Consider the following 111,952-nt stretch of genomic DNA (forward strand, 5'->3'; position numbering starts at 1 on the left):
TAACGAATCAACAACATTTACCGGTTGAAGCGCGCCAGGTCTGACTCTGCGTCGCCTGTGGAAAATACTCCGCTTATTCCGCTTTATGCCCGACACCAGGATGGACAATCGCCATGAATAACGAATTTACCTATACGATTAAGCGCAGCCGGTTTGATGAAAATTATAACCCTGCGGAAAATACGCGTATTACCACCAACTTTGCCAATTTGGCCAGAGGGGAGAGCCGTCAGGACAATCTGCGCAATACGTTAATCATGATGAATAACCGGTTTAATACCCTGGCGCACTGGGATAATCCCTACAACGATCGCTATGCGGTGGAACTGGATATTATTTCTGTCGAGATGAATATTGCTCAGAATGCCGCCAGTTTTCCGGTGATAGAGATCCTGCAAACGCATATTGTCGATAAAAAAACCGGTGAGCGCCATGCCGGTATCGTCGGCAATAACTTCTCTTCGTATGTGCGGGATTATGATTTTAGCGTGCTGCTGCTGGAGCATAATAAAGACCAGAACCGCTTCAGCGTGCCCGAAAACTTTGGCGAGCTGCACGGCAATATCTTTAAGGATTTCGTGCAATCCAGCGCCTATAAGACCAGCTTCAGCAAGGCGCCGGTGATTTGCCTGAGCGTATCCAGCAAAGATGTTTACCGTCGCACGGGCAACGAACACCCGGTCCTCGGCATTGAATATGCCCAGGAAGGCGTCTCGCTGACCGAGCGCTATTTCAGCAAAATGGGGCTGCAGGTGCGCTATTTTATGCCAAAACATAGCGTCGCGCCGTTGGCCTTCTATTTTTCCGGCGATCTGCTCAGCGATTACACCAGCCTGGAGCTGATCGCGACCATCAGCACGATGGAGACGTTTCAAAAAATATACCGACCGGAGATCTACAACGCGAATTCTGCGGCGGGGCAATACTATCAGCCCAATCTCAATCACCTGGATCATTCCGTCACCAAAATTGTTTATGACCGGGAAGAGCGCAGCCTGTTGGCGATAGAGCAGGGTAAATTTACACAACAACATTTTATCAACCCGCACAAGACATTGCTTGAGCAATGGTCTGCTAACTTCGCGCTTTGCTAAACCAAAATAAAAGGCTACTGATTATGAAAACATGGCTTCCGACATCGACCGCCGGCAGTTTACCGAAACCTTCCTGGCTGGCGCAGCCAGAGACCCTGTGGTCGCCCTGGAAACTGTCCAGCGAAGAATTACTGGCCGGCAAGCGCGACGCCCTGCGTTTGTCCCTCGACGACCAGCTGCGGGCCGGGATCGATATTGTCAGCGACGGCGAGCAAACGCGGCAGCACTTTGTCACCACCTTTATTGAGCACCTCAGCGGCGTTGATTTTGCCAAACGCGAGATCGTGAAAATTCGTAACCGCTATGAGGCCAGTGTTCCAACCGTGGTGGGCGCCGTGGAGCGCCAGAAACCGGTCTTCGTTGAGGACGCGCGCTATCTGCGTCAGCTCACCAGTCAGCCGATTAAATGGGCGCTGCCGGGCCCAATGACCATGATCGACACGCTGTATGACAACCACTATAAAAGCCGGGAAAAGCTGGCCTGGGAGTTCGCCAAAATCCTCAATCAGGAAGCGAAAGAGTTAGAGGCCGCCGGGGTCGATATTATTCAGTTCGATGAGCCGGCCTTCAACGTTTTCTTCGATGAGGTGAACGACTGGGGGATCGCCGCGCTGGAACGAGCCACCGAAGGGCTGAAGTGCGAGACGGCGGTGCATATCTGCTACGGCTACGGCATCAAGGCCAATACCGACTGGAAAAAAACGTTGGGCTCTGAGTGGCGTCAGTATGAGGAGGCCTTCCCACAGCTGCAGAAATCGTCCCTCGATATTATCTCTCTCGAGTGCCACAACTCGCGGGTGCCGATGGATCTGCTGGAACTGATCCGCGGTAAAAAGGTGATGGTCGGAGCCATCGATGTGGCCAGCCATGCTATCGAAACCCCGGAAGAGGTGGCCGCTACCCTGCGCAAGGCGCTGGCGTTCGTCGATGCCGACAAGCTCTATCCGTCCACCAACTGCGGTATGGCGCCGCTGCCGCGCCAGGTCGCGACCGGCAAACTGCACGCCTTAAGCGCCGGCGCCGAGATCGTTCGCCGCGAGCTGGCGGCACAATAAGGCGGGCTGGCCTCCGTGCGCTTCCCCCGGTTAACTTCCTGAGCTGGCCGTTGCCCGCTCAGCGTCAGGTTGCCGCCAGCGGGCGGCAGATCGCCCGCAGGGCCACGGCGCTGCACAACGGAAACAGCGCCAGCAGAAGCCAGGGATAGACCGCCTGCGGCGAGGGGGTGAGCGCCTGGTCCAGCATATGGCCGAGCAGCAAATTCCCGGCTAACACCGCGCACCCCCCCGCCGTGGCAAGCGCCCCGTAGTGGGCGCCCAGCGTCGACTCCTCGGCGAACAGCGGGATCAGATCCTTGGCTGAGGGCACCAGCAGCATCTGGCCGAGGGTGAGCAGCGTGACAAAGCAGGCCGACGGCAATAATCGCAGCCAGCCTTCGGCGGGCGACGAGGCGGCGAATAACGCCACGCTGACAAAAGAAGCCGACAGCAGCAGAAAGCCCACCGGCAGAATGCGCACGGCGCCAATACGTCGGGCGAAACGGGCGAGAGGAAGCTGCAGGGTAATAATCAATAGCGAGGCCAGCATAAAAAGCGGCGCCAGATCCTGCTCACGGCCGCCGGCGCGTTGGATCTCCACCGGCAGGGCGAGGTACAGCTGGTTATAGCTCAACAGCCATGAGCTGTAGGCGATAATAAACGCGACAAAGCGCGGCTGACGCAAAGGGGTCCACCACGGCACCCGGCTGCGCGTTTGTGTCCGCTGCCCGTCGGCGGGCAGACAGAAAAAGAGCACCAGCAGCGCCAGAAGAAATAGCCCCGCGCCGGCGAGGGCGATATGTCGAAAGCCGATCCCGCTCAGCAACCCTCCGGCCACCGGGCCGATAACCGCCCCCAGTTCACCGCACACTGCAAACAGCGCAAACCACTCGGCGCGGCTGCGTTTTCCGTTGGCCTGGCTGTGGGTACCGGTCCGCGCCAGCAGGGCCTCGATCGACGGAGAAAACAGCGCTCCGCCGACGCCGGTCAGGCAGGCGCCGAGGATAATAGGCTCCAGCGTTGTGCCGCACGCCAGCAGCAGATAGCCGGCGACGCGAACCACGCAGCCGGCGAGGATGATCGCCTTAGCGCCATAGCGGTCGGCCAGCGTCCCGCCGATGATAAACATGCCCTGCTGGGAGAAGGTGCGCAGCCCGAGGATCAGGCCGATAAGCCCGCCGGAGAGCAGCATCTCGTCGCGCAGGAAGAGGGCAAGGAAAGGGACGACCGCATAAAAGCCAATATTAAAAACGAACTGGCTTCCCAGTAAAACGGGAGGCCAGAGGGTCGCCGCAGGGCGCAGGGAGAAGAGAGGCATATACGCCAAACCTAAACGATGAAATGAATGTGCTTTTTACCGTGGTACGGGGAGATCTCGATTTTGGTTTTCACCCGGAAAACGTCCCACAGCAGCGCTTCGGACAAAATCTCCTCCGGCGTCCCGCTGGCGAGGATCTGCCCCTGCTGCATCACGATCAGCGAATCGCAGAACATCGCGGCATGATTAAGATCGTGAATGGCCACAATGCTGGTCACCGGCAGCTCGCTGATCAACTGCATCAGCTGCATTTGATGGTGAATATCCAGATGGTTGGTGGGTTCATCCAGCAGGATCTCGCTCGGGTTCTGCGCCAGGGCGCGGGCGATATGCACCCGCTGCCGCTCGCCGCCGGAGAGGCTCAGCCATCCCTGGTCGCTTTTCTCCAGCATCGCCACCCGCTGCAGCGCGGCGGTGACCGCCTCGTCATCCTGAGCGCTCCAGTTTGAGAACGGCGAGTGGTGCGGAATACGCCCCAGGCGCACGACGTCGCGCACCCGCATATTGGCCTCGGTCATGCCGTGTTGCTCGACGAACGCCACCCGGCGGGCGAGCTGCTTTTTCGCCATCCTGGCGATGTCCTGGCCGTCGAGGGTGACGCGACCCGCATCCGGGCGGCGCAGGCCCGCGAGAACCCGCAGCAGCGAGGATTTGCCGCAGCCGTTGGGCCCCAGCAGTCCCACCGTTTCGCCGCGCGACACCCGCAGCGAGACCGTGTTGACGATGACCTTTTTGCCTGCCTTCCAGGTGATATTTTCAGCGCAAATACTCATCACTTATTCCTTGAGCGGTAGATAATCACGGCGAAGAAAGGCACCCCAACCAGAGCGGTCACCACCCCGACCGGCAGACTTTGCGGGGCAATCAGCAGGCGCGAGGCAATGTCCGCCAGCACCATCAGGATCGCCCCCGCCAGCGCGCTGGCGATCAGCAACGTCCGGTGCAGCGGGCCAAAGAAGAAGCGCATCACGTGGGGCACCACCAGGCCGACAAAGCCGATCGAGCCGGCCATGCTGACGATGGTGGCGGTGATCACCGCCGCGGTGGTGAAGAGGATCAGGCGCACGCGCGGCACGGCAATGCCCAGCGAAGCGGCGGCATCGTCGCCGAAGGTGAACGCGTCCAGCGCCCGGGCATACCACAGGCAGACCGCCAGGCCCGCGAGAACCACCACCAGGACCAGCTGGAATTCGGGCCAGCGGACGCCGCTGAAGCTGCCCAGCAGCCAGAACATCACATCGCGCGCCTGCTGCGCGCTGGCGGAGGTGCTGATGGTGTAGGCCGTGAGAGCGTTAAATAACTGCGAGGCGGCGACGCCCGCCAGGATGGTGCGCTCATTGCCGCCGCGCGCGCCGTTGGTCAGAAAGGCGACAAAGGCGAAGGCGGCGAAGGCTCCGGCAAACGCCCCGGCGGAGAGGGAGATCGCCCCGGCGCCAAGGCCCAGCACCACGATTGATACCGCGCCGGTGGAGGCCCCGGCGGAGACGCCGAGGACGTAGGGCTCCGCGAGGGCGTTCTTCAGGAGGCTTTGCAGCACGGCGCCGCAGATAGCCAGGCCGGCGCCGCAGCAGGCGGCGACCAGGGCGCGGCTGAGGCGGAAATCCCAGATGACGCTCTCGTAGATCCGATTGAGAGGCACTGCGGTTAAGCCGGTTTTATTGCTGATAGCGTAAAAGACGTTGTGCAGCGGGATGGGCAGTTCGCCAACGCTGACGCCTACCGCTATCACCAGCGCCAGCACGAACACTGCCACGACGCACCAGCCGGTGAGCAGCATGCTGCGGCGCGTCTGAAGCACGGCGACGCTCATCAGTTAAGCCCCATTTTTCTCAGCTGTTCGCCCACCTGTTCCGCGCCGTAGAGGGTGCGGATGGTCGGATTCATCGCCTGGCCGTCCATCACCACGATATGGCCTTTTTTCACTGCCTCCAGCTGGCTGACGGCGGGATCGCTTTTGAGGAATTTGATCTTCTCCTCGGCCTTATCCAGCGCCCAGCGGTTACGATCCAGGCTTGAGACCACGATCACGTCCGGGTTGGCGGCAATGATGCTCTCCCAGCTCACCGTGGGCCATTCGGTCTCGGCGGTAATGGCGTTATGTCCGCCCAGCACGCTGGCGATAAAGCCGGAGGCGCTGTTTTTGCCGCCGACATAGGCATCGGCCGACGGCGAGGCGCTGGAGAACCAGAAGACGAAGGAGAGATCTTTTTTGCTTTTACCGAACTCCAGACGCAGGTCGGCTTCACGTTTTTTGAAATCGGCGATCAGCGCCTGGCCACGATCTTCCACGTTGAAAATGCGGGCAAAATCGCTAATTTCCTGATACAGCCAGGTCATGTCCCACAGCTTCTGCCGGCTGCCGTACATATCGCCGGTAGCCTTTTTGGTGGCGCACATCCCCGGCGACACGTAGCTGTTCACGCCGACGGTCGCGAGATCTTCACGCTTGGCGACTTTGCTTTCCGGCCCCAGCAGCAGCGGCAACTGGGCGGGAACGAAATCGGGATTTTGCGCCAGTACGGATTCCAGGCTCGGGATTTCCACCGTCAGGGTTTTAATCTTCGCGTTTTGCTCAGCCAGCTGCGGTAATACCCTGGTCGGCCAGAAGGCGCTGGCCACCACCTGCTTTTGCAGCCCAAGCAGCAGCAGGATTTCGACCGTATTTTGCCCCAGCGCGACCACGCGCTCCGGCGGCCGGGTGAAGGTCTCCTGATAGCCACAGTTTTCAATCGTCAGGGGGTAGGTTGTTGCCAGCGCGGAACTGACGGCGGTGAACATCAAGCCTAACGCGCAGAGGACCTTCTTCATTAAACGCTATCCTTGTAAACAGGCGAGTGGATGACCAGCAAATGGAAGTAATGCAAATGAAACTCATTATTGAGGCGGGGTTTTATACAATGCCGTATTTACAGTGTCAATGAGTGACTATTTCAGCAGGGAAGGAGTTACCCGCGAGGCGGGTGGCTCAGCGCGCCAGTGGGCCGCGAATATACGCCTGCAACCCTTCGGCGAGGAAATCAAATACTCGCTTACAGGCGGGGCTATGGCGCAGGTCCTCATGCATCACCAGCCAGGTCTCGAGATACAGAGAAAAGTCGGCCGCCAGCACTCGCCGCAGGGGAATGATGCCGTCGGCAAGGGGCGCCTGGCAGATGCCGATCCCCGCCCCGGCGCGGATCAGGCTCAGCTGGGCGAGGTCGCTATCGGTGCGCATCGCGAACGCCTCGCGCTGGAAACGGGGGTAGCGCTCAAGCGCCCGGCGAACGAGGGGCGTGGCGCTGTCGAAACCAATCAGCGCGTGGCCGTCAAGCTCCTCAGGCGTAGCGGGCCGACCCCGGCGGGTCAGATAGGCATCGGCGGCATGCAGCCGAGTTCGATCCTGCCGAGACGCCGCGCGATAAGCTGCTCCTGCTGCGGAGCGACCATCCGCACCGCGATATCCACCTCCCGGTGAAGCAGATCCTGAAACCGATTGGAGAGCATCAGTTCGATGACAATATTCGGGCAGACCTGCCTGAGCCGGGCAATCAGCGGCGGCAGCACCTCGGCGCCGACCACCTCGCTGGCGGCCACGCGCACCACGCCACGCAGATCGGTTCTGTCGCGACTAAAGTTGGCCGCCGTGCGTGCCAGCGCCCGGGCGGTGTTGGCCATCGCCTCGGCGTGCACCCGCAGCGCCAGCGCCGCGTCGGTCGCCAGCAGGCCGGTCTGCGAACGGGTAAATAAGGCCTGGCCGAGGGCGGCTTCCAGCCCGGCGATATGGCGCCCCGCCGTCGGCTGGGTGATGTTCAAAGTGCGCGATGCGCCCGATAAAGAGCCTTCCTGCAGGACGGCGAGAAAGGTTCGGTACCACTCCCAGGGAATAGAGGTATTCATACAAAAATGTATAGCCGCTCGATGATGATATGCAATTTCATTTGATATGAGCCGCAGGTAGGCTGTCAAGCATCCATTAGCGAACGGGGAAAGACGATGAACAGCAGCGGCAAGGTCCTTATTCTGGGAGCAAGCGGGGGCATCGGCGGGGAAGTGGCCCGCCGGCTGGCGGCGGACAACTGGCAGGTTCGGGCGCTGAAGCGCGGCGCCCAGGTGCGCGGCCCCGAGGAGGGGATGCAGTGGATAGCCGGCGACGCGCTGGATGCCGGGCAGGTGGCGGCGGCTGCTGCCGGTTGCGACGTGATCGTCCATGCGGTCAATCCGCCGGGCTACAGGCACTGGCGGCAGCAGGTACTGCCTATGCTGCGCAACACCCTGCAGGCCGCCGAACAGCAGCGGGCGTTAGTTGTCCTGCCCGGCACTGTCTATAACTATGGACCGGATGCCTTTCCGCTGATTGCGGAAGAGGCCGCACAACAGCCGGTGACCCGCAAAGGCGCCATCCGGGTGGAGATGGAGCAGGCGCTGGAGGATTACGTGCAGCGCGGCGGCCGGGCGTTGATTGTCCGGGCGGGGGATTTTTTTGGGCCGCGCGCCGGGAATAGCTGGTTTTCCCAGGGGCTGATCAAGCCCGGTCAGCTTCCCGGCGTCATTCGCCGCCCGGGGGCGATCGGCGTGGGGCATCAGTGGGCCTGGCTGCCCGACGTCGCCGCCACCATCGCCGCGCTGCTGGCCCGCAGGCATGAGCTTGAGCCGTTTGCCCGCTTCCATATGCAGGGCCACTGGGACCCGGACGGCAGCGAAATGAGCCAGGCGATCCAGCGGGTGGTCGCCCGCTATGGCGGCAGGGCGGTAGTAAAGTCCTTTCCCTGGTGGCTGGTGAAGCTGGCGGCGCCCTTCAACGCCACCCTGCGCGAAATGGTCGAGATGCACTATCTCTGGCGTCTGCCGGTACGCCTGCGCAACGATAAGCTGGTGGCTTTTTTAGGCGCGGAGCCGCATACCCCGCTCGATCGTGCCGTACATATGACGCTGCAAGGCCTGGGCTGTCTGCCCGCCGGCGCGATAAATAATGAGGCGCGTGAGGCGTAACGCGGCGAGAGAGAGGATCAGGGCGGGGCGTTATTGTGACCAAATCATAATAACGTCACTCGTTGTCAAACGATAGCGATCGCATTAAGCTAAACGGATGACGAAAAATACCTCCACCCCAGCAAGCCGTGGCCCCCTTGACCACAGCGTTCGCGACCAGATTCTTGACGCGGCCATGGCGCACTTTAGTCGCTATGGCTATGAAAAGACCACGGTCACCGATCTCGCCAAAGCAATAGGCTTTTCCAAAGCCTATATCTACAAGTTTTTCGACTCCAAGCAGGCGATTGGCGAGGCAATCTGCGCCAGCCGGCTGGAGAAGATCATGGTGGCCGTCAGCGAGGCCATCGCCGATGCCCCCTCCGCCAGTGAAAAGCTGCGCCGCCTCTTCCGGGCGCTGACCGAGGCCGGCAGTGAACTGTTTTTCGAGGATCGCAAACTGTACGACATCGCCGCCGTCGCGGCGCGCGATAAATGGCCCTCAACGGAGCAGTATGCCGGTCATCTGCAGCAGCTGATTGGTCAAATTCTTGTCGAAGGCCGCCAGGCGGGCGAGTTCGAGCGCAAAACTCCGCTGGATGAGGCGACCCTGGCGGTCTATATGGTGATGTGTCCTTTCATCAACCCGGTGCAGCTGCAATACAATCTCGACACCGCGCCTACCGCGGCGGTGCTGCTTGCCTCCCTGATCCTGAGAAGTCTCTCCCCCTGATTGGTGACTATTGACTTTATTGGTCACTCGTCTGAGAATGCGCTCACCAACCGGTCTTTTCATTAAGGTGACCCATGCTCAGGCTCAACGCCGTCCATTTTGCCGTCTGCCTCCTGCCGTTGGCCCTCACGGGCTGCGGCGAACCTGCCGATCATGACGATCCCCGCACGCGGCCGCCGTTGGTGCGGGTGGCCACCGTCGAGCGCGCGGAGGCCAGCTCGCGAGCCTTTACCGGCGTGGTGGTGGCTCGTACCCAAAGCGACCTCGGCTTCAGGGTGGCGGGAAAAGTCCTTGAACGGCTGGTAGAGACCGGGCAGAGCGTCCGGCGCGGTCAACTGCTGTTGCGCCTGGATCCGGCCGATCTTGCCCTGCAGGCGCAGTCCCAACAGCGGGCGGTCGACGCCGCGCGGGCACGAGCCAAAAAGGCGGCTAACGATCTGGCCCGCTATCGCGGCCTGGTGGCCAGCGGCGCCGTCTCGGCGGCGGAGTTCGATCAGATCAACGCGGCGGCAGAGGCGGCGAGAGCCGACCTCAGCGCGGCTCAGGCGCAGGCAAACGTGGCGCAAAACGCCACCGGCTATGCTGGACTGCTGGCGGACGCTGACGGCGTGGTGGTGGAAACGCTCGCCGAGCCGGGGCAGGTGGTCAGCGCCGGGCAGGTGGTGATCCGCCTGGCCCGGGCGGGGCAGCGCGAAGCGCGGGTGCAGCTTCCGGAGACGCTGCGCCCGGCGGTCGGCAGCGAGGCGCTGGCGACACGCTATGGCAGCGAATCTCAGCCGGTCACCGCAACCCTGCGCCTGCTTTCGGATGCAGCTGACGCCGCCACCCGCACCTTTGAAGCGCGCTATGTGCTGAACGGGGCGCTGGCGAACGTCCCGCTGGGGTCTACCGTAACCCTGCGCATCGGCAGCGACCACGGGCCAGGCGAGGTGCTGGAGGTGCCCCTGGCGTCGGTCTACGATCCGGGCAACGGCCCTGGCGTCTGGCGCGTTGCCTCCCGCCCGGCCACCGTCTCCTGGCAACCGGTGACGGTGATCGGCCTGAATGATGAAACGGCGCGGGTGACCGGTCCGCTGAAGCCCGGGGAGCCGATCGTCGCTCTGGGCGCCCATCTTCTGCACCAGGGCGAGACGGTGCGGCTGGCGGAACGACGCGAGCATACTGCCGTCGGGAGCCAGCCATGAGCGACGAACGTTTTAATCTCTCCGCGCTGGCCGTCCGTGAGCGGTCGGTGACCCTGTTTTTGATTATCCTTATTTCGGTCGCCGGGCTGGTGGCCTTCTTCGGGCTCGGGCGGGCGGAAGATCCGCCCTTCACGGTCAAGCAAATGACGGTCATCACCGTCTGGCCGGGCGCCACCGCGCAGGAGATGCAGGATCAGGTCGCCGAGCCGCTGGAGAAACGGCTCCAGGAGCTGAAGTGGTACGATCGCACCGAGACCTATACCCGCCCCGGGATGGCGTTAATCACCTTATCGCTGCAGGATCAGACCCCGCCTTCCGAGGTGCCGGAGCAGTTTTATCAGGCGCGCAAGAAGCTGGGCGATGAGGCGAAAAACCTGCCTGCCGGCGTCTCCGGTCCGATGATGAATGACGAATTCGCCGATGTCACCTTTGCCCTTTTTGCGCTGAAGGCGCGGGGAGAGCCGCCCCGGCAGCTGGTGCGTGACGCCGAAACCCTGCGCCAGCAGCTGCTGCATGTTCCCGGGGTGAAAAAAGTGAATATTCTCGGCGAACAGGCGGAGCGCATTTATCTCTCGTTTTCTCATGACCGTCTCGCCACCGTGGGGCTCTCGCCGGAGGCGATTTTTGCCGCGCTGAACAATCAGAATGTGCTGACCGCGGCCGGGGCTATCGAGACCCGTGGCGGGCAGATCTTTATCCGCCTCGACGGGGCGTTCGACCGCCTGGAGCAGATCCGCGACACGCCGATAATTGCCGGGGGCAGAACGCTGAAGCTCGCCGATATCGCCACGGTTGAGCGGGGGTATGAAGATCCCGCTACCTTCCTGATCCGCAATCAGGGCGAACCGGCGTTGCTGCTGGGGGTGGTGATGCGCGAGGGCTGGAATGGTCTGGCGCTGGGGAAAGCGCTGGACGCCGAAACGGACAGCATCAATCAGAGCCTGCCGCTCGGCATGTCGTTGGCCAAAGTGACCGATCAGTCGGTGAATATCAGCGCGGCGGTCGATGAGTTCATGATCAAATTTTTTGTCGCTCTGTTGGTGGTGATGGCGGTGTGCTTTGTCAGCATGGGCTGGCGCGTGGGGGTGGTGGTCGCGGCGGCGGTGCCGCTCACCCTGGCCGTGGTGTTTGTGGTGATGGCCGCCACCGGTAAAAACTTCGACCGCATCACCCTCGGGTCGCTGATCCTCGCCCTGGGGCTGCTGGTGGATGATGCCATTATCGCCATCGAAATGATGGTGGTCAAAATGGAGGAGGGGTACGACCGCCTCAAAGCCTCGGCTTACGCCTGGAGCCATACCGCGGCGCCGATGCTGGCCGGCACCCTGGTGACGGCGGTGGGCTTTATGCCCAACGGGTTTGCGCAATCCACCGCCGGGGAGTATGCCAGCAATGTGTTCTGGATCGTCGGTATCGCGCTGATTGCCTCCTGGATTGTGGCGGTGATTTTTACCCCCTGGCTGGGCGTGCACCTGCTGCCGGAGAGGAAGTCCGCGGCGGCGGGCCACGCCGCGCTGTATGACACCCCACGCTATCGGGGCTTTCGCCGGCTGCTGACCCGGGTTATCGCCCGCAAATGGCGCGTGGCCGCCGGGGTGGTGGTGCTGTTTATGGTGGCGTTACTGGGAATGAGCGTGGTGAAAAAGCAGTTTTTCCCCACCTCCGATCGCCCGGAAGTGCTGGTTGAGGTGCAGATGCCTTACGGGTCGTCGATTATTCAGACCAGCGCCGCGACGGCGAATATTGAGCGCTGGCTGCAGCAGCAGCCGGAGGCGAAGATTGTCACCAGCTATATCGGCCAGGGCGCGCCGCGCTTTTACCTGGCGATGGCCCCGGAGTTGCCGGACCCCTCCTTTGCCAAACTGGTGGTATTGACCGAGGGCCCGGCCTCTCGCGAGGCGCTTAAGCTGCGGCTGCGGGAGGCGGTGGCCAATGGCCTGGCGCCGCAGGCGCGGGTGCGCGTCACGCAGCTGGTTTTTGGTCCTTATTCGCCGTATCCGGTCGCCTGGCGGGTGATGGGGCCCGATCCGCATACCCTGCGCGACATCGCCGATCGGGTGAAATCGGTGCTGCAGGCCAGTCCGCTGATGCGCACCGTCAATAGCGACTGGGGTTCGCGCGTGCCGGTGATGCATTTCAGCCTCAATCAGGACCGGCTGCAGGCGAGTGGGCTCAGCTCCCAGGCCGTCGCCCGGCAGCTGCAGTTCCTGCTGTCAGGGATCCCCATCACCACCGTCCGGGAAGATATTCGCGCCGTGCAGGTCATCGGCCGCGCGGCGGGGGATATCCGTCTGGATCCGGCGAAAATCGCCGATTTCACCCTGGTGGGCAGCGACGGGCAGCGAGTTCCCTTGTCGCAGATCGGTGAAGTAGAGATCAGGATGGAAGAACCCCTGCTCCGTCGTCGCGACCGCACGCCGACCATTACCGTCCGGGGCGATGTCGCGGATAACCTGCAGCCGCCGGATGTCTCCACCGCGCTGATGACGTCGCTGCAGCCCATTATCGACTCCCTGCCGCTGGGGTATCGCATCGAGACGGCGGGGTCAATCGAGGAGTCCGGCAAAGCCACCCGGGCGATGGTGCCGTTATTTCCGATCATGATCGCCCTCACGCTGCTGATCATTATCCTGCAGGTGCGCTCCCTGTCGGCGATGGTCATGGTCTTCCTGACCGCCCCGCTGGGGCTGATTGGCGTGGTGCCGACGCTGCTGCTGTTCAATCAGCCGTTTGGCATCAATGCCCTTGTGGGCCTGATCGCCCTGTCGGGGATCCTGATGCGAAATACGCTGATCCTGATTGGTCAAATCCACCATAACCAGCAGGCGGGGCTCGATCCGTTCCATGCGGTGGTGGAGGCGACGGTGCAGCGAGCCCGTCCGGTTCTGCTGACCGCGCTGGCGGCGATCCTGGCGTTCATTCCGCTGACGCATTCGGTTTTCTGGGGGACGCTCGCCTATACGCTGATTGGCGGGACGCTGGGGGGAACCATCATGACCCTTATCTTCCTGCCGGCCATGTATGCGATCTGGTTCCGCATCCGCCCGGAGCGCCCGGCTGACGCAGCGCAACGGCCGGCGCTGGACCCGCAGGGGTAATTTCGGTTGCCGGGCCAAGGCACGCGGTCAGGCCCGGCCCCGGGCTGCGTCAGGCAGATAAGGATACCGGGACCGCACGGCTGCGCTGTTGATCTTTTTCCAGCCGGTCGAGGCAATCGAGGCTGATGGCCGAGGGGGAGGTGGCGCCGGTGAGGGTCATGGTGACCTTCATATCCTCGGCAAATAAGCGCAGCAGGTGCGCCACGCCCGCTTCGCCCGCGGCGGCCAGGGCATAAATATAGGCCCGACCAAGCAGGACCCCCTTAGCGCCGAGGGCGAGCAGGCGAATAACGTCCACGCCGGAGCGCACTCCGGAGTCGGCAAGGACCGTCAGATCGTCGCCGATCGCCTCCGCCACCCGCGGCAGCGCCCGGGCGGTGGGGATGGCGCCATCGAGCTGTCTGCCGCCGTGATTGGAGACCACAATGCCGTCGGCGCCCAGCCGCACGGCATTGCGCGCATCCTCGGCATCAAGGATCCCTTTGATGATCAGCTTTCCTGGCCAGCTGTCGCGGATCCACTCCAGATCGTGCCAGGCGATGGACGGGTCGAAGTTGTTGCTGATAAACCCCATATAGTCGTCCATGGTCATTTTGTGGCCGGTATAGGCTTCGATATTACCGAACGACAGAGGCCTGCCCGCCAGGCCGACGTTCATTGCCCAGCGCGGGTGGGTGCAGGCCTGAAGATACTGTCGCAAGGTGGCGTGCGGCCCGGACATTCCTGAGCGGTTGTCCCGATACCGTGAGCCGGGGATCGGCATATCGACAGTGAATACCAGGGTTTTCATGCCGGCGGCCCAGGCGCGCTCCAGCGCGTTACGCATGTAGCCGCGATCTTTCAGGACGTACAGCTGGGACCAGAGCGCGCCGCTGGCGTGGCTCGCCACCTCCTCAATGGAGCAGACCGACACGGTGGACAGCGTGTAAGGGATCCCGGCGCGGGAGGCGGCGCGGGCCGCCTGGACTTCGCCGCGGCGGGCATACATGCCGGTGGCGCCGACCGGCCCCAGCGCCACGGGCATCGCCCACGGGGCATCAAGGATGGTGGTGGCCAGCGTCGGTTCACCCGCCCCGCACAGCACGCGCTGGCGAAGGGCGACAGAGGCAAGCTCGGCGGCATTGGCGTTCATGGTATTTTCCGCCACCGCGCCACCGTCAATATAGTCAAAAAGGAAACGGGGCAGACGGCGACGAGCGGCTTCGCGATAATCGCTGGGGGCTGAAACAATCATAATTATATCCTTACGTCTTTTAACCTAAGTGGATGTTCTGCAGGCAAAAAAACTATAGGCTTCTTAAAATCGTTGGGGAAATGAAATATTAGCATCTCAGCCATTCCCTAATGGAATAATCTTGATTTGTCGCTTAAAGGGTTATTTCTTTTTTTTACCCTTCGGCGTTCGCGTTATTTTTTACGCCAGGCAGGGTGCGCAATAAACCCACCCTTCGTCATCGCCATGTAGGGGAAGAGAGGTGTCTTGCTGGATACGGTCCAGAAACCATTAAAAGGCTCAATAGATAATGTCGGTTTTCTGCTATCGACTCGTAACGAGAAATCTTAATAGCTCAGAGTAACCACCACCGTGTCGGTATAGGTTCCTGCCGCAGGCCAGTTTTGCGCAGGAATATTACCGTAAACCGTGAGTAACTGATCGTTACCGGTGGTTGATGTCTGGTTCTGCACCCTGTCGCTGTCATTCCAGGGTGTCGTATGGCCCGCATCCTGATAAAGATTGTAGCTGACGCAACTGGAACCCTGGCACACCTGTCTGCTTGTGCCGTTATTATGCATACCTTCACCAAGCGCGACGGTAAAATTAGTATTCACCGGGCATCGGATGGCGATATTAGCGGTGGCATCACCACGTAACTGACTGCTGGTAGCCGGGCTTTTGCTCCCAAAATCAAGTGGATCCACACTGACCAGTTCACAGCCATTTTTGACGGTCGCCTGGGCCTCAATGCTTGATGACAGAATGGTACCGCTCATGGTTGAGCAGGATGGCAGAGCATTGTTATCGGCGTTATCGCTGTACTTTACCGTTGCAGGTGTGCCGGCGTCGTAATAGTCGCCGGCCTGAAGTCCGCTTTGTCCAGACGGTATTTTAGCAACCAGGTTGATGTAAAACGTGTAGTTGGTTTGCCCGCCATCCAGAAAGATGTTCCGTTCAGCAAACGCACCACTGTTTGCGCCAATATCGGTACTCAGATCGTCAGCTGAGTAGACGAGATAAGACAGCGGGGCCCCTGATGGCACCGTATTCATCTGGGGGGGGGCGGTATTCGTCAGATTCATACACAGGCGTACATACCTCGGTGTTGAATCGTAATTATTACACTGGAATTCGTGCGCCTGGTTGGTCTGAGCCATCTCTCCCGCTGTTACCGTACCGAAACTAAATTTCGCCGGGCTTATGGACCGACACTCTGCGGCATAAGCGCGGGGGGAATAGTGAGATACCAGCAAGAATCCCGCACAGGCAAACAGAATGACACGCACTACTGGCATAGAACTTTCCTTTTGATAATAGTCTGACTGCCGACAGCCTCGGGTAAACGGATCTGGCACTGTCCGCTGTCCCAGCTCACAATGGCTTTCCCCTTTTGCGGTGGATCTTCCAGATAGATATTGCCGTCATAACCGACAATCGTCTCGGTTGTTCCCCGGCGCGGCGTATGGCTCTCGCTATCCTTGATCTGTACCTGGGCCGAGAAGGGCACCGGTTTGCCCTGGGCATCATGGGCCAGCAGCAGTATCGCCTTCGTCTGATATACCTCAAAGGTTGTCAACGCCCCCCCTTTTCTGCGGGGGATGGCAATCTGACTGGTGTAAGGAGCCCGGTAATCCGGCGGCAGATTTAAAGCATCTATATCAACATTGTTCTTTTGATACGCGAGCAGGTTGGTCAGGAACAACCGACCATTACTGTCTGTTTTACCCACCAGTCTGTGTTCCAGGCGGACAGGAATATCTGCCACCCCTTCGGTATCTACCATCAGGAAAGCCTCGCCAAGATCGCGGGTCGCATAAAGCCCACCCATAAACAGGCCTACCGCACCGGACATTGATGCGTAGTAGTCAGTCTCCTGACCGTAATTATTGATGCCAGCTTCCATATCGCTCCAGGTATTCCTGCGCTGAACGCTGGCATGCTGGTTATCATTTTGCCCATTACGCACAGAAGCATTCCATCCCCATCCCGGACGGTTTGACTCCAGGCTACGGCTGAGGCTGACCTGCTCGCTATTGCTGTGATTATCATGGTTATGCTGCAGCGTCAGATAATCCCGACTGGTAAACAAAGGAATGGTGAGATTGACGTAAAAGGTTTTATCACGCTCTTCTTCCAGTGACTGGGTAAAACTTGTGGCTAAGATCACGCGTTCTGAAAATGACTTTGACCATGAAACGCCCACATAGCGGGAGCGCTGATCGGTATATTGCTGGTTGATCCAGCTTGCGCCGAGCGTGCCAAGGGAAGGAAATGCCCAGCTGAGAAAGGCGCTGTCTTGCCGCGTGGCCAGTGTCGTATCCGCCAGAGCAGTAATATCGCGAAAAGTTCTCTCCCGCTGGGTATGATTGAGTGAAACATTGAAATAACGATCGTTCCATTGCCATCCTGCTCCCCACTGCAGCCCGTCATCATTCCGATAGCGTCCCCAGGAAAGGTCGAGATGAACCAGACCCAGCGTCGGGGATAACAAATAATTAGCGCCGGCGCCGAGATTATTCAGATTAGCGCCCTGTTCAGTATGTGATTCGAAGGTGAGCTGGTTCGTAGCGCCATACCGCCAGTCGCCGACGCCAATAAATTCAGTGTCATAACTGAATGAACGGACGCTGTAGTCTTTTCTCACCCAACCGGCGTTTAATCCCCACGTATGCAATCCCTGAGTCAGCAGGCGGTTGGTTCCGTAAAGTGCAAGGTCCACCACACGTTGCTGGCCGTTGATATCGGTAATAACCACCTGCGCGCTTCCATTGCCGGAGAGAACCGGCGCAGTATTCAACGTAAACTGACCGGGCGTAACCTGCTGAGAGGATGTTCTAATCCCCTGAATATACAGATCCACCGTTGACGGCATGGTAACGGAGTCGGTTAAAATATCTCGAGTGGAAGTATTGACGCTGGGCTGCAGGGTATAGTTGCGAGTCAGGCTAATGCCACCGAACCGCACGCTGTTAGACCAGGTCTGGCTGGCCGTGTAATTATCCCCGACGGTCAGGCTGAGTAATTTATCAATATTTTCCCAGGTCCAGCTGGTCATTAATCGTGTTGTGCCGGTGTCCTCTCCGGAATAGCTTTGGCTGGCAAAGCGACTGTTGAATGAACTGGAAAAGTGGCCCGGACTCAGACCAAACGTACGAAATTCTGAATACGCCGTCAGGTATTGATTGTCGCTATTATGGCTGGCGAAAAGATTATAATTAAGCGCCACACCGCTGACCTCTCTGGACAGCTGATCTTCATGGATAAATTGTGCATCCTGACGCGCGCTGAGGTGCTGAAAGCCGGTCAAACGAGTGCTGTCGGCAGTGATGAGCAGGGCCTGGTTTAAATCATCATAGCGGTAACTTAGCCCATGTTTTTGCTGGAGTTCAATATATTCTCCCGAAACAGGAAGATCGTCGGTCCGTATAGGTATGCCTTGCGCATCGGATGCCATAATGCTCAGACGTTCTCCCTGTTTTTTTACCGGGATCAGGCCAGTAACAGGTGAACCATTCACACTGATTGTGAGGTACAGCAACCCCTCGTCTGTAGATGCTCCGCAGACAAGGGGGGAAAACAGCAGCGCGGAAAAGAAGAAGTTACCGTGTAAGGTTAATTGTTTTATTAGTCTCATTATCATTTATAGTCACGGATAAAGACGTCCCTTTATTCATCCCTTTAGGCAGGAACCACGACATTTCACTTCCGGGGAGAACATATCCCATTAGTCCTGGATTAATGACAAGTTTTTTTTCTGCTGATATCAGGGAAACATTACTTAATTTGATATGCTGAGCATTGGTGTTTTTTATGAACAGACGCGGTGTCGCCCCACTGGTATCTAATGATGCACGAATTTTGCTGATGTCAGTTTTTGTCTCCGAACATGACAAAAAGACCGGTATGGAGTAACGCAGCAAAAATTTTACCTGACTGGTTGAAGTATTTGATTTAGTGTCAGGTAATTCATCGACAATTAAACGATAAGCCTGTTCATGCCCCTTGCTGTTGCCAGGTATAATGAGTCTGACAAGTTGTTGCTTACCTGCAGGAATAGCGGCAATAGGGGGGCTGCTGATTATGTCCTGGGTCGGGGTAAGTACATCATTATTGTTTTTTTGCTGCCAGAGATAGAGGCGCATCTGGGTACCAATTGGCGCAGGACCGGTATTTTTGATATATATCGGCCGCGCCGCTTGACCCTGGCAGAAGTTCACGGTGACGGGGTACATCTGTAAACTTGCGGCATATGAAAATACACTCAACGAGCAACCAAAAAAAACGGAAAATGAAGATAAAAAACCAAATTTCATATGCGCAGCCTGAGTCTTAGTAAGTAACTTGCAAAGTAACGGTATCGGTATACGTGCCTGCAGCAACATTACTTAGCGCCGCGTTTCGTATTTTCCCGTAGATTGGAATGACCTGAGCGGCACCCGTTCCGGTTGAAGCAGAGGCGCTAACCTCAGAATCTGAAGGGAGCTGTTGGGCCAGAGGTTGTGAACCGGCATTATCCAGGTAGAGCACATACGCTGCAGTATTGGTACCCGCGGTGCCAGAAGCATTTGTTAATTCATAGGTATGTGCGCTGTCAGAGGTCAAAATATAGGGGGTGCCAGCGGTACAGGTGACGGAGGCATTGGTCTGGCCTTCAATGTTGGTATCGCCGATAGCATGCGTACCAAAATCGAGGGGATCAACGGCAAGAATACAGGATGATTCTACTGTCAGGGTAACATCAAGGTTTGCCGTAGCGGTGGTGGCCGCATTAGCAAAAGCACTGCATAATAATCCCGCCGAGCCTAACGCAAAGACAACAAGACTTTTACGATTCATATCGACCTCATAGCATTAACATGTGATGAAATAATTTTTTAATAAACCATTGAAATACCCACATATGAAAAGTGGCCAATTCACTAAAAGGGCACCAGATGCCTCCATGATAAACGCCGCGGACGAAGCAAAGCGTCGTTTTCATCCTCAGAACCCTACATTCAGTACCTGGATAAATTGCTCACGAGGTATAATATTGCACAACTTCGTTACATTGCCACAACATTTGAAAAAAAACTATCATGTTTTTTTTTGTAATTATATTAATATGATATAATTTGCATTGCTAACTATCATGATGGGCTCCTCCTCTGAGTAGTGTTTTCGCTCGTTCATCATGGTGTTAGGTGATGTCACAGGTAGTGCAATTGTTCGCAGAAAATAGAAGACGATGCCATTATGGCCTTACTATTAGTCATAAGCATTGCGCTATGCCTGGAAAACGACGCCACCAAGTGTTTGAAGGGCTCAGGCGTAAATCTAATCTAGAAAAAATGGTGTTAATTATGGTTAATCACCCCAAAATATTCTTTTTGTGGTTGCTTTGGGGTATGTGTTTTTTTGGAATGAAAAGTAATTATGGTATTTATAGGCGTCTTTCTTTTATTTCTAAAAAGCACTTGTTGCGATATTATGTAATATTAATGATGCCCCTGTGGAATATGAGTTTTTTGGGGCATTATCAGGGATAATAAAATAGGATGCAAAATGATATATGATTGGTTTGAAAAGTCCCCCATCCTGCGTGGGCGCGCCAGTATAAGACGTTTTACAAAACATAGACGCAAACCTGACGAGAGCGCATGGTGGCCGGGAAAAGCGCGCAGAAATAATTCCTCCTCGTCCACCACCGGCGGCGATCATCCCCTGCAGCATCTACCCGGTGTACCCGGCCATGCGAGACATATCGGCCGTCTTCGCCTCCACGCCTTCGTCAGGACACCATTTTCGGGCGGCATGAAGGACCGCCTGCGTTTTAAGCCTGTTAATTATGCATTAGCGTTACCTCTTTATAATCATCAGGTTATTTGATATCGCCCGAATGGCGATGTTGTTCGCATGTTTTCCGGCATATGCCAATCAGGTAAATATGAAATGGAGCAGTGGCTATCTTTTGCTAGCCTTTCTGAGGAGGACAGACGGAGCGACACCATGAAAGATAAAGATGAACAAACGGCATTGATTGGCATGGCTATCGGCGCGGCGGTCATTAGCTTAGTGGCGACCCAAAAGCAGATTAATCAGGGGAGTATCGTGGATGAGCTGGTGCGGCTGGGCAGACAGAAGGGGGATGGGGTGGAGGATGAGGTCTTTGTCCAGGCCGCCCGCCTGGTGAGAAAAGGGACCTAGCCAACCGATAGCCTTCCTGACTACCCGTTTCATCGCGGTTTACATCCCCCCCGATCGCGGCCACGTCCCCGCCAGGCCGCGACCGCCCCTTTCGAAAGCGTCGCGCCTTGACGCTTTCTTCTCACGCTTTCTCATTTCGCAGACCAGCGCCTGTTCAGCGCGCATGGCCGCTTAGTGACGCCGTCACTTTTTCCGTTTCTGCACCAGGGTGAATTAGGAAGGTGGTCTGCTGCTATCGCATAAATCGGTATTAACTTTACTGGTTTGTTTTAAGTTATTGATATTATTTTAAAATTTTATCATGTTTTTAGTCTTGGGGGCATTATAGGGACATCTTTGCGAATTTGCTATCGAGTAGCCCGACCTGATCTTCGTCCATATCGCCAATCCATTTTGAATAAACGGTATAAACCATTTTGGCATTTTCATGCCCCATTTGGCTGGCAATGAACGAGGGATTTGCTCCGGCAGATAAAGACCAGCATGCATAGGTATGCCTTGACTGATAAGGGTCGCGGCTTCTCAAATTCGCAAGCATCATCCCTCTTTTCCAGCTGTAAGATATTGAACCTCGGGAATAGAACCCGGCCTTACTCTTCGATTGAGGTTTTGGGCGAAACACGAAGCGAAGAGCCTGCTGCTCAGATTTTCCTATCTCCCTGTGATGGAAAACGATATTAGTCGCGTCAAGATGACCAGTTAGCTCAAATTGTTCCCGTAATGCTTCGAGCGCTGGTTTTAGGAGAGTGATTGTACGGACACCAGCCTTAGTCTTTGGCGGGCAAAACGTTCCCTTTTGCGTGACGTTGCGGCTTACGTAAATCTTCCCGTTTTGGAGGTCTACATCCTCCCAGGCGAGCGCACAAATTTCACCGTGACGGAGTCCTGTAAAAATCGCAACCCGCCAAATTCTTGCGTGATATTCCGTAATTGCGTTAATAAATAGCTCATACTCATCTTGAAGCAATGGATCCGGAACGGTTTTTTCCTTTTTTAATGGACGAATATTCTCGTAAGCCGCATGGGATACAAACTTGCTCTGGTGGGCAAACTTGAGCATCAGACATAGCGCATTAATGCGAAAATTTACCGTACTAACGGCTCTGCCAGTCTTGTTCAGCCAAGGGGAATCATCGTGGATAACAGCGCCGTAAAGAAGCTCTCTACGGCAGGCCAGGATGTCGTGATGCTGGATATCCTTAATCAGCGTGTTTTTACCGATGATCCGAGTGAGGACCCTCAGCATTGATTTGAGATTGAAGTAGGATGACTCTGCAATCTCAAGCCTTTTATTTTCAAGGAAAAGATTGCAGAGGTCGTCAAATGTTTCTACCGATTGAACCTCCCCGCCAAATGTCTTCGATTTCGACTCAGGGAACCGACTTGCATATTCGAAAGTCCCCATTTGTATCTCGCCAGTTATTGCAGCTCTAAGATTTCCTGCTTTTTTGATGTTGGCATTGTTAACAGTCCATCCCTTGAGTGTTTCCCTGCAGCGTTTGCCGCGAAAGAGAAACCAAATCCTGATTTTTCCATTGTGAATTTCTACACCAGTAGGTAATGCCGTCATCATGCGTCCTGTACGAGCTGATTTATCTTGGGTAAGTTGTACCAAATGACAGCGCGCTCTTTGCATGCGCCTTCTGTCTGGGGAAGCCTTTTGAAATGGACGCCTTCGATCCATGATCCAAGTCGATAACTTTTTATCTGCCTTTGCGTGAGTCCAGTTCTCTCGGTCAGGCGAGATTCAACGATCCATTCTTCATTAAAAACGACCTGTGCCATAAACACCTCACAGGCGGCAGACCGAGTTTAAGCTGGCCTGCCGCGTCGAATTGATAATTCGATATCAGGAAACCTGACCGGGTAAATGCCGGAGCCGCCGGGCGCAGTTCATGGCCGTGGCCACGTAGCTGCAATTCCTATTAACGACCTCAACAGTGATTTTTGTGCCCTGAACCACGACGGTATAGGTCCGCTTCATTTTCTGCCTGCCATAATCGCCATAGAGCTCAACATGTTTTGCCAGCGCGGCATCGCACGCCTGGCGGCCCAGCGGTGATTGTTTGCTTCGGTTAATCAGTCGCATATTCACCTCACACAAAAACATCAACTGGGTCGCCAGCTGCGCGCGCGTTGTCGTTCGCTTCCCGGCGGAGGCCGAGAACATAGCCAACGGGATCCCAACAGGACAGGATTGCATTAAGTTCTTTCTGACTGTGCCAGGTTGTCAGGCGTTTTTTAAGCTCGGTGGCGCAGGCACGCACGTTCGCCCGGGTGGGGCCGGCCATCTTCATGCACAAGCACAATGTCAGAAGCAGATCCGAATATTCGTCGGCGGCTGCGCGCAATGCTGCCGGGTCGATGCTGGCTTCCAGCTCGGGCAGGCGGTTTTTCAGGCTCATTTGGCACCTCCCTTACGACGAAGAGCCATTCTCAATCTGTTTTTCTCCAGTCTGGCTTTGCGTTGTGCGGGCGTTTCACGTTCGCGAGCGCGCGCATTTGATTCACGATTACGGCGGCGCCTGGCGTTGAGTGATTCGTCTTCGCTTCGTAAATGCATCCGAGGTTCCCCGTCCTTTGGCTCGGGCCAATGGCGCGCCTTATTTACCGCGAGCTTATCGATCATCGCTTGGGTAATCTGCTCGTCAGTGATTCCCGCTCTGCGCTGGGCATCCCACATCAGGAACTGCATATCAGCCCATTCGCTGTGGTCGTTAGGTTCCGCGGCAGCTTCAAGCGCTTCTATGCTGAGGTGTTTCAGTGGGCCAGCCGGACCAACATTGCCGAAGGTGGCATGTGACCATTCAGCGTGTTCTCCGCGAACCTGATTGCGAGCAAATGAGAACTCCCCCATCAGCGCTGCCAATGCGATTTCAGTAATACGCAAATACATGGCTGCGCGGGACGGATTGCTGAATTCACCCTCTTTTAAAAACCTCGACATTTCCGCCACGTCAGCACGGCACACGGCGATTAATTGCTCATTAGTGAAGGTGGCGATATCAGTCATTCCAGGCCTCCAGCTCGTTCTCTATTTCGTCGTCTATTTCGTCGTTGGTGGCTTCTTCATTCAGGTAGTCGCGAGCTTCTTTGAGATAATGCTCTCGACGCCAGTCGTACCATGCTGAGAACTCTGGCGACCAGCCATTCCTGTCACCCACATCAGCGAAAAAATCGTGCATTGCGTTGTTGTAGGCCAAGTTTTCAACCATGCAATACGCCGTAGTCAGTGCCGCCTCACGGATGTAACCGCGGAGATCGCGCTTGTGCCAGTAGGGGCTATATTTCGAATCGCAGCGCCCTTTGAATTCAACTTTCCAGCGGCGTATGCATCGCGCGTTAAGTGATTTGCTCATATAGTTACCGGGAGGGCGAACCCTCCCGCCTCCCTTAGCCCACGTATTCCGGTTTCATGTCGTCCAGGGTGATGCGGAACTGGTCATACAGTTCATCGCCCAGGTAACGTTTGGCGGTATTGAGAACACCTTCGGCTTTAGCAAACGATTCTGCGGCTTCCGGATCTCCAGGATTTGGCAGTGAATTGATAGCCGCTTCCACCCGGTTACGGTGATCAGCCAGGTGATATTGACGAACGGCTTTATTTTTCAGTTCCGTGTATAGCGCGGTACCAAGTGTTGGTTTTTGGGTTTCGATGTCGCCACGGATTGCGCTTGCCTGGTCGACTGTCACTGCTTTTTCAATGCGGTCACGCAAATCGTCGGCTAACTGATCGATATTTTTGGTTGATTCCTGTGCACTGGCTGATGTTCCCGCACTGCTGGCAATCTCATCAATGGTGACCCTTTCAACAGACGAGGGGTTGATCACCTTCTCCTCACGCTCATCAATTTCATCGGCGGTATAGACACCGAGGATCACATCCGGGCAGTACAGTCGCGCCCAACGTTTAACGGCGAGATAGGCCAGTTGCTGGCGGGGGTCGCTCGCCCACAGTGTAGAGTTGCGGACTTGTGCCTGCGAAAGCATCAGCACAAGCTCGCGAGGTTCTGATTCTCCTTTGAGGGTTGCCCAGGCGCGAACGCCCACGCCAGCTTCATCTTTCAAATTCCAGCCTGGTGCGATGTACTTTTTGTTCTGGCTGCTTGTCTTCTCCACGAAGCGTCCAACGATGTTTTCCCATGCCCCAAACCATTCAAAGTGAATACGGTCTTTTGTCGGAGCCATGGTATTGATCACAGCGTTAACCAGTTGCGCTTCATAACCAAGAACACCTGAATTACCAACGATGAAAGTCTTTTGCGCTACAGCGAAAGGATCCATTCCCCAGCGCGCGGCCTGCATCACAACAGCCATGCACGCATCTGGTTTCCCACGATAATGCTCAGGCACGAAGTTGCCACTATTGGCCATTACTTCCGAGAGCGTGCGCAGGCGGTTGAACAATTCACCGTTCGTCAGGATAGAAACGTTGTCGATCTTCTGGGTCTGGTTTTCAGTAGTTGCGACTAAATTGGACATTGTTGTTCCCCCTTATGCCTGTACGCGCAGCGCTTCGAGACGGCGCACATCAAAATCGTTAAGTTCTTCGGCGTAATCCTCAGTGATTGGCGCCGGCCATTCGCCAGTGTCGAAACCGTTCGCGATCGCGCGCATAGCTTTGCGGTATTCCAGCATGCCGAGTTCCAGCAGTTCTTCGGATGCCTCGATGATGGCGATCCAGTGGTAGTTCTCGTCTTTGTTGACGAATATCCAGAAGAACTGGTCAAGGGCTGCGGTTTCGCAGTACATAGCCGCGCTCAGGTGGTAATCGCGCTCGATGATTTCCCGGTGCAATTTGGCGCGCAGGCCTTCCTGCTTGATGTTCCACATGCTGATGGTTTTAAGGTCCGCACCGATGCGCAGGCCGCCCATGTCTATCTCAAGGTCAGGACGCACGCGAACTTCCAGCCCGGTTTCCTCATCAATGCCGAAATAGCTCACCTCGACGGCACGGCTCGGGTGCGTCAATAACTTGCCGGCGGTCGGGTGATTCAACAGCGCTTTCTGAATGGCCAGTGCCGTAGCCAGCTGCTGGCGGGTAACCAGCACTTTTCCTTCCGGGTTCTCGCGCCATGCATCCAGCAGCTCGTCGGCAAACACGGCATCCGGTTTTACCGATTTCACAGCCTGAATCAGATCGGCCTTTGTGCCAGAGACTTTCAGCGGCTGCGCCTTCTGTGCTTCCTGAGCAACCATGCCAGGATTAATAAGCGCCAGCTGTTCCAGTAAGGCATCGCGGCCACCGCTGGTTTTCACCTGGGCGGGCAGGGTGGCGTTGTATTCTTTGATGCAGGCCTTCATTGCGGTGGCGGTTTGCTTCTGACCGTCTTCAATGCGCTGGAACTCAACAGGTAAAGACATATAACCCTGGCCGGTTTCTTCAACTGATGTACCCAAGGGAACCTGGGCGGGCAGGTTCGCGTTGTATTCCTCCAGGAATCTTTTGATGTCATCTGCGCTGAGTAAAACCGGAAGCCCGTTGTTGTATTCGTCGATAAATGCGCGGATCGTCGCCGTAGTGGTGAAGGCGCCTTCCGGGATTTCCGGCTCGATACTGAATTCTTTTTCCAGCTGATCAGGCTGCAGCGCCAGTGCATGCACCAGATTTCCCATATCCAGAACAGGGGAGCGTACCTTCTGGATGGTCTTGGATACGTGGCGCGCCTCGAAATACATCAGCGATACCCGCGCATCTTTAACCATCGTGGAGCTGATGCCGTTAGCGGCGTGGTAGATCTCATTTGGCACGTCTTCATATCGGCCCGGCTCGAAATACTCCGGCCATGCTGGCGCTATTTGTTCAGCCTCTTCCTCATCATCACTGTGAGCACTCTCGGAAACCTGGCTATTCAGCACTGCGGCTGTAAGATCCGGGCAGCGTTCAGCCAGTATTTCTCTCATGTTCACGGCAGTTGTTTGCGCAGGAGGTTCATCAGCGCCTTCGCTTGTTGATACCGAACTATCAATTTCGTTTTTGACTGACTGATCCGCTTCCATCTGCACATTGCTGGTGGTTCCTTCTTCGGTGGCATTAGTAGCCGGTGAAGTCATAAGGCCTTCAATTGAAAACATTCCGCCGCCAAGATTGGCAATTTCCGGGGCCCTGGGTTTGGTCAGGTCTTCGGTTATCCACTTCGGATCCGTGGGGTCACTGATGCCTTCGACATATTCACCACGTTCGGCGGCCAGAACCTGATTAGCGTCAGGACGTTTCTTTTGAGCTTCGTTCACCAGTTCGGTGCCAATTACCTGAAAGTCAGTGGAGAGAGTTTCCAGGTCAGGCACACCTTCATCTCCATCGATAGCCTTTTTCACAGCGTCCAGAGTGACGGCGGCAGAAGAAACATGACCAGCTTTTTCAAGCGTCTCAGCAGAAGGGGCGTCATGCTTATGCTCGGTCAGGTTCGCATTGATATAGGTCTGCAGACTTACCGGGAAATGGTGAATATCGCTGGTGGCGCCACGGATAAGGGCAAAAATGGCTGCGCGGGAATAATCCAGGATGCCTGCGACCTTGCGCAGCGCTGCAGACCATTCCTTGAACGGACTTTCTTTCTTCTGGACGATCTCTTTGGCCCGGCGGTGAATTGATGCCGGGAAATTGTAGATATCGAAATCCATTGGCATTGTGGCCAGGGCTATTTCTACATCGAGCGTATCAAGGGTATGGGTGTAGTCAGGATTGCGATCGGTTTTATTGCCGCCGCCAGCATTCGTACCTGCATCAGTTTTCATAACTGAAGAAATACAGTTACCGGCAGCCCATTCCCTGGTGAGAATGCCGCGGTCGATTGCGTTCGTGGCGAACCACAGCTTTGCAAACTGGATACGCTTGCCGAGCTCATGCCGCTTCCCTTCCGGGAAGACTTTTTTATTGGCACTGGTGAATTTCCAGAGCGCCGGCATATCGTATTTTTTGATTTCAGGGATATTCTCGGCGGCCAGAATCAGATCCTGGACGGCCGCATTATCAGTGTCCATCTCAAGAACTGACAGCTCCTGCCGGTGAGGCATGCTGATATGATAAACGTGACGTTCTTCGGCCATGTACTGCGCCAGCAGCTGCGCGCGAAAGGGGAGTTCGGCCACGTTAAAAAGCACGCTGGAATCGTCCTGGTATTCATCACTACCGAAAGTTTCCACGGTCTCATCTTGTACCGCGTCGATAGTGGTATTGGCATCAACCAGCTCGCCAGTAACGGCCTCAGAGGTTACTCCGGCATCATCGATGTGATGATCCGCAGGCACCTGACCTGGCTTCAGAGCCCAGGTGCGACCATCATCGCCGAGCTGGTAGCGTTCGCACCATGAGTAATCGAGAACACCTTCCGCCGGAAGGTCATTGAATACCGGGAAATCGGTGCGAATTGGTTTTTGATAGTCTTTGCCGCGGCCTGTTTCGATCCCAGCGTCTTCCAGATCGACGTCCAGCTGCAGAAGGGCGCGAGCTTCTGATTTATTAGTGCGCCAGATTACGGCATCAGCTTTACCCGATTTTTGAGTCGCTTTTATCAGATAAAAATATTCCATGTGATAGCCTCTATTTTGGATGTAGAATCCCCCGGGCCATTGGTAGCGCCCATTCAGGGTGGTCATTGGTTTTGGTAATTTCCGGTGTAACTTTGGTCGGTGGCACCGGACGTACAGCCCGCTTCGGCGGGTTTACGTTAGCCCTCGTGAGCCATCTGGTCGTGAGAGGCGCAACGTTCTGAGCAATACTCTTTTTCTTTCCGTGCGAGCTGGTTCCCCTGGAGGTACAACAGGGTGCTTACCACTGGTTTTCCCTCGATTGCTTTACGGCAGTAACCGCATTTCTTCTGCATTCTTCCCCCTACATTTGCACCGTGAACCCGGCCGGATGCTCGTCCAGTACACCTTTCAGCGGATAACATTCAGCTTTCACGTGTTGCTCTTCTGCGGCTGCCTTGCAGTCATTCTCAGTATCGTAAACGCCGAGCAGGACATCCTGATTACCGCCCGTCAGCATGCTGACGGTGAGAACCAGGGCAAACATCGTGCTCATGAAGGGTCTCCTTTTTGCGCGAGCATGTAGCACACCCGGCGGATGAAAGCTGACAGCGGACTTAAGCGAACAGCCTGCTGACGAGCGGGTTTGCGTGCGAAATCATTCATAGAAATAACTCCCACAGCGCGCTGAAGAGCGCGATCCAGATGAAGAGCCCGATAACTGCCGAAATGACCAGGGCTCTGATGCCTTGCTTGCTCATTCCAACTCCTCATGTATGCCTGTCTTTTAACCACTTCAGGCTCGGTGGTATGCTGGTAGTTCTCACACAGCCAGCAAGGAAATAAAAATGTCAAAACTGACAACGATGAAAGTTGCTTGCCCTGATTGCGGAAGCGAGATGCTCAAGCGTCCCGATGATTTCGACTTTGATACAAATTTTGTTGGCGTCAGTTGTGCCAACTGTGGTCGAGAAATCACTAAGGACGATGTCGTTAAGCAAGGGACGGATGTTGTCAAAAAGCAGGTTGACGACATCCTCAGGGATGCCTTCAAGGGAACGGGCTGGAAGCTCAAGTAACCCCAGTAGTTCCTCGACCTGATTGATTACTTCCGTGGCGTCTATTTCGAGTTCAATAGGCGCCACCTTTACCTTACTCATCTCACCCTCATTGCCTTGTCGCCGGCCAGCGGAACGTTTAAACCTACTGCGCGTTGATCTCTCCACCTCATCCGGTGTTTCGTATGCCGCCGGCAGCTACTTCGTGGGCTCCATGCCTGGGTGTATTCTTGTGTGAGTTGATATTAAGCCTTAGACTTAAATTATGTCAAGTCTTGAGCTGATTTGACATTAAGTTTGTGCCTTAATTTTTATGGGGGGTGGCAATGTGTTATGCTCACAAAATCACCAAGCAGGGCTGTGGGTATGTGGTACGATGACGAGTTTTTCGCCGAGATACACCCGCAGATAGCGCAGGTTGTCGGGATAGCGGTTATGCAACTGCTGGTTGAGAAACGTGAGCCGTCAAGAGAGGCTCTGATAGAGATGGTTCAATTGCTGTGGCAGGAAGACTAGGTCGATCTGTATGTGGAGTTGGCAATTGACGTTCTGTCGCTACCAAAAGAGTAGGGGCAATAAAAACCCGGCGCGGTGGCCGGGTGAATTTATTTACTATTGTTCGGTTCCATCGGACTAGTGAAAAAATCAAAATACGGAAGATTGAAACTTCCAAGATTTGACATGTGAATAATTTGCTCTGCATAGCCCTTAATGTATGGGTAAGCTATTGATGGTACTAAGGATCTCACTTCTGGCGACTTTGCTGTGTCATCCGAGAAATCTTCTTCAGATCTGAAGTCGAAATCATAAGTAATCTCCATTTTAAGCCTTTCCTCAATGGTCACGTATGCAAAATATCTAACTCTAAAAAGCTTTGCATCTTTTACATTTGAATACAGTTCGTTATTCAACGTGACAGTAGCCTTCATTGTCTTTTTCCCAGAGGAAGCACCCTCTAAGGGGGTCATAACTAGGCTTTCAACTTTTTTGTTAATGAGTTCAATTTTCATGATACTGGAGCATAGTTCCTGTCTGAAGTAATCCCGTCGCTCATGCTGTTTACAGCAGTTAGACTTGATGACAATTCGCGGTTTAAAGAAAAATCTCCTGCAACTCTGTTGCATTTTTCTTCGTTTTTATCTCCGCTTCTGCTTAGCCAAGACCACATCTGGGAAAGGTAAGACCCTGCCGCCTTGCTTGAAAAAGCAGGATACTCATGATCTGTGACCACATTGTATTCAACAATGACACTGGTCATTGTCGTTTCGTCTTCCTCGACATCAACTAGACTCCATTCTAATGCGCTCATATCTTGAATTAGAATATCAGCAGGAATGCCCAATCCATCGTGTATTCTGCGAATCATTGATAAACTCAGTGGGCGTTTACGATTTAACACCTCAGAAACTTTGGATGCTGAGCCAATGTATTGTTTCATGTCGGCATATGAGAGCCCCTGCTGATCCATGCGAAACTTTATGGCCTCGATTGGGTCAGGTTTATCCATAGGAAACTCTCGTGATTCATAGTGCTCGATGAGCAGGCCAAGCAGCTCGAGTTCATCAAAATCTTCGGTGCCGGGCTGCAAGTCTCCAGATGCCAGTTCAATGAGTCTTGCCATAGCTGCAGCATGTTCTTCACTACTTTTAATGATGCGCCAGTTAGTTCGATTCATTTAAGCCTCCATCTGTCGTACTCTGCATGGGTGCCGACCCTTTCGATTATGACCATTCCTGCCTGGTAAATAACCTCGACAACAAGGCGGTAGTTATTACCTTTTATGTTAAAAATCACTCTGTTATCATGCAGGAAGTCAACGGAATTATATCTATTCCGTATATCTTGGGATGTCGTCCATTTCTCCCTGGTCACTTCATCATACCAAGAGTCTAAAGCACCCTTAGCCTGATTGTGCTTCCGGCTAAAACTGTGAAGTTTCTCTACGTTTAAGACCTTCATAAACCAATTAGGTTCCCTCTTTGGGAATTATAGATTTATTTCCCAAAAAGGGAATCTGTGTTTTTGTCCAGGCGTCGTATCAAAATCACTCAAAGTCTCATCAGACCACAAACCTACCACCCATGCTTCCCGTATGTCTGCGGCATAGTTTCCTACTTACGCGCCTGGATTGGCATAACCACCCAGAATGAACCACGCTAGGAACGCTACTGCAACGATGAACACGATCACCGGAAATGCTATACCGATTCTCATAAGACCACCCTTAACTGTCACTCGCCATCACCCTTAATCCGCCGCCCCATGTACTTGGCATACAGTTCGTCGAGTTCCTTCAGCCGCAGTGACACGATCCGCAGCATATTCTGTTGCTCTTCCTCGGGTAACTGGCGATAAAGCTCCAGCAGGCGTTGTTCGTCGGGCTTTAGCCCACTTTCTTCATTAACTTCTTCTCCCAGCAACCAAGGCACTGACACCCCGGCGGCATCTGCGACCGCAAGCGCAGATTCCTTACTCATCGCGCCTTTCTTGAACCAGCCGTTCACGGACTGCGGCGTAATTCCCGCAACCCTGGCCATATCAGATTTTGTCATCCCGCGGCGAGTTAGTTCTGTTAGGCGCTCTACGAGAATCGGGTTAAGTAATTTTTTCTCAGTCATATCAGAAGAGTAAGCCTTTTGCTTATAAATTTAAATTAGCCCAAGGCTTGATTTGTTATTAAGTCTTAGGCTTAATTGTTGTATGTACTCACCGGAGAAGACTATGAACGGATTAGAAAAGGCCATCAAAAAAGCAGGTACAGCTAGCAATCTGGCAACCCTACTGGGCATTAAACCCATGTCGGTAAGCCGCTGGAAGAATCGCTACAAAGGCGTTGTTCCTCACGATCGGGTATTGCCGATATTCAACATCACCGGCGTTACCCCGCATGAGCTGCGCCCGGATCTCTACCCAAACCCAACTGACGGCCTGCCGAAACAGGAAGGCTGAACATGCAAACACTTCCTTTTCAACAAAATACCGGATTCAACACCGGCGCTTTGATAAAGCGAAATCAGTTGATAGTGGCAGAGCACGACAACATTCGCTCCGCCGTTCGTGCCTGGGCTGCAGATGCTGGGCAGGATGTTGTATCGGCGTACATCGTCGAGGAATGGCGGCGGCAGGGCGGCGATGAGATCGACTTTCCTGATGACATCAGCCGTGCCCGGCAGAAGCTTTTTCGTTACCTGGATAATCCGGCTGAATCTGAGCGGTATCGCGAGTACGTTCGCCTTCTTACACCGGCGATCATGTCCGTTCTTCCTCTGGAATACCGTCACCGCCTATTGCCCGAAGAGAGTTTTATGTCCCGACTGGCTCGTCTGGAGAAAGAAACCAGCGAAGCGAAGGTTGCCGTTGCTATGGGGGCACCACGCCATCAGAAGCTGAAAGAACTGAGCGAGGGAATAGTCGAGATGTTCCGGATAGATCCGGAGTTAACAGCGCCACTGATGGCCATTGTCACTTCAATGCTGGGGGTGACGTGATGCTGGAGTTCAGAAAGGAGAAAGCCGCGGTGCTGCAACACCTACGGCTTTCGTTGCGAGTTTACTGGATCAATTCACAGGGGAAATTATGAACACGAACCAACTGAATATCAATAACGAGGGCGCCCATGGCTAAAAATTCTATCGACGCTTATGGCGCCAGCGGCAAAAGCAATGTTCTGTTTTTCGAACCGGAAAGTTTGCATCTGGTTACCGATACAACACACCCGCTGTACGACGAACGAGTACACCTACCGCTTAATGAAGCTGTGATCCTCAACATCATGGAGCTTGGGGTACTCGAACCGATTATCGTGTGGAAGGACCCGGAGACAGGGAAAACCTGCGTGGTTGCAGGTCGGCAGCGCGTAAAGAACGCTAAGGAAGCAAACGCCAGGAGAAAACGGGCAGGGCTGGAACCTTGGCCGGTACCCGGTATAGCTAAGCGCGGCTCGGCAATTCAAATGGCCAAGTACATGGTCAGCGAAAACGAGGTAACGCAACCAGATACCCCACTGGGCCGGGCCAAAAAAATGGTGCAGCAGATGGAATACGGTCATGACGAAAATGACATTGCCCTGCTTTTTGGCTGCAGCGTAAAAACGGTCCTGGCAACCGTGGCTCTATTGGATGCTACGCAGGCAGTCCAGGCGGCGGTTGAGGCTGGAACAGTCACTGTCACTCAAGCGCGTCAGATGGTCGATATGCCACCTGAAAAGCAACGGGAAACGGTCAAACAGTTAGAGGCAGCTGCAGAGGGTGTAACTGGCCACGAGAAAGCTCGCCGTCAGCGCGCTGTCCTCGGCGACACAAAGCCGCGTCTCAAATCCCGTAAGGAAATCACCCAGCAACTTCAAACCGCCAGTGGCGAATACGCTGAAGCTTTGCGGTGGGTGCTTGGTGATGAAAACACACCAGTTTAAGCAACAACGGGGTCTCTATGCGTGATTACGGCAAGGTGCATACATCATTTTGGATAAGCGATGGAATGCGCCGGGTATCGGATGATGCCAGGTTGCTGGCGCTGTACCTGCTCACCGGGCAACACACAAACATGATCGGATGCTTCCGGCTGCCTGATGGATACGTTTCGGAAGACCTTGCCTGGACTCCTGAAAGGGTTTCGAAAGGGTTTGATGAGCTATCGGCTAACGGTTTCGCAACGCGTGATTCGTCATCGAAATGGGTGCTAATTCGTAACTTTCTGACCTGGAATTCAGTTGAAAACCCAAACCAGGGAATTGCAGCACTGCGTTTGTTTGTTCAGGTCCCGGACACATCTACGGTTAAGCCAGAGCTGGCGCGGGTTTTAGCCTCGGCAATATCCCACATCGGCATCGCAAAACTAAAGGGTTCCGAAAGGGTTCTCGAACCGTTCCTTAACCAGGAACAGGATCAGGAGCAGGAACAGGATCAGGAAGAAGATAGTTCGGGGCATGGCTTCGCCACACCCCCAGACCATCAGACCCAGGACGAAGGCGATAAACCTGATCCCCAAAAAATATACCCGAATGATTTCGAGCAGGTCTGGTCGGTTTATCCCAGGCGGGCAGGGGGTAACAGCAAATCCGATGCCTTCAAAGCCTGGAATGCCCGAATCAGGGACGGAACCACTACGGCGGAAATCCTCGCAGGTGTGGAGCGTTACGCGGCTTTCGTTAAAGCCGAGGGAATCCTCAACACACAGTACGTGAAACAGGCGAAAACGTTTTTTGGCCCTGGTATGCATTTCAGCGAACCGTGGGCGATTCAGCAGGCGCCAGGCGCACGAGATCCCAATCAGATTTCGGAACCTGACAAAACCATCCCATCGGGATTCAGGGGGTAGCGATGAAAAACATGATTGGTACCGGGAATGCACTGGAGCGACTGAAAAAACTCATTCCCCCTGGCGTTCAGCCAAAATTCGGCAGCGTTGATGAATGGCGTGCCTGGCAAGCCGAGGAGGGGCGAAAGCATTGCGAGGAACTGGATAAACAAAACCAGCGAGCACGTGCAGAGAAAATCTTTGGACGTGCTGGAATCCAGGATCTGCACCGCGGCTGCACATTCGCTAACTATCAGGTTGAGTCGGATGGTCAGCGTCGGGCGCTCTCGATGGCGAAAAGTTACGCGCAGCATTTCGGCTCTGGATTTGCGAGTTTCGTATTCAGCGGAGCGCCGGGCACCGGTAAAAACCATCTGGCGGCGGCAATCGGAAATCACCTGCTGGCTGGTGGCCGCTCTGTGCTGGTGGTAACCATTCCGGATCTCATGCTGCGTGTTCGGGAATGTTATGACGGCGGACAGTCAGAGGCGTCATTACTGGACGATTTATGCCAGGTGGACCTGCTCATTCTGGATGAAGTGGGAATTCAGCGCGGCAGCAGCGGTGAAAAAGTCATCCTGAATCAGGTTATCGATCGCCGGCTGTCCTCCATGCGACCTGTCGGCATCCTAACCAACCTGAACTATGAATCGCTGAAGGAAACACTGGGTATGCGGATCCTTGACCGTCTCCAGATGGACGGCGGTATGTGGGTGAATTTTGAATGGGACAGCTATCGCAAAAACGTGCGCCATTTGCGCGTTGTTAAGTGAGGTATGTATGGCAAGAGCATTGTCAGCAGTTGAGCGCAGAGAGTACGTCTACGCAGTGATTCGGATCACCAGGCATCAGGGGCGCCTCACGACCGCCGAGGCAATGAACAAACTGGGCCTGAGCCGCGCTACTGTCCAACGGTATTTTTCCGAAGCAGAAGCGACCGGCGAGGTTGTCCGGCATGGTCGTTTGGGGCTTTTCCGCGATCAGCGGGCCGTCATCGACTTTGACATGAAGCGTTTTGGCCTGGTGCCGAAAGTTGCTGTTGGGATGAATTACAGCCTGCTTGGCAGCCCCGTTTTTCAGCGAGTGTTAGATGTTCAGGAGGCTATTCATGGCAACTCAATTTGAAAACGGATTAACACTGAGTCAGCTTGCAGAACGTAACGCTGAGTTGGTTACGGAAGTCGAAAAATTACGTGCCGAACGCGACGCGTCATTGAATGAAGAGCGCGTATGGGAAAAAACCATGATGGAAGTCTGCGGCGAGGATGGCCCGGCGTCGTTCGCGGCGGTGATTAAGGCGCTGGCTGTTGAGAATGTGGCGCTGAAGAATGTTTTTATCCAGAAGAAAATCCCATCCGAAGCAGTCGATGCATTCTTGGAAACCGCAGTAATGGATCATGACTGGAATGAAACCTCCGAGTGGTCATGGGTTGAAAACGAAACAGAGGTTATCCACGCCGTTCTGGATGCCCTTAAGCCTGAAACCCCCGCCACCGATGCCTACCTGGCCGGGATTAAGGCTGATGCAATTACCGCTTCTTTGGATGCTTGCTCTGACTATCTTGAAACTGACTGTGTTATGGACAGGCTTGATATCAGCTACGAAGAAGCCGAAAAACGTACGTCAGGAGCAATTGAGTTTCATGATGCGATCGTCGCTTTTGTCAATCGGCTGCGCGAGGGTGCCAAATGACCGAGCAAACCATTCTCGACATGTGCTGTGGCTCTCGCATGTTCTGGTTCGACAAACAGGACCCGCGTGCATTGTTCGCCGACATTCGCTCCGAGCAGCACACCCTGTGCGACGGGCGCAGCCTGGTTATCAGCCCGGACATTATCGCCGACTTCCGCGCGCTGCCGTTCGCTGACGCCTCTTTCCCCATAGTCGTGTTTGACCCGCCGCATCTTGAACGAGTGGGCGAAAACGCCTGGATGAGTAAGAAATACGGTCGCCTGAACAAAGACACCTGGCGCGATGACCTGCGCGCAGGTTTTGAAGAGGCTTTTCGCGTGCTGCGGCCTCATGGCGTTTTAATTTTTAAGTGGAACGAAGTTCAGATCCCTGTGCGCGAAATTCTAGCTCTTACCGATGAGAAACCAGCAATTTCTCAGCGCACTGGAAGGAATGACAAAACCCACTGGATATTGTTCGTCAAAAGTGGACGCGAGATAAGAATGGCCGATCCACTTCTGGAATATACAACCAAGAGATTTCTGGAGTTGGAAAGCTTACTGCTGGTGGATATACCTGAAACAGTATGGCCAGCGGAAGTCAGTATGGTCTTCTCTCAGATCGAAAACGCCGGGACACTTCCGGCGCACCACCAGCGCCGACTGCAGCACCATATCAATCGTATGTGGCTGGAAAAAATGCCGGTACCGTCAATTATCGCCGCGGCTGGTTCGCTGGCCTGCGCCATGGAGAAATATGCGTGAGAGAGAGCGAAATCATCGTTGATAACTTTGCTGGCGGCGGCGGCGCCTCAACGGGCATCGAGCTGGCGATTGGGCGCAGTGTGGATATTGCGATTAATCATGACCCGAACGCTGTAGCGATGCATACTACTAATCACCCGGACACGCTGCACTATTGCGAGTCGGTTTACGAAGTCAGACCAAAGGTCGCGACCGCTGGCCGCCGTGTTGGTTTGGCCTGGTTCTCACCGGACTGCCGCCACTTTTCCAAAGCGAAAGGGTCTAAACCAGTTGAAAAGGCGATTCGTGGGCTGGCGTGGATCGTTATCCGCTGGGCGCTGGATGTTGGTCCGCGGGTAATGATGCTGGAGAACGTTGAAGAGTTTAAAACGTGGGGTCCACTACTGGCATCGGAAATGCGTCCGGATCCGGACCGTGTTGGCGAAACGTTCCTGGCATTCGTCGGCATGCTGACATCCGGAGTTCCTGCGGATCACCCTGCGTTGTTGGAATGCTGCGAGTTTCTGGAGTTGTCGCCGGATAGCGAACAGGCGAGGCGCTTGATTACCGGGCTGGGCTATGACGTCGATTATCGCGAGCTGCGCGCCTGCGACTATGGTGCACCAACTATTCGTAAGCGCTTTTTCATGGTGACGCGAAGGGACGGGAAACCGATAGTCTGGCCAGAAGCTACTCACGGGGATCCGAAATCACCGGCGGTGCAGGCTGGAAAATTGACGCCATGGCGGACAGCTGCTGAATGCATCGACTGGTCCATTCCTGCACCATCGATATTTGACCGCAAAAAGCCGCTTGCAGTTAACACGTTGAAGCGTATAGCACGGGGTATCCAGAGATTTGTGGTCGATAGCGATAACCCATTCATCGTTAAATGCAACCACACTACGACACGCGGTAAATATGATTGTTTCCGTGGGCGGGGGTTGTATTCACCAATACAGACAATCACCAAAACTCATGGTTACGCGTTGGCAGTACCTACTCTGGCACCATTTATGGCTGGAAATGGTGGTAGCCAGTATCAAGCTAAACCGCGTCCACTCAACAAACCAGTTCATACCATCCTAAAACACTCCCGAGCATGTGTGGTTGCCCCGGTTATCGCCCGCCAGTTCGGCACCAGCATTGGCCACCGGGCAGATGAGCCTTGCGCCACGATTACCGCTGGTGGTGGGGGTAAGTCTCAGTTAGTCACGGCCACGCTTATTCAGATGGGGTATGGCGAACGGGTGGGGCAATCGCCGCGGGTTCTCAATCTTGGTAAACCGTTGGGTACTGTTACAGCTGGGGGCAATAAGTTTGCCGTAACAACTGCTTTCCTGGCGAAACACTATGGCGGGAACTACACCGGTCCGGGCGTTGCGCTTGATGAGCCAGCTCACTCAGTGACTACAGTAGATCATCACGCTCTTGTGACATCGCATCTGGTAAAACTACGCGGAACCTGCCGCGATGGCCAGCGAACCGATGAACCGATGCCGACAATCACTGCTGGAGGTCAGCATGTTGGAGAAGTTAGCGCGTTATTGGCGGCCAATGATTACGATGAGCTGCGTGCGGATCAAGTTAAAGAGTTCCTAAATTCTTTTGGCGTCAGCGAATTGGTGACGATTAAGGGCATCGTTTACCGCATTGTTGACATCGGAATGCGCATGCTGCAGCCACATGAACTTTATCGCGCTCAGGGATTCCCGGAGTGGTACATCATCGATCAGGATTACCGCGGTGTGAAGTATGCGAAGGATAAGCAGGTTGCACGCTGCGGCAATGCCGTTCCGCCCCCATTCGCTGAGGCGCTGGTGAGGGCTAATTTGCCGGAGATGTGCCTGAAAAAAGACATTGCAGCATGATAAAGCCCGCTTCGGCGGGTTTTATCTTTTATGGCGAAAAATTAATCCAACAGGAGAATGGGGGGGCGAAAAGTGAACTTAAGCCCACAAAAGGACAAATCGGAAAAATTATTTGTAATACAATTATACACTCATTAGTTATGAGGTTTTTGTATGAAGATTTACCAGGCTCAACCACATGATGTGGATACTATCCTTCCCCTGTATCTCGGGTACCGTCGTTTCTACGAGGTCGAAGAAAATGCCTCGCAGGCCAGAGATTTTATTCTCAAGCGCCTTCAGCTTAATGAGTCCGTGATCTTTTACGCCGAGGTTGATGGCAAAGCGGTAGGCTTTACGCAGCTCTATCCTTTATTTTGCTCTCTTGAGATGAAACGTATTTGGTTGCTTTATGACCTTTTCGTTGATGAGTCAGCTCGGAAGCATGGTGTGGCACACAAACTAATCTCACGTGCTGAGCAACTGGCGAAGGAGAGCGATTCGGCATTTATTATGCTTAGTACCGCTACAGATAACATCCGTGCACAGGCGTTGTATGAGCGTAATGGATTTGTGCGAGATACTGAGTTCTTCGTGTATAACAAGTTTCTGAAATAAATGTTCGATGTAGCCATAATAAAGTGGTTAGTTAATGCCTGGCGGGTTAGCTCACTACTTGAGTATGGCGTCAATGCAACTTACCCAGTGGTAGTCGTCTCTTCTAAACTGCCAGACTATACAACTGGATAGCCTTCTACTTTCAATTTTGCCAAAGTTGACAGAGAGAAATGGTAAGGCAGCATGAGAAAACCCGCTTCGGCGGGTTTTCTTTTTTGCACTGGTAAATAGGGGCTTATACGATACACAAAATATGCCGTCGACAACCGCGCAAAACTTTTCACTCCGTTAGCCATGAAAGTTAAACAAAATTCCCAAACTTTCAATTGTGATAATCTCTTTTGAAAATAGTGGCTTGTAGGGTGATCTTCATCTGCCATCATATCCCTCATACCGTGTAATTTTCACATGTAAGTGATTCAACATTAATTTATACTGTATAAAAGCACAGTATATGATTTTGCTTCCGGGAGGTAGGGATGCGCAGTGAGAGTGACGAGTATTACGATCTGGTTAAACGTTCTACAGGTGAAATTGTGGGCAGTATCAGGGCCGCTGGCCGAGCCCTGGTGTACACGGCTAGCGGGATTACTTCTATGCGACCGCTACTTGAGGACGAGGGAATATTTAATCTCAACACAATGACCAGTTTTCTGCATCGCCTCGGCTACCGAGTTATCCCACCTTCTGATAATATGAAATCAACGGCCTGAACAACCGTTAACCTACTGCGCCACGGAGAGAAACCATGGCGCAATTGCACTTAATAAAGCAGTCACAAGGTTTACTGATCCCTGCCACGCAGGAGACCAGCGAATTTCTACAATCAAAATGCAAGCTCGGCGCCGTTCTGGAGGCCGACTTTAAACTTGTCCGTAATCCGGCGTTTCATCGCCGTTACTTTGCTTTACTCAATCTCGGTTTTGAATATTGGGAACCTACCGGCGGGGCGATTTCGTCTAATGAGCGCAGGCTTATCACAGGTTACGCCAAATACCTTGCTGCATATGGCGGGAGTGAATCGGCGTTACTTGATGCCGCCGGGCAATATCTCGACCGAATAGCCGAGAAGCGATCCGGCTATATCAGTATTTGCAAATCTTTCGATGCTTACCGGGCGTGGGTCATCGTTGAAGCCGGCCACTATGACGCCATACAGCTGCCGGACGGCACGCTGAAAAAACACCCTCACAGCATTTCTTTCGCCAGTATGGACGAATGCGAGTTCCAGGAACTGTATAAAGCATCGCTGGATGTTCTCTGGCGGTGGATCCTCTCTCGTTCGTTCAACAGCCTGCAGGAAGCTGAGAACGCCGCCAACCAGCTTTTAAGCTTCGCGGGGGGAGGCCGATGAAACGCTCATGGTTTCACCATCTCGAATGCACAACGCAGCAGGCCGAAGAATTGGTAGCGAGATATCGTCAGCGGGGCGTAAAGGTTGAACGAAGCTTAAACCCTGACTTTATGACATGGACCGTCAGAGCGCAGCTGGTGGAGGACAAAAATCCGCCGCGCCCAGACTCTCGCTGGCGCAACAGGATGTGGGGGTGAGTATGGCGAACCTTCGCAAAGCGGCTCGAGGCCGCGAATGCACAGTGCGGATCCCTGGTTACTGCAACGGCAACCCGGAAACCAGTGTGCTGGCGCATTACCGACTGGCAGGGACGTGCGGTACTGGATGTAAGCCGGACGACACTCAGGGGGCAATTGCCTGCAGTGCTTGCCACGATCTCATCGATGGCAGAAAGAGAACCACCGATTACACACGCGACGAACTGCGCCTGATGCATGCTGAAGGTGTGATCAGAACATTGGCTATATGGAAAAAAGAGGGGTTACTGAAAGCATGAAACTCGAAGCATCCTTAAAACATTTCAGCCCCCAGGGTATGCACATCGGCGAAGATGTGAAAGGCACATCACCTGATCGCCTCAACGGTACGGATGTTATGGCTGGTATTGGTGTGACAAGCAGCAGGGCAAGGTTCGGGCTGGCAGCGTTCTTTGGAAAGACTGGCATTAGTAGGACAGATGAGCAATTGGCCGTCCAGGTGCTAGCGCGGTATGCGATTGAAACTGCACCGAAGAACGTACGCAAAACCGCGGGTAAAGAGCTGGGGCACTGCTGCCTGATTTTGGCGCAGTTTGCTTTTGCGGATTATTCCCGGTCCGCGGAAACAACGGGTGCCTGCCGGGTATGCAATGGCAACGGAAAGATTAAAACCACTACCACGGAACGCAAAGTTTCTAATCCGTGGGGCAAAGCACCATATTGGGCTAAAAAATCCCGTGCTGTCCGTCCTTCCGACTGGGATAAGTGGACTGAAGTAACAGCCAGCATAAGCGCTAAATGTGAAGCCTGTGACGGTAAGGGGAAAATAAATGCTCGCTGCCGCTGTGGTGGTTCTGGCCGGGTTCTGGACCGCAAAGCGACAAAAGAGCAGGGAGCACCGGTTTATAAAATCTGTGAGCGCTGTTCGGGGAATGGCTTTTCAACGATGCCGTCTACGGCTGCTTATAAAGCGATTCTGACGCTTATCCCAGACCTGCACATCAGAACATGGACACGCAACTGGAAACCTTTCTGCGATGCGCTGGTGGACCTGTGCTGGAAGGAAGAGGAGAGGGCAGATAAAGAGTTTCAACGAGCAACAGCTGATTGAGTAAATGGGCGCATTATTTTGCATTTTAAGCGCACAATGCTTGATTTTGTCCGAATTTGTCGTGTATATTTTAAATCGTGGAATAAAACGCCTGAACGAAAACATTCATATAAACCCTGCTACTGCAGGGTTTTATGTTTTTGAAAACAAATGCCTGAAATCGGCTATAAAGTGTGATCTGAATCAAAATGTCATGCGCCAAACTTAAGGAATATTAAGGAACTGTAAATATTCTTTATAAGTGATGGCTTTATGGCGTTAAAAGATATTTTTGTGCGAACCGAACCTCGCAGACGGCATTATGGTGTTGCATTGTTTATCGGGCTTATTTCTGGGGTGGTTTCAGCATTTGTTAAATGGGGTGCTGAAGTACCATTACCACCGCGTAGTCCTGTCGATATGTTTACCAGTGCCTGTGGACCAGAGTCATTAATTCGAGCTGTCGGGCAGATTGATTGCTCCAGAAACTTCCTTAACCCTCCTTATATTTTTCTGCGTGATTGGTTAGGGCTGACCGATCCAAATGCGGCTGTCTATACCTTCGCCGGACATGTGTTTAACTGGGTAGGCGTAACACATATCATATTCTCCATCGTGTTCGCGGTTGGGTATTGTGTAGTTGCCGAGGTGTTTCCAAAAATTAAGCTGTGGCAGGGTTTGCTTGCTGGTGCACTCGCACAACTGTTTGTCCATATGATTTCGTTTCCGCTTATGGGCCTAACCCCACCGTTGTTCGAACTACCATGGTATGAAAACGTTTCTGAAATATTTGGACACCTGGTGTGGTTCTGGTCCATTGAGATAATTCGCCGGGATCTGAGAAACAGAATTACGCACGAACCGGATGCTGAAGTTTCTCTGAATTCAGCATTCAGATAATCTAAGCTGCGAAGTCATAAACCCGCATAAACTGCGGGTTTTTTATGCCTGTGATTAGTCGCTCTTCGATAGCAATGTATGCAGAGTGTATTGACGCTAGCTACGTTTGCAACATAACGTATTGATGTGGTGAATCCCCCTATGCGGAGGGGCGACCAGTCAGTTACAGAAACCTGTAAATGCAGCGCGGGCCATGCCGACTGGGGCATGCTCACCGGGAGGCACCCGGCACCACACTGCCACTAAACATATTTAAGATTCATGTTGGGTTTACTGTTTACAGTTACCCTTCTATGTTTAAAGAACGTAACGGTAAAAACAAATGCATCCTGGTAAATCGGTAGCTCGGACAATCAGGCGCGCTCTTACCGTTGCTCCTTGAAATGCCAACTTCAGCCCGCCTCTCTCAGCGGGCTTCTTTTTTTCCTCGTAACAGCTAAAAGAAAAAATCAAAAAAAGCTATACCTTCATCTGGCTGGCGAAGGGGTAAACACTAAGATGTGAATCCTCAGCGCGAGCCATGATGACTGACCGAAGAATTACCTGTCGTTATCTGGCACCCCACATGCAGCATAACCCCTTATGGCCTTCCATTACGGTAGGCCTGCTGTCTTCTGGGGCCCTGCACGTCAAAAGTTCAGTCTGTAGGCCTATACCAGTCTTGGCGGAATTTAGCTAACGGACTCACTTTTCTAATCAAGACGGGCACAACAGTGGATGCTTTACCGATACTATGATTACGTAAAGCCTAAGCTAGAGGGAGTTTGTCTTGAGTGAAAATCTTACTGCAGTGGGGGCACATCAGCGCAGAACCTTTTTGGACTCGGGTGTAACTATGTTCTGATTGGTTGATGCAGTTAGGGCAGGTACATTTGATGAGGTAGTTGCGATTGTTTTTTGAGTTTTTGCGTTGTTGCATATGACATTTCCTGATGAATGGTCCGCAACCATACACTATCCACTGATACATAGCTCGTATTGAATTTCCCAACCACCTCGCACAGGTGGTTTTTTTCTTTCAGGTACCCGGAATCACCATTGATGAGTATTCCTCCCGCCGGTCCTGATCCTTATCAAACTCACAGCACCCCGTTAACCCGGAGGTGAACCTATGGCAAAGCATATGCAAGACAAAGAGAGCATGGCCGGAATCACCTGGCTGGCTCTGCTGATCATTGCTGGTTGGGGCGGCCTTGTCCGATTCCTGATGGATGTAAAGCAGGGCAAAGCAAAATGGAGCTGGATAAATGCTTTTGCGCAGATTGTGGTTTCGGCTTTTACCGGGGTTATTGGTGGGCTCATCAGCATTGAAGGTGGCCTGAGTATTTACATGATATTGGCCACTGCCGGTATCAGTGGTGCTATGGGTTCCGTAGCGCTCACGTATTTCTGGGAACGAATCACCGGAGTGAAAGCACAATGACAGCAGACAAGACTATCGAGGGGATCCTCGGCAAAGAGGGTGGTTATGTCGATCATCCGTCGGATAAAGGCGGGCCGACCCGCTGGGGCATCACGCAGACCACAGCTCGAGCACATGGTTACACCGGTGATATGAGAAACCTGCCCAGGGAAACAGCAAAGCAAATTCTGCTCAGCGATTACTGGACCGGCCCCCGATTCGATCAGGTGGCAAGTTTATCTACGTTACTGGCAGATGAGCTTTGCGACACTGGCGTGAACATGGGGCCATCGGTTGCAAGTAAGTTTTTCCAGCGCTGGCTCACTGCCCTTAACATGCGTGGGAAGTTGTATCCCGATCTGATCCCGGATGGCGCAATTGGCCCCCGAACCATCACTGCGCTTAAGGGATATCTTTCAGCCCGCGGGAAAGAGGGGGAACAGGTTCTGTTACGTGCGCTGAACTGCAGCCAGGGCGCCAGATACCTCGAACTGGCGGAGGGCCGCGAAGCCAACGAGGATTTCCTCTACGGCTGGGTTAAGGAGCGCGTGCTATGAATATGATCATCTTCGCTTTGCTCGTGGTGGTGGCTGTGCTCGTTCTGTTACTGCTGCGCAAATATACCCGGCTGGAGTTCGTTGCCCATGCCAGCCTGCTGCTGAAAACGTGGTCTGTAAAGCTGGGGGCTATCGGTGCGCTGGTTGGCATGTGGGCGCAGTCGTTCCCGGATGCTGCGCTGCACGCCTGGGCGATGCTGCCGCCGGATATCAAAAACATTCTGCCTCCAAACATTGTTGCGTTGATTAGCCCTGCGCTGGTGGTGCTGGCGGTGCTTTCGCAATACGTACGCCAGCCAGCATTGAAAGCTAAGGCCGAAGAACTGAAGGAGCCGCAGCAGTGAGCTTCGAAATTATTGCTGGGCTGGTGGTCGTCATCCTGGGCGCTATAGCTGGCGCGTTCGGTATTGGTCATGCTCGCGGTACCAGTAAGGCAGAAGCCAAAGCCGATCTGCAGCGTACCGAAGAGAATGCCGCCGCCACCGTCGCCGCGGCAGAACGTAAGGCGGAAGTTGTGAAAGGGGCCATTGATGTACAGCAGACTGTTAGCTATATGCCTGATAACAATGTTGATCGGGAGCTGCGCGAGCACTTCACCCGCCCCGGTAGTCGTTGATACGGCGTGCAACTGGGTGAGGGTCATCTACTTGACCGACCACGATATCGACGTGCTGGATATGCAGACCAAGCGCGACATTCTGGCGCACAACAAAGCAGTGCAAGCCAACTGCCGTAGCATTACCCCTGCTCATTGAGTTAAATAAATGGCCTCATCTTTGAGGTCCACGGGTAAGTAAACGCAAGGCCTTTTATGTAATTTATCAGAGATAACACGGTTGGGCGCACTATTTATGGGGTTAGGAGCTCACCTGTGGAAATGGTGATTCCGGTAAATCCTCTCCTGTGTTTTGCTCATTGTGCGAGGGGCAGATACTCATAATCGAATGCCAAAAGGCTTTTATAAGAAAACCATTAAGGCTTGATGAACTCACCTTTGAATAGAACTACTTACGATACATTCCTCATATGTTCGAAGGATATAACATCTCTCAGGTATCCTGCTTCTGGATGCCGGGAATGTGTACCGCTGGTGGGCTGGATTCTTGGAGCCTTTGCCCAGCAGCTTCAGGTGATAAAAAAACCCGTGGAGTAAATCCGACAAATTGACGGGGCGCTGCAGGGGCAGCCAATGTCGGAGTTTAGTCAGATTTCGAGGTGTTTTTCTACTGGTTTTGAGAAAAAATGGATGGTATGACACTATAGGAAGTGGCTCATCCCTGAGCTCACGGGTAGAACAGTGGACTTTGTCATGGCAGAGCAAAGTCATAAGTTAGTTTAGATAACATTTCGGATATAACAAGCGTAGCGAGTGTATGCTTCATGGATTGTACGTCTGTAACTTTCATAATATTTCTACCATTTCAAAATTAAGATATTAGGTAAAACCTTAGGGAATTTAGAGGGTAAGAGAAGCTGTGAACAAAAAAATCTCCTCGCGAAGCAATGTTTTTCACTTTAACGAAATATATTGTTTGCAATGTGGGTTTTTTAGTTCATCATGTATGCTACATTGAGTTCTTATAAAATGAGCTGCTAATTATGACTGAGTGCAAACTTCCACAACTTCCAGAGTATTATCGATATGGTACTGAACAAATTAACAAGTTGCCTGGGAGTGGGGATGTTTTTCCTCCTGCGGGTAGTATAATAAAGTCAGTAAGTTTAAATGAAGGTGTATTTGTTTGTGTTCCGGTGCAGCGTTATATACACGGGTTGAATATTTGGGTTGTAGTTGAATCTTCTTGATAATGATTTTTGTTTGGTAAAAGTGATTTTTCGTTGGTTTGGTGGTTTCTATTTATTATAAATTCGCTGTTGGAATTTAAAATTAGCATCATTGCAATGCTTTCAAACACCGTAGAAGGATTATGATGCTAGTGCAAAATAATATTTATAATAATTCAGAGTCATATGCTATTCTTTTGTTTAGTATGTGGCCTGTCCTTATTGTACTTCTTGTCGTGATATCTTGCGCCTTTTACGGTGTATTGATGCATAAAACTGCAATTTGTTGTTTTCTGTCAGCTATGTTCCTTGGTGTCGCAGGCTGGTTTTATGGATGATCACCATAAGCTCTAATATGAGTCACTTTTTAGTATAAAGTCAGGGTGTCATTGCTTTACCTGGCTTGTAGCGTTGGTTCCCTAAAGTTTGACGATAAAAGGCCCTGTTAATACAGGGCCTTTCTGTATGTATTATTTATCAAAGAGGTAAGACATGTCAGAGATCACCGCATCTGAGCAAATCCGCCTGGATATTATCAAGAAAGTGAATTACGACACTGCAGCGGCGAAGTTAGCCATTGACTGGGTAGGCGACAGCTATCTGAAGTCTGAGCTATTCGCTGACTCTTTCGATCGTGTTTTCACGGAAAGTGAGATTGTCTCGAAGACCCGTAAGGCAATCCAGGAAGCGACCGAAGCGCTGGCGCTGTTTGATACTGCCGCTGAGCAGGTCAGCTAAGGCATTACAGCAGGCGTTCATAGAGTGCATGTGATAATGACCATCAGACAAATCGTCTGAGCTGACAGTTCAATCAATCACCAATTACCAGTTACACGGGGTAACTGACATCATTGTCTGTTTATCCCGGTGAATTTTGAAATACTTACTACTCTCATAACGTCTCTGCCTGCCAACACCAGAACGGCAGAGGTCAGTTAGCCGTATAGATGAACCTCTCCCGGGTGGCTCCTGAGAGATTCTTTATACGCTAGCTGGTAGTAACTAAAGGCCGCATATTTTTGCGGCCTTTTTCATCATTTGTAAAATGAAAGCCCTCAGGCGATTAACGATGCTCAGGACCATGGAAGTGATCTCCACCATGTCCGCCTCCATGGGGACCAGGGGGAAGGATACATCCTGAAAGTGACAGCGCACCACAGATCACAAAAACAGCAAGCATAATTCTTTTCATAATAACTCCTGAACTAAAGAGCCTTAATTCCAAAACATAAAAGTGAATATTTTATGGAGAATCAGTAATTCCTTTTTCTCCCTCACGTTAAATAGGAATAATCCATGGCAAAACCGGACTGGGGCGAGCTTCAGCAACGGTTCCTGTCCGATCATGCCGCAACCGGCGTATCACCGAAGGATTGGTGTGAAGCGCAGGGACTGAATTACGCTACTGCCCGCCGATACATCAAGAAACCCACTGCGCAAAAACCTGCGCAGAAGAAATTGCGCACTGCGCAAAAGGAAAAGTGCGCAGAAGAGCTGGTGGATGATGATGGCCTCACCGATCAACAACGTTTATTTGTCGCGGAATACCTGAAGGACAACAACGCCACACAGGCCGCTATCCGTGTCGGGTACAGCAAGAAGACAGCGAATGAACAGGGAGCAAGGCTGTTAGCAAAAGTTAGTATTGCGCAGGCCATTGCGCAGCAGCAGAAAGCATCCATTGTGCGCACGCTTGGCAGCGCTGATGAAGTGCTTGAGCAGATGTGGCGCCTGGCCACCTTCGATGCCAACCAGCTATCGCAGTATCGTCGCGGAAGCTGTCGTTACTGCTGGGGCTTCGGTCACCAGTATCAATGGCGTGACGCTGTTGAGTACGAAGAGAAGCGACTCGAAGCGCTTGAGCGAAAACGTCGAGAGCCTTTGGATGATGGCGGCTACGGTTACGACCACACCAGCGCACCTAACCCGGAATGCCCCCGCTGCAATGGTGATGGTGTAGGCCAGCCTTTCTTCGCCGATACGCGTAAGCTGGCGCCGGATGCTGCGCTTGCCTATTCCGGTGTGAAGCTTGGGAAGAATGGCGTAGAGATTACCGCTATTAGTCGCGAGCGAATGTACGAGGCGGTGATGAAACGGCTCGGCCTGGCTGATAGCGAGTTCGCCCAGCGTCTGCAGCTGATTGAAATTGAGCGCCGGCAGCTGGAGGTCGAAAAATTACGCAAAGAGCTGGCTGCTGATCCGGAGGATGACGAACCAACGCCAGTTGCAATCAATATCAACGTAGTCGATGCACGAGTGAGGGAAGAGGATGGCGATAGCACCGACGCTTAACATCCCTCAGGCCAAATTCCTTGCAATGCAGTACAAGTTTAAGGCCTATGTGGCCGGGTTTGGTTCCGGTAAGACGTGGGTCGGTTGTGGTGGAATCTGCAAAGGGATGTGGGAACACCCCAAAATCAACCAGGGTTACTTTGCGCCAACGTATCCGCAGATCCGTGACATCTTTTATCCCACTGTTGAGGAGGTGGCCCACGACTGGGGGCTGAATGTCAAAATCAACGAGGGAAACAAAGAGGTTCACTTCTACGCCGGGCGCCAGTATCGCGGAACGACGATTTGCCGCTCGATGGAGAAACCGCAAACCATCGTTGGTTTTAAAATCGGTAATGCGCTGATTGATGAGCTGGACGTAATGCCCGCCAAAAAGGCGCAGTTAGCCTGGCGAAAAATCATTGCCCGTATGCGTTACAACGTGGCCGGTCTTCGTAACGGGATCGACGTCACCACGACACCGGAAGGCTTTAAATTCGTTTATCAGCAGTTCGCAAAGGCTGTACGCGATAAGCCTTCGCTCTCAACGCTCTACGGCCTGGTGCAGGCATCGACGTTCGACAACGAAAAGAATCTGCCGCCGGACTATATCCCGTCGCTGATGGAGTCATACCCGCCGGAGCTGATCAAGGCTTATCTCCGTGGCCAGTTCACCAACCTGACCAGCGGGACGATTTACCATCAGTTTGACCGTAAGCTGAATAACTGCAGGGAGGAAGAGCAACCCGGTGAGCCCCTGTATATCGGTATGGATTTCAACGTCGGGAAGATGGCCGGGATTGTTCATGTATTACGTCTGGGGCTTCCATTTGCGGTTAATGAAATCGTGAAGGCTTACGACACCCCTGACATGATCCGCATCATCAAAGAACGGTTCTGGCTGTACGACGGCAACGATTATCGCAAGGTGCGGGAAATCTATATTTACCCGGACGCTTCCGGCGATTCCCGCAAATCCAGCAATGCCAGCGCCACGGATATCGCTCAGCTTAAGCAGGCCGGCTTCAATGTGGTTGTTAATGCATCAAACCCGCCAGTGAAAGACCGCATCAACGCGATGAATGCCATGTTCTGCAATGGTAACGGTGAACGTCGCTACAAAGTGAATGTAAAGCGGTGCCCGGTGTACACAGAATCGCTTGAGCAACAGGTTTGGGGCGAAAACGGTGAGCCGGATAAAACGGCGGATAACGATCACCCCAACGATGCCGGTGGGTATTTCATTGTGAAGCAATTCCCGATCATCAAACCGACTGGAAAAGTCACCCAACTGCGGATGTAAAACCATGCCTGATATTTCAACGCCCAACCTCGACTATAACGACATGGTTGAGGCATGGGATATTAATGATGCGCTGATGGGCGGTACGCTGGAAATGCGCCGGCAGGGTAGGAAGTATCTCCCGAAATGGCCGAACGAAGATCCTGAAAGTTATAAGGAGCGTTTGGCTTCGGCAACGTTACTCCCTGCCTATGAAGAGGCCATTAAACAAAACATCGGGCGAGTGTTTGCTGAGCCGACGGTATTGAGTGAGGATTCTCCTGAACAAATACGGGAGCTGTCGCCAGATATTGATATGGAAGGAAACCGGCTCGATGTCTGGGCGCAGCAGTTTTTCAGCATCGGATTCCAGTATGGTCTGGTACATGCGCTGGTGGATTTCCCGAAAATTGACCGGGAGGCAGTAAAAACTAAAGCCGACGAAAAAGCCGCGGGATCCCGCCCGTATGCCACGATGTTAAATCCTCGCCAGGTCATCGGCTGGAAATCGAAAGTGGATAAAGGGAAAGTGGTGTTGACCGATCTGCGTATCAGAGAGGTCATCATTATTGATGGCGATGATTACGGGCAAACGAAAGTTGAGCAAATACGCCATATCATGCCGGGCAAGGTTGAAATTTATCGCCGAAATAAAGGTGATAACGGCGAAAGCCAGTGGAAGATTCACGACGAGTGGGAAACCAGTCGCGATGACATTCCCCTGGTGACGCTTTACACGAAACGCACAGGCTTTATGCGCGGTTCACCGCCACTGCTTAATCTCGCCTTACTGAATATCAAGCACTGGCAGAGTCAGAGTGAACAGGACAACATCCTTCATGTCGCTCGCGTGCCGTTGCTGGTGGCTTACGGTCTGGCTGATGGCGAAACGTTGACGATAGGTTCTTCCTCTGCGACTCGTTTCGATGACCGCCAGCGGCAGGGACTGGAATATGTCGAGCATACCGGGGCTGCGATTGAAGCCGGTAAGATTTCCCTTGAGGATCTGGAAAACCAGATGCGTCAGGCCGGCGCAAAACTGCTGCGCGCGGAAAACACATCGACTAAATCCTTAGATCAGACTCACGAAGAGCGGATGCAGGAGAATTCACCTCTCTACACCATGGCAAGCTCGCTTGAGGATGCGCTCGATAATATCCTGCAGATTATGGCGGAATGGCTGGGCGAGAAAGAAGGCGGCAATGTTGATGTACGCACCGAACTGGATGTTTCAGCCCAGACGTTTGATGCCGCAGCTGCAACAGCTGTTCAGTCGCTCCGTCAGGGTGGTGATATACGTCAGGTCGATGCTGTTCGCGTTTTGCAGGCCCTCAAATTTATCGATCCGGACGCGAAGCCCGAAGAAGTAATCGACGAGTTGCGGAATCAGCAGGTCACGCTGGCCGGCGGACTGAGTAACCCGGGTGGTGCATATGGCAACGGCGAATGACAAGCTTCAGGATGAATCGATAGCGCATGCGATATGGATAGCGCGGTACAGCACCAGCGTTGCAAACAGGATGATAAAAATCCTGAATGACAGTGATGCGGAACTGACAGCCAGATTGCTGGTGGCGATGGATAGCCTGGATGCTGACAGCTTTACCGTGTCGCGACTGGAAGCGTTGCTCGTTAGTGTCAGAGCTCTCAATCGCGAGGCTGTTCAGTCAATGTACGCGGGACTATCTGATGAGCTGCAGCAACTCGCTCAGTACGAAGCAGGCTTTCAGCTGAGCCTGTTCCAGTTTGCGATCCCCGATGATGTGCTATCGCTTCACCCGCTGGTGGGCATTTCACCGGATGCCGTTTACGCAACTGCGATGGCACAGCCGTTTCAGGGGCGCCTGCTTTCGGAGTGGGCAGATAACCTTGAAGCTGACAGGATGGCAAGAATTTCCAATACAGTGCGGCAGGGTTTTCTCCTGGGCGATACGCATGAGCAAATCGCCAGAAAGGTCCGAGGTCATGCTAACCGTGGTTATCAGGATGGCGCGCTGCAGATGAGCCGAACCAATGCCAGCAGTATTGCAAAAACGGCTGTGGGGCATCTTGCTTCTACGGCCAGGAAAAGCTTTGCAGATGCGAATGATGACATTTTGAAGGGTAAGCAGTGGTTATCCACTTTGGATAACCGTACATCAAAAGACTGTCGGATTCGCGACCGCCTCAAGTACACACTCGATAACAAGCCGATCGGCCATAAGGTGCCGTATCTGCAGGGACCCGGGAAAATCCATTTCTGCTGCCGCAGCGTCGAAACTTACATCCTGAAATCGTCTGATGAGCTGGGTATTGCTGTTGGGCAAGTATCAGATAGCTCGCGCGCCAGCATGGACGGGCAGGTGCCTTCGGATACCGATTATCAGGGCTGGTTCTCGCGCCAGTCGTTCACGCGACAGACCCAGATTGTTGGCGTAACCCGGGCCCGGCTGATTCGTGACGGCGGCATGTCGCCCGATGAGTTCTACAACGACAGGGGCGAGTGGCTGACGCTTGACCAATTGCGCAACCGTGACGCGCAGGCGTTTAAGGATGCCAGAGTGTGATAGGGTAAATTCGTGGTGAATGCAGGATGCTGACCTGCGCGCCAAAGCGTCCCGTGAGAAACGGGCAAGCCGGAAACCAGACTCACCTCGGTGAGTCCCCGCCGTTCTGAAGAATCAGAATGCCGTGGCAGCACCGGCCACCACACTTGCTTATGATCGATCAGGAGACCTTTAGCATGAAGATTTTCTTAAAAGGCGGGCCTCGAGATGGTGAGTCCGTACCCCTTCACACGGATGACTACGGAGTGCCATTAGAGCGAGTGCAATTTCCTCAGCCTGTTTCTGATGCATCCCCATTGTTTAATAACGGATTTGATGCCTGTGATCTCGAACAGGATATTCTGATATATACGCTAGAAAGGATAGTAATAGACGGGAAACTGCATCACTACGAATACCGCTATCAAGGTCGCTAAGGCGGCCTTTTTTTATTATCTAAATTTCACAACAGGCTGCCTCCGGGCGGCCTTTTTTATTGCCGTGATCCGGATGGTGAGCGGTGCAACGGTCGGATGGCCCACAAAAAGGTAACCACATGAAACTGAAAACAGTCGAAGTTAACGGCAAAAGCTATGCAGAAGTCGATTCCAGCGGTTTACCCGTCTACGTCCACGATGACGGCCAGGAAGTTGGGTTTGATGCTGTGCAGGCCGTTGGAAAAATCTCTTCTCTGAACGGTGAGGCGAAATCTCATCGTGAAGCCAAAGAAGCAGCTGAAGCCAGCCTGGCTAAGTTTGCCAAAATCGGTGATCCGGCTAAGGCGCTCGAAGCGCTGGAGATGATGACTAAAATCGACCAGAAAAAACTGATCGACGCAGGCGCGGTTGATCAGGTTAAAGCGGATATCACCAAATCCTTCCAGGCGCAGCTTGATGAAGCTACTCAGCGTGCGACGACTCTTGAAGGCCAGCTTTATCAGGAAATGATCGGCGGCCGTTTCTCTGGCTCGAAATTCATCGCAGATAAAGTGGCAATCCCGGCAGATATGCTTCAGGCGCGGTTCGGTCAGTCCTTCAAAGTCGAGGACGGGAAAGTCGTTGCCTATGACGGCTCCGGCAACAAAATTTATTCCCGCTCTAAACCGGGCGAGCTAGCGGCCTTTGATGAGGCGCTGGAGTTCCTGGTGGAGCAGTACCCACAGAAAGACCACATTCTGAAGGCCAGCGGCAACCAGGGAGGCGGCTCACGGCAGTCTCAGCATTCACTCGGGCAGAAAACGATGAAACGCGATGCGTTTACCAGTTTGAGTCCAACAGATCAGCAATCAACTCTCAAAGACGGTATCACCATCGTCGATTAATTCTTTGCCCGCCGCCGGATGGCTGCTGGTGCCAGAGCTGGATAGCTCAACCAACCCTATATTTTAATCTCCAAGGAATCTATACACATGGCTAATACGCTTACCGGGTTGATCCCGACTATCTTCACGGCTCTGGATACCGTATCTCGCGAACAGGTCGGTTTTATCCCGGCTGTATCGCGCAATGCTAAAGCTGATGCGGCGGCGAAGGACCAGACTGTTACTGCGCCGGTTGCGCCACCGGCAACCACTGTTGATATTACCCCGGGGGCTACTGCGCCAAATGACGGCGACCAAACGATCGGCACCGTTGATGTCAAAATCACCAAATCCAAAATGGCCCCGGTCAAATGGAACGGTGAGGAACAACTGGCGCTGGGGCCCGCAGGGACATACAACACCATCCTTGCCGATCAGTTTAAACAGGCTTTTCGCGCGCTGGCTAATGAGATGGATGCAGATCTCGCGGCTTTGTATTTCGCATCCTCTCGTGCTGTTGGTACGGCCGGCACCGCTCCTTTCGGAATTGCAGGTGATTTGTCGGATGCGGCAAATGCGCGCCAGGTTCTCTCTGACAACGGTTCGCCGACAACTGATCTGCAGATGGTTCTCGGTTCTTCGGCTATCGCAAACCTCCGCGGTAAACAGTCTGTTCTGTTCAAAGTAAACGAATCCGGTACTGATGCGCTTCTGCGCGAAGGTATCGTGGGGCGACTGGAAGGTTTCAATATCCACGAATCCGCACATGTTAAGAAACGCGCTGCATCTCCGGCTGCCGGATACCTGGTGAATGGAGCAAAAGCTGAAGGCGATATTCTGATTGCGATTGATACCGGTACAGGTGCTTTTGCAGCGGGTGACATCGTGACGTTTGACGGGGACAGCAATAAATACCTTGTTGCTGCTGCGACGGCCACAGCAATCACCCTGGCTGCTCCTGGCTTACGTCAGGCACTGGCCGACAACACCGCTATTACCGCTGGTGGCGCCTACACCGCAAACATGGCGTTTGATCGTAATGCATTCCTGCTTGCATCCCGAACCCCGGCAATGCCGCAGGGCGGCGATACTGCGGATGATGTGATGAACGTTACTGACCCCGTATCTGGCATTACTTACCAGGTAGCACTGTACCGCCAGTATCGCCAGGTGCGTTACGAAGTCGGTTTGTCCTGGGGCGTAGCGGCAGTTAAGTCGGCGCACTCAGCGTTGTTGCTGGGCTGATAAACAGGGGCTTCGGCCCCTTTTTTTAGTGGAGGGCTAATGGCCGGATTAACAAAAGAGCAGCGCGCCCAACGAGCTGCTGAGCAAACTGCGTCTACGCAGGCTGATAACAACGAACCCGTATCGACCACATCGCAACTGGTGGTGATGGTTACCGATTTCCCGGCATTCCCGGGTGCGCCCAATACCGCCAACGTTCACCCTGATGAAGTGGAGAATTGGAAGGCGCACGGCTGGAAAGAAATGGAGTGATACATGATCACTTTCATCACCGTTGAAGTTGTCAATTCGATTCTCGGTGCCACCTGGACAGATGAAAGCAAAAAAGCCAAATCTGTGCTGATGGCCAATACCTGGATGAATGGACTTAACCTGAAACTGCCGTGCGATAAGACAACTCACGAAATCATCATTCCTGACGATGTGAAACAAGCTGGCGCCTATGCGGCGCTGTCGGCGGCAAATGGCGGGCTGTATCAGCAGAAAACTGATTCGGGGGTATTGCTGAGTAAGGCGGTTGACGCTGACGACGTTTCTGTTTCAAAGACCTTCGCAGAACTCGGTACCAACAGTTCGGCATTGCTTGATTCGGACCTGCAGCTGGCGCTGGCCATGCTTAAGCCCTATGGCGTTAGTCAGTCAAAGGTGCGGCTGGTGAGGGGGTGATATGGGCATTCGTGACGAGTTGCAGACCGAGGTCGCCGCAGCATTCGATACCGATCTGCAGGATGCGGTCAACGAGTTTGCCGGAAGCTACACCGTTCGAGGTGCCTGGGATCCTGTGACGGAAACCGGCACTGAAACGCAGGTGACTTACTCGGGGCGTGGAGTACTGGCGCGTTATAAACTGCGCCGTATCGATGGCGTTAACATTCTGCATGGTGATGTGAAGCTAACCGCCCTGGTTAACGAGGTGACTGATAAGCCGGCCGTCGGGCATATCATCATCGCACCGGATCCGATTACGGGTGCGCTTCAGCATTACGACATCATAACCGCTTCTGCCGACTCTGCTGGCGCTGCGTACTCCATTCAACTGCGGAGGGTGTGATATGGCTAAGGGCTGGAACATTGACCCGGCGGCATTCGCCGGGCTGGTGGCCGAAGATGTCAAACTACGCCAGCGGACAATCGCCATTCAACTGCTGAATGAAATTGTTCAACGTTCGCCGGTAGGAAACCCGGAGCTGTGGGCCATCAACGCGACCGCGGTTCAATACAACAAAGCGGTAGGTGAATGGAACGAATCTCTTTATGCCGATCCTGCTAACCTGACCAAAACCGGAAGGCTCAGGAAGAAAGTCCGTGTTAATGACAGCATGGATATCAGGCGGCCGGCTGAGTATCGCGCAGGAACCTTCAGGGCATCGCATTTTGTCAGCATCGGCGAACCCGATCACTCCGTCCCGACCGAACCGGATCCGCGCGGGGCAATGACGTTTCTTAATGGCAAAAATATTATTGACCAGGCGCCAGCCTACTCGGTGATTTACATCCAGTCGAACCTGCCTTACTCCGTGCCTCTGGAGAATGGCCACTCAACACAGGCGCCGACAGGCGTCTATGCCGTCTCGTTTAATGGCGTGATTCAGGCCTACAAATGACCTTTACAGAAATCAGAAACGCTGTCATTTCCCGAATGGCGGCACAGACCGCTATTGCCTCTGATGCGGTGGATTATCCCAATGGCCCGGTATTTGACCCCAGTAACCGCGATATCTGGGCCCGCCTAACCAACATTGCTGGGCAGGCTGGCGCAACCGAGATCGGGGACGGGCCGGTAGTCCATAGGACGGGCTTACTCATCATTCAGCTGTTTGTTCCGGTCGGTTCCGGGACGTTGCTTATCTCCCGAACGGCCGATCAGCTAACGGAGCTATTCGAGTTTAAGGACGACGGAAAGCTGAGTTATTTCGCCGTTTCTGCTGTGCCGGCAGGTGAGACCGATGGCTGGTTACAGCTCAATCTTCAAATTCCTTATCGCGCTCTGTAGCGCACAAAAAACAGGAGGCTCCTGTGAGCTCAGGTGCAAAAGTAGTAGCCGCGTTTATTCGCGAGACAACGCCAGGAATCACGCCAACAGCAGGGGCGTGGAACCTGCTGCGTCGTTCTTCATTTGGTCTGAAACCAACGCAGAACACCAATGACAATGACGAAATCGCTGGTGACCGCATGGCGCAGGGTGTTTCACGCGGCACAGTGGATGTCGGCGGCGATGTCGGCACGCGGTTTCGCTGGAACCAGCATGATGATTTTCTTGCCAGCTGCTTCGGTTCCGAATGGGTAAATAACGTGCTGACGATGGGTAATGGTCGCATTACGTTCTCCGTGGCGACTTTTGCCAGTGATGTGGGGATCGCCCAGATTGCCCGCGGTTGCCAGGTTGGCACCTTCCAGATGGAAATCCCGGCCGATGGTGATATCACTGCAACCATTACGTTTGCAGGGCTGGACTGGGAGACGAAGGGGGACGATACCAGCTATTTCACCGCGCCGGTGGATTTAGCGGGGGCGCTGCGTTACTCCTTCAAAGAGGTCACGAACATCCGGCTAAATGGTGTTGATGGCGGGACAGGCTTCTGCGTCGACACCTTTAACATTCAGTTCAACAACAATATGCAGACTCAGCGCTGCATCGGTACCGGTTCGGCGTTCGCCGGCGCAAACATTCCGACAACCTTTACCCCGTCAGGTCAAATCACGCTGTCATGGTCAAAGGCTGCCTGGGAGGTTTACAAAAAAACGTTCACCGGCGAAACGGTGCCGTTTAGCTTCACGCTGGAGAATGCTGAAGGCGCCTATACCTTCGATTTCCCGGAAGTGCAGATCTCCGGCGACTGGCCGGATGCGGGGAGCACTGACATTGTTCAGGTTCAGCTGGATATCACCGCGGCCAATACGCCGCCAACTATTACCCGCGTTCCTGCCACTTCTGGCGGTGGTGATTAACATTGGCCCTCTTTGGAGGGTTTTTTATGGAGTTTTTATGCTGATTGTTACCCCGAAAATTGATTTAAATGGCGAGCGCTGGTTTTATCCCTACAAAAAGCCAGAAGGCAGCAAAAAGGAATTCTCGCCGGAAGAAGAATCGCTGTTCAAACTTCGCCTGCTGGTGGCCAGCAGCGAGAATCCGCAATATCGCTCTCGTAACGCGCTGGTGCGTCGCCACATCGATAAGATGGACGCAGGTTATAAGGTGGGGACAACGGATTTTAATCTCGCCAGCGTGGACGATATCGACTCTGTTGATGACCTGCTGATCGATAACGCCGCTCGGTTCCTGCTGAAAGGCTGGGAGGGAGTAGGTCAGTTAGTCGACGGCATAGAGGTTGCTCTCGACTACACCCCAGAACTTGGGGCCGCCATGCTGAAACAGCACCCGGCGCTATACTGGCTGATACTGGCTGAGGCGGCAAACATTGCTCAGGGTAAGGAGCAGCAGACTCAGGAAACCGTAAAAAAGCTATAGAGGCCCAAAAGTGGCTAAAGGAATTCGCCGGCGAACAGGGCGAGAAAGCAAAGTGGCGCAGGGAGAAGCTAAATCTCCCGCCCATTCCAGAGCCTGAAATCGATGCAGTCACTGGAGAGATCCTCAACGCTTACGCCATGATATCGCGCGGCAGAAAGTATGCCGGCATGGCCGGAGTGCCGCTCCCTCTATCCCTGAACGATATTGAGCTTTACCTGGCATCGCGCACCATCCTGATCGACCGCATTGAGTTTGATGCAGCAATACTGGCCCTTGATGATGTCTGGAGGGCTGAGTGGGCGGAAGAGCAAAAAAGGCGGGCGATAGTGAAATAGCCTTATCATTGTTTAGCTGTCTCTATATGTTAGGATGTTTCTGATTGTAATCACAGGAAACATAAAATGAAGAAATTATTGATAGTGGCACTGGGGGCAGTGCTTTTAACTGGGTGTACAACGCCGGCTCGTAACTATGTGCCTCAAACAAAGCAAATCAGTATTCCGCCGCTAAATACAGTAACAACAACCTACGTTGGCGAGGATATGGTTAGGCAGGGAATTGATGCTAGCATTGATGCCATTCATTTCAATCAGGCTGTGGTTATAGGCTCAATCGGTGTCTATACGATCCCGGCAGGAGACTACGTAAAAATTGGAGAGGATTCAAAATCAGAGTTTTACTCTAATGTAGAAAGAACATCAGGTGCAGTTGTTCCTAACCGCTTCATGGTTAATGATCCCACACAAAGCATACAGCTCATGAAGAACGGCGAAATTTGTATTGTCACGATTTATGGTGGAACCAAGTGTGATACAGGCAAGCCATTTACGAAAGTAAAATTCCAGACCGAGCAACAATCTTCCTTCCAGCAAACTCTTATCTACAATGGGAAGGTCGGCAACAAAATTAATATTGGTTATAGAGAATTTCAAGGAGGTATGGCTCGGGCCGCTTTTTCTAATGAGGTAGAGTACGACCTTTCTGAGTCCAAAACGATACGTTATAAAGGGGCTGTGCTGGATATCATGGATGCAAATAATCAGTCAATAACCTTTAAATTGACTAGGAATTTTAATACAAATTAATAACTCCGGCCCATAATTTGGGCTGTTTTTTCATGAGGTGGGAGTGTGAGGATTCTTGGTTATCTAGCCATCTTAATAGGTGTGATCTTCGCTGTTTTTGCGCTATTTATGGATGTAACAGTATCAACAGATGATGGCTACAGAGTTAACAACCTTGGTTTAATGTCTTCACGACAAAATTACATGATATTTGGCGGATTCGTAGCGATTGCAGGAATCATCATCGTTTTGGTCGGTGAGAAGTTCAAACCATCCGCAAACTCAGTCAAATGTCCATACTGCGCAGAATTAATAAGCGCTGAAGCGGTGAAGTGCAAACATTGCGGGAGCGACGTCACCCCTTCGAAGACAATAGTTAGCGCTGACGATGCTGAGGCCAGTGATAGGTTGGCTGACGTCAATGTAAAGTTGATCGCAGGGGTTGTGCTGGCGGTCTTTGCGGCGATTATCGGCGCAATAATTTTTCACCGTCAATGAATTAAAAGCGTAACAGTTTCAAAAGCTCTAACCTCGCTTCGGCGGGGTTTTTTATTGCCCGGAGAAAGGTAAATGACTGAACAAACATCCCGCCTTGCGATCGTTCTTGATAGCTCCGGGGCAGAGAAGCAGGCTGACAGCCTTACCGTTGCGCTTGATAAGATGACTCAGTCTGGTGATAAGGCTGTAACCAGCATATTCAAAGTGACAAAAGCGACTGACGAGGAAAAAGATGCTCTCAATAAATTGCGAGCAGCTATTGATCCGGTTGGTGCAGCAATTGATACCGTCGGTCGCCGCTATAGTGAGCTGAAAAAATACTTCGATAAGGGGCTAATTGACGAGGAAGAGTTTCGTTCGCTGTCTAAGATGCTGAATGACACCACTGAGGAACTAAGTGGTGTTGCACAAGCTCAACGAGAAGCAGAAAAGGCCAGCAAACTGGCTGCTGTGCAGCAGGAGGCGCAGGCTGATGCATTCCAGAGAATGCTCGATAAAATCGACCCTCTGGCAGCTGCGCTTCGCAATCTCGAACAACAGCAAAGTGAACTCGATACCGCCTTTAAATCGGGGGCAATTAATACTTCCCAATATGATGCCTACAGCAAAAAACTTCAGGAGACTCGTCGGGAAGTCACCGGCGAAGCCCAAGCCGAGCGCGACGCTGCAAAAGCACATGATGAACAGGTAAATGCACTGCGTCGTCTTGAAGCCCAAATAGATCCCGTAGGTGAAGCATACCGCCGCCTGAACGAGCAGCAGCGCCAGCTGGATACAGCTAAAACATCCGGAATGCTGTCGCCCCTAGCTTACGATCGCCTCAACAGCAAACTTGCAGAATCCCGCGATGCCTTGGAAAAAACCCAGGCGCAATTGGGTAAAACAAGCCAATCTGCAGCTCAGACTGCCAACGCTATGCGCATGATCCCTGCTCAGATGACAGATATTGTTGTCGGTCTTTCTACCGGGCAGTCACCGTTTATGGTTCTCATGCAGCAGGGCGGTCAGCTCAAAGATATGTTCGGCGGCATTGGGCCAGCGATCAAGGGCGTTGGCACATATGTCATGGGTCTGGTTAATCCCTATAGCGTAGCAGCTGCTTCAGTTGGGTTGCTAACTTATGCTGTCTATCAGAACCGACAGGAAATTGATGCTGCGACAAAAATAGCCACAACGTCCCTTGGCGCTAATGGAGATGCTGCTGAGCGACTTGCACTCAATATGGTTGCTATATCTGATAAGACGGGTCAGACGATCGATGAAGTCGGTAGTATGTTTATAACGACTAATGACGGTGCGAGCGAAGCAATAAATAAGCTTATCGACGTTGGTTTTAGTTATGACGAGGCAAGGACAAAGGTAGCCCAATACAAGGATTCTGCTAATTTCACCGCCTTGAATGCTGATATTGATAAGCATCGACGGGAGATCCTGAAAATAGGTGATTCGTGGACAGCTGCAGCTATTGAGGTCAAAAATTATTACACAGCAGCGGATAAGGGTAGGCAAAACGTAGCGCTTGGTGGCGCAATTGACCCTACGATGAGGTTTATCGGCCAGGCATTAGATCTGCAAACCACGATGAACACACTTACCATTGAAGGTAATAAGGCGGTAAAAAATTCCGTTGACTGGATTAATAAGGAGTATCTGGCGGCAGACAGGGTTGCCGGTGCAGAAGCTCGGTTAAAGGAGGCAAGAGCACAGTCCAGAAAAATTGCTTTCTCAGGAAATAAAGAAGCAATCGAACAGGCCAATGCGCTAATTGCTGTAAGAGAAAAGGAACTTGAGCAGGCCAAAAAAGCTGGACAGCCTAAGACCCACAAAGAAAAAGCCTATACAGAGGACGCAGCAACCCGGCTGCTTGATCAGATAAACCAGCAGACTGCTGCCATGCAGTCCCAGCTGGATGCCAGTGACAAGCTTAACAGCGCGACACAGGCTCGTATCAAGTTCGAGCAGCAGATTGCTGACCTCAAATCTAAAACGCAGCTCACCGCTGACCAGAAGTCGATCCTTTCCCGTTCAGATGAAATCCTCCAGGCATATAAGCAGCAGGAGGCACTGCAAAATTCCGTAAAAACCCTGGACGATTATCGGAAGATGCAGGAACAGGTAAAGACGAAGGATGAGCGGACCAACGATCTGCTTAAAACCCGTCTTGAACTGCTGGAGAAGGCCAAAGCAACCGGGCAACTAAAACCCGGTGAATATGAAAAAACGCGGGCAGATATTTATCAAAACACCGATATGCAACTGCCCTCGACGGTTCGTAATGTTGTAGGAAACCTGACACCCACAGGAGGGCGACTCTCAGGAACTTTTGAGGGGATGCAGGGGCAAATCAACGAATATGGACAGGCTCAGCAAGAGCTCCAGCGCTGGCTGGCAGCTCAGGAGGAAGCTTATGCGAAGGCCGGTGAAATAACTGCCGAGGGTGAGGCCAGAATGACCTCTATTCGTCAGCGTGCAGCGGATGCAAATCAGGTCATAGAGGCTCAGAAAAACACCATCATATCTGCGGCCACGCAGTCCTTGTTTGATAGCACCGCTGAAATCATGCGAACGGGGTTTGGTGAGCAATCGGCAATCTACAAGGTCGCTTTTGCTGCGAGCAAGGCATTCGCTATCGCGGACTCAATGGTGAAAATCCAGCAGGCTATAGCAAGCGGTGCAGTTAGCGCGCCTTATCCGGCCAACATCATCGCTATGGCCTCAATCGCTGCGCAGACTGCCAGTATCGTCTCAAATATCCAGGCTGTTTCAGGTGTTGGCTTCGCCTCCGGCGGTTACACAGGCCCCGGTGGTAAGTATCAGCCAGCGGGTATTGTTCACAAAGGAGAGTACGTCTTCGACCAGGCATCAACGAACCGGATCGGCGTGTCTCAGCTTGAGGCACTTCGAAATGGCCAACCGCTTGATGCAACTCTGGGGCGTACAGGGTTTGGTACTGGTGTTCAGAACGTTAACAGCGATAACCGTAGGCAAACAACTGTACACGCGCCGATTAATCAGGAGTTTCATCTCCAGGGTATTACTCCGGAGCAGTTGAGCGCTACACTCAATCAGAATAATCGACAGCTTTCCAGGCAGTTAAAAGGTGAACTCACAAAGGAGGTTACCATGCCACAAGGAGCTTTTGGCAACGCTCTAAAAGGAAACTATACACGACACGGTCCTAGGTAAGCTAAACTGCATTAGCTGAGACTTGATTAGGTAGGTAAGTCTAACAATCTGAGTAGGTGCAAGAAAACACAAGGATCTTATTAATGGAAGCGTTGTTAACATTTACATTTAAAGACTTTATAGCTTTTATGATTCCTCTTTTTATTGGCGGACTTATCTTCAATAGGAGACGTAAACGTAAGGAGGTCCGAGTGAAGTTTTCATTTCTTTGGCTTGTTTTGATAGTCGGTGGAATTCTTGAAATATGCGATGATATCTACACAACTTATTCCTATAGGCATAATCACTTATATAATAATGATACGCTTACAACCGTGTTTAACTATGATTTTGCAAAAATTGTTTTTTGTGGGGGTTTGATCTTTGTTTCTATTGCGCTTCTTCTTCAGGAGTTGCTTTTAAACAAGCAGTCACATTGACGTATATTGCCTGTCGGCACATCGCCCTTTTTTATTTTGGCATGGGCTGTGCCGAAATAATTTAATGTCACATTAAAGTCAATGAAACTAATATATTGATAATGCTGCTTTTTTATTTCTTTTGGCTCTTGAAATGAGTTGATAAATATATCGCCTTGTGTGTTTGTGTCGATTTAATAAGATTTTTATCTTCGTTAATCTGAACCAAAAAATCAGAGATTTCTTCGATTCCATCGTGCTTTATTCTGAAATGAATACCCTCCTGAGGTTAATGGTGAAATTTTATTCGAGATACTTTACCGGGAGACTGCATGACTGATATCTACTACCCACATGACAGCCTCCCTATGCCATTACAGGAAGGGTACGGATTCCAGCCTGTCAGCCCGTTAAAACGAACCCAGTTAACCACCGGCCGCGCGCGGCAAAGGCGAGCTTATACGTCCACGCCGACGCAGGCCAGCATCACCTGGTTTATGGAAACCGATGCGCAGGGCCTGGCGTTTGAGTCCTGGTTCCGTGATGCGTTATCTGACGGGGCAGCGTGGTTCATGATGAAGCTGCAGACGCCGGCGGGCATTAAGTTTTACAAATGCCGCTTCACAGATATTTATCAGGGACCGGTGCTGGTGGCCCCGATTTACTGGAAGTACACGGCAACGCTTGAATTATGGGAGCGCCCCCTTGCTCCTGCCCCATGGGGTAATTACCCGGAATGGATCGTCGGCAGCTCACTGCTGGATATTGCGCTGAATAAGGAGTGGCCCAAGGCTTGATTAAAACCGTTTCACCTTCATAATCACTTGTGTCGATTTGTGGGAAAGTCCTTCATGCCGCTCCGTAGCCGGAGCGTGAAATAAAGCGCGGAATAGCGATCCTGCCGGTGAGGGTACACCCACATTCGACACCAATTTTTAAGGTCACCTTCGGGTGGCCTTTTTTATTGGGTATAAATCATGACAAGACTCAACCGCCTCTACGCCAGCAGCGGACCGGAGGTGATCATTGAAACGCTGCAGATCACCATTGGCTCTGATGTTCACTACCTTTGCCAGGGTTACGACAACATCACGGCGACGACGGAGAACGGCGATACCGTAACGTTTTCAGCCTGTGCGATAGACATTGCGCTGCCGGCGCGCAATGCGGACGGCACGCAGGACCTCAAATTTGCCTTGTGCAATATCGATGGTGTTGTGTCCACGGCGATCCGCAATGCCCTGGCTAACAGATTGCCTGCATCGCTGACGTACCGGCGTTATATCTCCACGGATTTTGCGGCCCCTGCGGAAGTGCCGTATACGCTGAAAATCAAGTCGGGCTCCTGGACGGCGACAGAGGCGCAGATTACCGCGGGTTATATGAATATCCTTGATACAGCCTGGCCACGTTACCGCTACACGCTACCTGTATTCCCCGGACTGCGTTATATCAGCTAAGGAATCCCAATGTTCAACCCTGATAAATACCGTTCTGTTAAATGGCAGAAGGGCGGTAGAGCCTACCCGCTACTTGACTGCTTCGGCATTGTGAACGAGATACGTCGCGATCTGAATTTACCCGTCTGGCCCGATTTTTCTGGGGTCACCAAAGACGACGGCGGCCTCGACCGGGAAGCGCGCAGGATGATGCTTACCCTTGAGCGCTGCGAACCCTGCGAAGGGGCCGGGGTGGCCTGTTATTCCGGGTCGACTGTCACCCACGTAGGGATCGTGGTCAGTATCGATGGTCTGCTGCATGTGGCGGAATGCAATCCGGGAACGAACGTCACCTTTCTGCCGTTGCCGCGGTTTAAGCGGCGATTTGTCAAAGTGGAGTTCTGGCAATGACCATTCGTTTTTACCCGTCCCGGCTTCCCGGTGAACCACTCGAAACGCATGAGCATGGTGTAACCAGTATTCGCAAGTGGCTGGTGGCAAATGTTGAAGGCTACGAGGATCGGGATGTCCCACCGCTGACCGTTGAGGTTGAGGGGCTGTTAATTCCGCCAGGCGAGTGGGCTAAGTGTGTGATTCGCCCTGATAGTGATGTCAGGCTTTATCCGGTTCCCTTCGGGCTGGAGGCCGCCACAATCGCGTGGATCGGCGTCGGTATCTCCGTTGCCGCTGCAGCCTATTCGTACTTTATGATGAGCAACATCGATACGGGGGGCTATACCTCATCCACAGGGCGGAGTCTCGACCTGAACCCGGCAAAGGCGAATACCGCAAAACTCGGTGATGCCATTCGTGAGGTATTTGGCCGGGTGCGTATCTACCCTGATTATGTGGTGCAGCCGGTTACCCGGTTTGATGCCGCCGATCCTACGAAAATGCGCGTCCAGATGCTGCTGTGTCTCGGTGTCGGTGATCTGATTTATACCAATGGCGATATCCGGGTAGGCAGCACTCCTGCATCGACGCTGCTTGGTTTCAGCAGCATCCATTACCCGCCAGGCGCGGACGTTTCCGGCGATGAGCGCAGTGAAAACTGGGTCAACAGTACGGAGGTCGGCGGGACATCATACGGTACCGGGCTGGATATGGCCCAGACCTCGCCGGATGCCGACGATATTATCGCAGACAGCATGACCGTATCCGGTTCGAGCGTAACGTTTACCGGGCTGGATACGGATGATGATGACGATAATGACGAGAACGAAAACGCGCTACCGCCCAGCTGGGTCGCTGGCGCCGTGGTCGAACTGAAAGCCCCGGCGAACTACCAGATCACCACGGCGGCCGGATACAGCGTTATCGCAAGCCCGCTGCTGACGGAGATCGCGCCGGTGGTTGGAATGCCGGTGACGCTGGGATTTAACTCTGTCGATTACGATCTGTTTATCGCGTCATATACCCCCGGTCAGGCTGCAGTGCCCGGCACCGGGGGGAGTGCGGCAAAAGTCCAGGCCAGTGCGGCCCCGACCACCTACGATTTTTCGACCAGCTCCAGCACGTTCACGATCACCTGGCAGGGGGTTACCTACCCGGTGTCGCTGGTGGCTAACTATGTCTCGATGTCGGGACTGCTGGCGGCCATCACCGAGGAACTCACTGGCTCCGGGCTGGTTGCACAGGACAACGGCGGCACCGTACTGATAACCGAGTCGGCCAGTCCGTTCGCGGGTGGGGCGATTACGTCCTCTTCGCTGCCTGCAGCTGTTTTCGGTGATGCTCCGGTTTACACCTCCGGTACGGCATCAACCGGCGGCAGCCCGGCGGTAACGGCGAATGTGACGCTTGCCTATAACAGCGCCACGGGAACAGCCTTTTCCGGCATGCCGGAGGGGGTGCAACGGCTTTCACTTGCTCACCGCGGGAATGAGTACCGCATTGTCTCGACCGACGGCACGACGGCGACGGTGGCGCGCCTGGTTAATGGTGCCGTTGATGAGTCATGGCAGGGATTCACCGCCAGGACGATGATCGACTATGAGGCCACTGGTCTTAACGACACGCTGAGCTGGCTTGGGCCTTTCCTCGTATGCCCTGAGAATGAAGTGGTGGATGCATTCGAGGTGAATTTCTCCTTCCCGAACGGCATCTGTGGCTTTGACAGTAAGGGCAAAAAACGGATCCGCCACGTTGAGTGGGAGATTCAGTATCGCGTCTACGGTTCCGGTTCGGGGTGGGTGAGTCACCAGGGCGAGTACGCGCTTAAAAACATCAACGGGTTAGGTTTCACTGAGCGGATCACCCTCAGTTCTCCGGGACTGGTAGAGGTTCGCTGCCGTCGGCGCAATGAGCAGGGCTCAAACAACGCCAGGGATTCGATGTACTGGCAGGCACTGCGCGGGCGACTGCTGACGCGCCCTTCATCCTATCCCGGCGTGTCGCTGATGGCAGCGACCGTTGAGACGGGGGGCAAATTGGCGGCTCAGTCGGACCGCCGCGTAAACGTTGTGGCCACGCGCGCCTATGACTCAGGAACGGCCAGAACTATCTCGGGTGCTCTGCTGCATGTCGGAAACTCGCTGGGGCTGGAGATGGATGTCGACACCATCAACGCGCTGGAGTCCGCGTACTGGACGCCACGGGGGGAAAATTTCGATTTTGCTACCGGAGACAGTATCTCAGCGCTGGAAATGCTGCAGAAGATAGCCAATGCCGGGAAGTCCCGCTTTCTGTTAAGCGATGGCCTGGCGACGGTCAACCGTGAGGGGATTAAGCCATGGACTGGCGTGATCACTCCGCATGAGATGGTGGAGGAGCTGCAGAGCGGATTTACCGTGCCCTCAGATGATGATTTTGATGGTGTCGACGTGACGTACATCAACGGGACTACCTGGGCAGAGGAGACCGTTAAATGCCGGACGCCTGATAACCCTACGCCGGTGAAAATAGAGAATTACAAACTCGATGGGGTACTGAATCAGGATCACGCCTACCAAATCGGGATGCGTCGCCTGATGAAATACCTGCAGCAGCGGGTGACGTTCCAGACCACTACCGAGCTGGACGCGCTGTGCTACAACACGGGCGATCGCATAGTGCTCACGGATGATATTCCGGGCAACAACACGATTTCCTGTCTGGTGGAGGCGATGACAACGGCTGGTGGCGTGACAACGTTCACCGTCACGGAGCCGCTGGACTGGTCTTTCGAAAATCCCCGCGCGCTGATCCGTTATCAGGATGGCTCTGCATCCGGGCTGATGGTGGCGAGCAGGGTGGGTGATTTTCAGCTGTCAGTCCCGCACCTGAGCGAGTTTGATGATCCCATGCGGGTTGACCTGTCGTCGGCAACCATCGAGCCGATCCGCCTAGTGTTCTGCGGCTCAACGCGCCATGTCTACGACGCCATTGTAGAGGAGATCGCCCCGCAGTCTGACGGAACCTGTCAGGTCACCGCTAAAGAATACCTCGAATCGTTCTACCAGTACGACGACGCCACATACCCCGGCGACGTCGCTTAACTTTTTAAAAAGCACCCATTCACCCGCCTCATTCGGCGGGTTTTTCATTTTTGGAGCACAATGTATGGCCGACAACGAAAAGCTTGGCTCGACATCACCACAGATATTGCTGAAGAACGCAACCAATCTGGATAAGTTAGTCAATGGCCGCGAATCAGAGTCATTGCCGGATCGTTTCGCTGTACTTCGCCGCACCTGGTACGGTATGGAGATGATCTTCAATCGCTTCATCACGTATATCACGGGACGTGGCGAACAGGCGGTAGGTGCCATTGGCTGGCAGGAGCTGGGAAACTGGGCGACTGGCCTCACGGTCGATAATCGCCAGCAAATCGTTTACTACAATGGCTCCTGGTACAAATACCTTGGAGAGCTTGAGCACGTCATTACCGGAGATTCTCCAGAGAATGATGGTGGAGTGTGGTCGGCTGAAAACCCAACGGGGAAATGGTCGAATATTGGTGATGCGGCTCTTCGCTCAAACCTGGGTTCAGGCGACGGCCAAAAACTGGTGGGAAAGTGCGCCACTCTGGATGCACTCAGAACCACAGAGCCGGACTATCACGGGCAGGAAATAATCCTGTTTCGTGCGGCTGCCGATGGCCCTGTGCTGAATGAGAGGCTGTATTACGATGCGACGGATACCACATCGGAAGAAAATGGATTTTCGGTATTTGTAACGCCGAACGGTGCAAGATGGAAAGCGGATGTATCCGAGGGGTATAACGTATTTCTGGCGGGGTTTTCTCCTTCAGAAAATAACCTCGCGCAGTGCATTCATAAAATAAACGCCTGGATAGTTGCTAAGGCTATCGCTGCCAACCGGATTAATGACAGGAAGGCGACCATTCTTATTCCCGGTCTGATTGATTCTGGTGGCGCTACCGTTTACACGATGACGGAAGATGTGCATTTCTGTGCTGCGCTGGTCGAGCTGGTCCCACTTACGCTTCAGTTCTGGGATTTTTCGAGTTCCGTTGACGTGCCGATACTGTGCAGCAATGAATTCGAGGGATTACGCGGCGGGATGGGTAACAGCTACAACGGGGGAGCGGCTGACCAGGGCGGCTTCGCTATCAACCCGCGCAGCTTTCTCTATATCAAAGGCGGCGGCGAGGATTATACGCCCCACGGAGTAATTCTGGGGAACCGGTCGCGCCGTCCGGATGGGACAGCCTATCTCAACGTCAGAGATACCGTTATTCGCAACGTCCGGGTGTTCAACTGCGCAGATGGACTGACATTTGGCAATTACGATACCTATGTGGTTGGTTTCGAAAACTGCAATGCCTATGCAAATACTCGTGGCCTGTCTCAGCCAACTGCAACGGCAGTGAATGCCGGTGAGCGGTGGTGGCTGAATAACTGCGTCCTGTCTAACAGCACCGAAGACAACATCTACATAAACAGCAACGGGCCGGCGATTTATTTTGACAACGTCAGTAATGATTACGCACGCCGTGATGCGTTCCGCTTTGGCCCTAATGCAGCCGGTTCTTTCCTGTTTACCAACAGCCATTTCGAAGGCTATGACGAGAAACTTATTAACCAGCCGGTCAAAGAAGGCTCTGGCGGTCAGTGTCGTTTTCTGATGATTGGTGGGTTAACGGACTCCCGGCGTACCGGCGTGACGTATCGCGGCATCAGGGATGTTATTTACGGGGCGACATATCGCGGCGTTATTGCTGAGTTTCGTGATGTGGATATGGGCGCAGGCCCCGCCGGTTACATGTGTAACAGCAAGTATGGGTCGTGGACCGGGGCCGAGAATCCTGCTGTTGTTATTATTCAGCACAAAAACAGCGACACCTATAAATGGTTGCCGGGTTATGGCTATGGTGTGGGTAAATACGCCCTGAATTCGGTGTACAAATTCACCGGAACATCGGGGGTATCTCTGCCGACGACGAAAGCCACCGCCAGTGCTGCCAGCGCTTACCACTGGACTTTCACTCAGGGAGGAGCAACAGCGGTATTTGGTGACGCAGATACGGACGGATTAATCCCGGTCAAAATCAGAATGACCTCGACTACGGACGTCCTCTATCTATATCAGGCGACCGAAATTCAGTTCCCGAGAAACACCAACTATCTGTCAGCGATGTGTGCGATTAAGTGCAAAAACGCGGTGGGTGAGGTGAAGGTGCAGGCTGCTCTCCGTCCACTGAGTAATCCTACAATAGCTGTTAGCGGGTCTGTTGTAACGCAAACTGAAACCGTTCGCGGCTCAGTGCTCGGCGATGAGATTGATGTACTGAATACGATACTGACCAAAAGTTATATCTCACTGACTAAAGATGATTTTGTCTCAACGCCACCACTCAAGGTGCCGAACTATTTTCTGGGCTCCGTGACATCTAACGCCGGATTTAAAATCTACGGGTTTACCGGGGAAATTGAGCTGGAGCTACCGGTGTACTGGTTCGATAACCTGCATCCCAATACATGAGGAAATAAAATATGTATTACGTTTATCTGGTCAGGGATGGGCTTTATGAAGTCACCACCGCAAAGCGTGATGATGAAGAATACGTGTCATTCAGCACCGATAACACCGCTCATATCGTCGAAACGGCCGACTGGTATATTACACAGAAAAGAGACCAGGAAACCCCATCAACAACCGATAGTGCAGGCGGCGATGATTTCATCGACACGACACTGAAGCATTACACGGTTGTCGTTTTATAGGAAAACCACCATCACTAAATTATTTGGCGTTCAGTGATGGTGGGGCAATTACTCTAAGAATAATCAAGGTTCAAATATTTATACCAAAACAAAGGGGCAGCATGACGATTTCCTGGTGCGGGAGGAGGTTTTGTTTCATATTCATACTGGTAGTTATGGGGGCGGTTATTAACCTTCATTTTTCTGATTCAGTCTTGCCATATGTTGCATTGTCTTTTTTTTCAGCTTTAAAATTTAAACGATAAATAAAAGACCCAGCAAAATGCCGGGCTGAAGATCATTTGAAGTGTTTTCTTACCTCTGCAGTATAGCTAAAAGGATTGGTATTGTAAGACCCTTTTATTTTTACTGACCCTTCCCAACTGATGACTGACGCTGCTCCACCAACCAACGCTGCCAGAGCAGCTCCTGTTTGTGGAAAAAACCAACTGGCACCTGCATACACGGAAGCACTTATTGCAAGAATATTCTTCATATTAAAGTTTAGTTTTATGTCTGATGATGTTAAAGAGAATTTTTTCTCATTATACAGGCGGTGTAACTCTAAGCATGCAATGTCAATTTCATTCAAGACCTTTTTAAGCTCCATAGCTTGATTTTCTGCTTCTGATACTCTTAATTCCATGGAGTTTAAAGTTGTTGTAAGGTGTTTTAATTGTTCTTTCCTTGATTGTCTAAATTCAAGAACTTCATCTAAAGGAGTATTAACATCAATAAATGGCATGACATTGACCAAGTGGAACAGTGTACCACCAGTATTTTGAGCAACCCCATCGTTTACCAGGACTCTTGGAGATAACCCGTCTGGGATGTAGTTTATGCCTTTATCATCTAAAAGATTAAGTATTTTTGACTTGGTTGCCTCTGCAACCATCATTGACCCCCCCCCCCGACCAACTACATCTACAGTTATTTCTTCGAAGACTCCTTCACCCTTCAATTTTTCAATGTCTTGGTTAATAGGGAATCCGAATATCCCCGGCTTTAGATTAACAATTGAATCCCAATACAATATTTTATTAACTAAATTATCTATACCATTACCAATGTTCAATGCTATTGTTTCTGGTGCTCCGAAAGAAATGTTTTGCTGGATGAGTAGTTTATTCTGCATAATTAACCCCTACATGTATTTTATTTTTTTAATCTGACGTCTACGATATCCTGAAATCAGATGTACGCGATAGTAACAAAATCCCACTCGAACACATGAATGAAAATGTTGCTCCATGATTACTAGTCCTGTTCATAGGATAGGTGAAAGTAAAACATACATCAGAAACGGCATAGTGTGTATAAATTCAGATGACGAAAATTTAACCTTTCCAAGAAAGAGGAAGATGTGAACGTACCAGTTTGACAGTCATGGGTTGACGATGAGTAGATTACAGAGCAACCAGGTTCCTACAGCCGCGGCCAAGGAGCAGGGGATAGTCGGCGGTCGTCGCAGAGTGATGACCCCGGAGATTGTCGAACGGGCGCGACGAATGCTTGCGAACGGCGCCACCCGGCAGCAGGTGGCTGATGTACAGGCGTGGACGTGAAAACAATCTACAAGTACCTCCCGGCGACTTGAAGACAAAGATTTCACTACTTTTCCTGATATGTTACGTTTGGCTTAATCAATTCATTCTGCTTTGAAAACAGTTTGGTTTGTTCGTGAACGGTAAGAAAACAATAAGTTTTGAGCAATTTTTAACTATTAACAGCAATCTTGTTTCCATCTCAGATACATGGGCTGACTTGTGGGCGTTAATTTTTCACACGGGTTTAAGCGCTGGAAGGCTGCTGAGTATTCGATATGATGATATTGATGGTGACTTGATACTGATACGAAAACAGGGTCACCTGAAGGAGCTACGTGTTAAATCAACCCCTCCAGTAGAGGCGATGATTGCTCGTAGAAGAGAACGCTATCCAGAAGATGTTTATTTATTTCAGAGTCATTCTAACCGTGTGAAGTACCATCGCCGGCCGGTCACTATAATTGCTTTCAACGCCGCTTTACGTCGCGCCGCTAGATCATTACCAGACGTTAACGTAAGCAGTAGTAGCGCGAGAAACATACCGGACTAAGCGCCTGTCCAGTAGCGTGTGGCCGATGTGACAGGCGTGGGAGTGAAGACGATTTACAAATATTTGCCAGTACAATACGGCGATAAAAAATCCCCTTGAGCAGGCACACTCAAGGGGAAAATACTACATAACATCATTGCTGTGTGCGTCTTCGCACACGCCTATCTTCTAAGAAGGCGCCCAAAGCTTCCAGATATTTCTGGTCTGAATTGTTACATCATGGAGGGGGTGCCGATGTGATAGGTTAAGAGCGAAGACGGTCTGTAAGTACCTTCCGAAGTCGAGGAACAAGGATCATGAATTTGGGTCTATACCATCCCAATTCATACATTCTTTGTAAACCTATGAAATATTGAGCAGAGTATTCTGTGCGAAATGAACCATATGGAATAGCCAAAGGCTAAAATGCCCAGCGTAAAAACAACAATCAGCAAGTCCGTCTGTGACATCTTATATCCATTTCGCAGTAGCAGGTTTCGAGAAAAGATAGTTCAAAGCGGGCACAAAGACAACATAATCACTAAGTGAAACCAATATCAGGGGCTCAAAGGTGACTGGTTTTCCCCTCTGTGTTCCTGATTGATAGTTGAAACCTCTATTGATCAGATTAGCGAATAAAACTACTGTATATAAATACAGTATTTTGTGAGCGAGTTTATTATGCAGTTCTACACGCCCGTTGAGTTACGCCAGATCATGCTGCTCCCGTTGTACAGTGACCTTGTGCAGTGCGGCTTTCCTAGTCCAGCGCAGGATTATGTTGAGCAGCGTATCGACCTGAACGAGCTGCTGGTTAACCACCCCAGCGCGACGTATTTTGTCAAAGCTGCTGGTGATAGCATGAAAGATGCGGGCATTGGTGAGGGGGATCTTCTGGTCGTGGATAGTTCAAGGACCGCAGTCCATGGTGATATTGTCATTGCCGCTGTAGATGGGGAATTCACGGTTAAGAAGCTGCAGTTGCATCCGCGGGTTCAGCTTAACCCAATGAATAGCGCGTATTCCCCAATAGTCGTCGGTAGTGAGGATACTCTCGATGTGTTCGGCGTCGTAACTTACATCATTAAATCAGCTGGCTAAGATGTTTGCGCTTTGTGATGTGAATTCATTTTATGCATCGTGCGAGACCGTATTTCGTCCTGACCTCAAAGGGCGTCCGGTGGTCGTCCTGTCAAACAACGACGGCTGTGTGATCGCTCGCTCGCCAGAGGCCAAGCCCTTCGTCAAAATGGGTGAGCCTTATTTCAAGCAAAAGGACATGTTTCGCCGGCACGGTATTATCGCGTTTAGCAGCAACTATGAGCTTTATGCCGATATGTCCAACCGAGTGATGACAACGCTGGAGGAACTCTCTCCACGCTGCGAAATTTACAGTATTGATGAGGCATTTTGCGATCTGACTGGTGTTCATAACTGTCGCGACCTTACCGACTTTGGCAGGGAAATTCGCGAGACGGTTCTGCGCAGGACGCACCTCAAGGTCGGTGTCGGCATAGCCCAGACTAAAACCCTGGCAAAGTTGGCCAATCACGCGGCGAAACAGTGGCAGCGGCAGACCGGAGGAGTGGTGGATCTGTCTAATCTGGAAAGACAGAGGAAGTTGATGGCTTTGCTTCCGGTGGATGAGGTCTGGGGCGTCGGGCGTCGCATCAGTAAAAAACTGGAGGCCATGGGGATTAAAACTGTGCTGCAGCTGGCGGATACCGATATCCGTTTTATCCGAAAACATTTTAATGTTGTGTTGGAAAGAACCGTGCGGGAATTGCGCGGGGAGCCTTGCCTTGGTCTGGAGGAGTTCGCGCCGGTAAAGCAGGAGATTGTCTGTAGTCGCAGCTTTGGGCAGCGGATTTCCTCCTACGAAGAGATGCGCCAGGCGATATGCTTATACGCATCCCGTGCCGCGGAGAAACTCCGTGGCGAGCATCAGTATTGTCGGTTCATCTCAGCGTTCGTTAAAACCAGCCCCTTTGCGTTGAATGAACCGTACTACGGGAACAGCGCATCAGTAAAGCTGCTAACTACAACCCAAGACAGCAGGGACATCATCACCGCGGCGACGAAATGCCTCGATGCAATCTGGCGAGACGGGCATCGCTATCAGAAAGCAGGCGTTATGCTTGGGGATTTCTACAGCCAGGGCGTCGCGCAACTCAACCTCTTCGATGATAACGCACCACGGAAGAACAGTGAAAAGCTAATGGAAGTTCTCGATCATCTCAATGCGAAGGATGGAAGGGGTACGCTGTATTTTGCAGGTCAGGGTATCCAGACAGCCTGGCAGATGAAGCGTGAAATGCTTTCTCCTAGATATACAACTCGATTTTCAGACCTTCTATGTGTAAGATAAATATTTTATGTTTATTTAAACTTCGTCTGAAAAGGATTCAATATGTCATTGAAGCCAAAAAATTTATATAAATACCTTACATTTAATGAAAATACATTAAAACTATTGTGTACGTTACAAGTATATTATTCTGATCCTGCCTTTTTTAATGACCCATTGGATTGCCAACCTATAGTACGTAATGATTTAACTTTGCACGAACTCAAAGAGATTTTCATACAGATAATGCTAAAGAAATCTGAAAAACAGTTCTCGCAGAGTTTGAAAAACTTAAGGTTTTCAGGTGAAAAAACAAATGAGAGAGCGTTTAAACTTGCAGAGAGTGAGGTTAAAGGGATTATTAACTCTTTAGAATATCAATCTACTGATCCAATGATTAAAAATCAGAATGGTTATCTTGAGTTAAATTACGTATCGGCCATTCAGAAAGAAATAGTAAATTCCTTTAAAACCGGAGTGCTGTGCCTGAGTTCAAAATTTGACAGTCCTTTAATGTGGTCACATTACGCTTCCCAACATCGTGGAATATGCATTGAGTATGATATGACGGATGTCAAAGATGATAAGGTCCATAAAGTGGTTTACGGAGGTTCAAGATTGATAGTTACAAGTGAAATAAATGAATGGTTATATAACCCTTCAAATTCTAGCAGATTAAAGCAGGTATGCTTGTTAACAAAGTCTGAAGAATGGCGCTATGAGTCAGAGTGGAGGATTTTTAGTCGAGTTGGATTAGGCGATTCAATACCTCCAGTAAAATCGATAATATTTGGTTTGAAATGTGATGATGTAACCATTTATACAGTTATGAAAGCGATGATGACCGAAGGCCGAGATTTAAAATTTTGGAAAATTGTTAACCGCGGTGATAAGTTTTCCCTCAAAAGAGAAAGGATTTACCCTGACGACTATTATGCAACTTTGCCTTGTATAATTTCATCAAGTCAAATAGATTCTATGCTTGATGATGAATAAAAAATGGGTTTTTAATAGGGTTTAATTAAATCGGAACTTTGATTTTTTACATTACTGACGGCGCGTGAGACAGGATGCCATGTAAAATGGTCTGCTGAAACCGAACCGTCAGCGGCAATTTCCCCCGCCTCCTTCCCTGCGATATCCCGCCTCATCCATTCGCGCGCGGCTACGGTTCCATGGCTAGCGGGCATAGGTGGTCAAAGTCAATCAGGCGTCTATTGGTCTCAAATTCAACGTCTGTAAAACGCCTTAAAATTCATCACCGCTTTCTGCTGTTACTAGATCTCCACAGGATCCGGCCAGCTTACAAATGGTAAGCCGTCATCTGAGTAGCCAGAAAAAAGGGGGCCCTGGAAGTAAGCGATACCTGCTGACTCCAACCACATCCATTCTTCAGCTTTTTCGATTCCTGTAGCGCATATTCTTATCTCGAGAGTATCACAGCAATTTATTATGCTTTGAACTACGGCTTGTTTCGCGCCATCCCTGTGAATGTTTCTTATGAGCTCACTATGAATTTTGATTTTTTCAGGCTGGAATTTTGTTAGAAGGAGTAATCCTGCATGTCCAGACCCAAAGTCATTGATAGCAACGCTTATTCCAGCACTTTTAAGTGTTCGTAGCGCATGTAAAAATTCATCAATATTGGCGAACAGATCTTTTTCTAAAAATTCGATGATGATTTGTTCAGGGATAAGACCACTTTGCTCAATATACTTAAGCAGCGTACAAGGGGCATCACTAATCTTGATTACAGTCAGTGGTAATAGGCTAATTGAAACCCTTTGTCCAGAGTGAAGGAAACTACCAGCTTCAAGAAGAGCAACACGTTTTGATTCCAGATCATGCTGTAACAAGCCCATTCCATACAAACCAGTCGTCACGGGGTTACTGAACTGGAACGAATGGACCTTTCTCGCGAGAGGGTCTACCACTGGATTTATAATGAAGGAGTTAGCAACATAAGGGCTTTCAGTGATTAAAGGTTCCCTGGAAAAAAACCATTCAGTAGCAGACGGTAATTCATAGTATTTTTCTTGTTGTATGGACTCTATGAATGTCCTAAAAAAACGCAATGCTCTATCATTATAAAGAAGTTGATGTTTTGCTGTTCCACGGTTCAGAATTGTTCTTAGGCAATCTTCATGACTGTGTAAATCTATATCAATTAGTTCCATCCCGGCATTACCAAATCGTCGGAAAGGTGCAACGTCATTTAAGAGCTCAACAATATTAAAGTGACGAGTATCACTGCAGATCCTGGTGTAAATTTCGTTAACCTGAGCTTCAGGGCCTTCCAGCAGTTGTAGAAAGTGAATCCCATTAAAAATCAATATTCCAGTAACATCACTTTTGATATTATGGGCATTTGCGAGCTCAATCATTTCCATGATTGAGGTTCTTGAAATGCTACTATGGGCATGACTACGGTAAATGATAGTTGTAAGCATCTCAGTTCTCGCGATGGTGTTTAAACAGAGATTAGCAGACTTATGCTCTAAAATCCGAGGAAATTATCAAAAATATTTAGCCTGCTACTAATGATAAGATGTCTGCAGTTTTCACGTAGGATTTGGTGGCAAGTCATCAGCACGAACTGATTATTTTACATGATAAGCAAATAACTTCTTGACATTTTAAAATGGAAGGAGTGGGGCTAACGTTTAGTTTTACTCACTTACACCATTCATCAGTGCAGCAAGCCATGTTGCCATAAAGGTCTATACATCCGACTTGTCGCGGAGGTTTCAACATGGGCTTATATGAGCACCGGTTTTTCCCTTAACCACTGCACATAGTGCCATGAACGGCGTTGGATGTGGCTCTTCATTACGTACGCTCAGGAGCAATACTTTAGTCCCTGGCGCCACGTTGTACCGGCCGATTGGTTCTGGATCATAGGCGATATCCCGCTCAGCTTCTTCGGCAAGATAAGCCGGGTATTCTTCGCATGTCTGTGATTGGGCAAATCGTCCGCACATGGTTACCTCCAGTCTTCAGACTGAAAGTATAGAGGTTGGAATAGAGTCGGACAGTACAGCAGCTGTTAATGACGGAATCCCATCCCCGGTAGAAGAGAAAGTGGGCGTCAATCAGGCTGTTTTTCGGGGCATAACGGGGGCAACAGAGTTGATGGGGACACTTTTGGGGACATCAGAATGTCCTTTCACGGCCTTGATTGTCCGTGTGTGTAATAGTGTAACCCATTGAATATCCGATAAGTCACTGAAAGGTGGCTTTTTTCATCTCCTATCTCAAAAATCGGTATTTTCGATACATCTTTGCCATTGCGTGCGGTAACAGAACAATATCAGAATAACATATTATAAATCATATGATTAGGTTCCACTTGCGTACCCTGATAATCCCCGGGCAAGGGTCTATGCTTATAAAAAGCGCTAAATGAGGCAATACCCCTGCTGGAGAAGGGTTGAAGTGATAATCATTATCACTAACATGGCGGTATGCCTTGATGGCGCCAACCTGGAGGTCTATCGATGGAAGTACAAGCAGGAACCTTTAATCCCGCCGATTTCAGCTGGCAGGGACTGACCATGACGCCGGCCGCTGCCGCGCATATTCGCGATCTGATGCGTAAGCAGCCGGATAAAAAGGGGCTACGGCTGGGTATCAAAACCAGCGGCTGCGCCGGTTTTGGCTATGTGCTCGAAATGATTGCCGAGCCGGCGCCAGACGATCTGCTCTTTGAATCTGACGGGGCGAAGCTGTTTGCGCCGCTGCAGGCGATGCCGTTCATTGACGGCACGGAGCTGGATTACGTCCGGGAAGGTTTAAATGAAATCTTTAAATTTCATAACCCGAAAGCGCAGCACGAGTGCGGCTGCGGCGAAAGTTTTGGGGTGCAGGCGGAGTAACTATGTCGCGTAATACTGAAGCAACAGACGATGTCAAAACCTGGACCGGCGGCCCGCTCAATTATAAAGAGGGCTTTTTCACTCGCCTGCAGACCGATGAGCTGGCCAAAGGCATTAATGAAGAGGTGGTTCGCGCCATCTCCGCCCGTCGCAATGAGCCGCAGTGGATGCTGGAGTTCCGGCTCAATGCCTACCGGGCGTGGCTGGAGATGGAAGAGCCGCACTGGCTGAAGGCGCATTACGATAAGCTGAATTATCAGGATTACAGCTACTATTCCGCCCCCTCCTGCGGCAACTGCGATGAGACCTGCGCCTCCGAGCCCGGCGCGGTGCAGCAGACCGGGGCCAACACCTTCCTGACCAGCGAGGTGGAAGAAGCCTTTAACCAGCTGGGCGTGCCGGTGCGCGAAGGGCGCGAGGTGGCGGTGGACGCGATTTTCGACTCGGTGTCGGTGGCGACCACCTACCGTGAAAAGCTGGCGGAGCAGGGGATCATCTTCTGCTCTTTCGGCGAGGCGATCCACGACCATCCGGAACTGGTGAAAAAGTATCTGGGGACCGTGGTGCCGGGCAATGACAACTTCTTTGCCGCGCTGAACGCCGCGGTGGCTTCGGATGGCACCTTTATCTATGTGCCGAAGGGCGTCCGCTGTCCGATGGAGCTGTCGACCTATTTCCGCATCAACGCCGAAAAGACCGGCCAGTTTGAACGCACCATTCTGGTGGCCGATGAAGGCAGCTACGTCAGCTACATTGAGGGCTGCTCGGCGCCGGTGCGCGACAGCTATCAGCTGCACGCCGCGGTGGTGGAAGTCATCATTCATAAAGACGCGGAAGTGAAATACTCCACGGTGCAGAACTGGTTCCCGGGGGATAACAACACCGGCGGGATCCTCAACTTTGTCACCAAGCGCGCCCTGTGCGAAGGGGAGAACAGCAAAATGTCATGGACCCAGTCGGAAACCGGCTCGGCCATCACCTGGAAATACCCCAGCTGCATCCTGCGCGGCGATAACTCAATCGGCGAATTCTTTTCGGTGGCGCTGACCAGCGGCCATCAGCAGGCGGACACCGGCACCAAAATGATCCATATCGGCAAGAACACCCGCTCGACCATTATCTCGAAAGGGATCTCCGCCGGACACAGCCAGAACAGCTATCGCGGGCTGGTCAAAATCATGCCGACCGCGACTAACGCCCGCAACTTCACCCAGTGCGATTCGATGCTGATCGGCCCGGACTGCGGGGCGCATACCTTCCCGTATGTGGAATGTCGCAACAACAGCGCCCAGCTGGAGCACGAAGCGACCACCTCGCGGATCGGTGAGGACCAGCTGTTCTACTGCCTGCAGCGCGGGATCAGCGAAGATGATGCCATCTCGATGATCGTCAACGGCTTCTGTAAAGACGTCTTCTCCGAACTGCCGCTGGAGTTCGCCGTCGAAGCGCAAAAATTGCTGGCCATTAGCCTTGAGCATAGCGTCGGCTGATAATTAAGGAAAAAAGATGTTAAGTATTCAAGATTTACACGTCGCCGTCGAAGATAAAGCGATCCTGCGCGGGCTGAACCTTGAGGTGCGTCCGGGGGAGGTCCACGCCATTATGGGGCCGAACGGCTCGGGGAAAAGCACGCTTTCGGCCACCCTGGCCGGGCGCGAAGATTACGAGGTCACCGGCGGCAGCGTCGAATTTAAGGGCAAAAACCTGCTGGAGCTCGCCCCGGAAGATCGCGCCGGGGAAGGCATCTTTATGGCCTTCCAGTATCCGGTGGAGATCCCCGGCGTCAGCAACCAGTTCTTCCTGCAGACCGCGCTGAATGCCGTGCGCAGCTATCGCGGCCAGGAGCCGCTGGATCGCTTCGACTTTCAGGATTTAATGGAAGAGAAAATCAGGTTGCTGCAGATGCCGGAAGATCTGCTGACCCGTTCGGTGAACGTGGGTTTCTCCGGCGGCGAGAAAAAGCGCAACGACATTCTGCAGATGGCGGTGCTTGAGCCGGAGTTGTGCATTCTCGATGAATCGGATTCCGGGCTCGACATCGATGCCCTGAAAATCGTCTCCCAGGGCGTGAACGCGCTGCGCGACGGCAAACGCGCCTTCATCATCGTCACTCACTATCAGCGCATCCTTGACTATATCAAGCCGGACTATGTCCATGTGCTGTATCAGGGGCGGATTGTGAAGTCGGGGGATTTCACTCTCGTCAAACAGCTGGAGGAGCAGGGCTATGGCTGGCTTACCGAACAGCAGTAATGCGCTGCAGCAGTGGCACCATCTGTTTGAAGCGCAGGGCGACCAGCGTACGCCGGAGGCCAGCCAGCATCTGCAGCAGCTGTTGCGCCTGGGTCTGCCGACGCGCAAGCAGGAGGACTGGAAATACACCCCGCTGGACGCGCTGATTAACGGCCGCTTCGTCGCCGATGAGGGAGCGTCGATCAGCGCCGAACAGCGTGACGCGCTGGCGCTGCCGCTGGACGCCTGGCGACTGGTGTTTATCGACGGTCGCTATCATCCTGAGCTGAGCGACGATCTCGCCGCCAGTGGCGTGGAGGTCAGTGTCGATAACCAGCGCCAGCATCTGCCGGATGCCCTCCAGCCGGAGGTGTTTCTCCATCTGACCGAAAGCCTGGCGCAGACGGTGACCCGCCTTCGCGTGCCGCGCAACCGCCGCCTGGATAAGCCGCTGCTGCTGATGCATATCACCCGCGGCCTGGCTGGCGATGCGCTGAATACCGCCCACTATCGTCACCATCTGGCGCTGGAGAGCGGGGCGGAGGCGACGATTGTCGAGCACTATCTTAGCCTTGATGAGCAACCGCACTTCACCGGCGGGCGGCTGACCATGACGGTGGCGGACAACGCGCGCCTGCAGCACATCAAGCTGGCGTTCGAGAACGCGCACAGCTACCACTTCGCCCATAACGACCTGCTGCTGGGCCGCGACGCCTCGGCTTTCAGCAGCAGTTTCCTGCTCGGCGGTCAGGTGCTGCGTCATCACACCAGCACGCGTCTGGGCGGCGAAAACAGCGACCTGCGTCTTAACTCGCTGGCGATGCCGGTGAAAAATGAGGTCTGCGACAGCCGCACCTGGCTGGACCACCAGGTGGGGTACTGCACCAGCCGCCAGCTGCACAAAACCATTGTCAGCGATAAGGGCCGGGCGGTGTTTAACGGGCTGATCAACGTCGCGCCGCATGCGCTGAAAACCGACGGCCAGATGACCAACAACAATCTGCTGCTCGGGCGGCTGGCGGAGGTCGACACCAAACCGCAGCTGGAGATTTACGCCGATGACGTGAAATGCAGCCACGGGGCGACGGTAGGGCGCATTGACGAAGAACAGCTGTTCTATCTGCGCTCGCGCGGGATTGAACAGCAGGCGGCGCAGCAGATGATCCTCTACGCCTTCGCCGCCGAGCTTACCGAAGCTATCCGCAGCGACGCGCTCAGAGAGCAGGTGCTGGCGCGGATTGGAGAGCGTTTGCCGGGAGGCACAGCATGACATTTTCAGTAGAACGGGTTCGCGCCGATTTTCCGGTACTGAGCCGGGAGGTCAACGGCCAGCCGCTGGTCTATCTTGACAGCGCCGCCAGCGCCCAGAAACCGGAGGCGGTGATTGGCGCCGAAGCGGAATTCTATCGCCACGGCTACGCGGCGGTGCATCGTGGGATCCATACCCTCAGCGCGGAAGCCACCGCGCGGATGGAGGCGGTGCGCCAGCAGGCGGCCATCTTCCTTAACGCCGGCTCGGCGGAGGAGCTGGTATTCGTGCGCGGCACCACCGAGGGCATTAACCTGGTGGCCAACAGCTGGGGAAATGCCAACGTCGGCGCCGGGGATAACATCATCATCAGCGAGATGGAGCACCACGCCAACATCGTACCGTGGCAGATGCTCTGCGCCAGGGTAGGGGCTGAGCTGCGGGTGATCCCCCTCAACCCGGACGGCACCCTGCAACTGGACGTGGTTCCCGGGCTGTTTGACCAGCGAACCCGCCTGCTGGCGATAACCGAAGTCTCCAACGTGCTGGGGACGGAAAACCCGCTGTCGGCGCTGATTGCCCTTGCGCATCAGCATGGCGCGAAAGTGCTGGTGGACGGCGCCCAGGCGGTAATGCACCACCCGGTGGACGTTCAGGCGCTGGGCTGCGATTTTTATGTCTTCTCTGCCCATAAACTGTACGGCCCGACCGGGATCGGCGTGCTCTACGCCCGGGCCGAGCTGCTGCAGACAATGGCGCCATGGGAAGGGGGCGGGTCGATGATCGCCACCGTCAGTCTGACGGAGGGCACCACCTGGAACCAGGCGCCCTGGCGCTTTGAGGCCGGCACGCCGAATACCGGGGGGATCATTGGCCTCGGCGCGGCGCTGAGCTACGTCAGCCAGCTGGGACTGACCCAGATCGCCGAATACGAGCAGACGCTGATGCGCTACGCGCTGGAGGCCCTGCGCGCGGTGCCGGATCTGATCCTCTACGGTCCGGCGCAGCGTAAAGGGGTGATTGCCTTTAACCTCGGCCAGCATCACGCCTATGACGTCGGCAGCTTCCTCGATAACTACGGGATCGCCGTGCGGACCGGGCATCACTGCGCCATGCCGCTGATGGCCCGCTATCAGGTACCGGCCATGTGTCGGGCGTCGCTGGCGATGTACAATACCACGGAAGAGGTGGACCGCCTGGTGGCCGGCCTCCAGCGGATCCACAAACTATTAGGGTAAAGGACGTGACGATGGCGGCATTACCGGACAAAGACAAACTGTTGCGCAATTTTAGCCGTTGCGCCAACTGGGAAGAGAAGTATCTCTATATCATTGAGCTGGGCCAGCGGCTGCCGCCGCTGAGCGCCGAGGAGCACAGCCCGCAGAACATTATTCAGGGCTGTCAAAGCCAGGTGTGGATCGTGATGGCGCAGGATCCTTCCGGCGTTGTCACCCTGCGCGGCGACAGCGATGCGGCGATTGTCAAAGGGCTGATTGCGGTGGTGTTTATCCTTTATGACCGGATGACCGCCCAGGACATTACCGAGTTCGACGTCCGCCCGTGGTTTGAAAAAATGGCCCTCACCCAGCATCTTACCCCCTCCCGCTCGCAGGGCCTCGAAGCCATGATCCGCGCGATACGCGCGAAAGCCGCAAATATTAGCTAGAATAAACAGGTAGATTTCATTCTGTTACGTCCGGCAGGGCGCTGCCCCTGCCGCCGTTCAGTCTCCTGGCGTTTTATCAGCGAAAGAAGGAATCTCAGTATGAAACGCAAAACGATGATCGCTTTAGCCCTTCTCGGCGCCCTTGGCGCCTCACCGGCCGCCTGGGCCGTCGATTACCCGCTGCCTCCGGCCAACAGCCGGCTGATTGGCCAGAACCAGTACTGGACGGTTCAGGAGAGCGATCGCAACCTGCAGGCGATTGCCCGCCATTTCGATACCGCGGCGATGCTGATCCTTGAAGCCAACGATACCATCGCGCCGGTGCAGCCGAAGCCCGGGACCCAGGTGCTGATCCCTTCTCAGATGCTGCTGCCCGACGTGCCGCGGGAGGGGATTGTCGTCAACCTCGCGGAGCTGCGGCTGTACTACTTCCCGCCGGGAGAGAATCAGGTCCAGGTTTATCCCCTGGGCATCGGCCAGTTAGGGCTGGAAACGCCGGAGATGACCACCCGCGTCGGGCAGAAGATCCCTAACCCGACCTGGACACCCACCGCCGGCATCCGCGCGCGCTCGCTGGAGAAAGGGGTGACGCTCCCGGCGGTGGTGCCGGCCGGGCCGAATAACCCGCTGGGCCGCTATGCGCTGCGTCTTGCCTACGGTAACGGCGAATATCTCATCCACGGGACTAACGCGCCGGACAGCGTTGGGCTGCGCGTCAGCTCGGGCTGTATGCGGATGAACGCCGATGACATCAAGGCGCTGTTCAGTCAGGTGAAAACCGGGACGCCGGTGCGGATCATCAATCAGCCGGTGAAGTTTGCCGTCGAGCCGGATGGTAAACGTTATGTAGAGGTCCACAGGCCGCTGTCGCAGACGGAAGGGGAAAACACCCGGACCATCGCTTACACGCTACCAGCGGCGTTTCACGCCTTCGCAGAGGATAAAGCGGTGGATGACCTGCAGCTGAAAAAAGCGATGTCGAGAAGGGCGGGCTATCCGGTGGTGGTATCGACGGGGGAGAGTAGCGCGGCGACGTCGCTGTCGGCGCAGAACAGTTCGTCTGACAACGGCCTGCTCACCCAGTAGCCCTCAGCGCGAGGGCAAAAAAAATGGCGCACAGAGTGCGCCATTTTTATTACCAGAACTCTTACTTACGGTAAGAGTGAGCCTGGTTGTCCAGACGCTGGTTAGCGCGAGCTGCGTCGTCTTTAGCAGCCTGAACGTCGGAACGCATTGCGTTCACGTCGTTGCTCAGCTGGTCAACTTTAGCGTTCAGAGTCTGAACGTCAGAAGACAGCTGATCGATTTTAGCATTGCTGGAGCAACCAGCCAGCAGAGTAGAACCCAGGATTACCGCGCCCAGTACCAGTTTAGTACGATTCATTATTAATACCCTCTAGATTGAGTTAATCTCCATGTAGCGTTACAAGTATTACACAAACTTTTTTGGGATGAGAATATTTTTTTTACCTGAACGCACTTATTTTTGATCGTTCGCTCAAAGAAGCATCGAATTGGTCAAAATCGCTGAAAAAGGCGAGTGAAAACAGCGCGCTTCCATCGGATTCATCTTAGATAATCTCTTATTAAATAGTAAATTCCGATTTGCATTTTTAATAGGAAGAGCTAGTCGATGAATAAAAAAAAGCGCCCCGAGAGGCGCTTTATTAAAAAAAAACCAATTAACCTGTAAATTATTACAGCACGTGCACGGAAGCGGTATTAGTGGTGCCGCTCGGGACTAATGCGCCAGAGACCATCACCACCACGTCGCCTTTGCGCGCGAGGCCGCTCTTCAGCGCCAGATCTTTACCCAGGTGATAGAAATCATCCGTAGAGGCAATCTCTTCCACCAGCTGCGGCACAACGCCCTTGCTCAGCACCAGCTGGCGAGCAGTGGTTTCGTTGGTGGTCAGCGCCAGGATGGTGGCATCCGGGAAGTATTTACGCACAGCGCGTGCGGATTTACCGCCCTGGGTGGCGACCACGATCAGCGGCGCTTCCAGTTTCTCAGCGGTTTCTACCGCGCCGCGGCACACCGCTTCGGTGATGCGCAGTTTACGGTTGTCGTTGTTGAAATCCAGACGGCTGGTCATGACGCGGTCGGTACGTTCGCAGATGGTCGCCATGATGGTGACCGCTTCCAGCGGGTATTTACCTTTCGCCGATTCGCCGGACAGCATTACCGCATCGGTGCCGTCGAGGATGGCGTTGGCCACGTCGCCGGCTTCAGCGCGGGTCGGACGTGGGTTTTTGATCATGGAGTCCAGCATCTGGGTCGCGGTGATAACCACTTTGCGCGCGCGGATACATTTTTCGATGATCATTTTCTGCGCGAAGATAACTTCTTCAACCGGGATCTCAACGCCCATGTCGCCACGAGCAACCATGATGCCGTCAGAGGCTTCGAGGATTTCGTCGAAGTTGTTCAGGCCTTCCTGGTTTTCGATTTTGGAGATGATCTGGATGTTTTCGCCGCCGTGGGCTTTCAGGTGCTCACGGATCTCGACGACGTCGGAACGCTTACGGATGAAGGAGGCCGCGACGAAGTCCACGCCCTGTTCGCAACCGAAGATCAGGTCCTGTTTGTCTTTTTCCGCCAGCGCCGGCAGGGCGATAGAGACGCCCGGCAGGTTCACGCCTTTGTTCTCGCCAAGGTCGCCGTTGTTCAGCACTTTACAGATAACTTTGTTGCCTTCGATAGCGGTCACTTCCATGCCGATCAGGCCATCGTCCACCAGAACGGTGTTGCCGGAGCTCAGGTCAGAGGTGAAGCCTTCATAGGTTACCGCAACGATTTCGCTGTTGCCGATGACCGATTTATCGGTGGTGAAGGTGAAAGTCTGGCCCGCTTTCAGGGAGACGTCGTTGCCGCCTTCCAGCTTGATGGTACGAATTTCCGGTCCTTTGGTGTCCAGCAGAATAGCGGCTTTCTTACCGGTTTTGCTCATCACATTGCGCAGGTTCTGGATGCGCTGACCGTGTTCCGCATAGTCACCGTGGGAGAAGTTCAGACGCATCACGTTCATGCCGGCTTCCAGCATTTTGGTCAGCATCTCTTCAGATTCGGTTTTCGGACCGATGGTGCAAACAATTTTGGTCTTTTTCATGACAGTTTTAGTCTTTAAGTTGTGAAGGATATGGAATTCTCGCTCCGCGGGCGCACTGCCGGGGAGCCAAACCTGTATTACGAAAGTTGCTAAGCCACGCCCTAAGGATAGGTGACAACCCCGAAGCGTGCAGAAGAATGTGTGCTGGCGGTTCAGCCCATGAAATGTGGCAAGGTGTTATGCGTTTTATCATGCAGTCCAATGCGCTGAAACCATTCAAGAAAGAATCGAAGCGCATTATACGCTGGCGAAATCAAAAAGGAAAATAAAAACCTCGTTTCAAATTATGGACAAAACGCGTAACAAAACCGGCACGTTATGCATAAAACTATGCAACACATTTTTCCATCAGGCGGTATGAAAAGGGGCGGCGGAAAGGGAATTTTCTCCCGTCATGAGGGGGTAAAATGCGCCATTGACCCGGTAACGGGAGGATGATTTGCGTTGCCGGAAAAATCTATCAATAATGATTTGATTGATAATGAGAAAATGCGAGCCAGACTCAATGGGAAATAAAGCGAAAGACGACGAGCTGTACCAGGAAATGTGCCGCGTGGTGGGCAAAGTGGTGCTGGAGATGCGTGACCTTGGCCAGGAGCCGAAACACATTGTCATCGCCGGCGTGCTGCGCACCTCGCTGGCGAACAGCAAAATCCAGCGTTCACCGCTCACCGAGGAGGCAATGGCGAAGGTCATTCACGCCCTCTCCGGACACTGACGCCTTTCGCCGGCGGGTCAGGAAATCACGAAGCGGACCACCGCCCGGACGGCAATGTCGCAGTGGTGGGCCACCATCGCTTCATCGTCAATGGCGGGCAGCGGATCGTCAAGGTACAGACTGCTGAAGGTGTAGAAATTCGACACCTGATAAAAGCTAAAGCTGCTGATTAACCGGTGCACATCGCGCGCTTCCAGCCCCGCCTGAAAGACCCCCTGCTGCTGGCCGCGCTGCAAAATGTCTTCCAGAATCGACAGGGCGGTACGATTCAGCGGCTTCAGCTCTCCCGAGGTCTTCAGCCACTTGCCGCGCTGCATGTTCTCCATGCAAATCACCCGCATATAGTCCGCGTGGGTGGCGTGATAGCGCACGCTCCAGCGCACCAGCCGCACCAGCGCCTCTACCGGCGGCACATTCTCCAGCCCCAGCTGCTGCTCGGTTTCGCGGATCCGCGCATACACATGCTGCAGCACCTCCTGATAGAGCTGCTCTTTGCTTTTGAAGTAGTAGACCACCATGCGCTTGGTGGTCTGCGCCTCGGTGGCGATCTGCTCCATGCGGGCGCCTGACAGCCCGTGTTCGGCAAAGACGGCGATAGCGGCGCTGAAGATCCGCTCCTTCAGAGATTGTGCTTCATCATGAGCAACGGCGGTCATGGCAACTCCTTTTTCTTGGGTGACAAAAAATACACATAATGATCACAATTTTGCAACCTGGTATGGCGCAAATGAACCAAATGATACATATTCAAGGCTCACGTCAGCTGTTGACCCGAGGACCTTATGCTGCGCTCTATCGCCACCGTTTCGATTTCCGGCACCCTGCCAGAGAAGCTGCACGCTATTGCGGCGGCGGGGTATCAGGGTGTGGAAATTTTCGAGAACGATCTGCTCTATTATACGGGGACGCCGGCGGAAATCCGCCAGCTGGCCGCCGATTTAGGGTTAAAAATCACGCTTTTTCAACCCTTTCGCGATTTTGAAGGCGCCAGCCGGGCGCAGTTTGCGGCCAATATGGCCCGCGCCAGACGCAAATTTGCGCTGATGCGCGAGCTGGGCTGCGACACGCTGCTGCTGTGCAGCAATGTGCAGCCGGACTGCTCGGCGGATAGCGAACTGCAGGTGGCGGACCTGCGGGCGCTGGCCACGCTGGCGGAAGAGGAGGGGATCGCTATCGGCTATGAGGCGCTGGCCTGGGGAACCCATGTGAACCGCTGGCAGCAGGCCTGGGAGCGGGTGCAGCGGGTGGACAGCCCGGCGCTGGGCCTGGTGCTCGACAGCTTCCATATCCTGGCCCGGGGCGACACCCTCGACGCGCTGCCATCGGTGCCGGTGGAGAAAATCACCTTCGTTCAGCTCGCCGATGCGCCGTATATGAAAATGGATCTCCTGGAGTGGAGTCGCCATTTCCGCTGCTTCCCCGGGCAGGGGGAGCTGCCGCTGGAGGCGTTTGCCGAGCAGATCACCCGCTGCGGCTATCGCGGCCCCTGGTCGCTGGAGATCTTTAATGACGGTTTTCGCGCCTCGCCGAACGGCGCGACGGCCAAAGATGGCTATCGTTCGCTGCTGTGGCTGGAGGAGCAGACTCGTCGCCGGCTCCCGGCGTGCGATGCAGATCTGTTTTCACCGCCGCCACCGCCGGTCTGTCACGGGCTGGAGTTTATCGAATTCGCCGCCAGCGTCGCCGAGACGCAGCGCCTGGGGCAGCACCTGCAGGCGCTGGGTTTTCAGCACGAGGGAAGCCACCGCTCCAAACAGGTCACGCTGTGGCGCAACGGCGGGGCGCGGATCGTGATAAACCATCAGCCGCACAGCTGGGCCGATCACTTTTATCAACGCCACGGGGTATCGCTCTGCGCGATGGCGCTGCGGGTCGACAGCAGCGCGCCGATTGTCGCTCGCGCCCGCGCGCTGGGGTATGCCACCTGGCAGGGCGACGCCGGGCCGAACGAAACGCCGATCCCGGCGATCTGCGCCCCTGACGGCAGCCTGGTCTATCTCATCGATGCCGGGGAGGCGATCTACGAGCGCGACTTTCTCCTGCGCGATGGCGTGACGGTGCGCGAAGATTACCTCGGCATCGACCATCTGGCGCTGGGGATGGAAGCCGACAGCCGCGACAACTGGGTGATGTTCTTCCGCACGGTGTTTGGTTTTACGCTCGAACATGAGCAGACGCTGCCGGATCCCTATGGGCTGGTGCGTAGTCTGGTGGTGCGCAGCCCGCAGGGGGAGATCCGCCTGGCGCTGAATATCTCCCAGAGCCGGGCGACGCAGATCGCCCGCTCGGTCGCCTGCTACCAGGGGGCGGGGCTGCAGCATGCCGCCTTTGCCTGCCGCGATCTGCCGGCCACCTGCGACCAGCTCGCCGCGGTTGCCGATCATGCGCTGCCGATCCCGGCCAATTACTATGACGATCTGCTGGCGCGCTTTGGCGGCGAGCTGGACGTCGGGCAGCTCCAGCGGCGGCAGCTCCTCTACGACCGCGATCCGCAGGGCGGAGCGTTCCTGCATCTGTATACCCGGCCCTTCATCGCCGGGCGCTTCTTCTTTGAATTAACCGAACGACGGGCAGGCTACGCGCTCTATGGCGCGGCGAATGCGGCCGTTCGTCTGGCGGCGATGCAGTATTGTTAGCCTGAATCAAATGGTTCATTATGCCTGAAACACAATAACAACACCCTCTGTACCCGAGACAGGAACCGACTATGAGCTCATATAGCCCTAACCCGACGGCCGCCGCCCAGCCAGCCGTCACCGCGCGCCGCTCCCGGCGGCGCATCGGCATTCTTGCGCTGCTGGCCATCGGCACCATGATCAACTACCTCGATCGCACCGTGCTGGGGATCGCCGCCCCAAAGCTGACCGGTGAGCTGGGGATCGACCCTGCGCTCATGGGGATCCTCTTCTCCGCTTTCGCCTGGACCTACGCTCTGGCGCAGATCCCCGGCGGGCTGTTTCTCGACCGTTTTGGCAACAAAGTGACCTATTTTCTGTCGCTGACCCTGTGGTCGCTGTTTACCCTGTTCCACGGCATGGCGGTGGGGCTGAAGACGCTGCTGCTGTGCCGTTTCGGGCTTGGCGTCAGCGAAGCGCCGTGCTTTCCGGTGAACAGCCGGGTGGTCAGCGCCTGGTTCCCGCAGCAGGAGCGCGCGAAGGCCACGGCGGTGTACACCGTGGGGGAATACCTCGGGCTGGCCTGCTTTGCCCCGCTGCTGTTCTGGATCATGGACGGCTTCGGCTGGCGGGCGCTGTTCGTCAGCGTCGGCGTGGTGGGCATTCTGTTCGCCCTGGTGTGGTGGCGCTGCTATCGCGAACCGCATGAAGACCCTCGTCTCAGCCAGCAGGAGCGCGAGCATATCGAAAACGGCGGCGGCCTGAGCGCCCCAGCCGACCAGCAGGTGGCGTTCAGCTGGCCGCTGGTCCGCCAGCTGCTGAGCAAACGTCAGATCATCGGCGCCAGTATCGGCCAGTTTGCCGGCAATACGGTGCTGGTGTTCTTTCTCACCTGGTTTCCCACCTGGCTGGCCACCGAACGCCATATGCCGTGGCTGAAGGTCGGTTTCTTTTCCATCCTGCCGTTTGTCGCCGCCGCCGGCGGGGTGATGTTTGGCGGCTGGATCTCCGACAAGCTGCTTAAAGCCACCGGGTCGGCCAACCTGGGGCGTAAGCTGCCGATCGTCGCCGGCCTGCTGATGGCCAGCTGCATCATCTCCGCCAACTGGCTGCAGAGCGACCTGGCGGTGATCCTGGTGATGTCGTTTGCCTTTTTTGGCCAGGGGATGGTGGGCCTCGGCTGGACGCTGATCTCCGACATCGCCCCGAAGGGGCTGGGCGGGCTCACCGGCGGCCTGTTCAACTTTTGCGCCAACCTCGCGGGGATCCTCACCCCGCTGGTGATCGGCTTTATCGTCGCCGGGTTCGGCAATTTCTTCTACGCGTTGATCTACATCGGCGGCGCCGCGCTGCTGGGCGTGGCGGCCTATCTGTTTATCCTCGGCGACGTCAAACGTATCGAGTTATCGCAGTAAGCAAAGGAGCAAGGCATGGTGATTAGTGGGAATACGCGGCTGATAGCGCATCTTGGCTATCCGACCGCCAGTTTTAAGGCGCCGATGATCTACAACCCGTGGTTTGTCGACCAGCAGGTGGACGTGAAGGTGGTGCCAATGGGCGTCAGGCCGGAGGACTATGCCGCGTTTATTCCGCCGCTGTTTACGATGACCAATATCATCGGCGCGCTGGTGACGATGCCGCATAAAATCGCCACCTGCGATCTGGTGCAACACCTGAGCCCGACGGCGGCTATCGCCGGCGCCTGCAACGCCATCCGTCGCGAGGCGGACGGCAGCCTCTCCGGGGACATGTTCGATGGCGACGGCTTTGTGCTGGGCCTGCGCCGTAAGGGATTTCAGCCTGAGGGGACGCGGGCGCTGGTGGTCGGCAGCGGCGGGGTGGGGTCGGCTATCGCCGCCTCCCTTGCGGCTGCAGGGGTCAGCGCCCTGACCCTGTACGATACCCGTCTCGAGGTGGCGCACGCTCTCGCTGGACGGCTGCATCAGCACTATCCCCAGCTCGATATCACTCTGATGCAGCACGATCCTGCCGGACACGAGCTGGTGGTCAACGCCACGCCGCTGGGGATGAAGGTCAGCGATCCGCTGCCGCTGGACGTTGACCGTCTGGCGCCAGGCACCTGGGTGGGGGAGGTGGTGATGACCCAGGAGTATACTCCGCTGCTGAGAGCCGCCCAGGCGCGACAGTGCCACATCCAGCGCGGGACCGACATGCTGTTTGAAATGATCCCTGCCTATCTGCGCTTTTTCGACCTGCCGGTAGCCACCCCCGAACAGCTGCGGGCGCTGGCGGAAATTCGCTACTGACGCGGCGTCAGTTCGGGTAAGATAGCGTTATATTATCTGTTTTATAGCGAATGACGATGATCTCTCCTCCTCTCATGCTGCTGGCGGCGGGAAGCCTGAAAAGCGCTTTCCAGCCGCTGGTGGCGCAGTTCCAGCAGCACACCGGCCTGGCGGTCGATGTGCAGTTTGGCCCCGCCGGCCTGCTGCGCGAGCGGATTGAGTCCGGGACGCCGTGCGCGGTTTTCGCTTCCGCCAACGCGGCGCACCCGCAGGCGCTGATGCAGGTGGGTCTGGCGCAGGAGTGCCGGGGATTGGCCCGTAACCAGTTGATGCTCACCGTCCGGCGGTCGCCGGAGAACGACGCGCTGGACTGGCTGGCGCTGCTCAGCGCGCCCCGCCTGCGGCTGGCGACCTCCACCCCGGGCTGCGATCCGTCGGGAGATTATACCTGGCAGCTGTTTACCCGCCTTGAGGCGCGCTATCCGGGGCTGGGCAAAGCGTTGTCCGGGCGGGCGCAGCCGCTGGTCGGCGGCAGAGATTCGCTGAGCGTGCCGCCGGGAGCGATAGCCGGCGCGTGGCTTATTCGCCAGAACCTGGCGGATCTGTTTATCGGCTATGCGCACTATGGGGCCGCGCTGGCCGCCTGCGATGATCTGCGCACCCTGGTCATCCCCGCGCCGTGGAACATTTGCTGCGACTATCAGCTGGCGCGCCTTAGCGCCGACCCCGCCGCCACAGCCCTGTATCGCTTTATCCTCGGCGAGGCCGGGCAGGCCTGTCTCCGGCGGGCGGGGTTTTTATCCTTCAGCGACGCAGGGTAAACCCGGGGGCCAGCAGAGGATAAGCGGCCGCGGGATGGTGGATCAAACGTACCGGCAGGCCGTAGGCTTGCCGGAGGTGCGTTTCACTTAGCACGTCGGCCGTCTCGCCCGCCAGCCACTGGCCCTCCGGCAGGAGAAGGAGCGTATGGCTGGCCACCTGCAGGGCATGGTTCGGGTCATGGGTGGTGAACAGGACGGTGCGCGCCTGACGGTGAGCGAGGTCGTCGATCAGCTGCAACACCACCTGCTGGTTACCAAGGTCCAGCGCAGAACAGGGTTCATCCAGCAGGATATTCTGGCTGGCGCTGACCAGCGCGCGGGCGATGAGCACCAGCTGCTGCTGGCCGCCGGAGAGAGAGCTAAAATCGTGTCGGGCCAGGGGGGCAATGCCCAGCTGCGCCAGGGCTTTCACAACCCGTCGAGCGTCCTCCTCGCCCGGCTGGGCAAAGAGATCCACGTGACGGGCGCGGCCCATCAGCACCACATCGCTCACTCGCCAGCTGAAAGCGGGGCGAAACGACTGCGGGACAAGGGCCACGCCGCCCTCGCACTGCATCTGGCCGCCAAGCGGGGGCAATACGCCGCTCAGGGTGTCCAGCAGAGTACTTTTTCCCCGGCCATTGGCGCCGAGTACCGCCCAGATCTCACCGGACCGGCAGGCCAGTGTCAGCGGGTCGAAGAGCGGTTGACGGCGGCCGTAGCGTAGCGCTTCCAGCGATAAGGATATGTTCATGGCGCCATCCTCCGGCGTCGGGACTGCACCAGCAAAAAGGTAAACAGCGGCGCTCCCAGCAGGGCGGTGATAATCCCAATCGGGATCTCCGCCTGGGTCAGCGTGCGCGCCAGATCGTCCACCACCAGCATCAGGGCGGCGCCGAGCCAGAATGCGGTGGGGAGCAGGCGACGATGATCGGCCCCCACCAGCAGGCGGGCGAGGTGAGGGACCACCAGCCCCATCCAGGCGATGCTGCCGCTGACCGCTACCTGGGCGGCCACCAGCACCGCGCAGCAGACCAGCACGCCGCGACGCAGCGCGGCCACCGGAACGCCAAGACTGCGGGCATCCCGCTCCTCCAGCGCCAGCAGGTTGATGCGCCAGCGCAGCTGCCACAGCAGCCCGGCAGCCACGGTCATTGGCAAAAGCATGAGCAATACCTTATGCCAGTTGGCGGTCGCGAAGCTGCCGAGCAGCCAGAAGACAATGTTCGGTAACGTTTCTTCGCTATCGGCGAGGTACTGCATCAGACTGACCAGGGCGGCGAAAAAACCGCTGAGAATGATCCCTGACAGAATCAGCCCCAGCGTGCTTTCCCGCCCCTGCAGGGCGGCGAGGAGATAAATCAGCCCCAGCGCGATGAGGCCGAAGAAAAAGGTCGAGGCCATCATCAACAGGCTGCCGAATCCCAACAGGATCGCCAGCGTGCCGCCGAAGGCGGAGCCGGAGGTCACCCCAATGATATGCGGATCCACCAGCGGATTCTGGAACACCCCCTGTAAGGTGGCGCCGCACAGCCCCAGCGCGCCGCCGGCCAGCAGGGCCATGGCCACGCGCGGCAGGCGAACCGACCAGACGATCTGCCCAACCACCCCTTCACCGGGCGGCAGCTGGATCAGGGTATGCCCGACGGCGCTCAGGCTTAACGGATACTGGCCGACACCGAGAGAGGCAACGGCGATCGTCAGCGTCATCAGCGCCAGGCAAAGCGGCAACAGCCAGGGACGGGAATTAACGCGCATCGGGTGACCACGTCACACGAAAAAAACGCTGATAGTAATCCCTGGCTTTGCTGTCCACATCGATGTTCTGGTAGCGTGCAGGATAGAGTTTTTTCGCCATCCATAGCTCGCCCAGCGCCAGCGCCTCCGGCATCGGGTATCCCCAGGCTTTGGCGTATTCCGGCATCAGCCAGACGCGATGATGTTGCACCGCATCGATCGTCTGCCACTGCGGGTCGCTCTCTATCTGTTTGACCACCTGCGGATAACGGTCCTGGACGAAGATCACCTGCGGGTTCCACGCCAGGAGCTGCTCCAGCGATACCTGGCGGGCGCCTTTAACGCTCGCTGCCGCCACGTTCAGCGCCCCGGCGTGGGCCATCATCAGTCCGGTGTATTTTCCGGCGCCGTAGGTGTTCAGATCGGGATTGGCCATATAGACCCGCACCCGCTGGTTCTGCGGAATATCGGCCACCGGCGCGTTGGCCTGCTGGCGCGCCGCAAAGGTGTAGTGAATCAGCGCCTCGGCTTCGGGCTGGCGTTCGACGACCTCGCCGATAAGGCGGATCCCCTCCACCAGCCCGGCGTTATAGGCCTGCTCTTCGTCAGCCATGGTAGGGTTCATTTTATTTTTTTCCCCGGCGGCATCGTGGCGCAGCGAGATGGTCACCACCGGGATCCCGGCCTGCTGGATCTGCGCGATCATCGCCGGCGGCGCATAGTTGGCGACGAAAACCACCTGCGGACGTAGCGCCAGCAGGCTTTCAATATTGACCTGGGTGAGATCGCCCGGCGTCGCCAGTTGCGCGATTGTCGGCATAAAGCGGACGAACTGCGGCCCGAGCTGTTTCTTCCAGCTGCTTAAGACGCCGACGATATCCTCGGCGGCATGGAGTTGCACCAGCAGATTGAGCGTCTGATGCTGCAGAACCACTACGCGGGTGACGTGGTCGGGGAGGGTGACCTGGCGACCCAGCTGGTCAGTGACGGTACGGTCGGCGAAGGTCTGGCCGGTGAACAGGCTGGCGCTGAGCAGCGTCAGGCCCAGCAGTAAGGGGTGTTTTGACATGGCGTGGCTCGAGTGGCTTGAAAAATTCGATATATATTAAATTATATAACGATGCCGGGGGCAATAATTGATCGCCTTTCACCCCTTCACGATCAAGGAATGTCGTATAACACCTCTTCATCTTCCATACGGGCTTCTATCTGGCCCGCCACCCTCTGCAGCGCGGAGAGATGCTTCTGCGCCGCCTGCTCAATGGTCATGGCGCTGGCGATATAGACCAGGTTGAGGCAGCCGATGACCCGCTGCTGGCTGCAGACCGGCACGGCGATAGAGGCGATTTTCTCCTCCTGCCGCCAGCCGCGGAAATTTTCGCCATAGCCGTTCTGGCGGGTGCGGGCGAGGATCGCCGCCAGCCGTTCCGGTTCGCGAGCCAGCTGATATTCCGCTTCCGGACGGGCGGCCAGCATGCTGAGTATGGCGTCGCGCTCCGCGTCGGGGGCAAAGGCCAGCCATGTCAGACCGGAGGCGGTGAGCAGCAGCGGCAGTCGACGTCCGACCATCGCCCGGTGAAACGACAGCCGACTGAAGCGGTGGGTGGTTTCGCGCACCACCATGGCGTCGACGTCGAGGGTGGTGATATCCGTCGGCCACTGGACCTCGCGCAGCAGTTCCCCGAGCAGCGGCGTGGCGAGGGCAGAAATCCAATGTTCGTCACGAAATCCGTCGCTCAGCTGGCGGACGTTAATGGTCAGACGAAAGCTGTCATCGGAGCGGCTGCGGCGGACAAAACCTTCCTCCTGCAGCGTCTCCAGCAGCCGGCGCACGGTGGTGCGATGTAGGCCGCTAAACTCCGCCAGCAGGCCGGGCGTCGCGCCGCCGTCGAATTTATTTAACAATTTTAATAACAATAAACCCCGGCTTAATCCGCGCACCGTTTTGTACTCAGTGGCCCCATCATCACGCATAAATCCTTCCTTAAAATGCTTTATAAACAGCGATGTGCACCTGGTGCACATTCAGCGATGTTTTGATTGTAGCCGAAAACACCCGCCCTATACTCAGCCCATTATAAAAATACGTTTACACATGATTAACAAATTGCCTGTCAGCCGGGCAGTTTCCGAGTCGTGAGGTCGCTGAGAATGACAACATCTACACCCGATATTCAACCCGCCGTGCAGCATACCGCCCAGGTCGCCATCGCCGGCGCCGGTCCGGTAGGCCTGATGATGGCCAACTACCTTGGCCAGATGGGCATCAGCGTGCTGCTGGTGGAAAAGCTCGACAAACTGATCGATTACCCGCGGGCCATCGGTATTGACGATGAATCGCTGCGGGCGATGCAGGCGGTGGGGCTGGTGGATGACGTGCTGCCGCACACCACGCCGTGGCACGCCATGCGCTTTCTGACCCCGAAGGGCCGCTGCTTTGCCGACATCCAGCCGATGACCGATGAGTTTGGCTGGTCGCGGCGCAATGCCTTTATTCAGCCGCAGGTGGATGCGGTGATGTATCACGGCCTGCAGCGTTTCCCGCAGGTCCGTTGCCTCTTCTCCCGCGAGGTGGAAGCCTTTAGCCAGAACAGTGACAGTGTCACGTTAAATATCAAAGGACCGGACGGCGAGCGGGAGACGGTGCGCGCTGACTGGCTGGTGGCCTGCGACGGCGGCGCCAGCTTTATTCGCCGCACGCTGAACGTCCCTTTCGAAGGCAAGACCGCGCCGAACCAGTGGATCGTCATCGATATCGCCAACGATCCGCTGGCCACCCCGCACGTCTACCTGTGCTGCGACCCGGTGCGGCCCTATGTTTCCGCCGCGCTGCCCCACGGCGTGCGCCGCTTTGAATTTATGGTGATGCCCGGGGAAACCGAAGCCCAGCTCAGCGAGCCGCACAATATGCGCCGTCTGCTGAGCAAAGTGCTGCCGGACCCGGATCGCGTCGAGCTGATCCGCCAGCGGGTCTACACCCATAACGCGCGCCTTGCCGAGCGCTTTCGCATTGACCGGGTGCTGCTGGCCGGCGACGCCGCGCACATCATGCCGGTCTGGCAGGGCCAGGGATACAACAGCGGCATGCGTGACGCCTTCAACCTGGCGTGGAAGCTGGCGCTGGTGGTCAACGGCAAAGCGGGAGAGGCGCTGCTTGACAGCTACCAGCAGGAGCGTCGCGACCACGCGAAGGCGATGATTGACCTGTCGGTCACCGCCGGTCACGTGCTGGCGCCGCCGAAGCGCTGGCAGGGCGCGGCGCGCGATGGCCTCTCCTGGCTGCTGAACTACCTGCCGCCGGTGAAACGTTACTTCCTCGAAATGCGCTTTAAGCCGATGCCGCAATATCGCGAGGGGGCGCTGCTGACCGACGGCGCAGGCAAAGCCTCGCCGGTGGGCAAAATGTTTATTCAACCGCAGGTGACGCTGGAGAACGGCGAGAGTCTCCTGCTCGATGAGGTTATCGGGGCGAATTTCGCCATTATCGGCTGGGGCTGCAACCCGCAGTGGGGGCTCGACGCCGGGCAGATCGCCCGCTGGCGCGCGATAGGGGTGCGCTTTATCCAGGTCGTGCCGGAGGTGCAGATCCATCGCGAGCAGGATAACGCCCCGGGCACGCTGCGGGTGGGGGATAAGCAAAACCGTCTGAAGAGCTGGTTTGCGCAACATAACACCGCCATCGCCGTGGTCAGGCCGGACCGCTTTGTCGCCGCCCTCGCTATCCCGCAAACCCTCGGCGCGCAGCTGACCGCCCTGGCGGAAAAAATGACCCTTGCGGCCGGGGATACCGGCCACGCTGAAGAGAAGGTGGCCTGATATGCATGCCTATTTACACTGCCTGTCGCACACCCCGCTGGTGGGATTCGTTGACCCGGAGCAGACGGTCCTCGATGAGGTGAACGGGGTGGTTGCCGACGCCCGGCGGCGGATCGCTGAATTCGATCCCGAGCTGGTGGTGCTCTTCGCCCCCGATCACTACAACGGTTTTTTCTATGACGTGATGCCGCCGTTCTGCCTGGGCGTCGGCGCCACCGCCATCGGCGACTTCGCCAGCGCCGCCGGCGACCTGCCGGTGCCCACCGAGCTGGCGGAAGCCTGCGCCCACGCCGTGATCAACAGCGGTATCGACCTGGCGGTGTCGTACAACATGCAGGTGGACCATGGCTTCGCCCAGCCGCTGGAGTTTTTGCTGGGTGGGCTGGATCGCCTGCCGGTGCTGCCGGTGTTTATTAACGGCGTCGCCGCGCCGCTGCCGGGTTTTCAACGCACCCGGCTGCTGGGCGAGGCGATGGGCCGCTTCCTCAACACCCTCAATAAGCGGGTACTGATCCTCGGCTCTGGCGGGCTTTCGCACCAGCCGCCGGTGCCGGAGCTGGCGAAGGCGGACGCCCATCTGCGCGACCGCCTGCTCGGCAGCGGCAAACAGCTGCCGCCGGACGAACGCGAGCTGCGCCAGCAGCGGGTGATCAGCGCCGCCCGACGGTTTACCGAAGACCAGCGCTCGCTCCATCCCCTCAACCCGGTCTGGGACAACCGCTTTATGAGCCTGCTGGAGCAGGGGCGGCTGAGCGAACTGGACGCGATCGGCAACGACGAGCTGTCGGCGATGGCCGGCAAATCGACGCACGAAATTAAGACCTGGGTGGCCGCCTTTGCCGCGCTATCCGCTTTTGGCCGCTGGCGCAGCGAAGGCCGCTATTACCGGCCGATCCCCGAGTGGATCGCCGGATTCGGCTCGCTGAGCGCCACCACCGAGATTTGATTAACCGGGAGACTAACATGAACTATCAACCGCAAACCGAAGACGCCACCAGCCGATTCCTCAACGTCGACGAGGGAGGCCGCACGCTGCGCATCCATATCAATGACTGCGGCGACGGGAAAGAGACCGTGGTGATGCTGCACGGCTCCGGGCCGGGGGCCACCGGCTGGGCCAACTTCAGCCGCAACATTGACCCGCTGGTCGAGGCGGGCTATCGCGTGCTGCTCCTGGACTGTCCGGGGTGGGGGAAGAGCGATTCGATCGTCAACAGCGGTTCGCGTTCGGATCTCAACGCCCGCATTTTGAAAAGCGTGGTCGATCAGCTGGGGATCGATAAAGTCCATCTGCTGGGCAACTCGATGGGCGGTCACAGCGCGGTGGCCTTCACCCTGAGCTGGCCGGAGCGGGTGGCGAAGCTGGTGCTGATGGGCGGGGGAACCGGCGGCATGAGCCTGTTCACGCCGATGCCGACGGAAGGCATCAAACTGCTGAACGCCCTGTACCGCGAGCCGACCATTGAAAACCTGAAGAAGATGATGAGCATTTTCGTCTTCGACACCCGTGACCTCACCGACGCGCTGTTCGAGGCGCGGCTGAACAATATGCTGTCGCGCCGCGACCATCTGGACAACTTCGTCAAGAGCCTCGAAGCCAACCCGAAACAATTCCCTGACTTTGGCCCGCGGCTCGGCGAGATCGCTGCGCAAACTCTCATCGTCTGGGGACGCAATGACCGCTTCGTGCCGATGGACGCCGGACTACGCCTGCTCGCCGGGATCGCCGGCTCTGAGCTGCACATTTACCGCGACTGCGGCCACTGGGCGCAGTGGGAACATGCCGACAGTTTTAATCAGCTGGTGCTCAATTTCCTCGCACGGGCTTAAGGAGTGATGATGACTATTTCTCTTGACGCGCTGGCGCAGCTGTTGCGCGACGCCGAACGAACCGGCCAGGCGATCGCCCCGCTGCGCGATATCCTCGGCGTCGACAACGCCGACGCCGCCTACGCTATCCAGCGCCTGAACGTGCAGCACCACGTGGCCCATGGCCGGCGGGTGGTGGGCCGCAAGGTGGGCCTGACCCATCCCAAAGTGCAGCAGCAGCTGGGGGTCAACCAGCCGGATTTCGGCACCCTGTTTGCCGACATGTGCTACGGCGACAACGCCGATGTGCCGTTTGGCCGCGTGCTGCAGCCCAAGGTGGAGGCCGAGATCGCCCTGGTGCTGAAACATGATCTACCCCATGCCGATACCACTTTTGATGAGCTGTATAACGCCATCGAATGGGTGCTGCCGGCGCTGGAGGTGGTGGGCAGCCGCATTCGCGACTGGTCAATCGGCTTTGTTGACACCGTCGCCGATAACGCCTCCTGCGGCCTGTACGTCATCGGCGGCCCGGCGCAGCGACCGGCGGGTCTGGATCTGAAAGCGTGCGCCATGCAGATGACCCGCAACCAGGAGCTGGTCTCCAGCGGCCGGGGCAGCGAGTGCCTGGGGCATCCGCTGAACGCCGCGGTGTGGCTGGCGCGCAAGATGGCCAGCCTCGGCGAACCGCTGCGGGCGGGGGATATCGTGCTGACCGGGGCGTTAGGCCCGATGGTGGCGATTAACGAGGGGGACAGCTTTGTCGCCCATATTGAAGGTATTGGCTCAGTCGCGGCACGCTTCGTCGCCGCCGGAGAAGGACATCGTGATGCGTAAACGTAAAGTCGCCATTATCGGCTCCGGGAATATCGGCACCGATTTAATGATTAAAATTCTGCGCCACGGCCAGCATCTGGAGATGGCGGTGATGGTCGGCATCGACCCGCAGTCGGATGGCCTGGCCCGCGCCCGGCGCATGGGCGTCGCGACCACCCACGAAGGGGTGGGCGGCCTGATGCAGATGGCGGAGTTTGCCGATATCGACTTTGTCTTCGACGCCACCAGCGCCGGCGCGCACGTCAAAAACGATGCCGCGCTGCGCGAAGCGAAGCCAGGGATCCGCGTCATCGACCTGACGCCGGCGGCGATTGGCCCGTACTGCGTGCCGGTGGTCAACCTTGAGGCCAATCTCCACCAGGGCAACGTCAATATGGTGACCTGCGGCGGGCAGGCCACCATCCCGATGGTCGCCGCGGTCTCGCGGGTGGCGAAGGTGCATTACGCGGAGATCGTGGCCTCCATCGCCAGTCAATCCGCCGGGCCGGGGACGCGAGCGAATATTGACGAATTCACTGAAACCACCTCGCAGGCGATTGAAAAGGTCGGCGGCGCGGGCAAGGGCAAGGCGATTATCGTGCTGAACCCGGCGGAGCCGCCGCTGATGATGCGCGATACCGTGTATGTGCTGAGCGAGATGGCGTCTCAGGAGGCGATTGCCGCCTCGATCGCCGAGATGGCGGCAGCGGTGCAGGCTTACGTGCCTGGCTACCGGCTGAAGCAGCAGGTGCAGTTTGAAGTTATCCCCGAGGAAAATCCGGTCAACCTGCCCGGCGTGGGCCGTTTTTCCGGACTGAAAACCGCGGTTTACCTCGAAGTGGAAGGGGCGGCGCACTATCTGCCGGCGTACGCCGGCAACCTCGATATTATGACCTCGGCGGCGCTGGCGACGGCGGAGCAAATGGCCGGGGCAATGAACAGCGCGGCGGGAGCGACAGCATGAATGGTAAAAAACTCTACATTTCGGATGTGACGCTGCGCGATGGTATGCATGCGATTCGTCACCAGTATTCCCTGGCGCAGGTGCAGCAGATTGCCGGCGCGCTGGATAAGGCGGGGGTGGACTCTATCGAAGTCGCCCACGGCGATGGGCTACAGGGATCGAGCTTCAACTACGGCTTTGGCGCCCACAGCGATATCGCCTGGATTGAAGCGGCGGCGGAGGCGGTCAGCCAGGCGAAAATCGCCACCTTGCTGCTGCCGGGCATCGGCACCCTGCACGACCTGAAAGCCGCGTATCAGGCCGGGGCGCGGGTGGTGCGGGTCGCCACCCACTGCAGCGAAGCGGACGTCGCGGCGCAGCATATTGCCTTTGCCCGCGAGCTGGGGATGGACACCGTCGGTTTTCTGATGATGAGCCATATGATCTCCCCGCAGGCGCTGGCGCAGCAGGCGCTGAAGATGGAATCCTATGGGGCGACCTGCATCTACGTGGTGGATTCCGGCGGGGCGATGAACATGAATGACATTCGCGACCGCTTCCGCGCGCTGAAGGCGGTGCTGAAGCCGGAGACCGCCACCGGGATGCATGCCCACCATAACCTGAGCCTCGGGGTGGCTAACTCTATCGCCGCGGTGGAAGAGGGCTGCGACCGGATCGACGCCAGCCTGGCCGGGATGGGGGCGGGGGCGGGCAATGCGCCGCTGGAGGTGTTTATTGCCGCCGCCGACAAGCTCGGCTGGCGGCATGGCACCGACCTCTACGCGCTGATGAATGCCGCCGACGAGCTGGTGCGGCCGCTGCAGGACCGCCCGGTGCGCGTCGACCGCGAAACGCTGGCGCTGGGCTACGCCGGGGTCTACTCCAGCTTCCTGCGCCACAGCGAAGCGGCGGCGGCGCGCTATGGCCTCAGCGCGGTGGATATTCTCGTCGAGCTGGGCAAACGGCGGATGGTCGGCGGCCAGGAGGATATGATCGTCGACGTCGCGCTGGATCTGCTTAACCGCCAAAAATAACAACGGGCGGCTGACCATGCATCAGCCGCCCATCACCTGCTCCGTTTGTCCGGCTATCGCAAAGGTACCCTATGACCAAGATAACGACCGCAAACTCCTCGCGCCTGATGGTCACCATCGGGCTCTGTTTTATGGTGGCCCTGATGGAGGGGCTGGATCTGCAGGCGGCGGGGATCGCCGCCGTCGGCATGGCGCAGGCCTTTGCGCTGGATAAAATGCAGATGGGCTGGATCTTCAGCGCCGGGATCCTCGGCCTGCTGCCCGGCGCGCTGGTGGGCGGCATGCTGGCGGACCGCCACGGGCGCAAACGCATCCTGCTGGGCTCGGTGCTGCTGTTTGGCCTGTTCTCGCTGGCCACCGCGGTGGCCTGGAGCTTCCCGACGCTACTGCTGGCGCGCCTGCTCACCGGCGTCGGGCTGGGGGCGGCATTGCCGAACCTGATTGCCTTAACCTCGGAAGCCGCTGGCCCGCGTTTTCGCGGCCGGGCGGTGAGCCTGATGTACTGCGGGGTGCCCATTGGCGCCGCGCTGGCGGCAGCGCTGGGGTTCTCTGGCCTTGCCGCGGCCTGGCAGACCATCTTCTGGATTGGCGGCGTGGTTCCGCTGCTGCTGATCCCGCTGCTGATGCGCTGGCTGCCGGAATCGCAGGCGTTTCAACGCGTGGAGACCAGCGTGCCGCTGCGCACTCTGTTTGCCCCGGGGCATGCCGCCGCCACGCTGCTGCTGTGGCTGGGCTATTTCTTCACTCTGCTGGTGGTCTATATGCTGATCAACTGGCTGCCGATGCTGCTGGTAGGCCAGGGATTCAGCGCCAGCCAGGCGGCGGGGGTGATGTTCTCTCTGCAGATCGGCGCCGCCTGCGGCACCCTGCTGCTGGGGGCGCTGATGGATAAGCTTACTCCGTTGCGCATGTCGCTGCTGATATACAGCGGCATTCTGGCGTCGCTGCTGGCGCTGGGCAGCGCGTCGTCGCTGAGCGGGATGCTGCTGGCGGGGTTTGTCGCCGGGCTGTTCGCCACCGGCGGCCAGAGCGTGCTCTACGCGCTGGCGCCGCTCTTCTATCCCGCGGCGATCCGCGCCACCGGGGTCGGCACCGCCGTGGCGGTGGGACGCCTCGGGGCGATGAGCGGTCCGCTGCTGGCCGGCAAGATGCTGGCCCTCGGCACCGGCACCGTCGGGGTGATGGCGGCCTCAGCGCCGGGCATTGTGCTGGCCGGCGTGGCGGTGTTCTGGCTGATGCATCGCCAGCAGCGCGCGGCCATTGTCTGAAGCCTGTCCGGCGGTCCGGCGAAAAAATGCCGGGCCGCCGCCTTGCCTCTGCGCGTGCCCTGGCCTAAGGTAAGACATCATTCTCTGTCGCTTATCGTCTCTATGGCTTACCGCTCCCGCTTGCTCGACGCTATCCCTGGCATCCGCCACGCGTTTCTCGATGTCCACGAAACCGCCGCCTTTCCCTATGCCGAAATGGCGCCGGTGAAGCTGGTCCATGGCAATGAGGTTCATCATTATCAGCAGCCGCTGCCGACGCGCCCGCATGCCGACGCGGTGTTTACCGCCGTCGCCGGGCAAAAGGTGGGGGTGGTAACCGCCGACTGCCTGCCGATACTGATCGCCTCGCGCGACGGTCGCTTCATCTGCAGCGTGCATGCCGGCTGGCAGGGGCTGGCCAGCGGCATTATCGACAACAGTCTGGCGACTTTTCGCCAGCAGGGGGCGGCGCTGGCCGATCTGGTCATCGCCGTGGGGCCGCATATTCACCCTTGCTGTTACGAAGTCTCCGCCGGATTTTATCAGCAACTGCTGGACCAGCCCGGCGGTGACCGGGTGGCCCGGCACCGCCAGCGGCTGTTCCATTCCCGTTCTGGTCCGGTCAGCGATCCGCTCAAAGCTGCGGCGCGCGGCAGCGATAATCTGTGGTTTGATCTGCGCGCTTTCGCTGAGGCGATCTTCGCAGAGGCGGGGGTGGCGTCAACGAGCGTTGAATGGCTGGGGAGCTGCACCTATTGCACGCCGCAGTCGCTGGGCTCCTACCGGCGCCGGACCCATTTTCCGGCGCCGAAGAGCTTTCAGTACTCGTGGATCATGCGTGAGGCCTGAGTCGCGCTGGCGTTAGATCACCCGAAAACCGTGGGTGCCGTCGCGGGCCAGCTGATCCACCAGGCCGTACTCCCACTCCAGATAGGCCTGCATGGCCTCTGCGGAATTATCGGTCCCTTCATAGGGTCGGCGATAGCGGTCCCGGCGCTCGACAGCGAGGCCGGCGTCGCCATGGGCCAGCGGCAGACCGGCGGCGATCCACGCCAGCGTCCCGCCGCGCAATACCTGTACCGGCTTATCGGTTAAGGCCGCCACCTCGGGCGCCGCGTAGCGGGCCAGCAGGCTGCTGCCGCAGGTCACCACGTAACGTTGAGCGGGAGGGATCGCGTCCAGGGCCTGGCGCAGCTGCGAGCGCGTCAGCCACCACGCGCCGGGGATATGGCGGGCGACAAAGTTGGCGTTGGTGGTGAAATCGAGCACCACCGTACCGGGGTCGTCCAGCTGTTGCGCCAGCTGCGCCGGGCTTATCTCCTCCGCCTGCGGGGCGGGGGGCACTTCGGCGGCTGGTACCCCGCGCTCGCTCAGCTGGCTGGCCGACAGGGCGTTCAGCCGCGCCGTCTCCCAGCCCATCTGCGCCAGCCACGAGCCGGTTATCGCCGCCCGGACGCCATCGTCATCCAGCAGCACGATTCGCGCCCCTCGTACGCTGGCGAAGTGATCGGTCTCCTGCACCAGCTGGCCGCCTGGCGCGCTCATGCTGCCAGGATAGTGGCCCGCCGCGTACTCCTCAGGGCTGCGCACATCAAACAGGAAGGTGGTGCGGTCGCTCTGCTGCAGCCAGCGTTGCAGGGTCGCCTCATCAATGACCGCCACCCCGGCTCGTTCGGCGAGATGCGCCACCTCGGCGGCCCGGGCGCCAGAGGCGCGGGCGGAGGGATCGTATTGCCGCTGCTGCTGGTGCGCCAGCGTCTGGCCGGCCAGCGTCCAGCCGATAGTGCCATTGCGCAGGGCATGGACCGGGTTAGGCACGCCGGCGTTGATCAGCGACTGGGTGCCGATGATGCTGCGGGTGCGTCCGGCGCAGTTGACGATCACCGGCGTTTGCGGGGAGGGCGTCAGGCTCTCCACCCGCAGGGCCAGCTCGCCGCCGGGCACGCTGATGCTGCCGGGGATGCTCATGGTCTGGTACTCGTCGAAGCGCCGGGCGTCGACGATGACCACCTCCTGCCGGCTGTCGATGAGCGCCTGAACCTCCCGGGCGCTGAGCGACGGCGTGTGACGCACGCTTTCCACCAGCTCGCCAAAGGCTTTACTGGCGGAGTTGACGTCCTGAAACAGCTCGCCGCCGCTGCGGCGCCAGCCGGCGAGACCCTCGGCCAGCAGGGCCACATCCTGATAGCCCCAGGTCCGCAGTCGTTCGACGGCGATCTCCGCCAGCCCTTCGCCATTGTCGTAGACGGTGATCGGGGTGGTGAAGCGCGGTATCCGCCGACGGACCTCCAGCTCCAGTTTGCTGAGCGGCAGATTGACGGCAAACAGCGGATGAGCGGTGGCGAAATCGGCCTCTTCACGGACGTCGATGAGCGCCAGTTCACAACGGTCGAGCAGCGCCTGGCGGATCCCGGCGGCCTGTCGGTAAGCGTAAGTGGACATAATGGTTATCCTTGGTGTTCGCGGGAGGGATCCCAGATGTTGGGCACATGGCGGTTGGCGTAGCCGGAGATAAACGTTTTTTGCTGGCCTTCCGGGGTATACACCGCGCGCTTCACCGCGCCGATGTTGCCGCCGTAAACATGAATGCTGATGGAGACGCGATCCGCCAGCGCATTGCTGACGCGATGAATATCGCCATCGTCAACGGAGACTTTCTCCACCTGGCCTGCCTGCAGGAGCGTGGCGGCGCCCAGCGGCCGCGGTATGCCGTCTGCATCCAGCTGGTAGCGTTGATTCTCCTCCGCGCCGCGCAGCATACCAATGGCCCCCCATACCCGGTGGTCATGGATCGGCGTCGCCTGTCCCGGCCCCCAGACGAAGCTGACGATCGAGAAGCGCTCCCCGGAGTCGGCATGCAGCAGATACTGCTGGTAATGGTGCGGGTGCGGCAGGGTGTACTCTTCCGGCAGCCAGTCGTCGTGACGTACCAGCGCCGCCAGCCGTTGGGCCACGGCGTCAAGCAGCGGCGCGGTCTGGTGGTGTTCACGGTGCAGGCGATCAACCTCATGAATAAAATGGCGTAATTTTTCCAGTCGTGGTCCAGTCATGTGCGGTTCCTGTCAGAGGGGCTGGTCAAAACGCTAACAGAGGCGTTAATATTATTTAAATGCAATTTACGCATATATTAATATGCAAATTACACATAAGGATCCTATGCGCATCGACGATATTGACGCTCTGCTGGCCACGGTGCAGTTTTCTTCCCTCAATCAGGCGGCGGACTATCTGGGGATCACCCAGTCGGCTATCACCCGGCGCCTGCAGCGTCTGGAGCAGGAGCTGAACGTCACGCTGTTGGCGCGTCAGACCCGCCCGCTGACCCTGACCGCCGCCGGTCAGCGGGTGTACGAGCAGTGCCTGAGCATTAAGCGCGAGACGAAAAAGCTCTACAGCCTGTTGGATCCGCAAGGCGAGCCGCGCGGCGCGCTGCGTCTCGGCGTACCGCAGAGTATCAGCGAGATCGCGCTGCCGGCGGCGCTGGCGGCGCTGAGCCAGCAGTTTCCCGCACTGTCCCCGCAGGTCGCCTGCGGCTGGAGCGGAGAGCTGCAGCGCCGGCTGGAAAACGGCGAACTGGATGGCATGCTGGCGATGGGCCCCGCCCAGCAGACCCTCGCCGAGGGCTACAGCGGGCGGCTGCTGTGTCCCCTGGAGGTGGTGCCGATTGCCGCCCGGCGTCTGAATCTGCGGGCGTCGTCGCTGCGGGAGTGCGTCGAACAGGGCTGGATCCTTAACCCCGACGGCTGTGGACTACGCGCCGGGCTCATCCGCGAGCTGCAAAGCCAGGGGCTGCGGCTGAAGCTTAACGTCGAGAGCGCGGGCGCCCAGCTGCAGATGGCGCTGGTGGCGCAGGGACTGGGGCTGGGTCTGGTGCCGCGGGCGACGCTGGCGGCCAGCCCGTGGCGTGACGAACTCGAGGTCGTCAACCTCAGCGACTTTCAGCCTACGGTGTCGCTGTGGCTGATCCACGCCCGGTATCTGGCAAACCTGCAGTCGCCGCTGACCTTTTTCGCCAGCAAAGTGGTGCAGCAGCTGAGAGTATCCGACTGAAAGCACTATGTATTTTTGTTTAATGCCAGTCTTGCATATTAAGATATGATAAAAATGCATTTTGTTCATTAACACATCCTGTATAGGGTAATGACCAGCGCCGCCGTCGCGGCCACTCCATTACCCCTGACGCAAGGAGTTGTTCATGAGCATTCAGTTTCTCGGCATGATTGGCCATCGCCTCTCTTCCGAAACGATTGCCCCGGTGGGGCCGATCTTTGACCGCGACTATATCGTTCGCTTTGCGCAAACCCATGAAGCCGCCGGGTTCGATCGCCTGCTGGTGGGTCACTGGTCCGATCAACCCGACGGCTTTCTGGTGACCGCCCTGGCCGGACTGTCGACGCAGAAAATTCAGTACCTGCTGGCCCATCGCCCCGGTTTTGTATCGCCGACCCTTGCCGCGCGCAAATTCGCCACCCTTGAGCATCTGCTGGGGGGCCGGCTGGCGGTGCATATCATCAGCGGCGGCAATGACGCCGAGCAGCGCCGGGACGGCGATTACCTCGATCACGATCAGCGCTATGCCCGCACCGACGCCTTCCTTGACGTCGTACGCCGGGTGTGGACCAGTGAGCAGCCGGTAGATATTCACAACGATTTTTATCAGGCCGAACAGGCCTGGTCAGCCATTCGTCCGCTGCAAAAGCCGCATCTTCCCATCTACTTCGGCGGTTCGTCGGATGCGGCCATCGCTGTCGCCGGCAAACACGCCGACGTCTTCGCCCTGTGGGGCGAGTCGCTGGCGCAAACCGGGGAGACCATCCAGCGCGTGCGCGCCGAAGCGGCGAAACACCAGCGTGATATTGGCTTCAGCGTCTCGTTCCGGCCGATTATCGCCGACAGCGAAGCCGAGGCCTGGGAGAAAGCCGAGCATATCCTGCACGTCGCCACCGAGCAGGCGGCGCAGCGCGGGGGCGGGTTCAAGGCCAAACCGGACAGCATCGGCGCCCAGCGGCTGCGGGCCACCGCCGCGCAGGGCAGAGTGGTGGACAAACGCCTGTGGACCGGCATCGCCCAGCTGGTGGGCGGCGGGCATAACTCCACCGCGCTGGTAGGCACCCCGGAGCAGGTGGCCGATGCGCTGCTCGACTACTACGACCTCGGGGTGCGCAACTTCCTGATCCGCGGATTCGACCCGCTGAACGATGCGGCAGACTACGGCCGGGCGCTGCTGCCGATCGCTCGTGAAAAAGCCGCGCGGCGTGCGGTGGCGGAGCGCGCATCGTGATCCATCCTGAGCGCGACGACTGGGCGCAGCAGCTGACGGCGGTACGCCAACAGATGGCGGAGCAGGCGGCCAGTCTTGACGCCAGCGGCGACTTTCCCTGGCGCAATATCGACCCGCTGCGCGCGGGGGGCTGGTTAAGCCTCGCCGTGCCGCGTGCTTACGGCGGGGCGGGCGCCAGCCTGGCCCAGCTGCAGCAGGCCATCGCCGCCATTGCCTGGGGTGAGCCGGCGACGGCGCTGATCGTCTGCATGCAGTATCTGCACCATTTGCGGCTGGCGGAAAACGACGCCTGGCACGCGCCGCTGCGCCAGCAGGTTTTTCATGATGCCGTCGAACGCGGTGGCCTGATCAACAGCCTGCGCGTTGAGCCGGAGCTGGGTTCCCCGGCGCGCGGCGGCCTGCCGGACACCGTGGCGAGCCGCTGCGCGGACGGCTGGGACATCAACGGTCATAAAATCTATACCACCGGCATTGAAGGGCTACGCTGGCTGGCGGTATGGGCGAGAAGCGATGATAACCCGCCGCGGGTGGGCACCTGGCTGGTGCCTGGCGACAGCGCCGGGATTAGCGTGGTGAAAAGCTGGGATCACGCCGGGATGCGGGCCACCGGCAGCCATGAGGTGATTTTTCGCCACGTGCGGGTGGCGGCAGAGCATGCGGTGGATGTCTGGCCGGTCGATGCGCCACCCGCCGCCCAGGCGGAACCGTTGC

Annotated in this window: 117 protein-coding genes and 7 pseudogenes (1 of these 124 only partly in view); 84 read left to right on the top strand and 40 right to left on the bottom strand. The window is 55.2% G+C overall.

Annotated elements, in window-relative coordinates; all coding sequences use genetic code 11:
* Positions 1–113 precede the first annotated feature (113 nt).
* Positions 114–1,094 carry a DUF1852 domain-containing protein gene (locus ABLX76_RS06300; protein ID WP_065881307.1) on the top strand — a complete coding sequence of 327 codons (981 nt, stop codon included), beginning with the start codon at positions 114–116 and terminating at the stop codon, positions 1,092–1,094.
* A 23-nt stretch (positions 1,095–1,117) separates the two neighbouring features.
* A complete protein-coding gene (locus ABLX76_RS06305) occupies positions 1,118–2,149 on the top strand; it encodes a methionine synthase (RefSeq protein ID WP_023290096.1) in 1,032 nt (343 codons plus the stop codon).
* A 64-nt stretch (positions 2,150–2,213) separates the two neighbouring features.
* On the opposite strand, the gene ABLX76_RS06310 is transcribed toward ABLX76_RS06305, so the two are convergent.
* From ABLX76_RS06310 to ABLX76_RS06330, 5 genes and pseudogenes are all read right to left on the bottom strand, one after another.
* Positions 2,214–3,446 (bottom strand): MFS transporter, encoded by a 1,233-nt coding sequence (locus ABLX76_RS06310; RefSeq protein ID WP_032453255.1) that lies wholly within the window; start codon positions 3,444–3,446, stop codon positions 2,214–2,216.
* A gap of 11 nt (positions 3,447–3,457) precedes the next feature.
* Positions 3,458–4,219 (bottom strand): ABC transporter ATP-binding protein, encoded by a 762-nt coding sequence (locus tag ABLX76_RS06315; protein ID WP_023290094.1) that lies wholly within the window; start codon positions 4,217–4,219, stop codon positions 3,458–3,460.
* Positions 4,219–5,256 (bottom strand): iron chelate uptake ABC transporter family permease subunit, encoded by a 1,038-nt coding sequence (locus ABLX76_RS06320; RefSeq protein WP_032453250.1) that lies wholly within the window; start codon positions 5,254–5,256, stop codon positions 4,219–4,221. The genes ABLX76_RS06315 and ABLX76_RS06320 overlap by 1 nt, the downstream gene beginning before the upstream one ends.
* Positions 5,256–6,254 carry an ABC transporter substrate-binding protein gene (locus tag ABLX76_RS06325; RefSeq protein WP_065881309.1) on the bottom strand — a complete coding sequence of 333 codons (999 nt, stop codon included), beginning with the start codon at positions 6,252–6,254 and terminating at the stop codon, positions 5,256–5,258. The genes ABLX76_RS06320 and ABLX76_RS06325 overlap by 1 nt, the downstream gene beginning before the upstream one ends.
* Before the next feature lie 157 nt (positions 6,255–6,411).
* Positions 6,412–7,322, bottom strand: a pseudogene (locus ABLX76_RS06330) (LysR family transcriptional regulator).
* Positions 7,323–7,418: 96 nt separating this feature from the next.
* On the opposite strand from ABLX76_RS06330, the gene ABLX76_RS06335 reads away from it, so the two are divergent.
* From ABLX76_RS06335 to ABLX76_RS06350, 4 genes are all read left to right on the top strand, one after another.
* A complete protein-coding gene (locus tag ABLX76_RS06335; RefSeq protein WP_065881313.1) occupies positions 7,419–8,414 on the top strand; it encodes an NAD-dependent epimerase/dehydratase family protein in 996 nt (331 codons plus the stop codon).
* Between the two features lie 97 nt (positions 8,415–8,511).
* On the top strand, positions 8,512–9,126 hold the full coding sequence (locus tag ABLX76_RS06340; protein ID WP_065805468.1) for a TetR/AcrR family transcriptional regulator: 615 nt from the start codon (positions 8,512–8,514) through the stop codon (positions 9,124–9,126).
* Positions 9,127–9,200: 74 nt separating this feature from the next.
* Positions 9,201–10,310: an efflux RND transporter periplasmic adaptor subunit gene (locus ABLX76_RS06345; protein ID WP_348874240.1), complete on the top strand. Its 1,110-nt coding sequence runs from the start codon at positions 9,201–9,203 to the stop codon at positions 10,308–10,310.
* A complete protein-coding gene (locus tag ABLX76_RS06350) occupies positions 10,307–13,408 on the top strand; it encodes an efflux RND transporter permease subunit (RefSeq protein ID WP_348874242.1) in 3,102 nt (1,033 codons plus the stop codon). Before ABLX76_RS06345 ends, ABLX76_RS06350 begins: the two co-directional genes overlap by 4 nt.
* Positions 13,409–13,457: 49 nt before the next feature.
* Here the strand turns inward: ABLX76_RS06350 and lldD are convergent, their stop codons facing one another.
* The 5 genes from lldD to ABLX76_RS06375 form a co-directional block, all read right to left on the bottom strand.
* A complete protein-coding gene (lldD, locus tag ABLX76_RS06355) occupies positions 13,458–14,642 on the bottom strand; it encodes an FMN-dependent L-lactate dehydrogenase LldD (RefSeq protein WP_348874244.1) in 1,185 nt (394 codons plus the stop codon).
* Positions 14,643–14,968: 326 nt separating this feature from the next.
* Positions 14,969–15,919 carry a spore coat U domain-containing protein gene (locus ABLX76_RS06360; protein ID WP_065881323.1) on the bottom strand — a complete coding sequence of 317 codons (951 nt, stop codon included), beginning with the start codon at positions 15,917–15,919 and terminating at the stop codon, positions 14,969–14,971.
* Positions 15,910–18,264, bottom strand: coding sequence for a fimbria/pilus outer membrane usher protein (locus ABLX76_RS06365; protein WP_065881324.1), 2,355 nt, complete (start codon positions 18,262–18,264; stop codon positions 15,910–15,912). Before ABLX76_RS06365 ends, ABLX76_RS06360 begins: the two co-directional genes overlap by 10 nt.
* Positions 18,224–18,937: a fimbria/pilus periplasmic chaperone gene (locus ABLX76_RS06370; RefSeq protein ID WP_074442548.1), complete on the bottom strand. Its 714-nt coding sequence runs from the start codon at positions 18,935–18,937 to the stop codon at positions 18,224–18,226. The genes ABLX76_RS06365 and ABLX76_RS06370 overlap by 41 nt, the downstream gene beginning before the upstream one ends.
* A gap of 16 nt (positions 18,938–18,953) precedes the next feature.
* Positions 18,954–19,460 (bottom strand): spore coat U domain-containing protein, encoded by a 507-nt coding sequence (locus ABLX76_RS06375; RefSeq protein ID WP_074442549.1) that lies wholly within the window; start codon positions 19,458–19,460, stop codon positions 18,954–18,956.
* A gap of 1,152 nt (positions 19,461–20,612) precedes the next feature.
* On the opposite strand from ABLX76_RS06375, the gene ABLX76_RS06380 reads away from it, so the two are divergent.
* Complete coding sequence (locus tag ABLX76_RS06380; RefSeq protein WP_004203090.1) at positions 20,613–20,810, top strand: hypothetical protein; 198 nt, start codon at positions 20,613–20,615, stop codon at positions 20,808–20,810.
* 322 nt (positions 20,811–21,132) lie between these two features.
* Here ABLX76_RS06380 and ABLX76_RS06385 read toward each other — a convergent pair whose 3' ends face one another.
* The 10 genes and pseudogenes from ABLX76_RS06385 to ABLX76_RS06430 all read right to left on the bottom strand — a co-directional run bounded on the left by ABLX76_RS06385 (position 21,133) and on the right by ABLX76_RS06430 (position 28,836).
* The gene (locus ABLX76_RS06385; protein ID WP_348874248.1) at positions 21,133–22,383 is read right to left on the bottom strand and encodes a site-specific integrase; all 1,251 of its coding nucleotides are present in this window, start codon (positions 22,381–22,383) and stop codon (positions 21,133–21,135) included.
* Entirely contained in the window at positions 22,380–22,595 is a 216-nt protein-coding gene (gene xisR, locus ABLX76_RS06390; protein ID WP_012967855.1) for an excisionase family protein, read from the bottom strand. The genes ABLX76_RS06385 and xisR overlap by 4 nt, the downstream gene beginning before the upstream one ends.
* Positions 22,596–22,659: 64 nt before the next feature.
* Positions 22,660–22,899, bottom strand: a complete 240-nt coding sequence (locus ABLX76_RS06395) for a DUF4060 family protein (protein ID WP_004184543.1) — start codon at positions 22,897–22,899, stop codon at positions 22,660–22,662.
* A gap of 7 nt (positions 22,900–22,906) precedes the next feature.
* Positions 22,907–23,215 (bottom strand): hypothetical protein, encoded by a 309-nt coding sequence (locus ABLX76_RS06400; RefSeq protein ID WP_226330347.1) that lies wholly within the window; start codon positions 23,213–23,215, stop codon positions 22,907–22,909.
* 146 nt (positions 23,216–23,361) lie between these two features.
* Positions 23,362–23,823 (bottom strand): annotated as a pseudogene (locus ABLX76_RS06405) (DUF550 domain-containing protein); the annotation flags it as partial.
* Positions 23,816–24,169: a hypothetical protein gene (locus ABLX76_RS06410; protein WP_004184539.1), complete on the bottom strand. Its 354-nt coding sequence runs from the start codon at positions 24,167–24,169 to the stop codon at positions 23,816–23,818. The pseudogene ABLX76_RS06405 and the gene ABLX76_RS06410, both read right to left, overlap by 8 nt.
* A 34-nt stretch (positions 24,170–24,203) precedes the next feature.
* The gene (locus tag ABLX76_RS06415) at positions 24,204–25,292 is read right to left on the bottom strand and encodes a RecT family recombinase (protein WP_050887835.1); all 1,089 of its coding nucleotides are present in this window, start codon (positions 25,290–25,292) and stop codon (positions 24,204–24,206) included.
* A gap of 12 nt (positions 25,293–25,304) precedes the next feature.
* The gene (locus ABLX76_RS06420) at positions 25,305–28,343 is read right to left on the bottom strand and encodes a RecE family exodeoxyribonuclease (RefSeq protein ID WP_348874251.1); all 3,039 of its coding nucleotides are present in this window, start codon (positions 28,341–28,343) and stop codon (positions 25,305–25,307) included.
* 137 nt (positions 28,344–28,480) lie between these two features.
* Positions 28,481–28,636 carry a YdaE family protein gene (locus ABLX76_RS06425; protein ID WP_023282477.1) on the bottom strand — a complete coding sequence of 52 codons (156 nt, stop codon included), beginning with the start codon at positions 28,634–28,636 and terminating at the stop codon, positions 28,481–28,483.
* Between the two features lie 8 nt (positions 28,637–28,644).
* Positions 28,645–28,836 carry a YebW family protein gene (locus ABLX76_RS06430; protein WP_004179600.1) on the bottom strand — a complete coding sequence of 64 codons (192 nt, stop codon included), beginning with the start codon at positions 28,834–28,836 and terminating at the stop codon, positions 28,645–28,647.
* Between the two features lie 292 nt (positions 28,837–29,128).
* On the opposite strand from ABLX76_RS06430, the gene ABLX76_RS06435 reads away from it, so the two are divergent.
* The gene (locus ABLX76_RS06435; protein WP_153591391.1) at positions 29,129–29,359 is read left to right on the top strand and encodes a hypothetical protein; all 231 of its coding nucleotides are present in this window, start codon (positions 29,129–29,131) and stop codon (positions 29,357–29,359) included.
* 584 nt (positions 29,360–29,943) lie between these two features.
* On the opposite strand, the gene ABLX76_RS06440 is transcribed toward ABLX76_RS06435, so the two are convergent.
* From ABLX76_RS06440 to ABLX76_RS06460, 5 genes are all read right to left on the bottom strand, one after another.
* A complete protein-coding gene (locus ABLX76_RS06440) occupies positions 29,944–30,348 on the bottom strand; it encodes a hypothetical protein (protein WP_020947965.1) in 405 nt (134 codons plus the stop codon).
* Entirely contained in the window at positions 30,345–31,013 is a 669-nt protein-coding gene (locus ABLX76_RS06445; protein WP_072413041.1) for a transcriptional regulator, read from the bottom strand. Before ABLX76_RS06445 ends, ABLX76_RS06440 begins: the two co-directional genes overlap by 4 nt.
* Positions 31,010–31,297, bottom strand: coding sequence for a type II toxin-antitoxin system HigB family toxin (locus ABLX76_RS06450; RefSeq protein WP_072413042.1), 288 nt, complete (start codon positions 31,295–31,297; stop codon positions 31,010–31,012). Before ABLX76_RS06450 ends, ABLX76_RS06445 begins: the two co-directional genes overlap by 4 nt.
* A gap of 156 nt (positions 31,298–31,453) precedes the next feature.
* Positions 31,454–31,552, bottom strand: a complete 99-nt coding sequence (locus ABLX76_RS06455) for a YoaK family small membrane protein (RefSeq protein WP_104009553.1) — start codon at positions 31,550–31,552, stop codon at positions 31,454–31,456.
* Positions 31,553–31,569: 17 nt separating this feature from the next.
* Positions 31,570–31,956 carry a helix-turn-helix domain-containing protein gene (locus tag ABLX76_RS06460; protein WP_072413043.1) on the bottom strand — a complete coding sequence of 129 codons (387 nt, stop codon included), beginning with the start codon at positions 31,954–31,956 and terminating at the stop codon, positions 31,570–31,572.
* Positions 31,957–32,059: 103 nt separating this feature from the next.
* Between ABLX76_RS06460 and ABLX76_RS06465 the strand changes: the two genes are divergently transcribed.
* The 10 genes and pseudogenes from ABLX76_RS06465 (at position 32,060) to ABLX76_RS06510 (ending at position 39,516) form a co-directional block, all read left to right on the top strand.
* Positions 32,060–32,287, top strand: coding sequence for a YdaS family helix-turn-helix protein (locus tag ABLX76_RS06465; RefSeq protein ID WP_062913819.1), 228 nt, complete (start codon positions 32,060–32,062; stop codon positions 32,285–32,287).
* A 2-nt stretch (positions 32,288–32,289) separates the two neighbouring features.
* Complete coding sequence (locus tag ABLX76_RS06470; protein WP_072413044.1) at positions 32,290–32,826, top strand: toxin YdaT domain-containing protein; 537 nt, start codon at positions 32,290–32,292, stop codon at positions 32,824–32,826.
* Positions 32,827–32,954: 128 nt separating this feature from the next.
* A complete protein-coding gene (locus ABLX76_RS06475; protein WP_072413045.1) occupies positions 32,955–33,749 on the top strand; it encodes a ParB/RepB/Spo0J family partition protein in 795 nt (264 codons plus the stop codon).
* A gap of 17 nt (positions 33,750–33,766) precedes the next feature.
* On the top strand, positions 33,767–34,654 hold the full coding sequence (locus ABLX76_RS06480) for a hypothetical protein (protein WP_170833526.1): 888 nt from the start codon (positions 33,767–33,769) through the stop codon (positions 34,652–34,654).
* Positions 34,655–34,656: 2 nt separating this feature from the next.
* Positions 34,657–35,406, top strand: a complete 750-nt coding sequence (locus tag ABLX76_RS06485) for an ATP-binding protein (RefSeq protein ID WP_072413046.1) — start codon at positions 34,657–34,659, stop codon at positions 35,404–35,406.
* 7 nt (positions 35,407–35,413) lie between these two features.
* The gene (locus ABLX76_RS06490) at positions 35,414–35,758 is read left to right on the top strand and encodes a DUF977 family protein (RefSeq protein WP_012967875.1); all 345 of its coding nucleotides are present in this window, start codon (positions 35,414–35,416) and stop codon (positions 35,756–35,758) included.
* A complete protein-coding gene (locus tag ABLX76_RS06495) occupies positions 35,742–36,326 on the top strand; it encodes a hypothetical protein (RefSeq protein ID WP_012967876.1) in 585 nt (194 codons plus the stop codon). The genes ABLX76_RS06490 and ABLX76_RS06495 overlap by 17 nt, the downstream gene beginning before the upstream one ends.
* Positions 36,323–36,790 (top strand): annotated as a pseudogene (locus ABLX76_RS06500) (class I SAM-dependent methyltransferase); the annotation flags it as partial. The gene ABLX76_RS06495 and the pseudogene ABLX76_RS06500, both read left to right, overlap by 4 nt.
* A gap of 275 nt (positions 36,791–37,065) precedes the next feature.
* The gene (locus tag ABLX76_RS06505) at positions 37,066–38,919 is read left to right on the top strand and encodes a DNA cytosine methyltransferase (RefSeq protein WP_072413048.1); all 1,854 of its coding nucleotides are present in this window, start codon (positions 37,066–37,068) and stop codon (positions 38,917–38,919) included.
* Positions 38,920–39,072: 153 nt separating this feature from the next.
* Entirely contained in the window at positions 39,073–39,516 is a 444-nt protein-coding gene (locus tag ABLX76_RS06510; RefSeq protein ID WP_004179624.1) for a GNAT family N-acetyltransferase, read from the top strand.
* A 116-nt stretch (positions 39,517–39,632) separates the two neighbouring features.
* Here ABLX76_RS06510 and ABLX76_RS06515 read toward each other — a convergent pair whose 3' ends face one another.
* On the bottom strand, positions 39,633–39,899 hold the full coding sequence (locus ABLX76_RS06515) for a hypothetical protein (RefSeq protein ID WP_132349619.1): 267 nt from the start codon (positions 39,897–39,899) through the stop codon (positions 39,633–39,635).
* 96 nt (positions 39,900–39,995) lie between these two features.
* On the opposite strand from ABLX76_RS06515, the gene ABLX76_RS06520 reads away from it, so the two are divergent.
* The 6 genes from ABLX76_RS06520 (at position 39,996) to ABLX76_RS06545 (ending at position 43,057) form a co-directional block, all read left to right on the top strand.
* Positions 39,996–40,229, top strand: coding sequence for a hypothetical protein (locus ABLX76_RS06520; protein WP_050888087.1), 234 nt, complete (start codon positions 39,996–39,998; stop codon positions 40,227–40,229).
* Between the two features lie 35 nt (positions 40,230–40,264).
* Positions 40,265–40,870, top strand: coding sequence for a DUF1367 family protein (locus tag ABLX76_RS06525; RefSeq protein ID WP_072413049.1), 606 nt, complete (start codon positions 40,265–40,267; stop codon positions 40,868–40,870).
* On the top strand, positions 40,867–41,067 hold the full coding sequence (locus tag ABLX76_RS06530) for a hypothetical protein (protein ID WP_072413050.1): 201 nt from the start codon (positions 40,867–40,869) through the stop codon (positions 41,065–41,067). The genes ABLX76_RS06525 and ABLX76_RS06530 overlap by 4 nt, the downstream gene beginning before the upstream one ends.
* 2 nt (positions 41,068–41,069) lie before the next feature.
* Positions 41,070–41,366, top strand: a complete 297-nt coding sequence (locus ABLX76_RS06535; protein WP_072413051.1) for a DUF1364 domain-containing protein — start codon at positions 41,070–41,072, stop codon at positions 41,364–41,366.
* Positions 41,363–42,178: an antitermination protein gene (locus tag ABLX76_RS06540; protein ID WP_072413052.1), complete on the top strand. Its 816-nt coding sequence runs from the start codon at positions 41,363–41,365 to the stop codon at positions 42,176–42,178. Before ABLX76_RS06535 ends, ABLX76_RS06540 begins: the two co-directional genes overlap by 4 nt.
* Before the next feature lie 252 nt (positions 42,179–42,430).
* Positions 42,431–43,057 (top strand): YagU family protein, encoded by a 627-nt coding sequence (locus tag ABLX76_RS06545; protein WP_348874258.1) that lies wholly within the window; start codon positions 42,431–42,433, stop codon positions 43,055–43,057.
* A gap of 748 nt (positions 43,058–43,805) precedes the next feature.
* On the opposite strand, the gene ABLX76_RS06550 is transcribed toward ABLX76_RS06545, so the two are convergent.
* Positions 43,806–44,027, bottom strand: coding sequence for a YnfU family zinc-binding protein (locus ABLX76_RS06550; RefSeq protein ID WP_306293433.1), 222 nt, complete (start codon positions 44,025–44,027; stop codon positions 43,806–43,808).
* 153 nt (positions 44,028–44,180) lie between these two features.
* Here ABLX76_RS06550 and ABLX76_RS06555 point away from each other — a divergent pair, with 153 nt between their 5' ends.
* The 31 genes from ABLX76_RS06555 to ABLX76_RS06705 all read left to right on the top strand — a co-directional run bounded on the left by ABLX76_RS06555 (position 44,181) and on the right by ABLX76_RS06705 (position 71,645).
* The gene (locus ABLX76_RS06555) at positions 44,181–44,480 is read left to right on the top strand and encodes a phage holin family protein (protein WP_024176410.1); all 300 of its coding nucleotides are present in this window, start codon (positions 44,181–44,183) and stop codon (positions 44,478–44,480) included.
* Positions 44,477–45,016, top strand: coding sequence for a putative peptidoglycan-binding domain-containing protein (locus ABLX76_RS06560; protein WP_060876946.1), 540 nt, complete (start codon positions 44,477–44,479; stop codon positions 45,014–45,016). Before ABLX76_RS06555 ends, ABLX76_RS06560 begins: the two co-directional genes overlap by 4 nt.
* Positions 45,013–45,360: a hypothetical protein gene (locus ABLX76_RS06565; protein WP_004206698.1), complete on the top strand. Its 348-nt coding sequence runs from the start codon at positions 45,013–45,015 to the stop codon at positions 45,358–45,360. The genes ABLX76_RS06560 and ABLX76_RS06565 overlap by 4 nt, the downstream gene beginning before the upstream one ends.
* Positions 45,357–45,632, top strand: coding sequence for a hypothetical protein (locus tag ABLX76_RS06570; protein ID WP_072413053.1), 276 nt, complete (start codon positions 45,357–45,359; stop codon positions 45,630–45,632). Before ABLX76_RS06565 ends, ABLX76_RS06570 begins: the two co-directional genes overlap by 4 nt.
* A complete protein-coding gene (locus ABLX76_RS06575; RefSeq protein ID WP_072023041.1) occupies positions 45,583–45,771 on the top strand; it encodes a hypothetical protein in 189 nt (62 codons plus the stop codon). Before ABLX76_RS06570 ends, ABLX76_RS06575 begins: the two co-directional genes overlap by 50 nt.
* 1,522 nt (positions 45,772–47,293) lie before the next feature.
* Positions 47,294–47,539 (top strand): DUF2560 family protein, encoded by a 246-nt coding sequence (locus ABLX76_RS06580; RefSeq protein WP_004184480.1) that lies wholly within the window; start codon positions 47,294–47,296, stop codon positions 47,537–47,539.
* 558 nt (positions 47,540–48,097) lie between these two features.
* Positions 48,098–49,093, top strand: coding sequence for a terminase small subunit (locus ABLX76_RS06585; RefSeq protein ID WP_072413054.1), 996 nt, complete (start codon positions 48,098–48,100; stop codon positions 49,091–49,093).
* Positions 49,071–50,375 (top strand): terminase family protein, encoded by a 1,305-nt coding sequence (locus ABLX76_RS06590; protein WP_072045687.1) that lies wholly within the window; start codon positions 49,071–49,073, stop codon positions 50,373–50,375. Before ABLX76_RS06585 ends, ABLX76_RS06590 begins: the two co-directional genes overlap by 23 nt.
* 4 nt (positions 50,376–50,379) lie before the next feature.
* The gene (locus tag ABLX76_RS06595; RefSeq protein WP_072413055.1) at positions 50,380–51,804 is read left to right on the top strand and encodes a DUF4055 domain-containing protein; all 1,425 of its coding nucleotides are present in this window, start codon (positions 50,380–50,382) and stop codon (positions 51,802–51,804) included.
* Positions 51,788–52,900, top strand: coding sequence for a phage minor head protein (locus ABLX76_RS06600; protein ID WP_072413056.1), 1,113 nt, complete (start codon positions 51,788–51,790; stop codon positions 52,898–52,900). Before ABLX76_RS06595 ends, ABLX76_RS06600 begins: the two co-directional genes overlap by 17 nt.
* A gap of 176 nt (positions 52,901–53,076) precedes the next feature.
* Positions 53,077–53,316 (top strand): hypothetical protein, encoded by a 240-nt coding sequence (locus tag ABLX76_RS06605; protein ID WP_089849715.1) that lies wholly within the window; start codon positions 53,077–53,079, stop codon positions 53,314–53,316.
* Positions 53,317–53,435: 119 nt separating this feature from the next.
* Complete coding sequence (locus ABLX76_RS06610; protein WP_012967904.1) at positions 53,436–54,200, top strand: DUF6651 domain-containing protein; 765 nt, start codon at positions 53,436–53,438, stop codon at positions 54,198–54,200.
* 87 nt (positions 54,201–54,287) lie between these two features.
* A complete protein-coding gene (locus ABLX76_RS06615; RefSeq protein ID WP_004184463.1) occupies positions 54,288–55,424 on the top strand; it encodes a P22 phage major capsid protein family protein in 1,137 nt (378 codons plus the stop codon).
* A 39-nt stretch (positions 55,425–55,463) separates the two neighbouring features.
* Positions 55,464–55,676, top strand: a complete 213-nt coding sequence (locus tag ABLX76_RS06620; RefSeq protein WP_072413058.1) for a hypothetical protein — start codon at positions 55,464–55,466, stop codon at positions 55,674–55,676.
* Positions 55,677–55,679: 3 nt separating this feature from the next.
* Positions 55,680–56,090: a protein singed gene (locus ABLX76_RS06625; protein WP_072413059.1), complete on the top strand. Its 411-nt coding sequence runs from the start codon at positions 55,680–55,682 to the stop codon at positions 56,088–56,090.
* A gap of 1 nt (position 56,091) precedes the next feature.
* Positions 56,092–56,475 carry a glutamate 5-kinase gene (locus ABLX76_RS06630; RefSeq protein WP_072413060.1) on the top strand — a complete coding sequence of 128 codons (384 nt, stop codon included), beginning with the start codon at positions 56,092–56,094 and terminating at the stop codon, positions 56,473–56,475.
* 1 nt (position 56,476) lies between these two features.
* Complete coding sequence (locus ABLX76_RS06635) at positions 56,477–57,028, top strand: hypothetical protein (RefSeq protein ID WP_040182780.1); 552 nt, start codon at positions 56,477–56,479, stop codon at positions 57,026–57,028.
* The gene (locus tag ABLX76_RS06640; protein ID WP_004146196.1) at positions 57,025–57,417 is read left to right on the top strand and encodes a phage tail terminator-like protein; all 393 of its coding nucleotides are present in this window, start codon (positions 57,025–57,027) and stop codon (positions 57,415–57,417) included. The genes ABLX76_RS06635 and ABLX76_RS06640 overlap by 4 nt, the downstream gene beginning before the upstream one ends.
* 23 nt (positions 57,418–57,440) lie before the next feature.
* Positions 57,441–58,373: a phage tail tube protein gene (locus tag ABLX76_RS06645; RefSeq protein WP_072413061.1), complete on the top strand. Its 933-nt coding sequence runs from the start codon at positions 57,441–57,443 to the stop codon at positions 58,371–58,373.
* 37 nt (positions 58,374–58,410) lie between these two features.
* Positions 58,411–58,893, top strand: a complete 483-nt coding sequence (locus tag ABLX76_RS06650; RefSeq protein ID WP_040182785.1) for a hypothetical protein — start codon at positions 58,411–58,413, stop codon at positions 58,891–58,893.
* Between the two features lie 167 nt (positions 58,894–59,060).
* Positions 59,061–59,228: a hypothetical protein gene (locus ABLX76_RS06655; protein ID WP_074188304.1), complete on the top strand. Its 168-nt coding sequence runs from the start codon at positions 59,061–59,063 to the stop codon at positions 59,226–59,228.
* Between the two features lie 66 nt (positions 59,229–59,294).
* A complete protein-coding gene (locus tag ABLX76_RS06660) occupies positions 59,295–59,978 on the top strand; it encodes a hypothetical protein (protein ID WP_004190632.1) in 684 nt (227 codons plus the stop codon).
* Between the two features lie 45 nt (positions 59,979–60,023).
* Positions 60,024–60,455 carry a zinc ribbon domain-containing protein gene (locus ABLX76_RS06665; RefSeq protein ID WP_041937622.1) on the top strand — a complete coding sequence of 144 codons (432 nt, stop codon included), beginning with the start codon at positions 60,024–60,026 and terminating at the stop codon, positions 60,453–60,455.
* A gap of 72 nt (positions 60,456–60,527) precedes the next feature.
* On the top strand, positions 60,528–63,641 hold the full coding sequence (locus ABLX76_RS06670) for a phage tail length tape measure family protein (protein WP_348874263.1): 3,114 nt from the start codon (positions 60,528–60,530) through the stop codon (positions 63,639–63,641).
* 83 nt (positions 63,642–63,724) lie between these two features.
* Positions 63,725–64,060: a hypothetical protein gene (locus ABLX76_RS06675; RefSeq protein ID WP_064794701.1), complete on the top strand. Its 336-nt coding sequence runs from the start codon at positions 63,725–63,727 to the stop codon at positions 64,058–64,060.
* Positions 64,061–64,371: 311 nt separating this feature from the next.
* On the top strand, positions 64,372–64,836 hold the full coding sequence (locus ABLX76_RS06680; protein WP_004190622.1) for a hypothetical protein: 465 nt from the start codon (positions 64,372–64,374) through the stop codon (positions 64,834–64,836).
* 180 nt (positions 64,837–65,016) lie between these two features.
* Positions 65,017–65,499: a DUF1833 family protein gene (locus ABLX76_RS06685; RefSeq protein ID WP_064794700.1), complete on the top strand. Its 483-nt coding sequence runs from the start codon at positions 65,017–65,019 to the stop codon at positions 65,497–65,499.
* A 9-nt stretch (positions 65,500–65,508) separates the two neighbouring features.
* Positions 65,509–65,889 (top strand): hypothetical protein, encoded by a 381-nt coding sequence (locus ABLX76_RS06690; RefSeq protein WP_064794699.1) that lies wholly within the window; start codon positions 65,509–65,511, stop codon positions 65,887–65,889.
* Complete coding sequence (locus ABLX76_RS06695) at positions 65,886–68,954, top strand: host specificity factor TipJ family phage tail protein (protein ID WP_064794698.1); 3,069 nt, start codon at positions 65,886–65,888, stop codon at positions 68,952–68,954. The genes ABLX76_RS06690 and ABLX76_RS06695 overlap by 4 nt, the downstream gene beginning before the upstream one ends.
* Positions 68,955–69,018: 64 nt before the next feature.
* A complete protein-coding gene (locus ABLX76_RS06700; RefSeq protein WP_064794697.1) occupies positions 69,019–71,403 on the top strand; it encodes a hypothetical protein in 2,385 nt (794 codons plus the stop codon).
* 11 nt (positions 71,404–71,414) lie between these two features.
* Positions 71,415–71,645, top strand: coding sequence for a hypothetical protein (locus ABLX76_RS06705; RefSeq protein ID WP_064794696.1), 231 nt, complete (start codon positions 71,415–71,417; stop codon positions 71,643–71,645).
* Between the two features lie 277 nt (positions 71,646–71,922).
* Here ABLX76_RS06705 and ABLX76_RS06710 read toward each other — a convergent pair whose 3' ends face one another.
* Positions 71,923–72,759: a DUF6236 family protein gene (locus ABLX76_RS06710; protein WP_348874267.1), complete on the bottom strand. Its 837-nt coding sequence runs from the start codon at positions 72,757–72,759 to the stop codon at positions 71,923–71,925.
* 295 nt (positions 72,760–73,054) lie between these two features.
* On the opposite strand from ABLX76_RS06710, the pseudogene ABLX76_RS06715 reads away from it, so the two are divergent.
* The 5 genes and pseudogenes from ABLX76_RS06715 to ABLX76_RS06735 all read left to right on the top strand — a co-directional run.
* Positions 73,055–73,221 (top strand): annotated as a pseudogene (locus ABLX76_RS06715) (helix-turn-helix domain-containing protein); the annotation flags it as partial.
* Between the two features lie 77 nt (positions 73,222–73,298).
* Positions 73,299–73,721, top strand: coding sequence for a hypothetical protein (locus ABLX76_RS06720; protein ID WP_001333465.1), 423 nt, complete (start codon positions 73,299–73,301; stop codon positions 73,719–73,721).
* 660 nt (positions 73,722–74,381) lie between these two features.
* A complete protein-coding gene (locus ABLX76_RS06725) occupies positions 74,382–74,801 on the top strand; it encodes a translesion error-prone DNA polymerase V autoproteolytic subunit (protein ID WP_048254501.1) in 420 nt (139 codons plus the stop codon).
* A gap of 1 nt (position 74,802) precedes the next feature.
* Entirely contained in the window at positions 74,803–76,068 is a 1,266-nt protein-coding gene (locus tag ABLX76_RS06730; RefSeq protein ID WP_064794692.1) for a Y-family DNA polymerase, read from the top strand.
* 42 nt (positions 76,069–76,110) lie between these two features.
* Positions 76,111–77,043 (top strand): DUF2971 domain-containing protein, encoded by a 933-nt coding sequence (locus tag ABLX76_RS06735; protein WP_064794691.1) that lies wholly within the window; start codon positions 76,111–76,113, stop codon positions 77,041–77,043.
* Positions 77,044–77,054: 11 nt separating this feature from the next.
* Here ABLX76_RS06735 and ABLX76_RS06740 read toward each other — a convergent pair.
* The 3 genes and pseudogenes from ABLX76_RS06740 to ABLX76_RS06750 form a co-directional block, all read right to left on the bottom strand.
* Positions 77,055–77,233, bottom strand: a pseudogene (locus ABLX76_RS06740) (SOS response-associated peptidase); the annotation flags it as partial.
* Between the two features lie 91 nt (positions 77,234–77,324).
* Entirely contained in the window at positions 77,325–78,497 is a 1,173-nt protein-coding gene (locus ABLX76_RS06745; RefSeq protein ID WP_064794690.1) for a diguanylate phosphodiesterase, read from the bottom strand.
* 311 nt (positions 78,498–78,808) lie between these two features.
* A pseudogene (locus ABLX76_RS06750) lies at positions 78,809–79,028 on the bottom strand (SOS response-associated peptidase family protein); the annotation flags it as partial.
* A gap of 516 nt (positions 79,029–79,544) precedes the next feature.
* Here ABLX76_RS06750 and sufA point away from each other — a divergent pair.
* The 7 genes from sufA to ABLX76_RS06785 all read left to right on the top strand — a co-directional run bounded on the left by sufA (position 79,545) and on the right by ABLX76_RS06785 (position 86,155).
* Positions 79,545–79,922 (top strand): Fe-S cluster assembly scaffold SufA, encoded by a 378-nt coding sequence (gene sufA / locus ABLX76_RS06755; RefSeq protein WP_004143232.1) that lies wholly within the window; start codon positions 79,545–79,547, stop codon positions 79,920–79,922.
* A gap of 2 nt (positions 79,923–79,924) precedes the next feature.
* A complete protein-coding gene (gene sufB, locus ABLX76_RS06760) occupies positions 79,925–81,412 on the top strand; it encodes a Fe-S cluster assembly protein SufB (protein WP_023290077.1) in 1,488 nt (495 codons plus the stop codon).
* Positions 81,413–81,428: 16 nt separating this feature from the next.
* A complete protein-coding gene (sufC, locus tag ABLX76_RS06765) occupies positions 81,429–82,175 on the top strand; it encodes a Fe-S cluster assembly ATPase SufC (RefSeq protein WP_032453238.1) in 747 nt (248 codons plus the stop codon).
* Entirely contained in the window at positions 82,150–83,424 is a 1,275-nt protein-coding gene (gene sufD, locus ABLX76_RS06770; protein WP_087849322.1) for a Fe-S cluster assembly protein SufD, read from the top strand. The genes sufC and sufD overlap by 26 nt, the downstream gene beginning before the upstream one ends.
* Entirely contained in the window at positions 83,421–84,641 is a 1,221-nt protein-coding gene (sufS, locus tag ABLX76_RS06775; protein ID WP_065881332.1) for a cysteine desulfurase SufS, read from the top strand. The genes sufD and sufS overlap by 4 nt, the downstream gene beginning before the upstream one ends.
* Before the next feature lie 11 nt (positions 84,642–84,652).
* The gene (gene sufE / locus ABLX76_RS06780; protein WP_023290073.1) at positions 84,653–85,069 is read left to right on the top strand and encodes a cysteine desulfuration protein SufE; all 417 of its coding nucleotides are present in this window, start codon (positions 84,653–84,655) and stop codon (positions 85,067–85,069) included.
* 99 nt (positions 85,070–85,168) lie between these two features.
* A complete protein-coding gene (locus tag ABLX76_RS06785) occupies positions 85,169–86,155 on the top strand; it encodes a L,D-transpeptidase family protein (RefSeq protein ID WP_348874271.1) in 987 nt (328 codons plus the stop codon).
* A 61-nt stretch (positions 86,156–86,216) separates the two neighbouring features.
* Here the strand turns inward: ABLX76_RS06785 and ABLX76_RS06790 are convergent, their stop codons facing one another.
* Together ABLX76_RS06790 and pykF are read right to left on the bottom strand one after the other, a co-directional pair.
* On the bottom strand, positions 86,217–86,453 hold the full coding sequence (locus ABLX76_RS06790) for a major outer membrane lipoprotein (protein ID WP_002908860.1): 237 nt from the start codon (positions 86,451–86,453) through the stop codon (positions 86,217–86,219).
* 313 nt (positions 86,454–86,766) lie between these two features.
* Complete coding sequence (pykF, locus tag ABLX76_RS06795; RefSeq protein WP_348874273.1) at positions 86,767–88,179, bottom strand: pyruvate kinase PykF; 1,413 nt, start codon at positions 88,177–88,179, stop codon at positions 86,767–86,769.
* 137 nt (positions 88,180–88,316) lie between these two features.
* Here pykF and ABLX76_RS06800 point away from each other — a divergent pair, with 137 nt between their 5' ends.
* Positions 88,317–88,448, top strand: coding sequence for a hypothetical protein (locus tag ABLX76_RS06800; RefSeq protein WP_032428887.1), 132 nt, complete (start codon positions 88,317–88,319; stop codon positions 88,446–88,448).
* A 236-nt stretch (positions 88,449–88,684) separates the two neighbouring features.
* Positions 88,685–88,897, top strand: a complete 213-nt coding sequence (fumD, locus tag ABLX76_RS06805) for a fumarate hydratase FumD (RefSeq protein ID WP_004203074.1) — start codon at positions 88,685–88,687, stop codon at positions 88,895–88,897.
* 17 nt (positions 88,898–88,914) lie between these two features.
* On the opposite strand, the gene ABLX76_RS06810 is transcribed toward fumD, so the two are convergent.
* Positions 88,915–89,553, bottom strand: a complete 639-nt coding sequence (locus ABLX76_RS06810) for a TetR/AcrR family transcriptional regulator (RefSeq protein WP_023290070.1) — start codon at positions 89,551–89,553, stop codon at positions 88,915–88,917.
* A gap of 126 nt (positions 89,554–89,679) precedes the next feature.
* On the opposite strand from ABLX76_RS06810, the gene ABLX76_RS06815 reads away from it, so the two are divergent.
* The 4 genes from ABLX76_RS06815 to ABLX76_RS06830 all read left to right on the top strand — a co-directional run bounded on the left by ABLX76_RS06815 (position 89,680) and on the right by ABLX76_RS06830 (position 94,579).
* A complete protein-coding gene (locus ABLX76_RS06815; RefSeq protein WP_065881336.1) occupies positions 89,680–91,533 on the top strand; it encodes a sugar phosphate isomerase/epimerase and 4-hydroxyphenylpyruvate domain-containing protein in 1,854 nt (617 codons plus the stop codon).
* Between the two features lie 71 nt (positions 91,534–91,604).
* The gene (locus tag ABLX76_RS06820; RefSeq protein WP_136070123.1) at positions 91,605–92,927 is read left to right on the top strand and encodes an MFS transporter; all 1,323 of its coding nucleotides are present in this window, start codon (positions 91,605–91,607) and stop codon (positions 92,925–92,927) included.
* Between the two features lie 15 nt (positions 92,928–92,942).
* Entirely contained in the window at positions 92,943–93,779 is an 837-nt protein-coding gene (locus ABLX76_RS06825) for a shikimate dehydrogenase (RefSeq protein WP_348874277.1), read from the top strand.
* A gap of 56 nt (positions 93,780–93,835) precedes the next feature.
* Positions 93,836–94,579 carry an extracellular solute-binding protein gene (locus ABLX76_RS06830; protein ID WP_348874279.1) on the top strand — a complete coding sequence of 248 codons (744 nt, stop codon included), beginning with the start codon at positions 93,836–93,838 and terminating at the stop codon, positions 94,577–94,579.
* Here ABLX76_RS06830 and ABLX76_RS06835 read toward each other — a convergent pair.
* The 4 genes from ABLX76_RS06835 to ABLX76_RS06850 all read right to left on the bottom strand — a co-directional run bounded on the left by ABLX76_RS06835 (position 94,563) and on the right by ABLX76_RS06850 (position 98,269).
* Positions 94,563–95,312, bottom strand: coding sequence for an ABC transporter ATP-binding protein (locus tag ABLX76_RS06835; protein ID WP_109547217.1), 750 nt, complete (start codon positions 95,310–95,312; stop codon positions 94,563–94,565). The two genes, ABLX76_RS06830 and ABLX76_RS06835, sit on opposite strands and share 17 nt — an antisense overlap.
* A complete protein-coding gene (locus ABLX76_RS06840; RefSeq protein WP_261902318.1) occupies positions 95,309–96,316 on the bottom strand; it encodes an iron ABC transporter permease in 1,008 nt (335 codons plus the stop codon). Before ABLX76_RS06840 ends, ABLX76_RS06835 begins: the two co-directional genes overlap by 4 nt.
* Positions 96,306–97,364 (bottom strand): ABC transporter substrate-binding protein, encoded by a 1,059-nt coding sequence (locus ABLX76_RS06845; protein ID WP_261902319.1) that lies wholly within the window; start codon positions 97,362–97,364, stop codon positions 96,306–96,308. Before ABLX76_RS06845 ends, ABLX76_RS06840 begins: the two co-directional genes overlap by 11 nt.
* 92 nt (positions 97,365–97,456) lie before the next feature.
* Positions 97,457–98,269, bottom strand: coding sequence for a DNA-binding transcriptional regulator (locus tag ABLX76_RS06850; protein WP_109547220.1), 813 nt, complete (start codon positions 98,267–98,269; stop codon positions 97,457–97,459).
* 177 nt (positions 98,270–98,446) lie between these two features.
* Between ABLX76_RS06850 and ABLX76_RS06855 the strand changes: the two genes are divergently transcribed.
* From ABLX76_RS06855 to ABLX76_RS06890, 8 genes are all read left to right on the top strand, one after another.
* Positions 98,447–100,111 carry a bifunctional 3-(3-hydroxy-phenyl)propionate/3-hydroxycinnamic acid hydroxylase gene (locus tag ABLX76_RS06855; protein WP_277476097.1) on the top strand — a complete coding sequence of 555 codons (1,665 nt, stop codon included), beginning with the start codon at positions 98,447–98,449 and terminating at the stop codon, positions 100,109–100,111.
* A gap of 1 nt (position 100,112) precedes the next feature.
* A complete protein-coding gene (gene mhpB, locus ABLX76_RS06860) occupies positions 100,113–101,057 on the top strand; it encodes a 2,3-dihydroxyphenylpropionate/2,3-dihydroxicinnamic acid 1,2-dioxygenase (protein ID WP_087775578.1) in 945 nt (314 codons plus the stop codon).
* Between the two features lie 17 nt (positions 101,058–101,074).
* Positions 101,075–101,941, top strand: coding sequence for a 2-hydroxy-6-oxonona-2,4-dienedioate hydrolase (gene mhpC, locus ABLX76_RS06865; protein WP_243806417.1), 867 nt, complete (start codon positions 101,075–101,077; stop codon positions 101,939–101,941).
* 9 nt (positions 101,942–101,950) lie between these two features.
* The gene (mhpD, locus tag ABLX76_RS06870; RefSeq protein WP_065881344.1) at positions 101,951–102,757 is read left to right on the top strand and encodes a 2-keto-4-pentenoate hydratase; all 807 of its coding nucleotides are present in this window, start codon (positions 101,951–101,953) and stop codon (positions 102,755–102,757) included.
* Positions 102,750–103,700 (top strand): acetaldehyde dehydrogenase, encoded by a 951-nt coding sequence (gene mhpF / locus ABLX76_RS06875; protein ID WP_348874284.1) that lies wholly within the window; start codon positions 102,750–102,752, stop codon positions 103,698–103,700. Before mhpD ends, mhpF begins: the two co-directional genes overlap by 8 nt.
* A complete protein-coding gene (gene mhpE, locus ABLX76_RS06880) occupies positions 103,697–104,713 on the top strand; it encodes a 4-hydroxy-2-oxovalerate aldolase (RefSeq protein ID WP_032453226.1) in 1,017 nt (338 codons plus the stop codon). The genes mhpF and mhpE overlap by 4 nt, the downstream gene beginning before the upstream one ends.
* A gap of 71 nt (positions 104,714–104,784) precedes the next feature.
* A complete protein-coding gene (gene mhpT / locus ABLX76_RS06885) occupies positions 104,785–105,981 on the top strand; it encodes a 3-(3-hydroxy-phenyl)propionate transporter MhpT (protein WP_065881353.1) in 1,197 nt (398 codons plus the stop codon).
* 102 nt (positions 105,982–106,083) lie between these two features.
* A complete protein-coding gene (locus ABLX76_RS06890; RefSeq protein ID WP_023290058.1) occupies positions 106,084–106,809 on the top strand; it encodes a polyphenol oxidase family protein in 726 nt (241 codons plus the stop codon).
* A 12-nt stretch (positions 106,810–106,821) separates the two neighbouring features.
* Here the strand turns inward: ABLX76_RS06890 and ABLX76_RS06895 are convergent, their stop codons facing one another.
* Both ABLX76_RS06895 and ABLX76_RS06900 read right to left on the bottom strand, forming a co-directional pair.
* Positions 106,822–108,402 carry a rhodanese homology domain-containing protein gene (locus ABLX76_RS06895; protein WP_348874287.1) on the bottom strand — a complete coding sequence of 527 codons (1,581 nt, stop codon included), beginning with the start codon at positions 108,400–108,402 and terminating at the stop codon, positions 106,822–106,824.
* Positions 108,403–108,407: 5 nt separating this feature from the next.
* A complete protein-coding gene (locus ABLX76_RS06900; protein WP_348874289.1) occupies positions 108,408–109,010 on the bottom strand; it encodes a cysteine dioxygenase in 603 nt (200 codons plus the stop codon).
* Between the two features lie 106 nt (positions 109,011–109,116).
* Here ABLX76_RS06900 and ABLX76_RS06905 point away from each other — a divergent pair, with 106 nt between their 5' ends.
* The 3 genes and pseudogenes from ABLX76_RS06905 to ABLX76_RS06915 form a co-directional block, all read left to right on the top strand.
* Positions 109,117–110,010, top strand: a complete 894-nt coding sequence (locus ABLX76_RS06905) for a LysR family transcriptional regulator (protein ID WP_348874291.1) — start codon at positions 109,117–109,119, stop codon at positions 110,008–110,010.
* Between the two features lie 145 nt (positions 110,011–110,155).
* Positions 110,156–111,251: pseudogene (locus tag ABLX76_RS06910) on the top strand (LLM class flavin-dependent oxidoreductase).
* On the top strand, positions 111,238–111,952 hold the 5' portion of the coding sequence (locus ABLX76_RS06915; RefSeq protein ID WP_176377312.1) for an acyl-CoA dehydrogenase family protein. It continues 437 nt past the right edge of the window; only the first 715 of its 1,152 coding nucleotides appear in the window; it begins with the start codon at positions 111,238–111,240; its stop codon lies beyond the right edge, outside the window. The pseudogene ABLX76_RS06910 and the gene ABLX76_RS06915 overlap by 14 nt, the downstream one beginning before the upstream one ends.

This window comes from Klebsiella sp. JB_Kp004 (assembly GCF_040065795.1).
Classification (GTDB): Bacteria; Pseudomonadota; Gammaproteobacteria; order Enterobacterales; family Enterobacteriaceae; genus Klebsiella; species Klebsiella quasipneumoniae.

Excerpts from the sequence above, each read along its gene's own strand:
- ABLX76_RS06685 (WP_064794700.1), top strand. The coding sequence starts at position 65,017 with ATGACAAGACTCAACCGCCTCTACGCCAGCAGCGGACCGGAGGTGATC.
- ABLX76_RS06540 (WP_072413052.1), top strand. The coding sequence starts at position 41,363 with ATGAAACTCGAAGCATCCTTAAAACATTTCAGCCCCCAGGGTATGCAC.
- ABLX76_RS06435 (WP_153591391.1), top strand. The coding sequence starts at position 29,129 with ATGTCAAAACTGACAACGATGAAAGTTGCTTGCCCTGATTGCGGAAGC.
- mhpT (WP_065881353.1), top strand. The coding sequence starts at position 104,785 with ATGACCAAGATAACGACCGCAAACTCCTCGCGCCTGATGGTCACCATC.
- ABLX76_RS06345 (WP_348874240.1), top strand. The coding sequence starts at position 9,201 with ATGCTCAGGCTCAACGCCGTCCATTTTGCCGTCTGCCTCCTGCCGTTG.
- ABLX76_RS06785 (WP_348874271.1), top strand. The coding sequence starts at position 85,169 with ATGAAACGCAAAACGATGATCGCTTTAGCCCTTCTCGGCGCCCTTGGC.
- ABLX76_RS06450 (WP_072413042.1), bottom strand. The coding sequence starts at position 31,297 with ATGAAGGTCTTAAACGTAGAGAAACTTCACAGTTTTAGCCGGAAGCAC.
- ABLX76_RS06690 (WP_064794699.1), top strand. The coding sequence starts at position 65,509 with ATGTTCAACCCTGATAAATACCGTTCTGTTAAATGGCAGAAGGGCGGT.
- ABLX76_RS06560 (WP_060876946.1), top strand. The coding sequence starts at position 44,477 with ATGACAGCAGACAAGACTATCGAGGGGATCCTCGGCAAAGAGGGTGGT.
- ABLX76_RS06335 (WP_065881313.1), top strand. The coding sequence starts at position 7,419 with ATGAACAGCAGCGGCAAGGTCCTTATTCTGGGAGCAAGCGGGGGCATC.
- ABLX76_RS06835 (WP_109547217.1), bottom strand. The coding sequence starts at position 95,312 with ATGAACATATCCTTATCGCTGGAAGCGCTACGCTACGGCCGCCGTCAA.
- ABLX76_RS06470 (WP_072413044.1), top strand. The coding sequence starts at position 32,290 with ATGCAAACACTTCCTTTTCAACAAAATACCGGATTCAACACCGGCGCT.
- ABLX76_RS06565 (WP_004206698.1), top strand. The coding sequence starts at position 45,013 with ATGAATATGATCATCTTCGCTTTGCTCGTGGTGGTGGCTGTGCTCGTT.
- ABLX76_RS06420 (WP_348874251.1), bottom strand. The coding sequence starts at position 28,343 with ATGGAATATTTTTATCTGATAAAAGCGACTCAAAAATCGGGTAAAGCT.
- ABLX76_RS06520 (WP_050888087.1), top strand. The coding sequence starts at position 39,996 with ATGCGCAGTGAGAGTGACGAGTATTACGATCTGGTTAAACGTTCTACA.
- ABLX76_RS06670 (WP_348874263.1), top strand. The coding sequence starts at position 60,528 with ATGACTGAACAAACATCCCGCCTTGCGATCGTTCTTGATAGCTCCGGG.
- ABLX76_RS06475 (WP_072413045.1), top strand. The coding sequence starts at position 32,955 with ATGGCTAAAAATTCTATCGACGCTTATGGCGCCAGCGGCAAAAGCAAT.
- ABLX76_RS06430 (WP_004179600.1), bottom strand. The coding sequence starts at position 28,836 with ATGAGCACGATGTTTGCCCTGGTTCTCACCGTCAGCATGCTGACGGGC.
- ABLX76_RS06525 (WP_072413049.1), top strand. The coding sequence starts at position 40,265 with ATGGCGCAATTGCACTTAATAAAGCAGTCACAAGGTTTACTGATCCCT.
- ABLX76_RS06680 (WP_004190622.1), top strand. The coding sequence starts at position 64,372 with ATGACTGATATCTACTACCCACATGACAGCCTCCCTATGCCATTACAG.
- lldD (WP_348874244.1), bottom strand. The coding sequence starts at position 14,642 with ATGATTGTTTCAGCCCCCAGCGATTATCGCGAAGCCGCTCGTCGCCGT.
- ABLX76_RS06700 (WP_064794697.1), top strand. The coding sequence starts at position 69,019 with ATGGCCGACAACGAAAAGCTTGGCTCGACATCACCACAGATATTGCTG.
- ABLX76_RS06380 (WP_004203090.1), top strand. The coding sequence starts at position 20,613 with ATGAAAGATAAAGATGAACAAACGGCATTGATTGGCATGGCTATCGGC.
- ABLX76_RS06395 (WP_004184543.1), bottom strand. The coding sequence starts at position 22,899 with ATGCGACTGATTAACCGAAGCAAACAATCACCGCTGGGCCGCCAGGCG.
- ABLX76_RS06600 (WP_072413056.1), top strand. The coding sequence starts at position 51,788 with ATGGCAACGGCGAATGACAAGCTTCAGGATGAATCGATAGCGCATGCG.
- mhpD (WP_065881344.1), top strand. The coding sequence starts at position 101,951 with ATGACTATTTCTCTTGACGCGCTGGCGCAGCTGTTGCGCGACGCCGAA.
- mhpE (WP_032453226.1), top strand. The coding sequence starts at position 103,697 with ATGAATGGTAAAAAACTCTACATTTCGGATGTGACGCTGCGCGATGGT.
- ABLX76_RS06800 (WP_032428887.1), top strand. The coding sequence starts at position 88,317 with ATGTGTGCTGGCGGTTCAGCCCATGAAATGTGGCAAGGTGTTATGCGT.
- ABLX76_RS06370 (WP_074442548.1), bottom strand. The coding sequence starts at position 18,937 with ATGAAATTTGGTTTTTTATCTTCATTTTCCGTTTTTTTTGGTTGCTCG.
- ABLX76_RS06900 (WP_348874289.1), bottom strand. The coding sequence starts at position 109,010 with ATGACTGGACCACGACTGGAAAAATTACGCCATTTTATTCATGAGGTT.
- ABLX76_RS06410 (WP_004184539.1), bottom strand. The coding sequence starts at position 24,169 with ATGAGCAAATCACTTAACGCGCGATGCATACGCCGCTGGAAAGTTGAA.
- ABLX76_RS06595 (WP_072413055.1), top strand. The coding sequence starts at position 50,380 with ATGCCTGATATTTCAACGCCCAACCTCGACTATAACGACATGGTTGAG.
- ABLX76_RS06375 (WP_074442549.1), bottom strand. The coding sequence starts at position 19,460 with ATGAATCGTAAAAGTCTTGTTGTCTTTGCGTTAGGCTCGGCGGGATTA.
- sufS (WP_065881332.1), top strand. The coding sequence starts at position 83,421 with ATGACATTTTCAGTAGAACGGGTTCGCGCCGATTTTCCGGTACTGAGC.
- ABLX76_RS06315 (WP_023290094.1), bottom strand. The coding sequence starts at position 4,219 with ATGAGTATTTGCGCTGAAAATATCACCTGGAAGGCAGGCAAAAAGGTC.
- ABLX76_RS06575 (WP_072023041.1), top strand. The coding sequence starts at position 45,583 with ATGTTGATCGGGAGCTGCGCGAGCACTTCACCCGCCCCGGTAGTCGTT.
- ABLX76_RS06400 (WP_226330347.1), bottom strand. The coding sequence starts at position 23,215 with ATGAGCCTGAAAAACCGCCTGCCCGAGCTGGAAGCCAGCATCGACCCG.
- ABLX76_RS06710 (WP_348874267.1), bottom strand. The coding sequence starts at position 72,759 with ATGCAGAATAAACTACTCATCCAGCAAAACATTTCTTTCGGAGCACCA.
- sufD (WP_087849322.1), top strand. The coding sequence starts at position 82,150 with ATGGCTGGCTTACCGAACAGCAGTAATGCGCTGCAGCAGTGGCACCAT.
- ABLX76_RS06730 (WP_064794692.1), top strand. The coding sequence starts at position 74,803 with ATGTTTGCGCTTTGTGATGTGAATTCATTTTATGCATCGTGCGAGACC.
- ABLX76_RS06850 (WP_109547220.1), bottom strand. The coding sequence starts at position 98,269 with ATGCGTGATGATGGGGCCACTGAGTACAAAACGGTGCGCGGATTAAGC.
- ABLX76_RS06445 (WP_072413041.1), bottom strand. The coding sequence starts at position 31,013 with ATGAATCGAACTAACTGGCGCATCATTAAAAGTAGTGAAGAACATGCT.
- ABLX76_RS06510 (WP_004179624.1), top strand. The coding sequence starts at position 39,073 with ATGAAGATTTACCAGGCTCAACCACATGATGTGGATACTATCCTTCCC.
- ABLX76_RS06300 (WP_065881307.1), top strand. The coding sequence starts at position 114 with ATGAATAACGAATTTACCTATACGATTAAGCGCAGCCGGTTTGATGAA.
- ABLX76_RS06790 (WP_002908860.1), bottom strand. The coding sequence starts at position 86,453 with ATGAATCGTACTAAACTGGTACTGGGCGCGGTAATCCTGGGTTCTACT.
- ABLX76_RS06655 (WP_074188304.1), top strand. The coding sequence starts at position 59,061 with ATGGCCGGAGTGCCGCTCCCTCTATCCCTGAACGATATTGAGCTTTAC.
- ABLX76_RS06310 (WP_032453255.1), bottom strand. The coding sequence starts at position 3,446 with ATGCCTCTCTTCTCCCTGCGCCCTGCGGCGACCCTCTGGCCTCCCGTT.
- ABLX76_RS06605 (WP_089849715.1), top strand. The coding sequence starts at position 53,077 with ATGAAGATTTTCTTAAAAGGCGGGCCTCGAGATGGTGAGTCCGTACCC.
- ABLX76_RS06650 (WP_040182785.1), top strand. The coding sequence starts at position 58,411 with ATGCTGATTGTTACCCCGAAAATTGATTTAAATGGCGAGCGCTGGTTT.
- sufB (WP_023290077.1), top strand. The coding sequence starts at position 79,925 with ATGTCGCGTAATACTGAAGCAACAGACGATGTCAAAACCTGGACCGGC.
- ABLX76_RS06545 (WP_348874258.1), top strand. The coding sequence starts at position 42,431 with ATGGCGTTAAAAGATATTTTTGTGCGAACCGAACCTCGCAGACGGCAT.
- sufA (WP_004143232.1), top strand. The coding sequence starts at position 79,545 with ATGGAAGTACAAGCAGGAACCTTTAATCCCGCCGATTTCAGCTGGCAG.
- ABLX76_RS06425 (WP_023282477.1), bottom strand. The coding sequence starts at position 28,636 with ATGCAGAAGAAATGCGGTTACTGCCGTAAAGCAATCGAGGGAAAACCA.
- mhpF (WP_348874284.1), top strand. The coding sequence starts at position 102,750 with ATGCGTAAACGTAAAGTCGCCATTATCGGCTCCGGGAATATCGGCACC.
- pykF (WP_348874273.1), bottom strand. The coding sequence starts at position 88,179 with ATGAAAAAGACCAAAATTGTTTGCACCATCGGTCCGAAAACCGAATCT.
- ABLX76_RS06590 (WP_072045687.1), top strand. The coding sequence starts at position 49,071 with ATGGCGATAGCACCGACGCTTAACATCCCTCAGGCCAAATTCCTTGCA.
- ABLX76_RS06455 (WP_104009553.1), bottom strand. The coding sequence starts at position 31,552 with ATGAGAATCGGTATAGCATTTCCGGTGATCGTGTTCATCGTTGCAGTA.
- ABLX76_RS06515 (WP_132349619.1), bottom strand. The coding sequence starts at position 39,899 with ATGATGGCAGATGAAGATCACCCTACAAGCCACTATTTTCAAAAGAGA.
- ABLX76_RS06340 (WP_065805468.1), top strand. The coding sequence starts at position 8,512 with ATGACGAAAAATACCTCCACCCCAGCAAGCCGTGGCCCCCTTGACCAC.
- ABLX76_RS06845 (WP_261902319.1), bottom strand. The coding sequence starts at position 97,364 with ATGTCAAAACACCCCTTACTGCTGGGCCTGACGCTGCTCAGCGCCAGC.
- ABLX76_RS06440 (WP_020947965.1), bottom strand. The coding sequence starts at position 30,348 with ATGAAAATTGAACTCATTAACAAAAAAGTTGAAAGCCTAGTTATGACC.
- ABLX76_RS06350 (WP_348874242.1), top strand. The coding sequence starts at position 10,307 with ATGAGCGACGAACGTTTTAATCTCTCCGCGCTGGCCGTCCGTGAGCGG.
- ABLX76_RS06490 (WP_012967875.1), top strand. The coding sequence starts at position 35,414 with ATGGCAAGAGCATTGTCAGCAGTTGAGCGCAGAGAGTACGTCTACGCA.
- sufE (WP_023290073.1), top strand. The coding sequence starts at position 84,653 with ATGGCGGCATTACCGGACAAAGACAAACTGTTGCGCAATTTTAGCCGT.
- ABLX76_RS06745 (WP_064794690.1), bottom strand. The coding sequence starts at position 78,497 with ATGCTTACAACTATCATTTACCGTAGTCATGCCCATAGTAGCATTTCA.
- ABLX76_RS06735 (WP_064794691.1), top strand. The coding sequence starts at position 76,111 with ATGTCATTGAAGCCAAAAAATTTATATAAATACCTTACATTTAATGAA.
- ABLX76_RS06460 (WP_072413043.1), bottom strand. The coding sequence starts at position 31,956 with ATGACTGAGAAAAAATTACTTAACCCGATTCTCGTAGAGCGCCTAACA.
- ABLX76_RS06535 (WP_072413051.1), top strand. The coding sequence starts at position 41,070 with ATGGCGAACCTTCGCAAAGCGGCTCGAGGCCGCGAATGCACAGTGCGG.
- ABLX76_RS06610 (WP_012967904.1), top strand. The coding sequence starts at position 53,436 with ATGAAACTGAAAACAGTCGAAGTTAACGGCAAAAGCTATGCAGAAGTC.
- ABLX76_RS06320 (WP_032453250.1), bottom strand. The coding sequence starts at position 5,256 with ATGAGCGTCGCCGTGCTTCAGACGCGCCGCAGCATGCTGCTCACCGGC.
- ABLX76_RS06705 (WP_064794696.1), top strand. The coding sequence starts at position 71,415 with ATGTATTACGTTTATCTGGTCAGGGATGGGCTTTATGAAGTCACCACC.
- ABLX76_RS06820 (WP_136070123.1), top strand. The coding sequence starts at position 91,605 with ATGAGCTCATATAGCCCTAACCCGACGGCCGCCGCCCAGCCAGCCGTC.
- ABLX76_RS06585 (WP_072413054.1), top strand. The coding sequence starts at position 48,098 with ATGGCAAAACCGGACTGGGGCGAGCTTCAGCAACGGTTCCTGTCCGAT.
- ABLX76_RS06495 (WP_012967876.1), top strand. The coding sequence starts at position 35,742 with ATGGCAACTCAATTTGAAAACGGATTAACACTGAGTCAGCTTGCAGAA.
- ABLX76_RS06550 (WP_306293433.1), bottom strand. The coding sequence starts at position 44,027 with ATGTATCAGTGGATAGTGTATGGTTGCGGACCATTCATCAGGAAATGT.
- ABLX76_RS06815 (WP_065881336.1), top strand. The coding sequence starts at position 89,680 with ATGCTGCGCTCTATCGCCACCGTTTCGATTTCCGGCACCCTGCCAGAG.
- xisR (WP_012967855.1), bottom strand. The coding sequence starts at position 22,595 with ATGGCACAGGTCGTTTTTAATGAAGAATGGATCGTTGAATCTCGCCTG.
- ABLX76_RS06840 (WP_261902318.1), bottom strand. The coding sequence starts at position 96,316 with ATGCGCGTTAATTCCCGTCCCTGGCTGTTGCCGCTTTGCCTGGCGCTG.
- ABLX76_RS06360 (WP_065881323.1), bottom strand. The coding sequence starts at position 15,919 with ATGCCAGTAGTGCGTGTCATTCTGTTTGCCTGTGCGGGATTCTTGCTG.
- ABLX76_RS06415 (WP_050887835.1), bottom strand. The coding sequence starts at position 25,292 with ATGTCCAATTTAGTCGCAACTACTGAAAACCAGACCCAGAAGATCGAC.
- ABLX76_RS06465 (WP_062913819.1), top strand. The coding sequence starts at position 32,060 with ATGAACGGATTAGAAAAGGCCATCAAAAAAGCAGGTACAGCTAGCAAT.
- ABLX76_RS06485 (WP_072413046.1), top strand. The coding sequence starts at position 34,657 with ATGAAAAACATGATTGGTACCGGGAATGCACTGGAGCGACTGAAAAAA.
- ABLX76_RS06365 (WP_065881324.1), bottom strand. The coding sequence starts at position 18,264 with ATGATAATGAGACTAATAAAACAATTAACCTTACACGGTAACTTCTTC.
- ABLX76_RS06830 (WP_348874279.1), top strand. The coding sequence starts at position 93,836 with ATGATCTCTCCTCCTCTCATGCTGCTGGCGGCGGGAAGCCTGAAAAGC.
- ABLX76_RS06635 (WP_040182780.1), top strand. The coding sequence starts at position 56,477 with ATGGCTAAGGGCTGGAACATTGACCCGGCGGCATTCGCCGGGCTGGTG.
- ABLX76_RS06640 (WP_004146196.1), top strand. The coding sequence starts at position 57,025 with ATGACCTTTACAGAAATCAGAAACGCTGTCATTTCCCGAATGGCGGCA.
- ABLX76_RS06580 (WP_004184480.1), top strand. The coding sequence starts at position 47,294 with ATGTCAGAGATCACCGCATCTGAGCAAATCCGCCTGGATATTATCAAG.
- ABLX76_RS06810 (WP_023290070.1), bottom strand. The coding sequence starts at position 89,553 with ATGACCGCCGTTGCTCATGATGAAGCACAATCTCTGAAGGAGCGGATC.
- ABLX76_RS06480 (WP_170833526.1), top strand. The coding sequence starts at position 33,767 with ATGCGTGATTACGGCAAGGTGCATACATCATTTTGGATAAGCGATGGA.
- ABLX76_RS06620 (WP_072413058.1), top strand. The coding sequence starts at position 55,464 with ATGGCCGGATTAACAAAAGAGCAGCGCGCCCAACGAGCTGCTGAGCAA.
- fumD (WP_004203074.1), top strand. The coding sequence starts at position 88,685 with ATGGGAAATAAAGCGAAAGACGACGAGCTGTACCAGGAAATGTGCCGC.
- ABLX76_RS06725 (WP_048254501.1), top strand. The coding sequence starts at position 74,382 with ATGCAGTTCTACACGCCCGTTGAGTTACGCCAGATCATGCTGCTCCCG.
- ABLX76_RS06695 (WP_064794698.1), top strand. The coding sequence starts at position 65,886 with ATGACCATTCGTTTTTACCCGTCCCGGCTTCCCGGTGAACCACTCGAA.
- ABLX76_RS06675 (WP_064794701.1), top strand. The coding sequence starts at position 63,725 with ATGGAAGCGTTGTTAACATTTACATTTAAAGACTTTATAGCTTTTATG.
- ABLX76_RS06305 (WP_023290096.1), top strand. The coding sequence starts at position 1,118 with ATGAAAACATGGCTTCCGACATCGACCGCCGGCAGTTTACCGAAACCT.
- ABLX76_RS06555 (WP_024176410.1), top strand. The coding sequence starts at position 44,181 with ATGCAAGACAAAGAGAGCATGGCCGGAATCACCTGGCTGGCTCTGCTG.
- ABLX76_RS06890 (WP_023290058.1), top strand. The coding sequence starts at position 106,084 with ATGGCTTACCGCTCCCGCTTGCTCGACGCTATCCCTGGCATCCGCCAC.
- ABLX76_RS06615 (WP_004184463.1), top strand. The coding sequence starts at position 54,288 with ATGGCTAATACGCTTACCGGGTTGATCCCGACTATCTTCACGGCTCTG.
- sufC (WP_032453238.1), top strand. The coding sequence starts at position 81,429 with ATGTTAAGTATTCAAGATTTACACGTCGCCGTCGAAGATAAAGCGATC.
- ABLX76_RS06325 (WP_065881309.1), bottom strand. The coding sequence starts at position 6,254 with ATGAAGAAGGTCCTCTGCGCGTTAGGCTTGATGTTCACCGCCGTCAGT.
- mhpC (WP_243806417.1), top strand. The coding sequence starts at position 101,075 with ATGAACTATCAACCGCAAACCGAAGACGCCACCAGCCGATTCCTCAAC.
- ABLX76_RS06385 (WP_348874248.1), bottom strand. The coding sequence starts at position 22,383 with ATGATGACGGCATTACCTACTGGTGTAGAAATTCACAATGGAAAAATC.
- ABLX76_RS06905 (WP_348874291.1), top strand. The coding sequence starts at position 109,117 with ATGCGCATCGACGATATTGACGCTCTGCTGGCCACGGTGCAGTTTTCT.
- ABLX76_RS06630 (WP_072413060.1), top strand. The coding sequence starts at position 56,092 with ATGGGCATTCGTGACGAGTTGCAGACCGAGGTCGCCGCAGCATTCGAT.
- ABLX76_RS06825 (WP_348874277.1), top strand. The coding sequence starts at position 92,943 with ATGGTGATTAGTGGGAATACGCGGCTGATAGCGCATCTTGGCTATCCG.
- ABLX76_RS06625 (WP_072413059.1), top strand. The coding sequence starts at position 55,680 with ATGATCACTTTCATCACCGTTGAAGTTGTCAATTCGATTCTCGGTGCC.
- mhpB (WP_087775578.1), top strand. The coding sequence starts at position 100,113 with ATGCATGCCTATTTACACTGCCTGTCGCACACCCCGCTGGTGGGATTC.
- ABLX76_RS06895 (WP_348874287.1), bottom strand. The coding sequence starts at position 108,402 with ATGTCCACTTACGCTTACCGACAGGCCGCCGGGATCCGCCAGGCGCTG.
- ABLX76_RS06855 (WP_277476097.1), top strand. The coding sequence starts at position 98,447 with ATGACAACATCTACACCCGATATTCAACCCGCCGTGCAGCATACCGCC.
- ABLX76_RS06530 (WP_072413050.1), top strand. The coding sequence starts at position 40,867 with ATGAAACGCTCATGGTTTCACCATCTCGAATGCACAACGCAGCAGGCC.
- ABLX76_RS06660 (WP_004190632.1), top strand. The coding sequence starts at position 59,295 with ATGAAGAAATTATTGATAGTGGCACTGGGGGCAGTGCTTTTAACTGGG.